The organism is Cellulosimicrobium sp. 22598 (assembly GCF_052044445.1).
GTDB classification, from domain to species: Bacteria; Actinomycetota; Actinomycetes; order Actinomycetales; family Cellulomonadaceae; genus Cellulosimicrobium; species Cellulosimicrobium cellulans_G.
In genome coordinates, this window is record NZ_JBQEMZ010000008.1 from 101,005 (window position 1) to 206,091 (window position 105,087).

Sequence of the window (105,087 nt, forward strand, 5' to 3'; positions counted from 1 at the left end):
CCCCCCCCCCCCCCCCCCCCCCCCCCCCCCCCCCCCCCCCCCCCCCCCCCCCCCCTCCTCCCCCCCCCCCCCCGGGACAGGTCGGCCCGCAGGCCGACGGCGAGCCCGCGGGCCCGCCCCCGGGCGTCCGTCCGCTGTGGCACCGGGTCGGTGACCGGTGGGAGCGCGAGCCCCCGCACGACCTGCTCTACGGCGCGATCGTCGCCGGGTTCGTCATGGCGGTGTCCAGCGTGCACGCCCCGACGGGCGACCGCGTGGTCGTCGCGACGGGCCTCGTCGCGGTCGGGTACTGGCTCGCGCACTGCTACGTCGACGCGGTCAGCGGGCGGTTCCGCGACAGCGGGCACTCCCTGTGGGACCGCACCCGCGCGGCTCTCCGCCTCAACGTGGGGGTGCTGCTCGGTGCGGTCCCCGGGATCGTGGTCTACCTGGTCGCGTACGCGTTCGGCCTCGACGTGGAGGACGCCGCGCTCGTCGCGGTGTGGTTCACCGTGCTCCTCCTCGGCGTCGTCGGCTTCCTCGCCGCGTACCGGGCGGGTGCCCGGGGCACACGGCTCGTCGGGGAGACGCTGCTCGCCGCGGCGTTCGCGGGCGTGGTCATCGGCGTCAAGTACCTCCTGCACTGACCCGGACGGCGTGGTGACCGTGCCGGCGACCGCCCGACGGGTCGCCGCGCCGGGGCGACACGGGGGATGTCCCCACCCCGGCGCGGCGGACGCCACCCTGTCGCCGTGACCGCGGCTCGCCGAGACTGGCACCATGACTGCCGTGACCCCTGACCAGCCGAGCGTCGTGCCGACGGGCGACCCGCCGTCGGGCACCCCGACCCCGGGTGCGGCCCACGGCCCCCTGGCCCCGACCGTCCCCGCGACGGGGGATGCGCCCACGGGCGTCGCAGCGGCGGACGCGACGACGTTCGCCGGCACGCAGCCCGACCCCCGGTACGTCGACCACCGCGAGCGCGTGGCGTTCGCGCGCGCGCCGTTCCACCGGCAGACGTGGCGCGCGTACGGATACCTGTGGCTCGCGATCCTCCTCGCGCCGTTCGCGTTCACCTACGGGCTGTTCGCGGTGGTCTTCCTCGTGGCGATGCTGGTGCCGGTCATCGGCCTCGTGGTCGCGGGGTGGGTCGTGGTCGGCGGGCGGGGCTGGGGCTCGATGTACCGGTCACTGGCGCGCTCGGCGCTCGGCATCGACGTCGCCGCCCCCGCGCCGTACGTCCGGCGGCGCGGTTTCTGGAGCACCCTGTGGGGCGGCATCGGCGACGGGACCGGCTGGCGGGCCGTGCTCTTCCTCGTCGTCACGTTCCCCCTCGCGATCGTGTCCTTCGTGGTGAGCACCGTCTTCCTCGCCGTGGGGCTCGGCGGCACGACGCACTGGATCTGGTCGCGCTGGCTCCCCCTGCAGCAGGCGAGCGACGGGTCGTGGCACCGCGGCGCGTCGTTCGGTGTCGACTGGTACGTCGACACCCCGGTGCGCCAGCTCGGCCTCGTCCTGGTGGGGCTGCTCTTCCTCTGGCTCTGGGCCCAGGTCACGCGGGGCTTCGCCCAGCTCTTCCGCGCGCTCACCGTGGCGCTGCTCGGCCCGACCCTCTCGAGCCTGCGCGTCGCCGACCTCGAGGAGTCGCGCGGCCGCACCGTCGAGGACGCGGACGCCAAGCTGCGTCGCATCGAGCGCGACCTGCACGACGGCACGCAGGCCCGCCTCGTCGCCGTCGCGATGCAGCTCGGGGAGGCCAAGGAGCAGCTCGCCGGGGGCGGCGACCCGGGCGAGGCGCTCGAGCTCGTCGACCTCGCGCACTCGTCGACCAAGGAGGCGCTCGTCGAGCTCCGCGAGCTCGCGCGCGGCATCCACCCGCCCGCGCTCGACAACGGGCTCGCCGTCGCGCTCGAGACGCTCGCGGCACGCTCGCCGCTCCCGGTGACGGTCGACGTCGACCCCGCCGTCGAGGCGTCCGGCCGGCTCGCGCCGGCCGTGGAGTCGATCGCGTACTTCTGCGTGGCCGAGCTCGTCACGAACGCGGTCAAGCACGCGCGGGCCACGGGCGCGTACGTGCTCGTCGAGCGGCAGGGGAGCGGGCGCGGCGCGCGGCTGCGCCTGCGGGTGCGCGACGACGGCCAGGGCGGCGCGCGCGTCGTGCAGCCCGGGTCCGACGGCCAGCGGTCCGGCCTCGCGGGCCTCGCGGAGCGCGTGCGCTCCGTGGACGGCTCGTTCGAGCTCACCAGCCCGGTCGGCGGCCCGACGGTCGTCACCGTCCTCCTGCCCGTCCGGGTCTGACGTGCGCACGGACCACCGTGTCCTGCCCGAGCGGGCGGGCGCCGTCGGGCACGATGTCTCCGGGGCATCCCGCCCGCCGGGGCCGTCGCACGGCCCGCCCGACCGGAAGGACACCATGCGGCTCGTCATCGCCGAGGACTCCGCCATCCTGCGCGACGGGCTCGTCGCGCTCGTCACCCGCCGCGGACACGAGGTCGTGGCCGCGGTCGCGGACGGCGACGAGCTCGTCGCGCGGGTGGCCCGGCTCGCGGCCGAGGACGCGCTGCCCGACGTCGCGGTCGTCGACATCCGGATGCCCCCGACGTTCACCGACGAGGGCCTGCGCGCCGCCCTCGCGCTGCGCGCGACGCACCCCGACCTCGGGGTGCTGCTGTTCTCCCAGTACGTCGAGACGCGGTTCGCGAGCGAGCTGCTGACGGGCGGCGCTCGCGGCGTCGGGTACCTGCTCAAGGACCGCGTCGCCGACGTCGGCGAGTTCGTCGACGCGCTCACGCGCATCGCCGCCGGTCAGACCGTGCTCGACCCCGAGGTCGTCAGCCAGCTCATGGGCGCCTCGCGGTCCGACGACGGGCTGGCGCGCCTCACGCCGCGCGAGACGGAGGTCCTGGAGCTCATGGCCCAGGGGCGCTCGAACTCCGCCATCGCGGAGGCGCTGTTCCTCTCCTACGGCGCGGTCGAGAAGAACGTCACGTCGATCTTCGGCAAGCTCGGCCTGCCCCAGGACGCGGGCGACCACCGGCGCGTGCTCGCCGTGCTGCGCTACCTCAAGGTCTGAGCGGGGCGGGGGACAACCCCCGCCGGACCGGGTGGACCGCCGCGCCGGGGTCGGGGGACCGTCCCGTACCGGGACGAACGGGATGTTTCGAGACTGGTGAGCACCGGGGATCCTCCCGGGCTCGCCGACCTTGGAGCATCCCGTGGCCGTCCTGTCGCCGCCGCCGTCCCCGACCCGCGCGCCGTCCCGCGCCCGCCCTGCGCCTGCCCGACCGGCGTCCCCGGGCGGGCCGCACGCCCGCCGGGACCGACCGCCGTCGGGCGCCGCCCGGACGCCCGGCACCGCCCCGCTCCCCGGAGAGGACGGGCCGCGCCGACCTCGACGCGACGTGTTCGTCGACGCCGTGCGGGCCCTCGCGACGCTCAGCGTCCTCACGGTGCACTGGCTCATGGCGGACGCGACGTGGGACGGCGAGCACCTGCGCATCGGCAACGCCCTCGCGCACGGCGCCGGCTGGACCGTCACCTGGGCGCTGCAGGTCCTCGCGCTCCTGTTCTTCGCCGCCGGGGCCTCGGCCGCGTACGGGCTGCGGAGCGGGCCCGACGGCGGTCGCGCGCCCGGGCTCGCGGGCGCCGGGCGGGTGGTGGCGCGCCCCAGCGTCCTCGCCGACCTCGCTGCGGGAGCACGGCTCGCCGGGCGTCGCGTGCCGCGACTCCTGCGGCCCGTCGGGGTGTTCGTCGGGGCGTGGGTGGTCGCGATCGGGGTGCTGCTCGCCGCCGGCCTGCCCGGGGACGCGGTCCGCTCGCTGGCGACGCTCGCGCCGCAGCTGCTGTGGTTCCTCGCGGTGTACCTCGGCCTCGTCGTGCTCACGCCGCTCCTGCTGCGCGCGCTGCACGCCGCGGGCTGGTGGACCGTCGGCGCGCTCGTCGCCGCGCCGCTCGCCGTCGAGGCGCTCCGCTTCGGCGCCGGGGCGGAGCGCCTCGCGCTCGTCGACGTCGTGCTCGTGTGGGCCGTCCCCTACGCCATCGGGCTCCTGTACGCCGACGCGCGCTCGGGGACGCGGGTCGTGCGGCGAGGGCGCGTGGTGCCCGTCGCCGTCCTCCCGCGGCCGCTCGTGCTCGTCGGGGTCGCGCTCGCGGCGGCGGCGCTCGCGGCCCTGCTCGTCGCCGTCGGGCCGTACCCCGTGTCGCTCATCGGCATGCCGGGGGACACGATGTCGAACCTCGGGCCGCCCACGGCGCCCGTCGTCCTGCACGCGGTCGCCCTCGTCGCCCTCGCGCTCGCCGCTCGAGGACCGCTCGTGCGCTGGGCGGACGGGCGTGGCCGCGCCGTCGTCGCGGGCCTCGCCCGACGGTCGATGACCGTCTACCTGTGGCACCTCACGGCGATGATCGTCGTCGTCGGGACGGTGCTCGTGGCGCTCGGTCAGCAGCTCCCGGCCCCGGGCAGCGCCGACTGGTGGGCGAGCCGCCCGGTCTGGTTCGGCGCCTTCGCGCTCGTGCTCCTGGGGATCTCCCGCGTGGTGGGTCGCTTCGAGGACGCCCGCCCCGCGCGACGTGCCGGCGCCGCAGGGGCCTCGGGACCCGCGGGGCGCTGACACCGTGCGCGGGCGTCGGCGTCAGCGCGTGGGGTCGGGGATCGAGTAGGGGAGCCGGTGCAGCAGCTCGGCCTGCTCGCGCGCGAGCGCCTGCGCGCGCTGCGCCGTCGCCCAGTCCCGGTCGCGCCGCTCGGCGAGCACCGCCAGGAGGAACGTCTCCGGGTGCGTGCCGGGCGGCGGGCCGGGCGCCACGTACCGCTCGACCTGTCCCGCGAGCTCCTGGCCGAGCCGGGCCCGCGACGCCGGGTGGAGCGTGTTCGACCGCGCCAGGAACTGCCGCGCGGCGAGCGCGAGACCGTCGGGCAGGCGGCGCATGTCGGCGTGGGACGCCCACGCGGCGAGGTACGGCGGCATGACGAGCGGCGCGAGCGTCGGCCGCCCGCCCCGCACCCGGATCGCGTACGTCCCCGCCGCCATGTCGCCGAGGCGCTTGCCCTTGTCGTTCGTCAGCGACGCGACGAGCGCGACGGAGCCGAGCGTCAGCCAGATCTCGCCGATGCCGACCAGCGCGCGCAGGAAGGCGTGCCGGAAGCGGACCGGGCCGCCGTCGTCGCGCACGACCCGGATGCCCAGCGCGAGCTTCCCGAGCGAGCGCCCGCGCGACAGCGTCTCCACGGTCGTCGGGACGACGACCATGACGAGGACGGCGAGCGCGATCCCGATGGCCGGGGCGAAGTCCGGGTCGACCAGCTCGAGCGAGCCCGACGTCGCGAAGAGCAGCGCGAACAGCGCGACGAACAGCGTGAGCATGTCGAGGAAGAGCGCGAGGCCGCGGGTGACGAACGACGCCGGTCGTGCATCGAGGACCACGCCCTCGCCGATCAGGATGCCGTCCCGCACGCTGCTCCTCGCCCTCGCTCCGTCACGGGTCCGTGCCCGCACGCCGGTCGGCGCACCGGCGGCACGCCCTGTGTGGCAGGGTATCGGTCGTGGACCTCGACGCCTTCACCGACGTGCACCGCGCGCAGTGGGACCGCCTGGAGACCCTCACGTCGCGGCGCACGCTCGACGGCGCCGAGGCGGACGAGCTGGTCCGGCTCTACCAGGCCGTCGCGACGCACCTGTCGACCGTCCGGTCCGTCGCGCCCGACCCCGTGCTCATCTCGCGCCTGTCCGTGCTGCTGGGCAAGGCCCGCACCCGCATCGCGGGGGCGCACGAGCCCGCGTGGCGCGACGTCGTGCGGTTCCTCACCGTGTCCCTGCCCGCCGCCCTGTACCGGATCCGATGGTGGTCGGTCGGCGTGACGGTCGCGTGCGTCGTCGTGGCGCTCGTCGCCGGGATCTGGGTCGCGACGACGCCCGAGGGCCTCGCGTCCATGGGGCCGCCGAGCGTCCAGGAGAACTACGTGAACGAGGCGTTCGCGTCCTACTACGACCCCGGGCTCGACTTCGCGACGGTCGTCTGGACCAACAACGCCTGGATCGCGGCGCAGTGCATCGGGCTGGGGATCACGGGGATCTTCCCCGCGTACGTGCTGTTCTCGAACGCCGTGGCCATCGGCTCGACCGGCGGCATGATGGCCGCGCACGGCGAGCTGGGGCTGTTCCTCCAGCTCATCGCGCCGCACGGACTGCTCGAGCTCATGTCGGTGTTCGTCGCCGGCGCCGCGGGTCTGCGGATCTTCTGGGCCTGGGTCGACCCCGGCCCGCTCCCGCGCTCGCGCGCGCTCGCCCAGGAGGGCCGCGCGCTCGTCACCGTCGCGATCGGGCTCGTCATCGCGCTCGCGATCTCCGGGGTGATCGAGGGCTTCGTCACGGGCTCGACCATGCCGTGGTGGCTCAAGATCGTCATCGGCGCGATCGCGCTCGCCGGGTTCTGGGTCTACACGATCGTGCTCGGCCGTCGTGCGGTGGCGGCCGGGGAGACCGGCGACCTCACCGCCGACCACGCGGGCGACGTCGCCCCGGTCGCGGCCTGACGGTTCTTCCCCGGCTCCAGCCTCCCGGCTCCTCCCCGGCTCTGGGCTCCTCGGCTGCCGGCCATCGGCTCGGGGCCGGGGAGTCGTGGGGGTCAGTCGTGCACGACGACGCGCGCCCGCGCACCCGGCCACGCGCACCGGACCCAGTCCTCGGCTCGCGCGACGACCGCGTCGCGCACGCCGGGCTCGCGGAGCCGGTCCGCGGGGGAGCGACGGACGTCGGCGCCGCCCAGCCCGCCCGCGCCCGTGCCGCGTCCGGCCGCGTCGCCCGCGGGTCCGTGCAGCGGGCGCACCTCGACGTGCACGACGTCGCCCGCAGCCTCGTCGGGCGAGGTCGCCCCGGTCGTCGCCCGGCTGGGGGCGGACGGGGTGGTCGGGCGCGCCGTCCACGCCCCGGCCACGCGTCCGTCGACGAGCACCGTCGCCGCGACCTGCCCGTTGATGCTCACGACGCTCTTGACCGGCACGTCGCCGAGGATCCGCGTCCGGTCGTCGTGCGCGAGGACGAGGTTGTCGAAGTCGCCCGCGAGGACCGTCGGCAGGGGCGCGTCGCCGGGCGGGCGGGGCGCGTCGGGGAGGTCGAAGAGCTCCTTGCCGTCCGGGCCGGTGAACGTCACGAGCGCGGGACGCAGCACCTCGAACGCGGGCTTGAGCCGGGTCAGGCCCGACCACCGCTGCGCGTCGACCACGGAGGCCGGGCCGAACGCCGCCAGGTAGCGCCGCACGAGCCCGACGCGGGTCGCGAGGACGGCGTCGGGGTCCGTGTCGTGCGCGACCGCGTCGAGGACCGGGTCGGAGCGGCCCAGCCAGGCCTGCGCCGTCGTCCACGTGGTGGTGGTCCCCGGCCCGCTCGCGCCCCAGAGCCCGCGCGGCGGCACCTGGACCAGCGGCAGCAGGCAGCGCGCACCGTACGCGAGGTGCTTGGGGTCGACGTCGGGCCACCGCACCGCGAGGCGCCTGCCGAGCTCGACCGAGGTGAGCGGCTCGTCGAGCAGGTCGCGCGCGACCTCCTCGAGGTCGTCGAGGTCCACGTCCGCGAGGGCCGCGCCGTGCTGGTTCTTCGCCCGCAGGTACGCGGCGAGCGTTGGCCGCACCAGCGCCGTGACCCCCAGCGCGTCGTCCGCGGCGACCAGGTGCACCGTCCCGCGCAGCGCGCCCACGCGCACGACCGCACGGTCGGTGAGCAGCGCGCCCAGGTCGTCGGGCGCGAACGCCGCGAGCCGCGACCACAGGGCGGGGTACGGCGACGACGGCACCTGCGACTGGAGCCCCACGAGATGCCGCACCTCGTCCAGCACCGACGCCTCGCAGGGGGCGTCGAGGTGCTGGCGCGCGAGCAGCGCACGGTTGAGGTCGTCGTGGCTCAGCCGCGGCCCGAACCGCCCGTCGCCCATCGGCGGGTCAGGACAGCACGATCGCGAGCGCAGGGATGAGGAACGTCGCGAGGAGCGCCGCCACGACGATCATCGCGACGCGACGGTTGCGCCGTGCGCGCTGTCGGGGATCGGTGGGCTGCCAGGCCACGGGGTACTCCTGAGCTCGGTGGAACGACCCGCACGACCCTACCTCGCCCCTGAGGGAACGACCTCGACCGCCGAGGTGGAACCGCCGGTCGCGAGGTAGGACGCCCGGAGCTCTCTCTCGCGACCGGAGGCTCTACCTCGCGGTCGGCGGCCCGGACGTCAGAGGCGGCCGGCGGCCTTGAGGGCGAGGTAGGTGTCGGCGAGGCGGGGGGCGAGGTCGTCGGGGAGGGCGTCGACGACCTCGACGCCGCGCTGGCGCAGGACGGTCGTCACGGCGGCGCGCTCGATCTCCCCGCGGGCTGCCGCGGCGGCGTCGTACGCCTCGGCGGTGCCGCTGCGGTCGGCACGCAGGGCGGCGACCTCGGGGTCGCCCGCGGCGGCGAGCACGACCTGGTGCTTGGCCGTGAGCTGCCCGACGACGGGGAGCAGCGCGGTCTCGACGGCGGCGGGGTCGAGGGTCGACAGGAGCACGACGAGCGCACGCTGCGACAGGCGCTCGTGGACGGTGCCGACGAGTCCCGGCCAGTCGGTCTCGAGGAGCGCGGGTTCGAGCGGTGCGAGGGCGTCCGCCATGGCGGGCATGAGGCGCGGGCCGGCGGCCCCGGCGACGCGCGAGCGCACGGTGCGGTCGTACGCGACGAGCTCGACGCGGTCGCCCGCGCGGCCGGCGAGCGCGGCGAGCAGGAGCGCGGCCTCGATGCTCGCGTCGAGGCGCGGCTCGTCGCCGACGCGGGTCGCGGACGTGCGGGACGTGTCGACGACGATGAGCACGCGCCGGTCGCGCTCGGGACGCCACGTGCGCACGACCATGTCCCGACCGCGGGCGGACGCGCGCCAGTCGATCGAGCGGACGTCGTCGCCGAGCACGTACTCGCGCAGCGAGTCGAACTCGGTGCCCTCGCCGCGCACCTGCACCGCGGCGCGACCGTCCATCTCGCGCAGGCGCGCGAGCCGGCTCGGCAGGTGACGGCGGGACGCGAACTCGGGGAGCACGCGCAGCCGGCCGGGCACGGTGATCGAGGCCTGGCGCGCGGCGAGGCGCAGCGGGCCGAACGAGCGGATCGTGACCCGGTCGGCGACGCGCTCGCCGCGCCGCGTGGGCACGAGGACGGTCGTGACGCGCGTGGCCTCGCCGGGCGGCAGGTCGACCGGGTGCCGGTTGACCTGGGTCCCCGCGGACGGCGGCCACGCGTCGCGCACGAGCGCGCGGAGCCGCCGGGGCGCGAGGTTGGTGAGGGTGAGGCGCGACGTCGTCGTGTCGGTGAGGCGGACCGAGCCCGGGACGCGCCGCTCGATCGCGACGCGCCGCGGGGACGCGGCGAGCGAGGCGTCGAGCGCGCACAGCGCGACGACGAGCAGCGTCCACACGAGCACCGTCCCCGGCACGGGGAACAGCAGCACGGGGACGATCCCGAGCGCCGTGAGCACGACGGCGCGCCACGTCAGGGCCACGTGCGACGCCTCAGCGGGGGACGGGGACGGACGCGAGCACGGTGTCGAGCACGCTCTCGGCGGTCACGCCCTCGAGCTCGGCCTCGGGCCGGAGCTGCACGCGGTGGCGCAGCGTCGGGTGCGCGAGGGCCTTGACGTCGTCGGGCGTCACGTAGGAGCGGCCCGAGAGCCAGGCCCACGCGCGCGACGTGGCGAGCAGCGCCGTCGCGCCGCGCGGGGACACGCCGAGGGACAACGAGGGGGAGTGGCGCGTCGCGCGGCACACGTCGACGGCGTAGCCGAGGACCTCGCGCGCGACCTGGACGCGCGCGACCTCCGCGCGCGCCCGGTCGAGCACGTCGCGCCCGGCGACGGCGCGCACGCCCGCGCCCGCGAGGTCGCGCGGGTTGAAGCCGGCAGCGTGGCGGGCGAGCACCTCGACCTCCTGCTCGCGCTCGGGCAGGGGCAGCACGACCTTGAGCAGGAAGCGGTCGAGCTGCGCCTCGGGCAGCGGATACGTGCCCTCGTACTCGACGGGGTTCTGCGTCGCGATGACGAGGAACGGGTCGGGCAGCGGGCGCGGCGTGCCGTCGACCGAGACCTGCCGCTCCTCCATGGCCTCCAGGAGCGACGCCTGGGTCTTGGGGGGCGTGCGGTTGATCTCGTCCGCGAGCAGCAGGTTCGTGAAGACGGGGCCCTCGCGGAACGAGAACTCGGCGGTCCGCGCGTCGTACACGAGCGAGCCCGTGACGTCGCCGGGCATGAGGTCGGGCGTGAACTGCACGCGCTTGGTGCCGAGGTCGAGCGACGCGGCGAGCGTGCGCACGAGCAGCGTCTTCGCGACGCCGGGCACGCCCTCCAGCAGCACGTGGCCCTTGCACAGCAGCGCGATGAGCAGGCTCGTCACGGCTCCGTCCTGCCCGACGACGGCCTTGCCCACCTCGGTGCGCACGGCGGCGAGGGCCTGGCGCAGCTCGGGGGACGGCGCGGGCGGTGCGTCGTGCACGGGTGCCGGCGCGGGGACTCCCGGCTGACCGTAGGCCGCCGGGGGAGCGGCGGCGTCGCCGGGCGCCGTGACGCCCGGGCCGTGCGGTCCGGGCTCGTGACCGGGGGCGCCGGCGGCCGCGCTCACGCGGTCGGCGACGCTCGGGTCCTGGATGTACGGCTGCTCCTGGTGCGGTGGCGGCGCGTAGCGGTCGGGCTGCGGCACGGAGCCGTCGGGGTGGTGCGTCACGAGTGGTAGACCTCGCTCTCGATCCGGTCAAGGTGACGCGCGAGCTCGAGCAGCGCCGCGTCGTCGGCGGGTGGTGGTCCGTACAGGAGCTGGGCGACCTGCTCGCCCGGGCGGCCCGTCGCGCGGGCGACCGCGTCGACGAGGGCGGGCGCGTCGGCGGAGCGCGGGAGGCCGAGCCGGTTCGCGAGCCGGTCCGCGGCGCTCGCGCGCAGCCCGGCGGCGGCGTGCCCGCGCGCTCCGGCGCGCCGGTAGAGGCGGCCGCGGCCGCGCGTCGTCTCGGCCGCGCGCACGACGACCGGCAGGTCCTCCGTCACGAGCCGGCCGAGCCGGCGGCCGCGCCACAGCGCGACGACGAGCGCGACGACGAGCACCTGGAGCGCGACGACGTCGAACCACGGCGGGAGGGAGAGCGCCGGGGTCTGCTCGTCCTCGCCGCCGCCGAGCGACGTGTCGAACGGGTCGGGCACGAGCCACACGAGGCGGTCGTGCGCACCGAGCGTCCACAGGGCGAGGGCGGCGTTGCCGTCGTCGGTGACCGAGTCGTTGCGCAGGACCGCGGCCGTGTCGACGGCGCGCACGCTCCGCTCGTCGGTCTCGTGCACGAGGTAGGCGCCGATCGACGGGTCGTCGGCGGAGGGGAAGCACAGGACGGTCGTCCGGTCGAGCGCGTGGAAGCCGACGCCGTCCGAGCGCAGCGCCCCGGCCGCCTCCGCGGCCGGGTCGTCGCAGCGCGCCGACCGGGCGGACGACCCCGACCCCCAGTCGTAGGCGAGCTCCGCGCCGCCGTCGGTCGCGGACGAGAGCAGGACGTCGGGCGGAGCCACCAGGACGAGGTCGGTCGGCGTGCGGACGAGCGCGTCGACCTGCTCGTCGAGCAGGAAGTCGCCCTGCGCGACGAGCAGGGTCCCCCCGTCCGCGGACGCCGCGACCGCGTCCGCGACCGTCGTCACGTACGTGATCTCGACGCCCCGGTCGCGCAGCACCTCGGCGAGGGCGCGCGCGCCGTCGGGGCCGGGGTTGTCGGGTGCCAGGGGCGTCGCCGAGGTCGTGGGGCGCGCGATCGCGGACAGGCCGGCGAGCACGAGGAGCGCGACGACCACCGCGACGGGCCAGCGGGCGCGTCGCCACCGGCTCCGGGCCCGCGACCCGGCGGTCGTGCCGTCGCCGACGACGGGCACGTGCGCCGTCGTGACGGCCCGGGTGCCGTCCCCGGACGGGGCCGCGGACGTCGTGGTGCTCACGCGTCGTCACCTCCCGGGGTCGGGGCGGCCGTCGTCGCGAGCTCTGCCCGCAGCGCGGGGCGCGTCGCCAGGGTGTGCTCGTCGAGCGCCCGCAGGAACGCGTCCGCCTCGGGCCCGACGGCCGCCTTGCCGTACGCGACGTCGTCGAACAGGTGCGCGCCACGGGCGAGCCCGTCCGCGACGTCGGGCACCCGCTCGCCCGCGGCCTCGGCGGCCTCCCACGCGGTCCGCCCGGGACGGGCGTCGAGGACGGCTCGCTCCTCGAGCGAGCGGACGACGGCGCGGAAGCGCTCGAGCGTGGCGGTCGCCCAGTCGGCCCGGGACGCCGCGGCGTCGGCCGCCGCGCGCATCTCGGCCGCGGTCCGCGCGTCGTCGTCCTGCACGACGACGGACGACGTCGCCCGGCGCGACAGGCGCACCGGGCCCGCGACCCAGTAGGCGATGCCGGCCACGAGGAGCACGACCGCGACGACGAGCACCGCGGTGAGCGGGCCGCCCAGGTCGATCGTGGGTGCGCCGTCGAAGAGCCCGAGCAGCCAGTCGAGGAACCGCTGCAGGAGCGACGGCTCCGTGCGGTACTCGGGCTTCGCGAGCTCCTCGACGAGCCACCGGCGCGCCTCGTCGGCGTCCGGCTGCACGGGCACGTCGGCCGCGAGCGACCGCAGCGTCATGCCGGCGGCTGCGCGTTCGCCGCGGCGGCGAGCTCGACGTCCAGGCCCTCGCGCCGCATGCGCACGTCGATGTAGAGCAGCGCCACGACGCTCCCGAGGAACAGCGCGGTCGCGATCGTGGAGACGGCGACGCCGAGCGTGATGAGGGCGTTCCCGGCGAAGCCCTGACCGACGCCGATGAGCACGCCGCCGACGAGGCTGAACGGCGAGACGAGGATCTGCGCGACGAAGCCCATCGCGATGTAGGCGAGCAGGAGGATGCCGAAGAGCCGCCAGTAGCTGCCGCGAGACAGGAGCCAGGAGCGCTTCACCGTGGCCCAGAAGGGCTGGCCCTCGAGGGCGAGCGCGGGTGGGACGAGGATGGTCCGGATCCACAGCCACGCGCCGAGGACGGCCAGGCCGGGAAGAGCGACGACGAGGAGCGTGACTCCGAGCCACGTCGTGACGGCGAACCCGGCGACGACGAGCAGGACGGCGAGGACGACCAAGACTGCCCAGCCGAGGCTGTACAGGAGCGAGAACCCGATGAGGAACCACGCCCGGCGCCCGACCTGCGACCACACCTCCCCGACCGACACCTTGCGCCCGATGACCGACTGTCCGATCGACACCGTGAGCAGGCCGCTGACGATCGGGGTCGCGAGGCCGGTGGTGAGCGCCGTGCCGTAGAGGTTCGCGTACATGACCGCGAACTCGTTCTCCATGCCGCCGAGCCCCGAGTCGGAGGGCACGCTCAGGAAGAAGTCCGCCACGTACCCGGAGAACGCCCACCCGAGCAGGGCACCGAGGATCGTGGCCACGACGACCACGAGGGAGCTCATGCCGAGCATGACGCGCGGGTTGTGACGGATGGCGCCGAACGCGCCGTCGAAGATCTCGCCGAGCGACAGCGGGCGCAGCGGGACGATCCCCGGCTTGGCGGCGGGCGGCACGTAGGGCGCGCCCGCGAACCCGGCGGGCGGGCCGTAGCCGGGGGCGCCGTACTGCTGCTGGCCGTACTGGCCCTGTCCGTACTGCCCCTGTCCGTACTGGCCCTGCCCGTAGCCCGGCTGTCCGTACCCGCCCGGAGCCTGCGGCGCGGACTGGCCGTACTGCGGCTGCCCGGAGGCCGGCTGCCCCCACCCGCCGGGTGCGGCGTGCGCGGGCGGCTGGTCCGCCGTCGGGACCTGGCCGGGCCCGTACCCGGGGGCGTACTGGCCGTACTGGGGCTGGGGCTGGGGCTGCGGCGGCTGCGGGGCGGTGCTGCCCGGCGCACCGTAGCCGGGTGCGCCGTACGCGGGGGCTCCCCAGCCGCCGGCGTCGTCGCCCGGGGTGGGGCCGACGGGCGTCGTCGGACCGGGTGCCGCCGTCGGGTCGGGCGTGGCACCGTCCGGCGTGCCGGAGGTGTCGGGTGTGCTCATGTGCTCGTGGTCCCCCGGGTCGGCTCGGGCGTCGGTCCAGGCCGCCGTGCGAGGATCGGGCGACGGCGGCGAGGCCACCCTAGTACGCGGCCCTGCACCACGGCGGTCCCGGCCCGCCGCGTCCCACCGGCACGCGGGGCTGCACGACGGGTCGGCACGAGGTGGCGGCGGGTCGGGTTCACCCGCGCCGGGGGCGCCGGGCCGCTCCGAGCCGCGGCCCGTCGATGGCAAGATGTCCGCATGAAGGTTCGTGTGCTCGTGGTCGACGACGACACCGCTCTGGCCGAGATGATCGGGATCGTCCTGCGCTCCGAGGGATTCGAGCCCGTCTTCTGCGCCGACGGCGACCTCGCGCTCGAGACGTTCCGCAGCACCCAGCCGGACCTCGTGCTCCTCGACCTCATGCTCCCGGGCAAGGACGGCACCGAGGTGTGCCGCCTCATCCGCGCCGAGTCGGGCGTGCCCGTCATCATGCTCACCGCGAAGAGCGACACGGTCGACGTCGTGCTCGGTCTCGAGTCGGGCGCCGACGACTACATCTCCAAGCCGTTCAAGCCCAAGGAGCTCGTGGCCCGCATCCGCGCGCGCCTGCGCCGCACGGAGGAGCCGGCCCCCGAGCACCTGTCGATCGGCGACGTCGAGATCGACGTGACGGGCCACCGCGTCTCGCGCGGCGGCGAGCAGGTCTCGCTGACCCCGCTCGAGTTCGACCTCCTCGTCGCGCTCGCGCGCAAGCCGTGGCAGGTCTTCACGCGCGAGGTGCTCCTCGAGAAGGTCTGGGGCTACCGGCACGCCGCGGACACGCGCCTCGTCAACGTCCACGTGCAGCGCCTGCGCTCGAAGATCGAGCACGACCCGGAGAACCCGGAGATCGTGCTGACCGTCCGTGGCGTCGGGTACAAGGCGGGCGCGACCCGCACGTGAGCGCGACGGCCGGCTCCACCGACGGGCGCTGGCGGGGGCTCTGGCGCCGGGTCCGACGCCGCGCGCGCGCCACGGCCCGCCGCGTCGTGTGGCGCTGGCGCTCCTCGATGCAGCTCCGCGTCGTCACGTCCGCGCTCGTCGTGGGCGTCCTCACCGTCGGCGCGCTCGGCGCCTACCTCACCGACGCGATGCGCGACGGGCTCTACGAGCGGCGCGCGGACGAGGTCGACCTGGAGAGCGCGCAGTCGACGCAGCAGGCGCGCAACACGCTCGACGCGTCGCCCGCGGCGAACGCGACCGAGGCGCAGTCGCTGCTGTTCGACCTGTTCTCGATGCTGCAGAGCACGGGCTCGTCGCGCGACGTCTTCCTGTGGCAGGCCGGCGGGTCGAGCACCGTCGGGTTCCTCGACCTGTCGACGAACCCGCAGCTCACCGACCTCGTCACGCCCGAGATGCGCGCGGCCACGGTCTCCGCGGACGGCGAGCAGTACCTCCAGTCGGTCGCGATCCCGGTCGACCCGTCGGACCCGGACTCGCCGGTCGTGCCGGGCATCGTCGTCGGCTCGACGGTCGAGGTGCCTGTCGCCGGGACCTGGGAGCTCTACTACCTCTACGACCTGAGGGCGGACCAGGAGACGCTGCGCTTCCTGCAGTCGGTCCTGCTGGTCGGCGCGCTCGTGCTGCTCGCCCTGCTCGTCGGCATCACCGCGCTCGTCACGCGCCAGGCCGTCCTGCCCGTGCGGCAGGCGGCGACCGTCGCGGAGCGCCTCGCCGACGGCCGCCTCGACGAGCGGCTCCCGGTCAAGGGGCACGACGAGATGGCGTCGCTCGCGCACTCGTTCAACGAGATGGCGCAGGGGCTGCAGGAGCAGATCGGGCGCATGGAGGAGCTGTCGATGCTCCAGCGCCGGTTCGTCTCCGACGTCTCCCACGAGCTGCGGACGCCGCTCACGACGATCCGCATGGCGTCCGAGGTGCTGTACTCCTCGCGCGAGGACTTCGACCCCGTCTCGAGGCGCTCGACCGAGCTGCTGCAGGCCCAGCTCGACCGGTTCGAGGACCTCCTCGCCGACCTGCTCGAGATCAGCCGGTTCGACGCGGGCGCCGCGGTCCTGGACGCCGAGCGGCGCGACCTGCGCGACGTCGTCAACGCCGCCGTCGACCACGCCGCCCCGCTCGCCGAGCGCAAGGGCGTGTGGCTGTCCGTCCACCTCGGGGACGAGCCGGTCACGGCCGACATCGACCCGCGTCGCGTCGAGCGCATCGTCCGCAACCTGGTCGTCAACGCGATCGAGCACGCCGAGGAGCGGCCCGTCGAGATCACGGTCGAGGGCGACGGGCACGCCGTCGCGATCGCGGTGCGCGACCACGGCGTCGGCATGACGCCGGACGAGGTCCAGCACGTGTTCGACCGCTTCTGGCGCGCGGACCCGGCCCGCGCCCGCACGACCGGCGGGACGGGCCTCGGCCTCGCGATCTCGCTCGAGGACGCGCACCTGCACGGCGGCTGGCTCGAGGCGTGGGGTCGTCCCGGCCGCGGCGCGAGCTTCCGGCTCACGCTCCCCCGGCGCGCGGGCATCCGGCTCCAGTCCTCGCCGCTGCCGCTCGTCGCCGAGGCCGCCGTCGGCCGCGGTCTCCCCGCCGAGTGGAGCGCGACGACCCCGGTCGTCGAGGACGTCGAGGGGACGGCCGGTCCTGCCGACCTCCCGTCGGTCACGGGCGGCATCCCCGTCGTCCTGCCGCGCGACCACGCCGGGCACCCCGGCCGAGGGGCCGAGCCCGGGACCGGCGACGAGCACCTGATCGGCGACGACGTGCGGGAGGCGCGATGACCACGACCGGGACCCTGCGCGGTCGAACCCTGCGTCGGCGGGCCGGGCACGCGCTCGCCGCCGGGCTCGCGACGGCGCTGGTCGCCGCGCTCGGCGCGTGCGCCTCCATCCCGACCTCCGGGCCCGTCACCGAGGGGCAGGCCACCCCCGAGGACCCGGGCCAGCCGTTCGTCAGCGCCGCGGCCCCGATCCGGGACGCGTCGCCGACCCAGATCGTCCAGGGGTTCCTCGCGGCGCAGGCCCAGGGCGCGCGGAGCTCGTTCGACGTCGCCTCGGAGTTCCTCACGTCCGAGGTGCAGGAGGAGTGGTCGCCGCTCGCGCAGGTCGCGATCCTCGCGGGCGAGCCGGAGCTCGTCGTGGACGAGTCGACGCTCGAGGACGGGGTCACGACGGTCCGCACGACCGCGGAGCTCACCGGCACCATCGACGAGCACGGCGTCTACACCGAGCAGGCCCCCGGGCAGACGATCGAGATCTCCTACGGGCTCGTGCGCGACGACGACGACCAGTGGCGCATCGACGCCGTCGACGACGGCCTGACGATCACCGAGGCGAACTTCGCGCAGACGTACAAGCAGGTCAACCTCTACTTCCCGACGGTCGACCGCGCCTACCTCGTGCCCGACGCGCGCTGGTTCCCGAGCCGCAACTGGCAGGCGCTCGCAGTGCGCGAGACGCTGCGCGGGCCGGCGGAGTGGCTCGCGGGCTCCGTGGCGACGGTCGCCCCCGAGGGCACCGCGCTGAGCATCGACTCGGTGCCTCCGGGCGAGGGCGCCGTCATCGTGCCGCTCACCGAGCCCGTGACGGAGGCGTCGCCCGCCGACCGCGCCCTCCTCCTCGCCCAGCTCCAGGCGTCCCTCGGCGGACGCGTGGAGATCACGATCGGGGTGGGCGGGTCCGCCCTCTCCGCGGACGAGGTCCCGACCATCGGCGTCGCGACCACGCCCGACGATCCCGTCGTCCTGTCCGGGGACCAGATCATGAGCCTCGAGGGCCGCACGACCAAGGCGGTCGCGTCCGCCGCGCCGCTCACCGGGCTCCAGCCGACGGCCCTCGCCTTCCGCGGACGGTCCTCCGACGCGACGTACGTGGTCCGCGACGGTGGCGGCCGCATCGTCACGGCGCCCACCGCGGAGTCCGGGCCGACGACGCTGCTCACGGGGTCGAACCTCCTCGCGCCGACGATCGACCGCTTCCAGTACCTGTGGAGCGGGCCGCAGGTGCAGGCGGGCACGCTCCAGGTCGTCGACCTCCGCGGCGCGGGGTCCGACGCGGCGGTCTCCACCGTCGCGGCCCCCTGGCTCGAGGGCCGCACGATCATGTCGGTGCGCGTCGCGCCGGACGGCGCGCGGGTCGCCGTCGTGAGCGACGCCGGGAGCGGGGCGCAGATCCAGGTCGCCGGCATCGTCCGCGACGAGGCAGGTCGCCCGACCCAGCTCTCGGAGCCGGTCCGCGTGGGGCAGCCCGTGGTCGCCGCCACCCAGGTCACGTGGGTGGACCGGGCCCTGCTGGGGGTGCTCGGCCGCACCGTCGGGACGGCGGACCCCGTCGTGCAGCGCGTCCCCGTCGGTGGGCCGACGATGGCCTCGTCGCCGGTCGAGGACGCCGTGTCCCTCGCCTCGGCGACGGGCATCGCCACGACCCTCGTCGGGACCAGCGACAGCAGCCTCTACGCGGCGGGCACCTCGACGCTCTGGACGAAGGTCGCGACCGAGGTGCGCCTGCCCACCTACCCCGGCTGACCGGGGCCTCGGCTCGCCCTCGTCGGGGCCCGACCACAGGCGCTGGCCCCAGGACCCGACGCCGGGCGCCGGTCCGGGGCGCGGGGCCGTCGTCGTCCACAGGGCTCGCCGCCGCACCCGCGCGCAGGCCGCGCCCCGGGCATGCTCGTCCGGTGCTCCTCCGTGCTCTCGATGACGTCACGCGCCTCGTGCTGCCGGTCGCGTGCCCGGGGTGCGGCCGTCCCGACGTGCGGTGGTGCCGCGACTGCCTCGCGCCGCTGGGCGCACCGCTGCGGCGCCGCGAGCAGGCGGCTCCCCGCCTCGACCGGCTCGACGGCGTCGCGCCCCTTCCTGTCTGGGCCCCAGCGCACTACGCCGGCCCGGTGCGCGGCGTGGTCGTCGCCTGGAAGGACCGCGGGCGGGCCGACCTCGACCGCCCGCTGGGAGCCGTCGCCGGACGGGCGGGTGCCGACCTGGGCCAGGCCCTCGGCGCCCGTCCCGGCGCCCCGGCGGGGCCGGTCCTCGTCGTGCCCGCGCCGACGTCCGCCGCCGCGCGCCGGGCCCGCGGGCGCGACCCCGTCGTCGTGCTCGCGCGGGCGGTCGCCGCGGGTCTCGCCACCGCGGGGACGCCGGCGCGGGCCGTGCCCCTGCTGACCCAGCGGGGACCGGTCCGCGACCAGGTCGGGCTCGGCGCGCGGGCGCGCGGTGCCCGCCTCGGGGCGGTCGGCCTCGCGGCGGGACCCGTGACCGGGCGGCGGGCGCGGGCGGTCGTCCAGGAGCGGTTCGCGTGCCTCCTCGTCGACGACGTCCTCACCACCGGGGCCACCCTCGCCGCGTGCGAGACCGCCCTCTCCCGCGCCGGGATGCCCGTGCTGGGAGCCTTCGTGCTGGCCGCGACGCCCGCGCCGTCGACGCGTCGCCGGGCGCCGGGGGAGGCGGGTGGAACCCCGTCGGACGGGCGGGGCCGAAGGTCCTCCGGTTCACCTCCCGTTGGTGCTGCCGACACCCCGGGGCGCGGGTTAGTCTGAGGGCCAGTCGCCGCGGACGACGGAGGTGCAGGGCACGTCCGACGCCGCGCGAGCGTACCGAGCGCGCGGCCTCGCGCCGCAAGGAGGTGGTAGCCCACCGCACCCGGGAACGGGTGCTCCTACCGAATCCGAACGAGGCGCTCGGACGCATCGAGCCGGGCGCCGCACAAGATCCTCGCGGAGGCTCACATGGAGATCGTCGTCGTCGGCAGGCACACGGAAGTGGCAGACCGCTTCCGCCGGCACGTGGAGGACAAGCTCGCCAAGGTCCAGCAGCTCGCGCCGACGGCGCAGCGCGTGGACGTCGAGGTCACCCACGAGAACAACCCGAGGCTCTCCGGAGTTCGCGAACGCGTCGAGCTGACCGTGCGCGCCAAGGGACCCGTCGTCCGTGCCGAGGCTGCGGCAGACGACCGGTTCGGCGCCCTCGACCTCGCGATGGACAAGCTCGCCGAGCGCCTGCGCCGTGCCCGCGACCGTCGCAAGGACCACCGCAACCACACCGTCGTGCCGCCCGTCGACGTGCGCCCCTACGACCCGGCCACGCACGCCGCACCCCCGCCGCCGGCGCCGACCGCGCCCACCGCGCCCGGGGAGGCCGTCGAGACCACCCTCGGCGACTCGCCCGTCGTCATCCGGCAGAAGCTGCACTCCGCGGAACCCATGACCGTGGACGACGCGCTGTACGAGATGGAGATGGTCGGCCACGACTTCTTCCTCTTCGTCGACGTGGAGACCTCGCGCCCGTCCGTCGCCTACCGGCGCCGCGGCTGGACGTACGGGGTCGTCGCGCTCGACACGTCCTGCGACTGCGCCGACGCCGCGGTCGAGAAGACCGCCTGACCGTCGCCGACGCGCCCGGACCCTCCTCGGGTCCGGGCGCGTCGCGCTGCCCGCCCGTCCCGCCCGCCGTCTTTGTCCCGCCGCGACCAGGCCCTCGGGGTCGGCCGAACGGGTGGTCGTGGTGCGTCCGGTGACCGGGACGCGCCAGGACCGCCTGTTCGGCACGGGGCGGGTGTGGGTGGGGTTCGGCAGGATCGGGGGGTGGTCGTCATGCCGTCGAGGTCCGAGTCGATGTCCCTGTCCCAGGCGCGCCGTGTCGCGCTCGCCGCCCAGGGCCTGCACCGGGAGCGTCCGTACGACGGGACCGTCGGGCGCGCGCCGACGATGCGGCAGGTCCAGGGGGTGATCGACCGCCTCGGGCTGCTGCAGATCGACTCGGTGAACGTGCTCGCGCGGGCGCACCTCATGCCGCTGTACGCGCGCCTCGGCCCGTACGACACGGCGCTGCTGGACCGCGCGGCGGGTCGCGCCCCGCGACGGCTCGTGGAGACGTGGGCGCACATGGCGTCGTACGTCCCGCCGAGCACGTGGCCGCTGCTGGAGTGGCGCCGCCGTCGGTACCGGACCGAGGCGTGGGGGACGATCAGCGCGGTGGAGATGAGCCACTCCGAGGCGGTGGTCGACGTGCGTCGCCTCGTCACGGAGCGCGGCCCGATCACGGCGAGCGAGGTGCACGAGATCCTGGAGGCCGAGGGCCGGGCGCACCCGCGCGACCGCTCGCAGTGGGGCTGGAACTGGACGGTCGCCAAGCGTGCGCTCGAGTTCCTCTTCTTCACGGGCGAGATCACCTCGGCGCGTCGCAACGGCGCCTTCGAGCGCTGCTACGACCTCACGGAGCGCGTGCTCCCGCCGGAGGTCCTCGCGGCCCCGCCCGTCGCGGACGCGGACGCCGTGCGCGCCCTGCTCGAGATCGGGGCCCGTGCGCACGGGGTGGGGACGTTGCGCTGCTTCAAGGACTACTTCCGGCTCCGGGGGCCCGCGGTGCGCACCGCGTTCGACGAGCTCGTCGAGGCCGGGACCCTGCGGCCCGTGACGGTGCGGGGCTGGGACGAGCCGACGTACCTGCACGCGGACGCCGCGCTCCCGCGTCGCGCGACGGCGACGACGCTGCTCAACCCGTTCGACCCGCTCGTGTTCGAGCGCACGCGGCTCGAGCGGCTGTTCGACGTGCACTACCGGATCGAGATCTACGTGCCCGCACCGAAGCGGGTGCACGGCTACTACGTCCTGCCGTTCCTCGAGGGCGAGGACCTCACCGCGCGGGTCGACCTCAAGGCCGACCGGCGGGCGGGCGTCCTGCGGGTGCTGTCGGCGCACCGCGAGCAGTCGGCGGGGGAGCAGACGGCGGCGCGCCTCGCGGCCGAGCTCCGCGTGCTCGGAGGGTGGCTGGGCGTGCCCGAGGTCGACGTCGCGCCGTCGGGCGACCTCGCGCCGGCGCTCGCGGCCGAGGTGGCGGGCGCCTGACGGGACGACCGCCGTCGGTGGGCGGGCCTGCCGGAGGGACCCGTGCCGTCGTAGGCTGGCGCGGGTCTCGGCGGCGAGGTTCGTCGTCGGCGAAACCCGGGCGGGTCCGACGTCGCTCCGACTCGCCTACGATGTTGTGTGACGTTGCCGACGTCCGCTGCCGTGCGCGCCCGCGCGGGAGAGCGTCGGCGCTGCTCCCGGACCACCCGGCCCGGGCACCGATCGATACGGGAGTCCTGCGTGCCTTCGATCCTCGACAAGGTCCTTCGCATCGGCGAGGGCCGGATCCTCAAGAAGCTGTCCGGCCTCGCCGACCAGGTCAACAAGCTCGAGCCGGGCTTCGAGGATCTCACCGACGAGGAGCTGCGGGAGGAGACCGACCGCTTCAAGGCGCGCCTCGCGGCCGGCGAGACCCTCGACGACCTGCTGCCCGAGGCGTTCGCCGCGGTGCGCGAGGCGTCGCGCCGCACGCTCGGCCAGCGGCACTTCGACGTCCAGCTCATGGGCGGCGCGGCGCTGCACCTCGGCAACATCGCCGAGATGAAGACCGGTGAGGGCAAGACCCTCGTCGCGACCACGGCCGCGTACCTCAACGCGCTCGAGGGCAAGGGCGTCCACGTCGTCACGGTGAACGACTACCTGGCGAAGTACCAGAGCGAGCTCATGGGCCGCGTCTACCGCTTCCTCGGCCTGACGACCGGCGTCATCCTGTCCGGCCAGACGCCCGCGCAGCGCCGCCAGGAGTACGCCGCGGACATCACGTACGGCACGAACAACGAGTTCGGCTTCGACTACCTGCGCGACAACATGGCGTGGTCCACGGACGACCTCGTGCAGCGCGGCCACCACTTCGCGATCGTCGACGAGGTCGACTCGATCCTCATCGACGAGGCGCGCACGCCGCTCATCATCTCCGGTCCCGCGTCGGGCGACACGAACCGCTGGTTCGGCGAGTTCGCGAAGGTCGTGCGCCGCCTGAGCCCGGGCTCGGACTACGAGGTCGACGAGAAGAAGCGCACGGTCGGCGTGCTCGAGCCGGGCATCGAGAAGGTCGAGGACTACCTCGGCATCGACAACCTCTACGAGTCCCTCAACACGCCGCTCATCGGGTTCCTCAACAACGCCATCAAGGCGAAGGAGCTCTTCAAGCGCGACAAGGACTACGTGGTGCTCAACGGCGAGGTCATGATCGTCGACGAGCACACGGGGCGCATCCTGCCCGGCCGCCGGTACAACGAGGGCATGCACCAGGCCATCGAGGCCAAGGAGGGCGTGCAGATCAAGGCGGAGAACCAGACGCTCGCCACGATCACGCTCCAGAACTACTTCCGCCTGTACTCCAAGCTCTCGGGCATGACCGGTACCGCGGACACCGAGGCCGCCGAGTTCCAGGGCACCTACAAGCTCGGCGTGGTGCCGATCCCGACGAACCGGCCGATGCAGCGCGTCGACCAGCCCGACCTCGTGTACAAGAACGAGGAGGGCAAGTTCGACGCGGTCGTCGCGGACATCGTCGAGCGCCACGCGCAGGGCCAGCCGGTGCTCGTCGGCACGACGAGCGTCGAGAAGTCCGAGCTGCTGTCGTCCAAGCTCAAGAAGCAGGGCGTGCCGCACGAGGTCCTCAACGCGAAGCAGCACGAGCGGGAGGCCTCGATCGTCGCCCTCGCGGGCCGCAAGGGCGCCGTGACGGTCGCGACGAACATGGCCGGTCGTGGGACCGACATCATGCTCGGCGGCAACGCCGAGTTCATGGCGGTCGCGGACCTCGCGGCGCGCGGCCTCGACGCCGCGGAGAACCCGGAGGAGTACGAGGCGGCCTGGCCCGACGCGCTGGAGAAGGCGAAGGCCGCGGTCGCGGCGGAGCACGACGAGGTCCGTGAGCTCGGCGGCCTCTACGTGCTCGGCACCGAGCGCCACGAGTCGCGCCGCATCGACAACCAGCTCCGCGGTCGTTCCGGCCGTCAGGGCGACCCGGGCGAGTCCCGGTTCTACCTGTCGATGCAGGACGACCTCATGCGCCTGTTCAACTCGACCCTGGCCGAGTCGATGATGAACCGTGCCGGGTTCCCCGACGACGTGCCGCTCGAGTCGAAGATGGTCACGCGCGGCATCGCGAGCGCGCAGGGCCAGGTCGAGTCGCGCAACTTCGAGATCCGCAAGAACGTCCTCAAGTACGACGACGTCCTGTCGCGCCAGCGCACCGTCATCTACGACGAGCGCCGCCGCGTGCTCGAGGGCGAGGACCTGCAGGAGCAGGTGCAGCACTTCCTCACCGACGTCGTCACGGCGTACGTCGAGGGCGCGACGGCCGAGGGCAACCCGGAGCACTGGGACCTGGACGGCCTGTGGACCGCGCTCAAGGCCGTCTTCCCCATCTCGATCGAGCCGGACGAGGTCGTCGAGCAGGCGGGCGGGGCGACCCGGCTGTCGCAGGACCTGCTGCTCGAGGAGATCCTCTCGGACGCCCGCATCGCCTACCAGAACCGCGAGGAGCAGCTCGGCGCGGCGAACATGCGCCAGCTCGAGCGGCGCGTGACGCTCTCGGTCCTCGACCGCAAGTGGCGCGAGCACCTCTACGAGATGGACTACCTCAAGGAGGGCATCGGCCTGCGCGCGATGGCGCAGCGCGACCCGCTCGTCGAGTACCAGCGCGAGGGCTTCCAGCTCTTCCAGGCGATGACCGAGGCCATCAAGGAGGAGACGGTCGGTTACCTCTTCAACCTCGAGGTCAAGGTCGCCGAGCCGGGTGCGGCGCCGGGCCAGGCGCCGGCGATCTCGGTCGCGGACGCGGCGCAGGCCGCGCAGTCGGCGGCCGGCCAGGCGCTCGGCGGGGCGGCCGGCGCGGCCTCGGCCGGTGCCGCGGCGGGTCTCGCGGCAGCAGCTCAGCAGGCCGCCGCTCCGGCGCAGGACGCTCCCGCCGAGGACGCACCCGCGACGGACGACGCCCCGGCGCAGGACGCTCCGGTCGAGGCGGAGCCCGTCCCGGTCGCGACCCCGGCGGCGTTCGGCGGCCCGAGCGGCGACCGCCCGGGGACGCTCATCGCGAAGGGTCTCGACGGCCCCGACCGCCAGGTGCCGCTCTCCTACAGCGCGCCGAGCGAGGACGGCACCGGCCAGGCCGTCGTCTCGGGTGACGCGAGCCGGCGGTCGCGCCGGGCGCTGCACGGCGAGGCGAGCGCGGTCGAGAGCGACGGGCGCACGTTCCCCGGCACCCCACGCAACGCGCAGTGCCCGTGCGGCTCGGGCAAGAAGTACAAGGTTTGCCACGGGCAGAACGAGTAAAGAGCCTGGACCCACCCGGGAACGCTCAACGGCGACGGAGCATGTGAAGGCGGGGTGTGTGCCGCATAAGGGCGGCACACACCCCGCCTTTGCACGCTGAGGGCCGCGCGAACCGCGCCGGCGCTGCACCCGATGCAACTCAAAATCGAACCGCTCGCCGACCAGCGAGTTGGTCCCGAAGGAACTATGGCTCGGTGATTCTGACGGAACCTTCGAGGACGAGGTCTTCCTGGCAAACCGCGGCCGTGGTCCCAGCCGGGCGACAAGCGAGGCTAACGCCTTCAGCTGTCGTCAACTCGTGAAGCCAAAAGACGTGATCCGTGCGCCCCTGTAGGGCGACACGTCGAACGTGACAGTTGGCAAACGTGTCACTCTGCGGCATCCTCTTCTAGTGGACTACGACCTGTCGCGTCTTGGAAACCGAGAGTTCGAGCACCTGAGCCAGTCTCTTCTGCGCGCGGAACTAGGGCCAATAGTGCAGATTTTCGGTGATGGTCCCGACGGTGGCCGAGAGGCCCAATGGGAGGGAGCCATCGCACCTCTCCGTGGTCACGAGCAATGGGATGGTCTCGGAGTGCTCCAGGCGAAAGCCCGGAGAGATAACCGCGATGTGGAGGACAATCGCAAGTGGCTTATTGGACAGATCGAGTCCGAACTTAAATCCTGGCGGGACTCAACGAAGAGGCTCCGGAAGCCCGATTACATACTGATCGCCACGAACGTCCGTCTCTCGCCGTACCCGGGTGGAGGAATCGACGATATCAATCGGCAGGTGGAGGAACTCGCAGCCGCCTTCCTGCCCAGCCTCAAGAACTTCAGGGTGTTTCATCTCGATGACATTCGGACCTTGCTCGACAAGCATGGCGAAATTCGTCGAGCCTACGCCGCATGGGTTACCCCAGGCGATGTCATCAGCAGCCTCCTCGATGAGAAAAACGACCGCGAGCGAGAGCTGCGATCGGCACTGCTATCCCATGCTGGACTGATGCTTGTCGACGACAACCGCCTAAACTTGGCGCAGGCTGGCAGTGCCTCCGAGGCGGGAAACTCAATGCCTGAGGTCTTTACCGACGTTCCGTTCGCGGTCGACAACGCGCGCTATACAAAGATATCAGCGCTCGAATCGGATTCAGAAGAACCCGATCAGGGCATTGTTCCTCATCTGGTTCAAACCTCAGACCGAAAGACCGAAGCCAGTCGACGCCATTCAGGGGCCAACCCGCGTGTCGTCCTCATCGGTGGTCCGGGGCAAGGGAAATCGACTGTGACGCAGTACCTTGCGCAGGTCTACCGAAGCGATTTCCTGCGGGACACGTCCACGGCATCTATCAGCAACATCCGGGACGCGATTGGCAGGGTCGATGAGAGTATGCAACGACTAGGTGTGGAGCGCCCGGTCTCCCGCAGATGGCCTATTCGGATCATCATGACCCGACTCGCAGACACCCTCAGCAACGGTCGAGCGCGCAGCCTGATCGAGTACATCGCCCTTCTGATTAATGAGCGCTCGGGTCGCAGTATTACTTCGGAAGATATTCTCAAATGGCTCCGAGAGTATCCGTGGCTCCTCCTGATCGACGGTCTGGACGAGGTGCCGGATAGCAGCAATCGCGACGAAGTTCTACGTGTGATCTCTGACTTTTTCGTCGAGGTGGCCACAGCAAGCGCCGATGTAGTCACCGTGTGTACGACAAGGCCGCAGGGCTACAGTAACGAATTCGATCCTGCGGAGTACAAGCACCTCGTCCTAACGAAACTGCCACCCAAGACTGCGCAGGCCTTCGCGGACTCGTTCATCTCCCTACGCAACGGTGCGAACAGCGATCGCGCAAACGAACTTAAGGCAAAGATGGGCGCGGCATTGGCCACAGATGCGACGGCGCGCCTTATGGGTTCGCCTTTGCAGGTCACAATTATGGTGATGCTGATTGAGCGGCTGGGCCAGGCGCCAAGCGATCGTTGGCGACTATTCAATCAGTACTACCGCGTGATATTCCAGCGGGAGCAGGAAAAGAACACTCCCCTGGCCACCCTCTTGCGCGACTACGAAAGCGACATCGACGCGATTCATCGATCCATCGGGTTCAAGCTGCAATCCAGAGGCGCCGAGGCGGGTGGGACGTCTAGTTCTATTGATCGGGAAGATCTAGAGCAGGCAATCGTTGATCGCCTGACCTCGCAGGGGCATGACCCTAGCGAGGCCGAGGCGTTGCGTCTACGCTTTTCCGAATTGGTGACGGACCGGCTAGTCTTCCTGGCGACCATTACCTCCGACCGCCTTGGGTTCGAGATCCGCAGTCTCCAGGAGTTTATGGCGGGCGAGTATATCGTTGACCTGGAACCCGAGACCCTCTGGGTGACCGTAGAAGAGTATGCGCGTATTGACTATTGGCGGAACACAATTCTCTTCGCCGCGGGTAAGATCTTTGCGGACCGCGAAATCCTTCGTGATGGACTTGTCACTGTATGTGAATCGCTGAATTGGTCCGGACTTCCAGATGCACTGCCGATGCAAGGGAGCACTCTCGCCCTTCGAATTCTCGCCGATGGAGCGACAGTACGTGCGCCGAAGTATGAACGCCTATTGGCGGAAAGAGCGATCCTGTTACTCGACGGACCATATACTGCCGAATGTGGCGACTTTGCTAGCATTGCGCACTCGTCTCGTGTGCGGGAGGTGCTTGTCCGAGAAATCCCGACCTGGGACGGTATGGATCTGTCTGCGCTGCTAAACCGCGCCTTTGTGGTCCACAGTCTGGCGGAACGGGAAAGGCAGTGGGCCGTCCCCTTGCTGCTCGACCTTGTGGTTCGGGCGCCGCGCGAGGCGCGACTAGCCCTGCTCGGTCTCGCGTCGGAACTTGAGTCGCGCCTTCTGTTCGAGATCCTGGAGGCTGGAGACTTGGACTACACACCGAATGACTTTGTTCTAGCCGAATCGGGGTTCCGGTTCGCGGGCGATCCGGAGTCGGTTGAAGGACTGGGGCAACTTGAATCGATTGCCTCGCTCTTTCGGGAGCGATTCCGCGCCGCGAGCGAGACGTTCCTTCGGTTTTTGCCGACAGCGTCATCGAGCGAACTGCAGGTCGTGGGTTTGGGCGACGCCCATTCGGGAGAGTTGTTCGATGTTCTCTCGCGGTTTCGGCCCGGTGCTGAAGAGGCTTGGGGGCCGGCTTTCGCGTCCGGGGCATTCTGTCGCCAGCCGAGCGCCGAGACGCTTGCGGCGTTCTTTGATGCATGTTCTGCCACCGTCGAGTGGGATATCGGTAGGTTTCGTGTGCCGTGGGTACTTGGTGAGTTTCTAGGTCGCGCCAGTTACTTCTCGCGTGCGGTCGGATCTGCACCGGAGGCGCTATCGCAGTTCTGGTCTTGTCTTGCCGCGATGGCAAGGGCCGGCGAGTTCGGCGAGCTTGATGATTGGTTGCGTGCCGAACTCCGTTGGTCGCGCGACGGCTTCGCAATCCTTGACGAAACTTGCCCATATCGGGAAATTAGCGTGTCAGGTCATGTAGCGTACATACCGGAGTTGCGATCCGTCTCTGAGGTTGGGTTCCCCTACTTCGCGTTACTGGTGACGCAGAACATCGGTGAACAAGGAGTGGTCGAGGAACTGACGTCGGTTATCGAAGCGCTCCTTCCGAATGAGTCCTCGCAGGCGGATCCATGGGTCCAAGAGAAGTTCTCGGACCTGGCATTCTTCCTCGGGAGCATGGCGACCATTGCGCTACGCGAGGGGTCGAGGCGTGGCGCGCCAGTTATCGGCGATTCAGGGACGGCCGCGGAGGCGAATGATCGAGAGCAACGTCTGGTGAGCGCGCTCGTTGCAACAGCCGATACTCCTTTGAGTTCCTGGCGGCATCGTTGGGTTCATGTTGCGTGGCTTGACTTGCTGTCCGAGGACGAGTTGGAGCGAGTTGTTCTCGGGGGGCGGGTCGACGCATCCGCGCGGAGCAACTTCAGCGCGCAATACGAGAGCAGTGATTTGGCGAAGAAGCTTCTTCGTATTTGGTGTGACAATCCGAGTTGCTGGTGGGCGTTTAGGATCGCCCTGGCTGCACATTGGCGAACGGTCTCTGAGGAGGTGCGTTTGATGGAGTCGGAGGACGTGTCTTCGGGCCTCTCAGGTCAATTGGGGGCGCTCTTTAGGCTTTTCCAGGGGTCAACTGCGGCGCTCGAGGCTGGGGCCTTGGACCCGGACCTGCGAGCAGTATTCGAGCCGGCGTTGGGTGAGGGCTTCATCGGCCAGGTGCCTATTGTGCTCTTTCTGGCAGAACTTCCGCGCGATTACGGCGACGTGATGCGGCGGAGGATCGTCTGGTTGCTGTCGTCCGAGAAGCCGTTTGTTTGTCAGCGCGCCTTGCACGGCTTTGAGATGGCGTCATAATTGACCATGCGCATATACCTTCCCGCGACGCTCGACGAGCTCGACGCCGTCACCGTGACCGCCGACGCCGCCCGCTGGAGCGTCGCCCCGCGCGGCGCCCACGCCGTGACCGCCGCGCTGACGCGCGCGCTGCCCGACGAGGACGAGGAGGGCCTGGAGTACGCGGCCGCGCTGGAGGCGGCGGACGACTCGCTCGCGCTCGTCGCGGCGCGCCCGGACGCGCCGCGGCAGCGGCTCGTCGTCACGCTCGAGGTGCCCGACGGCGCGGTCCAGGTCGTGGGGGCCGAGGACTCGGACGACGAGGACGCGCCCGCGCCGAGCGCCGTCGAGGTGCTGCGGACCGTGCCCGACGTCGCGATCGTGTGCGTGCACGTCGACGAGCCGGAGGCGGTCGGGGACGTCGAGGCCGTGCTCGCCGCGGCGGACGACGACGGTCCCGACGCGGACGCCGCGCTCGACGCGGCCATCGAGCGGGTGGGCGAGCGCGACCTGCTCTGGTACGACTGGTCCGAGCTCAAGGACGTGCCGCGCGGCTGACACCGGGGCGAACTCGGGGCGAACAGGGGCGCCGCCGGGGCGACGAGCCCGTCAGCCCAGGCGGCCCAGCACCTCGTCGTGCAGCAGCCCGTTCGTCGCGACGGCGTTGCCGCCCCACGGGCCGTCGGCGCCGTCGAGCGACGTGAACCGGCCGCCGGCCTCGGTGACGATGGGGACGAGCGCGGCCATGTCGTAGAGCTCGAGCTCGGGCTCGGCGGCCGCGTCGGCGGCGCCCTCGGCGACGAGCATGTACGACCAGAAGTCGCCGTAGCCGCGCGTGCGCCACGCGCCGCGCAGGAGGTCGAGGAACGGCTCGAGCTTTCCGCGCTCCTCCCAGCCGTCGAGCGACGCGTAGGCGAACGAGGCGTCGGACCACGACGAGACGCCCGACACCTGGAGCCGTGAGGCGGCGGCGAGCGACTTGCCCGTCCATGCGCCGGTACCCTTCGCGGCCCACCAGCGCCGACCCAGCGCGGGTGCCGAGACGAGCCCGACGACGACCTCGTCGCCGTCGGCGAGCGCGATGAGCGTCGCCCACACGGGCACGCCGCGCACGAAGTTCTTGGTCCCGTCGATGGGGTCGACGATCCAGCGCCGCGCGCCGTGCCCGGTCTCGCCGAACTCCTCGCCGACGATCGCGTCGCGACCGCGCGCCCGGCCGAGCTGGCCGCGGATGATCTCCTCGGCGGTGCGGTCGGCGTCGCTCACCGGCGTCGAGTCGGGCTTGGACTCGACGTGCAGGTCGAGAGCCTTGAACCGGGACATCGTGTGCGCGTCGACCTGGTCGGCGATCACGTGGGCGAGGCGCAGGTCGTCGTCGTAGCCGCGCGTCGAGGGGGGCGTCATGGCTCACACCGTAGCGGTGCCTGCCCGGGGCGAGGGAGGCGCCGCGCGGGCCAGGGCTCAGGCGGCGCCGGTGCGCGAGGCGAGCACGCGGCGGAACGACTCGAGCCGTGCCGCGCGGGCGGCGCGGGTCTCGTCGTCGGGCGACGTCTCGACCCACTCGTCGAGCGCGCAGTCCGGGGCGTCGTCGAGGTGGGTGCACCCGCGCGGGCAGTCCGCGGCGACCGCGTCCAGGTCCTCGAACGCGTGCAGCAGGTGGTCGACCTGCACGTGCGCGAGGCCGAACGACCGCACGCCGGGGGTGTCGATGACCCACCCGCCGCCCGGCAGGCGCAGCGCGACGGCCGACGTCGACGTGTGACGGCCGCGACCGGTGACGTCGTTGACGTGGCCCGTCGCGCGCTGCGCGTCCGGGACGAGCGCGTTGACGAGCGTCGACTTGCCGACGCCCGAGTGCCCGACGAACACGGACGTGCGTCCGGCCAGCGCCTCGCGCACCGCGTCGAGCGGCTCGATCGCCCAGCCGTCCGGCGCGAGGCCGTCGGGCGCACGCCGCGTCACGACCACGGAGACGCCCAGCGGCTCGTACAGCGCGCGCAGCGGGCCGGGGTCGGCCAGGTCCGCCTTGGTGAGGCAGAGGAGGACGTCCATGCCGGCGTCGTACGCCGCGACGACGCACCGGTCGATCATGCGCGTGCGGGGTTCCGGCTCGGCGAGGGCCGTGACGACGACGAGCTGGTCGGCGTTGGCGACGATCACGCGCTCGTAGGGGTCGGTGTCGTCGGCCGTGCGGCGCAGCACCGACGACCGGTCCTGGATGCGCACGATCCGCGCGAGCGACCCGTCGTCGCCGGTCACGTCCCCGACGAGGTCGACCCGGTCCCCGCACACGATCCGCGTGCGGCCGAGCTCGCGCGCCTTCATCGCGAGGACCGTGCGCTCGTCCTCGCCGGTCGCGTCGCCCCCGTCCGGGCCGTCGTGCCCGACGAGCAGCGTGTACCGGCCGCGGTCCACCCCCGTGACGAACCCCGTGACCGCGTCCGCGTGCTCGGGCCGCTGCTTGGTGCGGGGACGGCTGCCGCGCTTGCCGGGGCGCGAGCGGAAGTCGGACTCGTCCGGGACGCGGCGGGCCATCAGCGGGCCGCCGCTCCCTCGCCGGGACCCGTCCCGCCGCCGAGCATGCGCTGCCACATGTCCGCGAACCCGGGCAGCGTCTTGGCCGTCGTCTCGACGTTCTCGACGCCGACCCCCGGGACGCGCAGGCCGATGACGGCGGCGGACGTCGCCATGCGGTGGTCGTGATAGGTGCGGAACAGTGCGCCGTGCAGGGGGCGCGGCGTGATGACCAGGCCGTCGCGCGTCTCCTCCGCCTGCCCGCCGAGGCGGGTGATCTCGGTCGCGAGCGCCGCGAGCCGGTCGGTCTCGTGCCCGCGCAGGTGCGCGATGCCGCGCAGGCGGCTGGGGGAGTCCGCCAGGGCCGCCAGCGCCGCGATCGTCGGCGCGAGCTCGCCGGCCGCGTGCAGGTCCACGTCGACGCCGCGCACCTCGCCCGTGCCCGTCACGGACAGCACGTCGCCGTCCAGGGACGCGGTCGCGCCCATCGACTCCAGCAGCTCGGGGACCATCGCGCCGGGCTGGGTCGTCGCCGTCGGCCAGCCCGTGACGCGGACGGTCCCGCCCGCGACGAGCGCGGCCGCGAGGAACGGCGCGGCGTTCGACAGGTCCGGCTCGACCTGCACGTCGCGCGCCGCGATCGGACCGGGCTCGACCCGCCAGATCGCGGGCCGGGAGTCGTCGACGACGACCCCGACCTCCCGCAGGACCTCCACCGTCATCTCGATGTGGGGCATGCTCGGCAGCGTGTGGCCGATGTGCCGGACGGTGAGGCCCTGGTCGTAGCGCGCGGCCGCGAGGAGGAGGCCGGAGACGAACTGGCTCGACGCCGACGCGTCGACGTCGACCGACCCGCCGCGCACCCGGCCGCGGCCACGGATCGTGAAGGGGAGCGTCGTCGGCAGCCCGTCGCCGTCGCCCTCGACCGGGACCTCGAGCGCGCTGAGCGCGGCGAGGACCGGACCCATGGGGCGCACGCGCGCGCCCTCGTCGCCGTCGAACCGGACCGTGCCGTCGGCGAGCGCCGCGAGCGGCGGGAGGAAGCGCATGACCGTGCCGGCCAGGCCGCAGTCGACCTCCACGGGGCCGCGCAGCGGACCGGGGGTCACGTGCAGCTCGCTCGGCGACGCGCCCTCCTCGACGCCGACGCCGAGCGTGCGCAGGGCGGCGATCATGAGGTCCGCGTCGCGGCTGCGCAGGGCACCGCGCAGCGTCCCGGGCCCGTCGGCGAGCGCGGCCAGCACGAGCAGCCGGTTCGTCAGCGACTTCGACCCCGGGACCTCGACGGTCGCGTCGAGCGGCCCGCCCGCCGTGGGCGCGGCCCAGCCCTCGTCGACGGAGGGGGGCACGGGCGCGGCGGAGGGCGTGGTCGTCATGGCTTCCAGGCTAGTGGAGGGACCGCGCCCGACGGCGGAGGGTCCCGCCGCGCGGACGCGTCCCGCCCTCGTCAGGCGACCTTCGCCCGGACCGCCGCCTCGGCGTCGTGCACGGCCCCCGCGGCGAGGCCGGCCGCGTGCTGGGCCGCCTCCTGGGCGGCCTTCGTCGCCCGCCGCGCCGAGCGCCCCGCCTCCTTGGCCGCGTTCTTCGCGGAGCGACGGGCCTCCTTCGCGGCTCCCCGGGCCGAGGCCGAGACGTCCTTCACGGCGCTCCTCGCGCCCGCGACCGCAGCCTCCTGCTTCGCCTGCCTGGCGAGCGCGAGGTCGTGCCGGGCCTTCTCGAGGCGCCACTGCACGCCGGGCCGGCCTTCGTAGTCCGCGCCCGCGATGAGCGCCGCGCCGATCGCGCCGACGTTCGCCACGAACTTCCGCGTGCGCTCGGCGCGCGTCGCCTCGCCCGAGGTGAAGGGCTGGTTGACGACCGCGAGGGGCACCGTGAGCGCGGCGAGGGTCAGGGCCGCCGTGCGGGGCGCCTTCCCGACGGCGAGGAACAGGCCGGCGACCGCCGTGGCCGCGCCGTGCGCGCGGACCAGCGTCGCCACCTGACGGTCGCTCAGCGGCACGTCCACCCCGGCGCCCTTCTCGACGAGGTCCACCCCGCTGCGCGCCGCACGGACGTGCTCGGCGGGCTTGAGGGCGGCCTGGACGCCGTCGTAGACGAACCAGGAGGCCAGCATGGGCCTCGCGAGGTGACGCAGCAGCATCGGATCTCCTTCGTGAGCCGGACGGTCCCAGCCTGCCCTCCGGGGGACGCCCGCGCCACCCACGACGCGCGTGCGCGCCGCGCTGCCGGGCCGCCCCGGGCCGCGGGAATGCGGGAGGGTGCCCGCGGGTTGCACCACTCGTGACCGTCCTGCTCGAGACTCCCGCACCCGCCGCCCGGGCCGTGTCGTCGACCCCCGAGGCGCCGACGGCGGACGCGGCGTTCGCCGCCGCGTGGTCGGCACCGGTCACGTCACCGGACACCCAGACGAACAGGGGACTAGGCTCGTTGTTGATGACAGAGCGAATCTCAGGCAGCGACGTCTCCGGCAGCCCCGCGACGACGTCGGGGACGGCGCCGGTCGAGGGCACGCTGCCCACGGACACGGACGCCGAGGACACGAACCGCGCGCCGCAGACCGAGAGCGACGCCGCGCGCGCCGCGCGGTTCGAGCAGGACGCGCTGCAGTACCTCGACCAGCTCTACTCCGCGGCGCTGCGCATGACGCGCAACCCGTCGGACGCCGAGGACCTGGTGCAGGAGACCTTCGCGAAGGCCTTCGCGGCGTTCCACCAGTACCGGCCGGGCACCAACCTCAAGGCGTGGCTGTACCGCATCCTCACGAACACGTTCATCAACACGTACCGCAAGAAGCAGCGCGAGCCGCAGCAGGCGCAGACGGACGACGTCGAGGACTGGCAGATCGCGCGCGCCGCCTCGCACACGTCGCAGGGGCTACGCTCCGCCGAGGCGGAGGCGCTCGACCGGCTGCCGGACTCGGACGTGAAGCGCGCGCTGCAGGAGCTGCCCGAGGACCGGCGCATGGTCGTGTACTACGCGGACGTCGAGGGCTTCCCCTACAAGGAGATCGCGGAGATCATGGGGACACCGATCGGCACGGTCATGTCCCGCCTGCACCGAGGCAGGCGCCAGCTGCGCGAGCTGTTGGCCGACTACGCCGTGAGGCGAGGACTGGTGGGGGCCAAGACCCCCGGAGGTGAGTCGTGAGCACGTCAGAGAGCCGGATCCCGGGGCGCGGCCCGGTCGAGGAGTCGGTGACGCCCATCCCGCACTCGACCGCGGGCGAGTCGGAGTGCGAGCACGCGCTCACGCACCTCTACGAGTACCTCGACTCGGAGATGACGCCGGACGACGAGCTGCGCATGCGCGCGCACGTCGCGCACTGCTCGCCGTGCCTCGCCGAGCTGAGCGTCGAGGAGCTCGTCAAGCAGCTCGTGCGCCGCTCGTGCCACGAGAAGGCGCCGGCGGGGCTGCGGGAGCGCATCCACACGCAGCTCACGGTCATGGTCACGACGACGACGGTCGTCGAGACGCGCTGAGGCCCGCCCCGCGGAGGCGCGGCCACCGCGGGGAGCGAGGAACGAGAGAGGGTCCGGACCGACGTCGTCGGTCCGGACCCTCTCGCCATCCCCCGGAGGGGTGCGCCGTCTCAGGCGTTGGGGCGCTTGCCGTGGTTCGCGGCGTTGCCCTTGCGGCTGCGACGCTTGCGTCCGCGCTTGCTCATGATGTTCTCCTGACGATCGGGGAGCCCCGCCGGTCTCGGCGGGTCAAGTCCGCCCACCATCGTCCCACACGCGACCCCTTGCCTCGGCCGAGCACGCGATATATCGTGTTTGGCGGACGAGATATATCGCGAGTGCCCGCGACCGCCGCCACGGCGCCGGGGCGCGACCAGGACGGAGCGCAGGATGACGCAGGAGAGCTGGACCGTCACCGGGCCGCAGGCCATCGACCTCGCGCGTGTGCGGACGCTCGACGCGACCGTCATCGGCGGGCGCATCGACGTCGTCGCGCACGACGACCCGACGCGCACCGACACGCGCGTCGAGGTCCACTCGGTCGTGGGCCGCCCTCTGGAGGTGCGCCTCGAGGGGACCACGCTCCGGGTCGGCTACGGGCCCTTCGTCGCGGGCTGGAAGGGCTTCCTCGAGCGCTTCCGCACCTACACGGGCAAGGACGCGGCCGACGTCCACGTCGCCGTGCCGGCGACGACGACGGTCAAGGTCGCGACCGTGCAGGGCGAGGCCCTCGTCGCGGGCGTGCGCGACGGCGCCCGGCTGGCGACCGTCTCCGGCTCCGTGATGACGAGCCGCACGCGCGGCGAGCTCCGTGTCGACACGGTCTCGGGCGAGGTCTCGGCGAGCGAGCACGACGGCCCGGTCCGCATGGACTCGGTGTCCGGCGGCCTCACGGCGACCGGCGCCCTCCGCTCGCTGCGCCTCGACTCGGTCTCCGGCTCCGTCACCGTCGACACCCGCACCACCCCGTCCGAGATCACCGTGAGCGCCGTCTCCGCCGACGTGCTCGTGCGCCTGCCGGACCCCGACGCGATGGACTACGCCATCCGCTGCGTGAGCGGGCGCCTCCTCGTGGACGGCACGGAGCAGCGCGGGTCCGCGCGCTCGTTCCACCAGCCCGCCCGGTCGGGTGCCGGCTCGCCGGTCCGGGTCTCCGCCGTCTCCGGCGACGTGACCGTCCTGCGCGGGGCGCCGGACGAGACGTCGTGGGACGCGGCCGGGCACCCGGTCGAGGACGCCCCGGTCGATGCCGACGCTCCCGCGTGGGGGAGCCCGGGGGCTCGCGGCGCCGCGCCGTCGAGCGGGCCGGTGGACCGCTGATGGCCACCGTCTTCGCGCACGGCGAGCTCCGGCTGTACCTCCTGGCGCTCCTCGACAGCGGTCCCAAGCACGGCTACGAGCTCATCACCGAGCTCTCGGAGCGCTTCGGCGGCACCTACCGGCCGAGCGCGGGGACGATCTACCCCCGCCTCGCGCGGCTCGAGGACGAGGGGCTCGTGCACCGCAGCGCCGACGGACGCAAGACGACGTACGAGCTGACGCCCGCCGGGCGCGCGGAGATCGAGGCGCGCCGCGGGGACGTCGCCGCGCTGGAGCACGGCATCGCCGAGACGGTGCGCCAGCGCGCCGAGGCGCTGCGCGCCGACGTGCAGGGATCGCTGAAGGGTCTGCGCGCCGAGCTCGCCGCCGCGGCCCAGACGGCGCGCGCCCGCCCGCGCGACGGCCGGCCGGACCCGCGCCGCGGCGAGTCCTACGCGTGGCGCATGGAGGCCGAGGCGCTGCTCCAGCGCTTCCGCGAGGACGTGCGCGCGGACCTGCGCCGGGCGGACGCCGCGAGCGTCGTCTCCGAGCTCACGGTCGACACCCTGCGCACCGTGCTCGACAGCGCGCGCAAGGCCGTGCGAGCGACTCTGCCCTGACCGACGATCACGAGAACCCCTCGACGCACGCACCGCACCCCGAACCAGAGAACCGAACGAGGAGAAGCGCATGAGCACCGAGTCCTGGGTCATCAACGCCCCCCAGACCGTCGACGTGGCCGACGTCCGACGCGTCGTCGTCCAGCTCACCGACGGCGCGGTCGACGTCGTCGCCGACCCCGCGCGCGAGGCCGGGGCGCACCTCGACGTCAGCGAGGTGTCCGAGCGCCCGCTGCAGGTGAGCGTCCACGACGGCGAGCTGCGCGTCGGCTACGACTTCGCCGGCGTCGAGGGCCTCGTCGAGCGGGCCAAGGGCCTGCGCGACAAGGACCGCGCCGTCGTCCGGCTCACCGTCCCGGCGCACGTGCCCGTCAAGGTGACGACCGCGCGCGCCGCGGCCTCCGTCGTCGGGTCGCGGGCCGACCTGTCCGTGACGACCGCGACCGGTGCCGTGCGTGTCCAGGGGGTCTCCGGCACGGCGTCGATCAAGACGGCCACCGGCGCGGTCGACGTCGGCGAGCACGTCGGCGACGTCCACGTGAGCACCGCGTCCGGGGCGGTCACGCTCGGCGGGACGCTCGGCCGGGTGTCGGTCAACACCGTGACGAGCGGCGTCGAGGTCGTGGCGCGCGAGAGCACGCCGCTCGTCGACGCGCGCACCGTCTCCGGCGACGTGGCCGTGCGCCTCGGGGCCGGGTCGCCGGTCAACCTCAAGGCCCGCAGCGTCACGGGCAAGGCCGTGCTCGACGGCGTCCGCCTGGACTCGGCCGCGCAGCGCACGACGTCGGTCGACCACGTCGACCAGCCGGGCGCGGGCGGCGCGTACGTCTCCGCGAACACCGTCTCCGGCGACCTCACGGTCTCGCGCGGCTGAGTCTCTCCCGCGAGGTAGAGGCCTGGTCGCTACCGGGCCTCTACCTCGCGCTACCGGGCCTCTACCTCGCGGGTCAGACCGTGTCGTCGGGGAGGCCCAGCCAGGCGTGCCAGCCGGTGTGCAGCACGAGCCACGCCATGAGCCCGTAGCCCGCCTGGCCCGGGAAGCCGTTGCCGCTCTGCGCGAGGTCCGCGAGCCACTGCTCGTGCGTCACGAGCGGGCTGAACGTGTCCACGTACGGCACGCGGCGCCGGTTCGCGACGTCCGAGAAGGCGTGCGAGAGCTCGGCGAGCCGCTCGGCGTCCTGCGCGTGGCCCGGCGGGGGGCCGACGACGAACGTCGGCAGGCGGTGCGACTCCGCGACGTCGAGCACGTTCGCGAGGTTGAGGCGCGAGCGGGCGACCGAGAGCCCCGCGTCGAGGTCGTGACGGCCGAGGCCGATGACGAGACGGTTGTCCACGTCCGGCTCCGGGGCGAACCGCCGCGCGGTCTCCGCCTCCCAGCGCTGGCTGAGCGCCGTCGTCGTCTCGCCGGGGATGGCGAGCGGGAACACGTACGCCGGCTGGGGGAAGCGGGTGCGCGCGACGACGCGCCCCGCCCACCCCAGGGCCTTCGCGTCGCCGACGCCGGCGCTCAGCTCGTCGCCGACGACGCAGATCCGTACCTCTCGACTCACGGCGTCCTCCACGGGCGCCATTCTCCCCGACGCGGACGGCGTGGGTCGAAACGATCCCGTGGCGACGGCGTGTCCAGCCGGGCATATCGGACGGACCGCCCACCGCCCGCCGATCAGAGCAGCGTCGCGCCCCAGACGACCTCGTGCGAGGCGCCCGGCTCGAGCCGCACGAGGCGCTCGCCGGTGCGGAACGCGTCCGCGACGCAGCTCATCGGCTCCGCCGCCACGCCGGACCGGCGGAACGCGACGTCGCCGACGTGGTCGCCCGTGCAGACCTGCCACGTGTCCATCGAGCCGTCCATCCAGACGGCGGACGTGCGGCCGTCGGGCGCGGACAGGCGCATCCAGGACAGGCCGTCGGCGTCGCGCAGCACGTCGACGTAGGCGTCGTCGAGGTCGACGCCCGCGAGCAGGCGCGGCTCGCGCAGGTCGTAGCTCCCGGCGGCCGGCTCGGTGCCGGTGGGCAGGAGCCGCTCGTCGGTCGTGACGCGGGTCGCGGCGTCGAGGCGCAGCGTGCACTCGTCGAGGTTCGCACCGTCGGCCGACAGCCACGGGTGGAAGCCGATGCCGTACGGCGCGGTCGCGGTGCCGACGTTCGTCGTCCGCACGTGGACGCGCAGACCGGCGTCGTCGAGCGAGTAGGTGACGCGCGCGACGAGGTCGAACGGGTAGCCGGGCGACGGCGGCAGGTGCAGCTCGAGCGTCGCGCGCGAGGCCTCGTGCTCGACGACGACCCAGCCCTGCCAGCAGGCCAGCCCGTGCAGGGCGGTGCCCCGGTCGGGCTCCGACACGGGCACCTGGTACGTGGTGCCGTCCACCTCGTACGCGCCGTCGCGCAGCCGGTTGGGCCAGGGGAGCAGGACCGCGCCGTTGAACGCGGGCGCGACCTCGTCCTCGGGGAAGGAGGTGAAGACGGGCCTGCCGCCCACCGCGTACTCGCGCACGGCCGCTCCGACCTCGGTGATCGTCGCTGCGTGCTCGCCGTGGGCGATGCGGACCTGGGTTCCCGAGGGGGCATGGGTGTTCACGCTCACATACGGTACTCGGCGTGCGAGCGTGCGCGATGCGCTCTCGGCAGTCAGACTCGGTGCCCGGGTGTGTCTCCCGGCGCACCCGACGGAGCACGAGGAGGAACGATGGAACGACAGGTGCTCGGACGCACGGGACGGCTCGTCTCGGTCGTCGGACTGGGAACCTGGCAGCTCGGCGCCGACTGGGGCGACGTGAGCGAGGACGACGCGCGCGCCGTGCTCGACGCCTCGGCCGAGGCCGGCGTGACGTTCTTCGACACCGCGGACGTCTACGGCGACGGGCGCAGCGAGCAGATCATCGGCGGCTACCTCGCGGACAACCCGGGCCACGCGATCACGGTCGCGACCAAGATGGGGCGTCGTGAGGCCCAGGACGCGGACAACTTCACGCTCGCGAAGTTCCGCGAGTGGACCGACCGGTCGCGGCGGAACCTCCGGACGGACCGCCTCGACCTCGTCCAGCTCCACTGCCCCCCGACGGCGGTCTACTCGCGCGACGAGGTCTACGACGGGCTCGACACGCTCGTCGCCGAGGGCGCGATCGCGAGCTACGGCGTGAGCGTCGAGACGGTCGACGAGGCGCTCACCGCCATCGCGCGCCCCGGCGTCGCGACGGTGCAGATCATCCTCAACGCGTTCCGGCTCAAGCCGCTCGACGCCGTCCTGCCCGCGGCGTCCGCGGCGGGAGTCGGGGTCATCGCGCGCGTGCCGCTGGCGTCCGGGCTGCTGTCGGGGAAATACACGAAGGACACGACCTTCGCCGCCGACGACCACCGCACGTACAACCGCGACGGCAGCGCGTTCGACGTCGGCGAGACGTTCTCGGGCGTCGACTTCGAGACCGGTGTCCAGGCGGCGGGCGAGTTCACCACGCTCGTGCAGGACGTCGTCGGGCAGGAGCTCACGCCCGCCCAGGTCGCGATCGCGTGGGTCTGGCAGCAGCCCGGCGTGTCGACCGTCATCCCCGGCGCGCGCAACGTCGAGCAGGCCCGCTCGAACGCCGCCGCGGGCGAAGCGGACGTCCTCGGCCCGCTCTTCACCTCGGGCGTCCGCGAGATCTACGACCGCCACCTGCGCGAGAAGATCCACACCCGCTGGTGACCCGCGAGATCGACCCGCACGTCGCCAGATCGACCTCCTGAGGGCCGATCTCGGACGCACGGGTCGATCTCGCGCTGCGCGAGCCGCCGTGCCCAACCCCGGGCGCGACGGCGTCGGACGCACCGACGACGAAGGCCCCCTCCGCACGGAGGGGGCCTTCGTCGTGTCCGGTGCGAGGAACCGGGGACGTCAGCGGGCGAACGCCTGCTCGAGCAGCACGGCCTGCTGGGCCTGGTGCTTCTTCGCCGTGCCCGCGGCGGTCGACGCCGACGCCGGGCGCGAGACGACGCTCACGCGCGGCAGGTCCTCGGGCAGGTTGATGTGCACGAACGACCAGGCGCCCTGGTTCTCCGGCTCGTCCTGGACCCACACGACCTCGGCGCCCGGGTACTTCGCGAGCTCGGCCCGGATGCCGTCGACGTCGAGCGGGTAGAGCTGCTCGAGGCGGACGAGCGCCACGCCCTCGTCGCCGCGCTTCGTGCGCTCGGCGAGCAGGTCGTAGTAGACGCGGCCCGTGCTCAGGAGCACGCGGTCGACCTTCGCCGGGTCGGCCGCCGTGTCGGGGAGGACGGGGCGGAACGTGCCGGTCGTGAAGTCCTCGACGCTGGATGCGGCCGCCTTGAGGCGCAGCAGCTGCTTCGGCGTGAAGACGATGAGCGGACGGCGCGGGCGGGCGTACGCCTGCTGGCGCAGCAGGTGGAAGTACGACGCGGGCGTCGACGGCTGCGCGATCGTCATGTTGTCCTCGGCCGCGAGCTGCAGGAACCGCTCGATGCGCGCGGACGAGTGGTCCGGCCCCTGGCCCTCGTAGCCGTGGGGGAGGAGCATGACGACCGAGGAGTGCTGGCCCCACTTCTGCTCGGCGGACGAGATGAACTCGTCGATCACCGTCTGGGCGCCGTTGACGAAGTCGCCGAACTGCGCCTCCCACAGCACGAGCGCGTCCGGGCGCTCGACGGAGTAGCCGTACTCGAAGCCGAGCGCGGCGTACTCGGACAGGGACGAGTCGTAGACCCAGAACTTGGCCTGGTCCGCCGACAGGTACAGCAGCGGCGTCCACTCGGCGCCCGTCTCGCGGTCGTGCAGGACGGCGTGGCGCTGCACGAACGTGCCGCGGCGCGAGTCCTGCCCGGCGAGGCGCACGGGCGTGCCCTCCACGAGGAGCGAGCCGAACGCGGCGAGCTCGCCGAAGCCCCAGTCGATGCCGCCCTCGACGGACATCTGCCGGCGCTTCTCGAGGAGCTGCGCGAGCTTGGGGTGGACGGTGAAGCCCTCCGGCGGCGCGACGTGCACCTGGCCGACGCGCTCGAGGACCGAGCGGTCGATCGCCGTCTTCCAGCCGACCATCGTGCCCGCGTCCTCGAGCTGGGACTCCGGGCGCTCGAGGCCGGCGATCGGCTCGCGGTCCGCGGCGGGCGTGAAGCCGCCCTCCTTGGTCTCGGTGAACACGCGCTCGAGCTGGGCCTGGTAGTCCTGGAGGACGTGCTCGGCCTCCTCGAGCGTGATGTCGCCGCGCGCGACGAGGTTCTCGGTGTAGAGCTTGCGCACCGAGCGCTTGGCCTCGATGAGGTTGTACATGAGCGGCTGCGTCATCGAGGGGTCGTCGCCCTCGTTGTGACCGCGGCGGCGGTAGCAGATCATGTCGATGATCACGTCGCGGTCGAACTGCTCGCGGAAGGCGAAGGCCAGCTCCGCGACGCGCACGCACGCCTCCGGGTCGTCGCCGTTCACGTGGAAGATCGGGACCTGGTAGCCCTTGGCGACGTCGGTCGCGTACGTCGTCGAGCGCGACGACGACGGGCCGGTGGTGAAGCCGACCTGGTTGTTGATGAGGACGTGCACCGTGCCGCCCGTGCGGTACCCGCGCAGCTGCGCGAGGTTGAGCACCTCGGGCACGACGCCCTGGCCCGCGAAGGCCGCGTCGCCGTGGATGAGGATCGGCAGGACGGAGAACCCGTCGCCGCCCAGGTCGATGCGGTCCTGCTTGGCGCGCACGATGCCCTCGAGCACCGGGTCGACCGCCTCGAGGTGCGACGGGTTGGCGGCGAGGTAGACCTTGGTCGTCGCGCCGGTCTCGGCGGTGAAGACGCCCTCGGTGCCGAGGTGGTACTTCACGTCGCCCGAGCCCTGCACGCTCTTCGGGTCGAGGTTGCCCTCGAACTCGGCGAAGATCTGCGCGTAGCTCTTGCCCGCGATGTTGGCCAGCACGTTGAGGCGACCGCGGTGGGCCATGCCGATGCCGACCTCGTCGAGGCCGTTCTCCGCCGCCTTCGACAGGATCGCGTCGAGCAGCGGGATGAGCGCCTCGCCGCCCTCGAGGGAGAAGCGCTTCTGCCCGACGAACTTCGTCTGGAGGAAGGTCTCGAACGCCTCGGCCGAGTTGAGGCGGCGCAGGATGCGGAGCTGGTCCTCGCGCGGCGTGCGCGCGTACCCGGACTCGAGGCGCTCCTGGAGCCACTTGCGCTGCGTGCGGTCGGCCAGGTGCATGTACTCGACGCCGACGGTCCGGCAGTACGAGTCGCGCAGGAGGCCGAGGATGTCGCGCAGCGAGGACTTCGTCTTGCCGCCGAAGCCGCCCGTGGGGAACGTGCGGTCCAGGTCCCACAGCGTCATGCCGTGGTTCTGGATGTCCAGGTCGCCGTGCTTGCGCTGCCGGTACGCGAGCGGGTCGGTGTCGGCCATGAGGTGCCCGCGCGACCGGTACGAGTGGATGAGCTCGGCGATCTTGGCGGGCTTGGCCGCCTCGATCTCGGCGTCCGTGGTGTTGTCGCGGACCCAGCGCACCGGCTCGTACGGGATGCGCAGCGCCGCGAACACGCGGTCGTAGAAGCCGTCCTCGCCGAGGAGCTTCTGCGACAGGATCCGGAGGAACTCGCCGGACTGCGCGCCCTGGATGATGCGGTGGTCGTAGGTCGACGTGATCGTCAGGACCTTCGAGATGCCGAGGCGCGCGAGGCGCTCGGTGGACGCGCCCGCGAACTCCGCGGGGTAGTCCATCGCGCCGACGCCGATGATCGTGCCCTGACCCGCCATGAGGCGCGGCACCGAGTGGACGGTGCCGATGCCGCCGGGGTTGGTCAGCGAGATCGTGGTCCCGGCGAAGTCGTCGACGCCGAGCTTGCCGCCGCGCGCCCGGCGCACGAGGTCCTCGTAGGCCGCCCAGAACTGGGCGAAGTCCATCGTCTCGGCCTTCTTGATGCTCGGCACGAGGAGCTGGCGCGACCCGTCCGGCTTGGCCAGGTCGATGGCGAGCCCGAAGTTGACGTGCGCCGGCTGGTTCACCGCGGGCTTGCCGTCGAGCTGCGTGTAGCTCGCGTTCATGATCGGCATGTCCGCCAGCGCCTCGACGAGCGCGAACCCGATGAGGTGCGTGAACGAGATCTTGCCGCCGCGGCCGCGCGCGAGGTGGTTGTTGATGACGATCCGGTTGTCGACCATGAGCTTGGCCGGCACCGCGCGCACCGACGTCGCCGTCGGCACCTGGATGCTGGCCTCCATGTTCGTCACGACGCGCGCCGCGGGGCCGCGGAGCTTCTGCACGTCGTCCGCCACGGTCTCCGCCTCGGCCGTCGGCGCGCCGGCGACCTTGCGGGCCGGGACCTGCGCGTACGGCGCGGTCGCGGGCTGGGCGGTCGCGACGGGCCGCGTCGCCCGGACGGCCTCGGCGGCGGCGTTGACCGCGGGGTCGGCAGGGAGCTTCGGGGGCTTGACGCGCTGCGCCGCCTCGGCGGCGGCCGAGCCGTCCGTCACGGCGGCGGGGGCGACCGGCGCGGAGGGGGCCGCGGCGGGCGCCGCGGAGGACCCGTTCACGGGCGTCGACGGCGCGGCGGCCGTCGTGGCTGCTGCGTCGGCACGCTCCGCCGGACGGTAGTCCTCGAAGAAGTCCCACCACGCGGGGTCCACCGCGTTCTTGTCCAGGAGATACTGCTCGTACAGCTCGTCGACCAGCCACTCGTTCGCTCCGAACACGGAGCTTGCGTCGCTGATCGCCTCTGACTCAGCCTTCGGGGACACGCGAGGATCGCCCACTTTCACACACAGGTCGCTGTCGGTCACAGTCTGCGAGCAGGCGTGCGGCGGCACGCGCGAGGCGTGCGGCCGACGTCGGCGCAGACTCGTCCGGATTCCGGACCACTCCAGCCTAGGCCCTCGGCGGCGGCCCGGGGGGCTGCGCGGGGCGTTCGCGCGCGGCCTGTTCGCGGGTTCTTCACGCCGCGTCTGGGCCAGGCAAAAGTGACCCCACGCGGACCTCGTCGGACGGCAAGATCGCGGAATTCCACGCCATCGCGAGGTATCCGGGGCGGGCGGTGTGACGGATCTCACGCACGCCCGCGCGGCGTGCCCGCGCTGTCAGCCGCGGGCTCAGGGGGTCGTCGGGCCCTCGGGGCCGGGCGCCGGCTCGCCGAGCAGGTCGGGCTCGACGGCGTGGGCGTGCGCCGGGAGGGTGACGCGCATCGTCGCGCCGCTGCGCGAGTCCGCGACCTCGATCCGCCCGCCGTGCAGGTCGATCGCCCACCGGACGATCGCCAGGCCGATGCCCGTCCCGCCCGTCGAGCCGCCGGTCGTCGTGTGCGTGCCGGTCGCGCTGGCCCGGGCGAAGCGCTCGAAGATGCGCTCGCGGTCCTCCTTCGCGATCCCCGGGCCCTCGTCCACGATCTCGAGCACGACGTCGTCGTCCACCGGGTACGCCTCGAGCCGGATCTCGCCCCCCTGCGGGGAGTGCCGGATCGCGTTCTGCAGCAGGTTCGTCACCACCTGGTGCAGCCGCTCGCGGTCCGCCTCGAGCACGAGGTCGGGGGGCGTGACGTCCACGACGTACCGGAGCTGCTTCCCGGCCTCCACCATCGACACCGCCTCGGCGTTCTCCTCGAGGAAGTCGCCCACGTCGATCTCGGTGATGTTGAGGGCCGCCGCGCCCGCCTCGATGCGCGACAGGTCCAGGAGGTAGGAGACGAGGCGCGTGAGGCGCTCCGTCTGCGCCAGGGCCATCTCCATGGTCGCGGGCGTCGGCTGCGTGACGCCGTCGACGACGTTCTCGAGCTGCGCCTGGAGCGCCGCGATCGGCGTCCGCAGCTCGTGCGACACGTTCGCGATGAGCTCGCGTCGCACCTGGTCGCTCGTCGCGAGGTCCTCCGCCATGACGTTGAACGCGACGGCGAGCTGGCCCACCTCGTCGCGGCTCGTCGCCCGCACCCGCCGCGTGTAGTCGCCGTCGGCCATCGCGCGCGCCGCCGCCGTCATCTCGCGCAGCGGCGACGTCATGCCCCGCGCGAGGAGCTGGGTGAGCAGCAGCGACAGGACGATCGCGAGCGGGAACGTGCGCGACGGCCCGAGCTGGTTCTGCAGCCCGATCCACGTGATGAGGACCGCGAGCGTGACGGTCGCGGCCACGAGCACGCCGAGCTTGATCTTCAGCGAGCGGAACGAGTCGAGCGGACGGACGTCGGGCAGGTGCGGGCGGATCGTGTGCGCGCGGTGCGCGCCGTTCCGCGCCGCGCTCGACCCGCCCGGGCCCCGGCCCGCGCCGTCGACCGGGTCGGCAGGGTCAGCGGGGTGGGAGGTCATCCGGCGGGCGGCTCGAACGCGTAGCCGACGCCGTGGACCGTGCGGATGAGGTCCGCGCCGAGCTTGCGGCGCAGCGCCTTGATGTGCGAGTCGACGGTGCGCGTCCCGCTCGCGTCCGCCCAGTCCCAGACCTCCGCGAGGAGACGCTCGCGCGTGAGGACGGTCTTGGGCGAGCTCGCCAGCATGACGAGGAGCTCGAACTCGGTGGGCGTGAGGTGGACCTCGTCGCCCGCGCGGTAGACGCGGCGCTGAGCCTTGTCGATCGTCACGTCGCCGACCGTCATGGGCGGGTCGGTCGGGGCGGCGCTCGCGGCCTGGGTGGCACGGTCGACCCGGCGCAGCAGCGCCTTGATGCGCGCGACGAGCTCGCGCATCGAGAAGGGCTTCGTCATGTAGTCGTCCGCACCCACGCCGAGCCCGATGAGCATGTCGGTCTCGTCGTCGCGCGCGGTGAGCATGAGGATCGGCACGGGCTGCTCGGCCTGGATGCGCCGGGTGACCTCGAGGCCGTCGATGCCGGGCAGCATGACGTCGAGCACGATCACGTCCGGGCGCAGCCGCGTCGCGGCGTCGACGCCGGAGAGCCCGTCGCGCGCGACCTCGACGCGCCAGCCCTCGGCGCTCAGGCGCTGCGCGATCGCCGTCGCGATGGCGGGCTCGTCCTCGACGACGAGGACCGTGGCCGCCTGCTGCGGGGTGCCGCCCGTCAACGGCGCCGTCGTGGGCACGGGCCCGCGGCCCGGGACGGGACCGGCGCCCGCGCCGGTCGGTGATGCGCTCGCTGCCCTCGGATCTGCCATGGGATACAGCGTGGCACACGTCGGCCCAGGTCGGCCGGATTTCCCCGCCGCCGAGCGGCCGGGCGCCGCACGCCCGGGCGCCCCGGGGGGAGCGGGCGCTAGCATCGTCGGCACGATGAAGAGCACCTCTCGATATCGGTGGAGCACCTCGTGGTAGGCGACTGGGTCATGGTCGCGCTCGGGGTGCTCCTCACCGCAGGCACCGCCGTCTTCGTGGCCAGCGAGTTCTCCCTGGTCACCCTCGACCCCGCCGTCCTCCCCGTCGGTGACGACCCCGACCAGGAGGGCGACAGACGCGGATCCCCGCCCTCCGGCGGGAGGCCGCGTGCCGACCGGCGCGACCGTAGCGTCCGGGCCGGCCTCAAGCACCTGTCGACCGAGCTGTCGTCCGCGCAGGTCGGCATCACGCTCACCACGATCCTCCTCGGCTACACGGCGCAGCCGGCGCTGCTCTCGCTGTTCGGCGCCGGGCTGGGCGCCACCGCGCTCGGGCAGGCGGCCTCGGCGGTCCTCGCCGGGGTCCTGGCCCTCCTCGTCGTGAACTTCGTCTCGATGCTCTTCGGCGAGCTCATCCCCAAGAACTTCGCCCTCAGCGCGCCCTACGCGACGGCCCGGCAGGTCGTGCCCGTGCAGCGCCAGTTCACCAAGCTGTTCCGGCCCGTGATCGCCGTGCTCAACGGCTCGGCGAACGCGATCCTGCGCCGCGTCGGCGTCGAGCCGCGCGAGGAGCTGTCGGGCGCGCGCTCGGCCTCCGAGCTCGCCGCGCTCGTCCGCCGCTCGGCCCAGGAGGGCACGCTCGACGTGTCCGTCGCGACGCTCCTCACCAACTCCATCGAGCTCGACGAGCTGAGCGCGGTCGACGTCATGACGGACCGGATGCGGATGGTCGTCGTGGACCGCGACGCGACGGCCGCGGACGTCGTCGACGCCGCGCGCCGGACCGGGCACTCCCGCTTCCCGGTCATCGGCGAGGACCGGGACGACGTCGTCGGCCTCGTCCACCTGCGCCGCGCCGTCGCCGTCCCGTACGAGCGGCGCGAGGAGGTCCCGGCGGCGGCGCTCATGGTCGAGGCGCCCCGGGTGCCGGAGACCGTGCGCCTCGGCCCGCTGCTCGTCGAGCTGCGCGGCTTCGGGCTCCAGATGGCGGTCGTCGTCGACGAGTACGGCGGCACCTCCGGCGTCGTGACCCTCGAGGACGTCGTCGAGGAGCTCGTGGGGGACGTGGCGGACGAGCACGACCCGCGGCGCGCCGGCGCGGCCCGCCGTGCGGACGGCTCCTGGCTCGTCCCCGGCGTCATGCGGCCCGACGAGCTGACCGAGGTCACCGGGCTCCGTGCGCCCGAGGACGGCGCGTACGAGACGCTCGGCGGCCTCGTCATGGCGCGGCTCGGGCGCGTGCCGGAGCCGGGCGACGAGGTCGTCGCGGGCGACGGCCGCGACCGCGTCGTGCTGCGCGTGGAGGCGATGGAGGGTCGGCGGGTCGAGCGGCTCTCCGTCCGCGCGGCCCCCGAGGAGGTGGAGTCGTGAGCTCGACCACCGCGCTCCTCGTCGCCGTCCTCCTGCTCGCGGGCAACGCGTTCTTCGTCGGCGCCGAGTTTGCCGTCATCTCCGCGCGCCGCTCGGCGATCGAGCCGCTCGCCGCGCAGGGCAACCGCCGGGCGCAGACGGTCCTGTGGGCGATGGAGAACGTGTCGCTCATGCTCGCGTGCGCCCAGCTCGGCGTGACGGTCTGCTCCACGGGCCTCGGCGTGGTCGCCGAGCCGGCGCTCGCGCACCTCATCGAGGACCCCTTGCACGCCCTCGGCGTGAGCACGTCGTTCGCCCACCCGATCGCGTTCGTCGTCGCGCTCGCGGTCGTCGTCTACCTGCACGTGGTGCTGGGCGAGATGGTCCCGAAGAACCTCGCGGTCGCGGGTCCCGAGACGGCGGTCATGTGGTTCGGGCCGCCGCTCGTGTGGATCGGGCGCGTGCTGCGCCCCGTCATCGTGGCGCTCAACTGGCTCGCGAACCACGCGGTCCGGGCGACGGGGGTCGAGCCCAAGGACGAGGTCGCCTCCGCGTTCACCGCAGAGGAGGTCCAGTCGATCGTCGAGCACTCCCAGGCGGAGGGCGTGCTGCGGGACGAGCAGGGTCTCCTCTCGGGCGCGATCGAGTTCTCCGAGCGCACCGCGCAGGACGTCATGGTGCCGGTCGCGGACCTCGTCACCGTCACCGAGGGCTGCACGCCCGAGGAGGTCGAGCGCCTCGTCGCCAAGACCGGGTTCTCGCGGTTCGCGGTCGCCGACGTCTCGGGCGAGCTCGTGGGCTACCTCCACGTCAAGGACGTGCTGTACGCGGACGAGACGACGCGCGGGACCCCCGTCCCGTCGTGGCGCGTGCGCGCGCTCGCGGCCGCCGCCCCCGGCGACGAGGTCGAGGACGCGCTCCGGGCGATGCAGCGCTCGGGCGCGCACCTGGCGCGCGTCGACGCGCCCGCGGGCGGTGGAGCCCTCGGCGTCGTGTTCCTCGAGGACATCCTCGAAGAGCTCGTGGGGGAGGTGCGCGACGCGATGCAGCGTCGTCCGTGAGGCACGCGCGGGCCTCCGGCCCCGCCCCTGAACAGGGGACTTGGCATCGTCGGAGTGCTTCGTTACTGTTCCGTGATTGATCGGTCGTCGGTGGCCCGAGAGCCACCCCGAAGGGTGAGAGGCAGGTGGCGGGTGGAGTCGCAGCAGGCCGACGCACCCGCCCTCGAGTCCCGACGGGCCCGGCGCGAGGCGGAGCAGGGTTCCCGCCGTCGTCGCCCCCAGGCACAGGTCTCCAGCCAGCACCGCTGGATGCCGCGCATCGCCGTCCTCGGGACGCTCGCCGCCGCGACGATCGCGATGCCCCTCTCCGCCGGCGCGGACGACGGGCTGGGCACCGGTTCGCCCTTCGAGCCCGACACGCGACCGCTGGGTCCCAGCGCACTCGACCTGGCGACCGCCGCGTCGACCGCACCCGCGGTCTCGCAGAGCGTCGCGGCCGCGCCCCGTGTCGAGGTGCGGCGCGAGGCCGCCTCCCGGTCCGCCGCGCGCGACCCGCTCCCCGGCTGCGACCCCACGGTCCGCCCCGCGGGCACCAACGGCAAGCTCGACGAGCACGCGCTGTGCGAGCTCTGGCAGGCGGGCGAGCACCTGCGGCCCGACGCCGCGGTCTCGCTGTCGGCCATGAACGAGGCCTTCCGGGCGACGTTCGGTCGTGACCTGTGCCTCGTCTCGTCGTACCGCACGCTCTCGACGCAGGTGTCGCTCAAGTCCTCCCGCGGCGCGTTCGCCGCGCCCCCCGGCTGGTCGATGCACGGGTGGGGGCTCGCGATCGACCTGTGCTCGGTCGAGACCGGCTCGCGCGAGGTCTACGCGTGGATCAACCAGAACGGTGCCACCTACGGCTGGGCCAACCCCGCCTGGGCCAAGCGCGGCGGCAGCGGCGCCTACGAGCCGTGGCACTTCGAGTTCGTCCAGGGCGTCGAGGAGATCCAGAACTCCTGACGCGGCCCGGCACCCTCCGCCGCGGCCCTCTCCGCCGTATCGTCGGAACCGTGGCCGACCTGCTCCTCGCCGCGGTCGTCCTGCGCCGTCCCGAGCACGCGCTCGCCGCGCAGGTGCTGAGTCTCGCGCTCGCCGGCCTCGTCCGGGTGGAGCCGACGGCGGCCGGCTCGCCTCCCGTGCTCGTCCTCCTCGACGCGTCGCCCGCGTCCGAGCGCGAGCGCCTCGCACTGACCGCGCTGCTGGGCGACGACGCCCGTGCAGGTGCGCGCGTCGCGCTCGACCCCCGGGACGACGCCCTCCGCGACCGCGTGCACGCCGCGTCGCGCCGGGTCGTGCAGGGCGCGCGTCGCGACGGCTACCTCGAGCCCGGCCGGGCGCGTCGCCTCACGGAGAAGGGCGAGGCCGTGCGGGCCGAGCTCGTGGCGCTGGAGGACGCGGTCGAGCGGGAGGTCGCGGACGCCCGGGCGCGCGACCACGCGCGCGAGCACGTCTCCTCCGGCGCGCTGCCGTGGGCGGTGCTGTTCGGGCACGAGCCCGGGTGGGTCCCGGTCGACCGCCGGACGGTCCGGTTCGACGTCGCCGCCGTGTGTGCCGCCGCGGACGCGCTGCGCTGACCGGGGTGCCGGCGGGCGCCGCGCGCAGCGCGGTGGCTACGGGCCGGAGAGCCGCTCGTTGCGGCCGAAGTCCTGGAGGAACCGGGGACCGGTCGCCGCGAGCTCGGCCTCGAAGTCGTCGCGCCACGCGCCGTAGGGCCGGCTCGCGAGGGCGTCGTTGGAGAACCGGGGGTCGTCCGTGAGCTCGGTGACGCAGAACGCGGGGATCTGCAGGTCCGTCACGGGTCCGGTCCGCTCGCACTCCGCGACGACGAGCGGGTGGTTCGCCCCGCCGAACACGTCGACCACCCAGCCGTCCGCCCCGACCCAGACCGAGTACCGCGTCTTGACGACGCGTGCGCCGCCACGGCGGATCATCTGCACGCCCACCGCGACGTCGACCTCGCGCTCCGCCTCGTAGCGCGTGCCGCCCGCCATCGGACCCTTGACGGTGAGGGTGCACAGGTCGACCGCGGGCGCGTAGCGGTCCAGGAGGTGCACGGGGTCCGTCGCCGGGTCCATCGTCGCGTCCACGGTCGGGACCTTGGCGCGCAGCCGCAGCGCGTAGCCCTCGTCGGCGAGGTAGTAGCTCTGCACGATGAGCGCCGGTGCGTCGCGCAGGTCCTCGGGCAGGTCGCGCACGAGGAACCGGCGCTCGAACTCGAAGTCCCCGTAGCCGCCGTCGGTCATGGCCCCACCGTAGCGGGCGCGCGGGACGGGGCGCGGGAGCGGCCGGGCCCGGAGATGACGCGAGCCCGGCCGCCGGAGGCGGGCCGGGCTCGTCGGAGCGGAGCGCGGTGCCCTCGATAGGATTCGAACCTACGACCTTCTGCTCCGGAGGCAGACGCTCTATCCACTGAGCTACGAGGGCGAGCGCCGACGGTGTCCGCCGACGCGATGCACGAGACTACCAGCACGTCCGGGGTGCGTGCGCCCGTCGGCGCCCGGTGGTCGGGACGCCCCGCGGGCCTCGCGCGAAATGCCGCGACGGAGGGTGCTCGTGCCTCGGTAGAATCGCCCGGTGACCCCCGACGAGCTCTCCGAAGCGCTGAGCGCTGCCCTGGCCGCCGCCGTCGCCGACGGCACCCTCGCCCTGGACCCGACCGCGGTCCCCGAGCGCGTCCACGTGGAGCGACCCCGCCAGCGCGAGCACGGCGACTGGGCCACGAACGTCGCGCTGCAGCTCGCCAAGAAGGCGGGCACGACGCCGCGCGCCCTCGCCGAGGACCTCGCGACGCGGCTCGCCGCGACCCCGGGCGTCAAGGCCGTGGACGTCGCCGGCCCGGGCTTCCTCAACATCACGCTCGACGCGGCCGCCGCGGGCGAGCTCGCGCGCACGATCGTCGACGCGGGCCCGGCCTACGGGCGCAACGACTCGAAGGCGGGCACGAAGGTCAACCTCGAGTTCGTCTCGGCCAACCCGACCGGCCCCATCCACATCGGTGGCGTCCGCTGGGCCGCCGTCGGCGACTCGCTCGCGCGCGTGCTCGAGGCGAGCGGCGCGGACGTGACGCGCGAGTACTACTTCAACGACCACGGCGCGCAGATCGACAGGTTCGCCCGCTCGCTCCTCGCGCGCGCCCGCGGCCTGGAGGCGCCCGAGGACGGGTACGGCGGCGAGTACATCACCGAGATCGCGGAGGCGGTGATCGCCGACGCGCTCGCCGCGGGCGACCCCGACCCGCGCACGCTCCCGGACGCCGAGGCGCAGGAGGTCTTCCGGTCGCGGGGCGTCGAGCGCATGTTCGGCGAGATCAAGGCGTCGCTGCACGACTTCGGCGTCGACTTCGACGTGTACTTCCACGAGGACTCGCTGCACGAGTCGGGCGCGGTGGAGCGGGCCGTCGAGCGCCTGCGCGCGTCGGGCCACATGTTCGAGCAGGACGGCGCGACCTGGCTGCGCACGACCGACTTCGGCGACGACAAGGACCGCGTCGTCATCAAGTCGGACGGCGACGCCGCGTACATCGCGGGCGACATCGCCTACTACCTCGACAAGCGCGAGCGCGGCTTCGACGAGGTCATCATCATGCTCGGCGCCGACCACCACGGGTACGTCGGCCGCATGATGGCGGTCTGCGCGGCGTTCGGCGACACCCCGGGGAAGAACCTCCAGCTCCTCATCGGGCAGATGGTCAACCTCGTCAAGGACGGCCAGCCCGTGCGCATGTCCAAGCGCGCCGGGACCGTCGTGACGCTCGAGGACCTCGTGGACGCCGTCGGCGTCGACGCGGCGCGGTACTCGCTCGCGCGCTCCTCGACGGACCAGAACATCGACCTCGACCTCGACCTGCTCGCGCGGGCGACGAACGAGAACCCGGTCTACTACGTGCAGTACGCGCACTCGCGCACGGCGGCGGTGGACCGCAACGCGGCCGACCGCGGCGTCGCGCGCGCCGACGGCTTCGAGCCCGCGCTGCTCGGCCACCCGAGCGAGGCCGCGCTCATCGGTCGCCTGACGGAGTTCCCGCGCATCGTGGCCCAGGCGGCGGAGCTGCGAGAGCCGCACCGCGTCGCGCGCTACCTCGAGGCGCTCGCCGGCGACTACCACACGTGGTACCAGCAGAAGTCGCAGCGCGTCCTGCCCTACCCGGACGAGGAGGTCACGGACACGCACCGCACGCGCCTGTGGCTCAACGACGCGGTGCGCCAGGTGCTCGCCAACGGCCTCGGCCTGCTCGGCGTCTCCGCGCCGGAGCGCATGTGAGCACCGGTCTGCCGGGGTACCCCGGCGAGCCGTGGTCGCGGGGCGTGCGCCGCGGCGAGGACGGGGTCGTCGAGGTCGCGGGCGTCGGCGTCCACGCGCTCGCGGCCGAGCACGGCACGCCCGCCTACGTGCTCGACGAGGCGGACTTCCGCGCCCGGGCGCGCGCGTACCGCACGGCGTTCGAGGCGGCGTTCCGCGCCGTCGGGTCGGACGTCGACGTGTACTACGCGGGCAAGGCCCTGCTCACGGTGGCCGTCGCGCGCTGGGCGCGCGAGGAGGGACTGCGCGTCGACACCGCGAGCGGGGGAGAGCTCGCCGTCGCGCTGCGCGCGGGCGTCCCCGGCCCGGAGATCGGGCTGCACGGCAACAACAAGTCCGACGCCGAGATCGGCCGGGCGCTCGATCAGGGCGTGGGCCGGATCATCGTCGACTCGCTCGTCGAGGTCGAGCGGGTCGCGCGCCTCGCGGGGGAGCGCGGCGTCGTCGCGCCCGTCATGGTGCGCGTGACGACCGGCGTCCACGCGGGCGGGCACGAGTACATCTCGACCGCGCACGAGGACCAGAAGTTCGGCCTGTCGATCGCGGCGCCCCGCGGCGCGGACGGCGGCCCGGCCGGCGACTCGCCGGCCATGGTCGCGCTGCTCGACGTCGTCGCCCGGCCCGAGCTGCACCTGCTCGGGATCCACTCGCACATCGGCTCGCAGATCCTCGACCCCTCGGGCTTCGAGATCGCCGCGCGCGCGGTGCTGGAGCTGCGGGCGCGGCTCGCGGCCCGCTCGGGCGTGCTCGTCGACGAGGTCGACATCGGCGGGGGCTACGGCATCGCCTACCTCCCCGGCGAGGTCGCGCTCGACCCCGAGCGTGTGGCGAAGGACGTCGCCGCCGCCGTCGACGCGGTGGCCGCGGAGCTCGGCACGCCGCTGCCGCGGTTCTCGATCGAGCCCGGTCGTGCGATCGTCGGGCCGGCCGGCCTCACGCTCTACACCGTGGGCACGGTCAAGCCCGTGACGCTCGACGACGGCCGCGTGCGCACGTACGTGTCGGTCGACGGCGGCATGAGCGACAACATCCGCCCGGCGCTCTACGCGGCGCAGTACCACGCGGAGGTCGTCGGCCGGGCGTCGGACGCGGAGCCCGTGCTCGCGCGCGTCGTCGGCAAGCACTGCGAGAGCGGCGACATCGTCGTCCACGAGGTGCATCTCCCGGGCGACGTGCGTGCGGGGGACCTCCTCGCCGTTCCGGCGACGGGCGCCTACGGCCGCTCGATGGCGTCGAACTACAACCTGCTGACCCGCCCGCCCGTGGTCGCGGTGCGCGACGGCGCGAGCCGGGTGCTCGTGCGCCGCGAGACCGTCGAGGACCTCCTCGCGCTCGACGAGGGCTGACCCGCCCCGAACGCACCTCGTGCGACGGCCCGTGACCTGCCAAGGTCACGGGCCGTCGCCGTGCGTGGGCGCGGTCCGAGCGACGCGGGCGCGGCCCAGGGTGACGGGTGCCACAGTTCTGGCGCTCTGTCAGATACTTGTCAGGTTAGGCTTCACTAAATAAGGTAAGGCACGGCTTACTTCAGATCGTCCGCGTGCGCACCCCCGGTGGAGCGCGCCGAACCGGAGCACCGCACCCATGCCTCAGGACCCTCCCCGTCCGACCCGCACCGCCCCGTCCTCACGCCCCGCCCGTCGCAGCGCCCGCCCCGTCCCGGTGGTCGTCCTCGGTGCGGTGCTCGCCGTCCTGACCGCCTGCTCCCTGACCGGCGCGGCCGGCAACGGTGCCGCCGCCGGGGCCGTCGACACCACGCCGCTCACCGAGCTCGACGCTCTGGACGACCCCCGGTCGTACGTGGGGGAGTCGACCGCGGTCCTCGCGGACGCTGCGGTCGATCCCGTCGCGGACGACCCGCAGCCGACGCTGCCCGCCACGGTGACCGACACGCAGGGCACCGAGGTCACCGTCACCGACACGAGCCGCATCCTCGCGCTCGACCTCTACGGCTCCACGTCGCGCGTCGTGTTCGAGCTCGGCCTGGGGGACAACGTCGTCGGGCGCGACCTGTCGTCAGGGTTCGAGGAGATCGCCGACGAGCCGCTCGTCACGACGAACGGGCACGAGCTGAGCGGCGAGGCGATCCTCGAGCTCGCCCCGACGGTGATCATCACCGACACGACGCTCGGGCCGTGGGACGTGGTCCTCCAGATGCGCGACGCGGGGATCCCCGTCGTCGTCGTGGACTCGCACCGGAACCTGGACAACGTCGGCACGCTGATTCAGCAGGTCGCCGACGCGCTGGGCGTCCCCGAGGAGGGCGCGGTGCTCGCGGAGCGCACGCAGGCCGAGATCGACGCGAAGCTCACGGAGATCGCGGCGCTCGTCCCGCAGGACCCGGCGGACCGCCTGCGCATCGCGTTCCTCTACGTGCGTGGTCAGGCCGGGGTGTACTACCTGTTCGGCTCCGGCTCCGGCGCGGACTCGCTCGTCAGCGCCCTGGGCGGGGTCGACGTCGCGACCGAGATCGGCTGGGACGGGATGCGACCGGTTAACGACGAGGGCCTCGTCGCGATGCAGCCGGACCTCCTCCTCATGATGACGAAGGGCCTCGAGTCCGTCGACGGCGTGGACGGCCTGCTCGAGCAGCTCCCGGCGATCGCCCAGACGCCCGCGGGCCAGCACCGACGCATCGTCGACATGGCGGACACCGAGATCCTCAGCTACGGCCCGAACACCGCGGGCGTGCTCGACGCCCTCGCCCGCGCGATCTACGCCCCGGCGCCCGGGGGCGCCTCGTGACGACGACGCACGTCCCGCGGGACGCGACCACCGCCGCCGACACCACCACCGATACGGCCGTCGCGACGCTGCGGGACCTCGACGGACCGGTCGCGCTCCCGCCGGCCCGGCCCGCGCGCGTGACCGCGCTCTTCGTCGCCCTCGCCCTCCTGCTCGTCGTCCTCGGGCTGGTCTCCGCCGGGATCGGGCAGCTCCACGTGCCGCCGTTCGAGGTGCTCGGATCGGTCCTGCACCGGCTCGGGCTCGACGTCGGGCCGATGCCCTCGCACCCCAACGGTGACGCGGCGCTGTGGACCATCCGGTTCCCGCGTGTCGTCATGGCGATGACGGTGGGCGCGGCGCTCGCGACCGCGGGCGCCGTCATGCAGGGCGTGTTCGGCAACCCGCTCGCCGAGCCGGGGGTCGTGGGGGTCTCGGCGGGGGCCGCCGTCGCCGCGTGCTCGACGATCGTCTTCGGCATCACCGTGCTCGGCCCGTGGACCATCGCGGTCGCCGCGTTCGTCGGCGGGCTGCTCACGACGCTCCTCGTCTACGCGCTCGCGCGGTCCCAGGGCCGCACCGAGGTCGTCACGCTCGTCCTCACGGGCGTCGCGGTCAACGCCGTGTGCGGCGCGGGCCTGGCTTTCCTCACGTTCCTCGGCGACACGCAGGCGCGCGAGCAGATCGTCTTCTGGCAGCTCGGCAGCCTCAACGGCACCCGGTGGCCGTACGTCGCGATCGTCCTGCCGCTCGTGCTCGTCGGGATCGGCGTGGCCGTCGTGCTCGCGCGCCGGCTCGACCTGCTCTCGCTCGGCGAGCGCGCCGCGCGCCACCTCGGGGTCGACGTCGAGCGGCTGCGGATCGTGTGCATCGTCGCGGTCGCGCTGCTCACGGGCGCGGCGGTCGCGTTCTGCGGGATCATCGCGTTCGTCGGGCTCGTCGTGCCGCACCTCGTGCGCATGGTCGTGGGGCCGGGGCACCGCGTGCTGGTCCCCGCGAGCGCGCTCGGCGGCGCGGTGCTGCTCACCGGCGCCGACCTGGTCGCCCGCACCGCGGTGCCGTACGCGGACCTGCCGCTCGGCATGCTCACCGCGCTCGTCGGCGGGCCGTTCTTCTTCTGGCTCCTGCGCCGCACGCGCCGTACGGCGGGGGGCTGGGCATGACCGCGACCGTGAACCCGCCCGTGCTGTCCGCCCGGGGCGTCGGCGTGCGGATCGAGGGCGCGACGATCCTCGCGGACGTCGACCTCGACGCGCTCGCGGGCGAGGTGCTCGTGCTCGTCGGACCCAACGGCGCGGGAAAGTCGACCCTGCTGGGCGTCCTCGCGGGCGACACGGCGCCGACGAGCGGGACCGTCGCGTGGGAGGGCGAGCCCCTCGCCGCGGTCGGCGTCGCCGAGCTCGCCCGACGTCGGGCGGTGCTCCTGCAGGAGACGCGCCTCAGCTTCCCGTTCCGCGTCGTCGACGTCGTCCGCATGGGTCGCGCGCCGTGGCGGGGCACGGCGCGCGAGGAGCACGACGACGAGGCCGTGGCGCGCGCGCACGTCACCGCCGACGTCCTGCACCTCGCCGCGCGCCGGTTCCCGAGCCTGTCGGGAGGGGAGAAGGCCCGCGCGTCGTTCGCGCGCGTCCTCGCCCAGGAGCCCCGGCTCCTGCTCCTCGACGAGCCGACCGCCGCCCTCGACATCCGCCACCAGGAGTACGTCCTCGCCCAGGCGCGCGAGCGTGCCGGGGTGGGCGACGCCGTCGTGGTCGTGCTGCACGACCTCTCGCTCGCCGCCGCGTGGGCGGACCGCGTCGTCGTGCTCGACGGCGGTCGGGTCGCCGGCGTGGGGACGCCCGACGAGGTGCTCACGGACGACCTCCTGACCCGCGTCTACCGCCATCCCGTGCGCACGCTGCGCCACCCCGAGACCGGCGAGCTGCTCGTCCTCCCGGCCCGCACCGCCACCCTGCCGACCCCGGAGCCGTCCCTCCCATGACCACCTCGACGATCCCGACAGCACACCCTCCCGTCCGCGCCCCGCGGCGGCCCGTCGCGCGCATCGCGCTCGCCGCGCTGCTCGCCCTCGTCGTGACCACGTCCGCGACCGTCGTCGGCACGGTCGTCGGTGCCGCTCCCGCGCACGCGGCGGCGCGCGTGACCGTGACGAACGACCAGGGCCGCGCGGAGGCTGATGCGACGTACGCGACGACGCTCACGCTCAGCGGCTCCGGGTTCCAGTCGATCCAGGGGGCGTTCGGCGGCGTGTACGTGTTCTTCGGCTGGGTGTCCGACCCCGCGGGCGGGTCGTGGGCACCGAGCCGCGGCGGCAGCACCGGCGCGGACTACCGGTACGTGCCCGACTCGGAGCAGGCCGACAACCAGGGCTTCCAGAAGTTCGTCGCCTTCCCGGGCTCGGACACGGAGTACGCCGCGAACGGCGGCGTGGTCGCCGCGGACGGGACGTGGTCGACGCGGCTCGTGGTCCCGGGCCCGACGTTCCAGGCGCTCGACCGCGGCGGGAACGCCGTGACCGTCGACTGCCGCGAGGTGCAGTGCGGGGTCATCACGATCGGCGCGCACGGCGTGCCGAACGCCAACAACGAGACGTTCACGCCGGTCGCGTTCACCGACGCCCAGGCGGGAGGCGGCACCGCCGCCGGCACGACGCCGGGCGCAGCGGACCAGGGCACGGTGGCGCAGGGCGAGACCGGCGATGCCACGCCACCGCCCGCACCCGCGGCCGCGGCCGGCACGGCGACGATCGGCGTCGACCAGGCGACCGCCGTCGCGGGCCGCGCGCTGAGCTTCGTGGCGCAGGGCTTCCAGCCGGGGGAGCAGGTCGTGGGGGTCCTGGACGACGGCGTGCTCGCCATCGGGCCGCTCACGGCCGGGAACCAGGGCGAGGTCGCGGGCCTGCTCGAGCTGCCCGCGGACCTGCGGGTCGGGACGCACGTCCTCCGCCTGACGGGTGCCGGGTCGGGCCTCGCGCCCGAGGTCGAGATCACGGTCCGCAAGGACCCCGCCGCGGTGGCCGCGGAGGAGGCCGCGGCCGAGGCCGCCGCGAGCGCCGGGCAGGGGTACTCGCCGGCCGAGATCGCCGTCGGCGTGGCGGCGCTCGTCCTGCTCCTCGTGCTCGTCTCGTCGTTCGTCTCCGCACGTCGGCGGCGCCGCGTGGCGCGCCCGGGCGCGGCAGCGTCCGGCGAGGCCGAGGCCGCGCAGGAGGCGACGGCGGACGTCGGACCCGGGGGCGGGGCGGTGGCACCACCGGTCCCGGCCTTCCACGGCGGCCCGCGCGTCGACGCTCGCGACGACGCGCCGACCCAGAGCCTGCCGCCCGTGGTCGTCCCGCAGGGTGAGCCCGTGGGACGGCACGCATGAGCGCCGGGACGCGCGCGCGGCGCTGGGTCGCCCGGGTCGCGGCGCTCGCGGGGATCGGGCTGCTGGCGCTCGCGGGCACGGTCGGGCCCGGGGCGGCCGCCGCGACCGCGACGGGTGGGAGCCTCGGTACGGGGCTGGGCATCGACGACGACGGCCGACCGGACTCGGCGGGGCTGCCGGTGACGGTGACGGTCCCGACGCTGGACGCCGGCGGCGGGCCGTTCACCGTGTCCGACGCCCAGCTCCGGTGGGGCCTCAACCACGAGGCGGGCAGCGCCGCGTTCTTCGGTGGCTGCAACTTCCTCATGGCGGGCGTGCCCGGGAGAGACGGCGACACGCACGGCGGCACGGTCTGGACCGAGGCCCACGGCTTCTACCGCGCGAGCGAGGGCGACGTCCGCGTCGTGCGCACCGACGCGTCCGGCGTGGAGCGCACCGCGAGCTTCGCGACGCGGTGCCAGGCGCCCGACGGGCAGCAGGTGTCGCTCGCGAACAACCTCAGCACGGGCGGGCAGGTCGTCGTCGACGGCGGCGTCGGGACCGTGGACCCCGAGGCCGGGACCGCGACGATCCGGTGGAAGGGCACCTTCACGACCGTCTTCTACGGCGGCCTGACCTACTGGTGGGCCAGCGATCCCGTGCTCACCGTCCGGGCCGACGGCACGGGCGAGCTCACCGCGACCGCGGGCGGGTTCGGCACGTCCATGGAGGACATGACCCGGTGGGAGCGGCTGCCCGCGACGCAGGTCGTGCTCGCGGACCTCGAGAAGGTCCTGCTGGGCGACCGCGCCGGCTTCCGCGCCGTGCCGCGCTACCTCGGCGTCACGACGGCCGCGACCGGCCTCACCGTGCGGCAGGCGGCACGGACGAGCGACAACGCCGCCCACTGGGGGGCCTTCCCCACGAGCTTCGTGCAGTTCCAGGTGCGGACCGGGCAGGCCGCGTACTGGTACACGTCGGGCGGCCAGCGCGACTGGGCGAAGGTCGCGGCGCCGCTGTACGTGAGCTACGACGCCGACGCGCCCGTCCCGCAGGAGCCGGGCGGCGGGGCGACGCCGCCGGTGGGGACGGTGTCCAACCCCGTGCTCACGCCCCCCGGCGTCCGCACCGGGCCCGGCGCGGGGACCGGGAGCGGCTCGTCCGTCCCCCGGGCGCCGTCGTCGCTCGGACCGCCGACGGACACGGCCGCGCCCGTCGCGTTCCTCGCGAGCCCCGCCGCCACGATCGGCGCAACGCGCACCGGGCTCGTGCCTGAGCTCGCGGACGCCCTGCGCGACCCGTCGCAACGGCTCGCGCTCATGACCACCGGGCTGCTGCTCGCCTCCGCGGGCACTGTCGTCGGGTTCCGGAAGGGCTGGCTCGTCCTGCCCTTCCGGGGATAGAGGTCCGCCCCGCCGTCGGACCCGGGCTGGCACCCGGACCCGACGGCAGGGCGGTCGCGCCGGCTCGTCCGGCATCGCGCACGCGGGCAGCGCGCGCACCCACCACTCACGAGAGCACCACTCACGGAGCACAGGAGCCGGCACGGCCGGCACGAGAGGACATCATGCACACGCACAGACATCGGACGCGACCCACGCACCGGCTGGTCGCCGGCGCCGCCGTCGCCGCGATCGGCCTCGGCACGGTCTGGGTCGCCGCGCCCGCCCAGGCGGCCGAGCAGACCGTCGAGGGGGCCTCCTTCGTGTGGGGCCTCAACGGCTACGCGCAGAAGGGCATCTTCGGCCCCTGGTCGTACAAGAACCTCACGGGCGACGCCGCCCAGCTCGTCGGGAGCGTCTCCGGCGGGACGCAGTCCGAGTACGTCGTCGACCCGGTCCCGGCCACGTCGTTCCCGGCCGAGCACGCGGGCAAGACCCCCAACGCGGTCAAGTTCACCGAGGGCTCCGGCACGTACGACGCGGACACGCACGAGCTCGCTCTCGCGTGGTCCGGCAGCTACACGGTCAACGCCTACCCGGCCCAGTTCGGCGCTCCCGACGAGATCTACGCGAACCCGCAGCTCGTCGTCGAGGCGGACGGCTCCGGCTCGTTCAGCGCGGAGTTCACGCTCGGCGCAGGCATCGACATGTCCGGCAACCCCGTCGACGAGCAGAGCTACGGACGCCTCGACCTCGTGACGTTCTCCCCGGGCTCGGTCGATGTCGTCGACGCCGACACGGTCCGCATCACGCCCGACTTCCAGGGCATCGAGGTCGACCCCGCCGACAGCTCGCCGCAGACGCGCAACTGCGTCGCGTCGGGCACCGCGACGGGCTGGTGGGGCTCGTGGGCGCCCGAGTTCGTCAACACGCTGCCGGGCAGCGTCCGCCCGCACTTCTACTCGACCGGCTGCGGCGGCATGCAGGACCTCAAGCCGGCCCTGCCGATCGACGTCACCTACGCGGTCGACGCCGGCCCCGTCGACCCGGGTGGTCCGGGTGAGCCCGAGGAGCCCGGCGAGGGCGACGTGCCGATCGACGTGACCGTGCCCGAGGTCGAGGAGCCCGAGGAGCCGGGCGAGTTCGTCTGGACGATCGAGGGCGGTACCCCGGCCGTGAGCCTCGGCACCGCGACCGTGCGCGACGGCTCGTTCGTCGCGAGCGGCGTGCTGCCGAAGGTGACGATCACCGACACGCGCGCGGGCCAGCCTGCGTGGGCGATCAACGGGTCCGTGAGCGACTTCGCGTCGGGCAGCAAGACGTTCTCCGGCAAGTACCTCGGCTGGGGCCCGGCGCTCGCCGGGGACAACACGGTGGGCGCGGGCAACGGCCGCGTCGTCGTCGCGGGCGAGGGCGAGGGCCTCAAGGCGTCCTCCACGCTCGCGTCGGCTCCTGCCGGCCACCCGAAGGGCTCGGTCCAGGCCGAGGCCGCGATCGACCTGCGCCTGCCGCTCGACACGGGGGCCGGGGACTACACCGGCATCCTGACCCTCACCGCGGTGGGCTGACCGGACCGATGAACCGAGACGCCGCCGCCCCCGTCCGTACGCACCGCCCCGCACGGGGCGCGGCGGCGCTCGTCGGTGCGCTCGCCGCCCTGCTCGCGCTCGTCCCTGCCGGGGCGGCGCGGGCGGGGGGCGAGGTGCCCACGGTGCCCGTGGCGCCCGTGGTCTCCGCCCTCGCGGGGGACACCACGGGCGACCTGAGCTGGGGTCTGCTGCCCGCCGACAACGACCACGGCACCGACCGGCCCAACTTCTCCTACGCCGTCGGACGCGGAGACACGATCTCCGACACCGTCGTCCTGACCAACCACTCCGCGCAGCGCCTCGAGCTGCGCACCTACGCCGCCGACGCGTTCACGACGACGTCCGGGCAGCTCGACCTGCTCCCCGCCGGGGAGACGTCCTCGGACCTCGGGTCGTGGATCGCCCTGGGGGCCGGCACGGTCACGGTCGACCCTGGCCAGTCCCTCGACGTCCCGTTCACGATCACCGTGCCCGACGACGCCTCGCCCGGCGACCACTCCGCCGGGGTCATCACCTCCCTCGTCCAGCAGGCGTCCGCGTCCACCGTCGCGCTCGACCGGCGTCTGGCGCTGCGCGTGCACGCGCGCGTCGAGGGTGCCCTGGCCCCGACGGTCGAGGTGAGCGACGTGGAGGTGGTCCACCACGACGTCGCGAACCCCTTCGGCACGTCGTCAGCGACCGTGCGGTACACCCTGACCAACACGGGGAACGCGCGCGTCGTGCCGGCCGAGTCCGTCACCGTGACCGGGCCGTTCGGCTGGGCGACCATCACCGGGGGTGACGGTGAGCTGCCGGAGCTGCTCCCCGGCTCGGCGCTCGAGCGCGAGGTCGCCGTGACCGGGGTGCGACCCCTGGGCCGCGCCGACGCCTCGGTGACCGTCACCGCCACAGCCGTCGGGATCGGCGGGGGAGCGACGGCGAGCGACGACGGCGGCGCGCAGACCTGGGCGGTCCCGTGGGCCGCTCTCGCGCTCGTCGGTCTGGTGCTGCTCGTCGCGCTGCGCGGCCCGGCGCTCGTCGCCGCGCTCCGTCGTCGTCGGGCCGCGAGGGCCGCCGCGGGCGGCGGCCGGGCGGCCGGCCCCGCGACCTCGACCTCGGGCGCGGTCCCGGAGAGCTCGGGGGCGGACCCCGCCCCGGAGGCGGGTGCCGCCGCGCCGGACCCGTCCGCGCTGACCACCGACCAGCTCGAGGAAGCCCTGGAACGCGCCCGCGCCGAGGGCCGCGCGCAGACGCTCGCGGAGCGCGGCGGCCGCGAACCGGAGGCCTGACTCCCGCGGTGGTCCGACACGTGGTCGGGCGGCGCCGTCGCGAGGGGTGGACACGTATCCTGTCGCTGCCGCTCCCACGCCCGACCCGTCGCCCCGCGCGACGGCGCGGCACCGGTCACCCGTGACCGGTCCCGGGCCCGGGAGCTCGCCCGCCCGTCCCCGAGGAAGGTCCGTCGTGCCCCCTGCCGCCGAGTCCCACCCGCCCCTGCGCGTCGCCCTGCTGGGGTGCGGCGTCGTCGGCACCCAGGTCGCGCGGCTGCTGACGGAGCAGGCGGACGACCTCGCCTCGCGCGTGGGCGCCCGCCTCGAGCTCGTCGGGATCGCGGTACGGAACGCGGCCGCGCCGCGCGCCGCGTCGGTCGACCGCTCGCTCCTGACCGAGGACGCGGAGGATCTCGTCGCGCGCGCCGACATCGTCGTCGAGGTCATGGGCGGCATCGAGCCCGCCCGGTCGCTCCTGCTGCGCGCGATCGACGCCGGCGCCGCCGTCGTCACGGCGAACAAGGCGCTGCTCGCCGAGGACGGACCGACGCTCTACAAGGCCGCCGACGCGGCCGGCGTCGACATCTACTTCGAGGCCGCCGTCGCGGGCGCGATCCCCATCGTGCGCCCGGTGCGCGAGTCGCTCGCGGGCGACCGCGTGCGCCGCGTGCTCGGCATCGTCAACGGGACGACCAACTACGTCCTCGACCAGATGGCCACGACCGGCATGGACCTCGAGGAGGCCGTGAAGGAGGCGCAGGACCTCGGCTACGCGGAGGCGGACCCGACGGCCGACGTCGAGGGCTACGACGCCGCGGCCAAGGCCGCGATCCTCGCGAGCCTCGCCTTCCACACCCGCGTCTCCCTCGACGACGTCGCGCGCGAGGGCATCATGTCCGTCACCGCCGACGACGTCGCGTGGGCGGCGCAGACCGGCCACGTCATCAAGCTCCTCGCCATCGCGGAGCGGCGCGAGGGCGCCGCGGTGGGCGCGTCGGCCGGCGTCTCGGTGCGCGTGCACCCGGCGCTCGTGCCGACGTCGCACCCCCTCGCGAACGTCCGCGGGTCGTTCAACGCGGTGTTCGTCGAGGCGGAGTCCGCGGGCGAGCTCATGTTCTACGGGCGGGGCGCCGGCGGCGCGCCCACGGCGTCGGCGGTCCTGGGCGACGTGGTCTCGGCCGCGCGCCACCGCGTGCTCGGGGGCAAGGGCCCGCAGGAGTCCACCTACGCCGAGCTCGCGATCCTCCCGGCGAGCGCGGCCGTGACCCGCTACCAGGTGCGCCTCGACGTCGACGACCGCCCGGGCGTGCTCGCGCAGGTCGCGCACGCGCTCGCCGAGCACGACGTCTCCATCGAGGCCGTCCGCCAGCCCGCGGCACCGGGCGGTGCGGGCGTCGCGGAGCCCGGGGTCGCCGAGCTCCTCATCACCACGCACGCGGCGCCGGAGTCGGCGCTGTCCGCGACCGTCGCGGCGGTCGCCGAGCTCGAGCCCGTCCGCACGATCACGTCCGTCCTGAGAGTCGAGGGAGCCTGATGGCCCACCAGTGGAGAGGCATCATCTCCGAGTACCGCGACCGTCTGCCGGCGCACGTCGCCGAGCGGATCGTCACGCTCGGCGAGGGCGGCACGCCGCTCGTCGAGGCCCCGGCGCTCTCGGAGCGCACCGGCGCGCAGGTCTTCGTCAAGGTCGAGGGCATGAACCCCACGGGGTCCTTCAAGGACCGCGGCATGACGACGGCGATCTCCGCGGCCGCGGGCCGCGGCGCGCGGGCGGTCGTGTGCGCGTCCACGGGCAACACGTCGGCGTCGGCCGCCGCGTACGCCGTGCGCGCCGGGATGACGTGCGCCGTGCTCGTCCCGGACGGCAAGATCGCGATGGGCAAGCTCAGCCAGGCGATCGCGCACGGCGCGCGCCTGCTCCAGGTCGACGGCAACTTCGACGACTGCCTCGTCGCCGCGCGCAAGCTCGCCGACTCCTACCCGGTCGAGCTCGTCAACTCGGTGAACCCCGACCGGATCGAGGGCCAGAAGACCGGCGCGTTCGAGATCGTCGACGCGCTGGGCGACGCGCCCGACATCCACGCGCTGCCCGTCGGCAACGCGGGGAACATCACCGCGTACTGGAAGGGCTTCCGCGAGTACGCGGGCCAGGGCGCGCCGGGGCACGCGGGCGAGGGGCTGCCGGCCGTGTCCACGCACGTCCCGCAGATGTGGGGCTTCCAGGCCGCGGGCGCCGCGCCGATCGTCGCGGGCCACCCGATCACCGAGCCGGAGACGATCGCGACCGCGATCCGCATCGGGAACCCCGCGTCGTGGGAGCTCGCCGAGGCGGCGCGCGACGAGTCGGGCGGCGTCATCGAGGCCGTCACGGACGAGCAGATCCTCGCGGCCCACCGGGTCCTGTCGAGCGAGGTCGGCGTGTTCGTCGAGCCCGCGTCGGCGGCCGGTGTCGCCGGGATCCTCTCGCGCGCCGAGCGCGGGCTCGTCCCCGCGGGCGCGCGCATCGTCGTCACGGTCACGGGCCACGGGCTCAAGGACCCGCAGTGGGCGCTGCGCACGCTCGACGGGAGCGAGGTCACCCCGACGCGCGTGAGCGCCGACGTCGTGTCCATCGCCGACGCCCTCGGGCTCGACTGATGCAGCTCGGCGCGGACCACGTGCGGGTGCGCGTCCCGGCGACGAGCGCCAACCTCGGCCCCGGCTTCGACGCGCTGGGGCTGGCGCTCGCTCTCCACGACGTGCTCGAGGTGCGTGCGCTCGCGAGCGACGACGTGGTCGTCGACGTCGAGGGAGAGGGCGCGGGGGAGGTGCCCGGCGACGCGTCCCACCTCGTGGTGCGTGCCCTGCGGGCCGCGCTCGACGTCGCGGGCGCTCCGCAGACGGGCCTGCACCTGACCTGCGTGAACCGCGTCCCGCACGGGCGCGGCCTCGGGTCCTCGGCGGCGGCCGTCGTCGCGGGCATCGTGGCCGCGCGGGCGCTCGTCGCCGACCCGTCGGTGCTCGACGACGACGTGGCCCTCGACCTCGCGACCGCCATCGAGGGGCACCCGGACAACGCGGCGCCCGCGCTCCTGGGCGGTGCCACCGTGGCGTGGGACGCCGGGTCCGAGGCGGGCGCCCGCGCGGTGCGGCTCGACGTGCACCCCGAGCTGCGCGCGACCGTGCTCGTGCCCTCGGCGCGGCTCGCGACCAGCCGGGCGCGGGGCGTGCTCCCGGCCCAGGTGCCGCACGCCGACGCCGCCTTCAATGCCGGGCGCGCCGCGCTCCTCGTCGAGGCGCTCACCCGGCGGCCCGACCTGCTGCTCGACGCCACGGACGACCGTCTGCACCAGGCGTACCGGGCGGACGTCATGCCGTCGTCGTTCGAGCTCGTCCAGGCGTTGCGCGCCCGCGGCCTCGCGGCGACCGTCTCGGGAGCCGGCCCGACCGTCCTCGTGCTCTCGGCGGCCGACGGGCTGGAGGAGGTCGCGCGCGTCGCGGACTCCCTCGTCGGGGGGACCGCCGACTGGGCCGTGCGCCGCCTCGACGTCGACACGCGGGGCGTCGTGGCCGAACGGCTCTGACCTCGGTCGCGCCGGTGCTAGGATGATTCCAGCCTTCGGTCACGCTCTCGCACCAGTACGTCCGCCCGCAGAGCGCGCTCTCATCCACCGGGTGTGCTGCGACCGAGCAGTCCGAGAGAAGGCAATCCAGCCCCGCGTCAGATGACGTCGTCGTACCACTGACGCGTGGCGACACCTACGCACCGGCCGTCACGGCCGGGCGTCGACCACCCGCGGCCCGCCCTCTGAGCGGCGGGCGCAAACGAGGGGGAAGGGTCCTTCGTGACAGACACCATCGACACCGCCACGAGCAGCGCGACCGGTTCGGCCGCTGCCGGCGGGACCGCCCGGACCGGCGCGCTCTCCACGCTGCGCCTCCCGGAGCTGCAGGCGCTCGCCTCGCAGCTCGGGGTCAAGGGCACGTCCAAGATGCGCAAGGGCGATCTTGTGGACGTCATCCGCGCCCGCACCGGCGAGCAGAGCGCCTCCGAGCGCCCCGCCGCGCCGCGGCGCGACACGGACGGGGCGAACGCCTCGGGCCGTGAGACGAGCGAGGCGCCCGCCGCCTCCGGGCGCGGCCGCAGCCGCCGCGCCGAGCGTCCCGCCGCGAGCCCGGCGGCCACCACCGACAGCGCCGCGACGGCGCGCCAGTACGCGCCGTCGGCCGCGAGCCGCGAGGAGCGGACGGCCGCCCCCGTGCTCGACCTGCCCGTGCGTGCCGACGAGCAGCGCACGGAACAGCGCGGCGAGCGTCGCGACGGTCGTCGTGACTCCCGCTCGGAGGCCGCCGCCGCGGTCGCCGAGGCGCTCGGCGAGCAGGGCGTGCGCACGCGCGACACCTCGAACGAGTCCGCCGACGAGCGCGCCGCGCGCGCCGCCGCGGCGGTCGGCCTCGTCACGGGCGAGCGCGGCTCGCGCCGTGCGGGTCGCGGCGCCGGCGCACCCCGGAACGGCGAGGGCGACGGCGACGCGACGCGCGCCGACCGTCAGCGCGACCAGCAGGGCGGCGAGCGCCAGCGCGACCAGCAGGGCGGCGCCCCGCAGCGTGAGCAGCAGAGCGGTGGCCAGGGTCGCGGCGAGCGTCAGGGCGACCGGCGGGACGACCGCCAGCTGCTGGACGACGAGCGCGGCGGCCGACGCCGCCGGGGTCGCGACCGCGGCCGCGAGCGCGACCGCAAGCGTGGCCGCAACCGCCAGGGACCGGACCTCGCGGGCCTCGACGACATCGAGGTCAACGAGGACGACGTCCTGCTCCCCGTCGCCGGCATCCTCGACATCCTCGACAACTACGCGTTCGTGCGCACGAGCGGGTACCTGCCGGGCCAGAACGACGTCTACGTCTCGCTCGGCCAGGTGAAGAAGGCCGGCCTGCGCCGCGGTGACGCCGTCACCGGCGCGGTGCGCCAGCCGCGCGAGGGCGAGAACCAGGGCAACACGGCGCGCCAGAAGTTCAACGCGCTCGTCCGCCTGGACTCGGTCAACGGCATGTCGCCCGAGGAGGCGCGCCAGCGTCCCGAGTTCACCAAGCTCACGCCCCTGTACCCGCAGGAGCGCCTGCGCCTCGAGAACTCCGAGGCCACGCGCCTGACGCCGCGCGTCATCGACATCGTCGCGCCGATCGGCAAGGGTCAGCGCGGCCTCATCGTCGCGCCGCCCAAGGCCGGCAAGACGATCATCATGCAGCAGATCGCGAACGCGATCACGGCCAACAACCCCGAGGTCCACCTCATGGTGGTGCTCGTGGACGAGCGGCCCGAAGAGGTCACGGATATGGAGCGGACGGTGAAGGGCGAGGTCATCGCCTCGACGTTCGACCGCCCCGCGTCCGACCACACGATCGTCGCCGAGCTCGCGATCGAGCGCGCGAAGCGCCTGGTCGAGCTCGGCCAGGACGTCGTCGTGCTCCTCGACTCGCTGACCCGCCTGTCGCGTGCCTACAACCTCGCGGCGCCCGCCTCGGGCCGCATCCTGTCCGGTGGTGTGGACGCGTCCGCGCTCTACCCGCCCAAGCGGTTCTTCGGCGCGGCCCGCAACATCGAGAACGGCGGCTCGCTGACGATCCTCGCCTCGGCGCTCGTGGAGACGGGCTCCAAGATGGACGAGGTCATCTTCGAGGAGTTCAAGGGCACGGGGAACATGGAGCTCCGCCTGTCCCGCAACCTCGCCGACAAGCGCATCTTCCCGGCCGTGGACGTCAACGCGTCCGGCACGCGCCGCGAGGAGATCCTCCTGTCGCCGGACGAGCTGAAGATCGTCTACAAGCTCCGCCGCGTGATGGGCGCGCTCGACCAGCAGCAGGCGATCGAGCTGCTGCTCGGCCAGCTCAAGAAGACCCAGACGAACGTCGAGTTCCTGCTCCACGTCCAGAAGACGACGCCCGGCGGTCTCGCGGACGACGAGAACGTCGGCCGCACGATCTGACGGTCGGCCGGCAGGAGCCGACGGCGGGCGGCCCCGGGAAGTTCTCGGGGCGCCCGCGCGTTCTGGCACAATGGTTCGTCGGCCTGCGTCCGTCAGGCCGCGTGTCGCCGGTTCACAGGTGCGGTCGCCGCACCTGACCCGGAGACGTCACCCCAAGGAGAAAACCGTGAAGTCTGGTATCCACCCCGAGTACGTCGTCACCGAGGTGACCTGCACCTGTGGGAACACCTTCGTGACGCGCAGCACCGAGGCGTCGGGCAAGATCAGCTCCGACGTGTGCAGCGCCTGCCACCCGTTCTACACGGGCAAGCAGAAGATCCTCGACACCGGTGGCCGTGTGGCCCGCTTCGAGGCCCGCTACGGCAAGAAGGCCGCCGACAAGTAGCGACACCGCAGCGCCGGTGGTCCGATCCCGACAACCTCTCCAGGGGCAGTCGGCGAGGTCGGACCACCGGCGCTGTTGCTTTGCCCGAGAGATCCTCCCGATCCTCGCGCGGTCGCGCCTCCCGCCGACGACCGCGACCCGCCCGTCACCGAGGAGCCGTCCGTGACCGAGTCGTTCGCCGCCGTCGAGCCGCTGCTGGCCGAGCACGCCGACATCGAGACCCAGCTCGCCGACCCCGCCGTCCACGCCGACGCGGGCCGCGCGCGCACGCTGGGGCGGCGCTACGCCGAGCTCAACCAGGTCGTCGGCGCGTACCGCGCGTGGCGCGAGGCGAGCGACGACGCCGAGGCCGCCGCGGAGCTCGCGACCCTCGGCGGGGAGGACGGGGAGGCGTTCGCCGCGGAGCTCCCCGGACTGCGCGCCGCCGAGGAGGAGGCGCGCGAGCGCCTGCGCCGCGTGCTCGTCCCGCGCGACCCGGACGACGGCCGCGACGTCATCCTCGAGATCAAGGCGGGCGAGGGCGGCGAGGAGTCGGCGCTGTTCGCGGGGGACCTGCTGCGCATGTACCTGCGGTACGCGGAGCGACGCGGCTGGAAGACGGAGGTCCTCGAGTCGACCGACTCCGACCTCGGCGGCTTCAAGGACGTCCAGGTGGCGGTCAAGGCGCGCAGCACGCCGTCCGACCCCGCGGACGGCGTCTGGGCGAACCTCAAGTACGAGGGCGGCGTGCACCGGGTCCAGCGCGTCCCCGTGACCGAGTCGCAGGGACGGATCCACACGTCGGCGGCCGGGGTGCTCGTCTTCCCCGAGGTCGAGGACGCGGGCGAGGTCGAGATCGACCCGAACGACCTGCGCATCGACGTCTACCGCTCGTCCGGCCCGGGCGGGCAGTCCGTCAACACCACCGACTCCGCCGTCCGCATCACGCACCTGCCGACCGGCATCGTCGTGTCGATGCAGAACGAGAAGTCGCAGCTCCAGAACCGCGAGCAGGCGATGCGCGTCCTGCGCGCGCGCCTGCTCGCCGCCCAGCAGGAGGCTGCCGCCGCCGAGGCCGCCGACCTGCGCCGCTCCCAGGTCCGCACCGTCGACCGCTCCGAGCGCATCCGCACCTACAACTTCCCGGAGAACCGCATCGCGGACCACCGCACCGGGTACAAGGCGTACAACCTCGACCAGGTGCTCGACGGCGACCTCGACCCGGTCGTGCGCTCGGCGGTCGAGGCCGACGAGGCGGCGCGTCTCGCGAGCGCCGGCGATGCCTGAGCCGCTCGGTCCGACCCCGCCGTCGGACGGCGGCACCTCGGCCTGGCTGCGCTGGGCGGCGGCCGTCCTCGACGCCGCCGGGGTGCCCTCGGCGCGCGCGGACGCCGAGCTCCTGCTCGCCCACGCCCTCGCGGTGCCCCGCGCCGAGGTGGCCCGTCGCGCGGTCCTCGGCACGCCCGTGCCGGACGACGTCGCGCCCGCCCTCGCGCAGCTCGTCGCCCGGCGCGCGCAGCGCGTGCCGCTCCAGCACCTCGTGGGCACCGCGCCGTTCCGGCACCTCGAGCTGGCCGTCGGACCGGGCGTCTTCGTCCCGCGGCCGGAGACCGAGCAGGTCGCGCAGGTCGCCGTCGACGAGGCCCGCGCGGTCGTGGCCGGAACGGGGCGCGCGACCGTCGTCGACCTGTGCACCGGCTCGGCGGCGATCGCGCTCGCCGTCGCGACGGAGGTCGCCGGGACCGACGTGCACGCGGTCGAGCTCGACGCCGCCGCCCACGCCTGGGCCGAGCGGAACGTGACGGCCGTGCGGGAGGCGAGCGGCGTCGTCGTGCGCCTGGTGCGGGGCGACGCCCGCACGGCGCTCGCCGGGCCCGCCGCCGACGGTGGTCTCGACGGCGTGGTCGACGTCGTCGTGTCCAACCCGCCGTACGTGCCCCCCGGGGCCGTCCCGCGCGACCCCGAGGTGGCCGACCACGACCCCGGCGTGGCGCTCTACGGCCTCGGGCCCGACGGTCTCGAGGTGCCGCGGGGGATCACGGCCGCGGCCGCGCGGCTCCTGCGTCCCGGCGGCCTCTACGTCATGGAGCACGCCGAGGTCCAGGCCGCCGCCGCGCGGGACATGGTCGCGGCGACCGGCGCGTTCGTCGACGTCCGCACCGTCGTCGACCTCACGGGACGCGACCGCATGGTCGTGGCCCGGCGCTCGGGACCCGAGCACGCCGGTGACCCGGAGCCCGCCCCCGAGCGTGGAAGGATGGACCCGTGAGCTCCGTCCACCCCGTGACCGACCCGAACACCTGGGGCGCCGGCATCGACGAGGCGGTCAACGCGATCTCCCGCGGTGGCCTCGTCGTGCTGCCCACCGACACCGTCTACGGCATCGGCGCCGACGCGTTCGACGCCGAGGCCGTCGCCGCGCTCCTCGCGGCCAAGGGCCGCGGCCGGCACATGCCGCCGCCCGTGCTCGTGCCCGACGCGCGCACGCTCGACGGACTCGCCACCGACGTGCCCGACGCCGCGCGCCGCCTCGTCGAGGCCTTCTGGCCCGGAGGCTTCACGATCATCCTGCGGGCGCAGCCCTCGCTGGCCTGGGACCTGGGGGAGACGCACGGGACCGTCGCGCTGCGCATGCCCGACCACCCGGCGGCGCTCGCGCTCCTGCGCCGCACGGGCCCGCTCGCGGTGTCGTCGGCGAACGCGACCGGACGTCCCGCGGCCCTCGACGTCGACGACGCGCGGGCACAGCTCGGCGAGGCCGTGGCGGTCTACCTCGACGGCGGCGCGGCGACCGGCGGGGTGGCGTCGACCATCGTCGACGCGACGTCCGACACGCTGCGCGTCGTGCGCCAGGGCGCGGTCACGCTCGACCGCCTCCGCGAGGTCGCGGACGTCGCGGGCCCGGACGACCCGCCCGCCGACGCCCAGACCGCCGACGACGCCGGGGAGCCGGAGGCGAACGGCGGGTGAGGGTCTACCTGCTCGTGATGCTCGTCGCCGCCGTGGTGACGTTCCTCACGACGCCCTTCGCGCGCTGGGTCGCGCTGCGCACCGGTGCGATCACCGCCGTGCGCGACCGCGACGTCCACACGATCCCGACCCCCCGCCTCGGCGGCCTCGCGATGCTGCTGGGCCTCGTGGTGGCGGTCGTCTTCGCGTCGCAGATGCCGTTCCTCGAGAGTGTGTTCGTCGGCGAGGTCGCGGGCCGGCTCGTGGCCGACCCGCGGATCTGGGGGATCGTGGGCGGGGCGGCGATCGTCTGCGTGCTCGGGATCGCCGACGACATCTGGGACCTCGACTGGATGACGAAGCTCGCGGGGCAGGTGCTGGCGGCGGGGCTGATGGCCACGCAGGGCGTCGTCCTGTACCGGCTGCCCCTCGGGATCGGGGACCAGCAGCTCATCTGGTCCTCGCGACTCCAGCTCGCCGCGACGATCCTCGTGGTGGTCGTCGCGATGAACGCGGTCAACTTCGTCGACGGCCTGGACGGCCTGGCCGCGGGGCTCGTCGCGATCGGCGGCACGGCGTTCTTCGTCTACTCGTACGTGCTCACGCAGAAGGCGAGCGCCGACGACTACTCGAGCCTCGCGACGCTCGTGATCGCCGCGCTCGTCGGCATCTGCGTCGGCTTCCTGCCGCACAACTTCCATCCCGCGCGCATCTTCATGGGGGACTCGGGCTCGATGGTCCTCGGGCTCGTCATGTCGGCCGCGGCGATCGTCGTGACCGGCAAGATCGAGACCGACGCGCTCTCCGGCGCGCAGCAGATCCCGGCCTTCATCCCGATCCTGCTGCCGCTCGCGGTGATCCTCCTGCCCCTGCTCGACATGGGCATGGCGGTGGTGCGCCGCGTCGCGCGGGGGAAGTCGCCGTTCCACCCGGACCGCATGCACCTGCACCACCGGATGCTCGCGATCGGGCACTCGCACCGGCGCGCCGTGCTCATCCTCTACGTCTGGACGGCGGTGTTCGCCTTCGCCGCCGTCGCGCTGGTGCAGTGGCACTGGCACGGCGTCGCCGTGGGCCTCGCCGTCGCCGTCCTGATCGCCGCGGTCCTCACCCTCGGCCCGCTGCGCACGCGTGGCCGGTTCCTGGACGACGACGCCGCGACCACGACGTCGTCCGTGCCCGTCACGACCACCACCTCCGACGACGACCCGAGCCCGGCCGCCCCGTCGGCCGCGCCCGCCGTCACGACACCGCCGAAGGAAGCCCTGAGATGACCACGAGCCAGCCCGATCCCGCCCAGCCGGACGGCGGGCAGCCCGCCGAGCAGACGATCGGCCCGCACGGCCAGGCCGTGCGCGCGGTCTTCCGGACCGCGCTGCGGGACGTCCTCGTGCTGCTGGGCGCGCTCACGGTCCTCGGCGTCGCGATCGGTGCGCTCGTCGCCGGGCTGCCGGGAGTGTGGGGCGCGCTCCTGGGCGTCGGCGTCGCGCTGCTCTTCTCGGCGACCACGGTCTGGGCGATGCTGCGCACGGTGGACGCGAGCCCGACGACGACCGCGGCGGTCGTCATGGGGAGCTGGCTCGCGAAGATGGTCGTGCTCATCGTCATCCTCGTGGTCCTGCGCGGCATGGACTTCTACGACCGGTGGGTCTTCGCCGGGGTCCTGCTCGTCGGCGTCGTCGGCTCCGCGGTGCTCGACTACCGGGCCGTGAGCAGGGGGCGGATCCCGTACGTCGAGCCCGACGCCCGCTGACCGACCACGCCCCTACCAGGTGGGCGGCGCCCGGGCCAGGGACCAGTTGCCCGGAGCGCATGAGCAAAATGTCACAAGCGCCGCCAGATCGGCGTGAGCACGCCGATCCATACGTTAGGCTACTGGCGAATCCATGACGGCCAGGTCCGACGGCGTGCCCACCAACGAGTGACGGCTGCCCGGACCACACGACCATTGGGAGTCCACCCTGTCCACGCTTGCGACCCCCGTGCTCCTCGCTGCTTCCGAGAGCGAAGGTGGCTTCCACGCGCCGTCGATCGCCGACTTCTTCCCGCCGGCCATCCTCTTCGAGGGCACGATCTTCCAGATCGACCGCATCTGGATCGTCCGCGTCGTCGCGACGATCGTCCTGCTGTCGATCTTCGTCATCGCGGCGCGCCGCGCGAAGCTCGTCCCCGGCCGGTTCCAGAACGCCATCGAGATGATCCTCGACTTCGTGCGCGTGCAGGTCGTCGAGGAGATCATGGGCAAGGAGAACGCGAAGCGCTTCGTGCCCATGATCACGACGATCTTCTGCGCGATCCTCGCGTTCAACATCACGGGCATCATCACCGGCCTCAACATGGCCGGCACCGCCCGGATCGGCATCCCGCTGCTCCTCGCCCTCTGGGTCTTCGTGACCTACTGGTACGTCGGCATCAAGAAGCACGGCCTCGGCGGCTACCTCAAGAGCAACCTCTTCCCCCCGGGGATCCCGGCGCCGATCTACCTGATCGTCACGCCGATCGAGCTGCTCCAGATCCTCATCATCCGGCCGGCCTCGCTGGCCATCCGTCTCGTCGCCAACATGGTCGCCGGGCACATCATGCTCGTCCTGTGCTTCGCGGCCACGCAGTACTTCTTCTTCGAGGCGGCTCCCGCGATGAAGGCGCTCGGGGTCCTCAGCCTGGCCGGCGGCTTCGCCTTCACGCTCTTCGAGATCCTGGTCGCCGCGCTGCAGGCGTACATCTTCGCCCTGCTCGCCGCGGTCTACATCAACATGTCGCTCGAGGAAGAGCACTGACCTGACGGTCGGCGCGCCTCGCCGCTCGCACCACCAGCTCGCTCCAGACGCATCAACCCACGCGACGCCGGACCACCCAGGGCCGGCGCCCAACGGAAGGAACACCCATCGTGGACGTCACCACCCTCGCCGAGGTCACCGGTAACCTCAACTCGGTCGGCTACGGCCTCGCCGCGATCGGCCCGGGCATCGGCCTCGGTATCCTCATCGGCAAGACCATCGAGGGCATCGCCCGCCAGCCTGAGGTCGCCGGCCAGCTCCGCGCCACCATGTTCCTCGGTGTCGCGTTCGTCGAGCTCCTCGCCCTGCTGGGTCTCGTCGCCGGCTTCCTCTTCCCCGCGGCGTGATGTCGGCGCTGACGAGCGCCGCCGGTTCGCTGGTGGCGCAGACGGAGGAGCCGGAGGGGATCGACCTCTTCCTGCCGGCCGGCTACGACCTGCTCTGGTCGGCGGTCGTCCTCGTCGTCATCGCGATCGTCTTCTACAAGGCCGTCCTGCCCAAGTTCCAGGCGGTGCTCGACGAGCGCACCGCGAAGATCGAGGGTGGCCTCGCCAAGGCGGAGTCCGCCCAGGCGGAGGCCGCGGCGGCGCTGGCGGAGTACCACCAGCAGCTCCAGGAGGCGCGCACGGAGGCGGCGAAGATCCGCGAGGAGGCGCGTGCCGAGGGCACGGCCATCGTCTCGGACCTGCGGGCGAAGGCGTCGGACGACGCCGCGCGCATCGTCGAGACGGCGCACCGCCAGATCGAGGCCGAGCGCCAGCAGGCCGCGGTCTCGCTGCGCAACGACGTCGGTCTGCTCGCGACGGAGCTCGCCTCGAAGATCGTCGGCGAGTCGCTCGCCGACTCGGCGCGCCAGAGCCGCGTCGTCGACCGCTTCCTCGACGAGCTCGAGGCCGTGGGTCCCGCGGCGGCGAGCGCGGCGGGCACGGCCTCCGAGGAGCGCTGATGCGCGGAACGAGCGGCGAGTCCCTGACGCAGGCGCGGGACCGGTTCGAGCCGGTCCTGCGCTCGGCGGGCGAGGGCGCGCTGGCGCTGGGCGAGCAGCTCTTCGCGGTCACCGCGGCGTTCGACGAGTCCGCGCCGCTGCGGCGCTCGCTCGCGGACCCGTCGCGGTCCGGCGCGGACAAGGCGGCCCTCGTGACCGCCGTCCTCGCGTCGGGCTTCGACGAGCGGGTCGTGGACCTCGTGGCCGGTCTCGTCCGGTCGCGCTGGACCCGCGAGGGTGACCTCGCGGACGCGACCGAGCGCCTGGGCCTGGACGCGGTCCTCGCGTCGGCCGAGGCCCGCGGTGCTCTGGAGAAGGTCGAGGACGAGCTGTTCCGGACGTCGCGCGCGCTCGTCGGGCAGCGCGAGGCGCGACAGGTCCTCTCCGACGACACGACCGACCCCGAGCGTCGCGCCGCGTTCCTGCACGCGCTGCTCGACGGCAAGGTCGACACGGTCACCGAGGTGCTCGCGGTCCACGCGACGCGCGCGCTGCGCGGTCGCCGGTTCGTCCCGACGCTGGGCTGGATCGGGGAGATCGCGGCCGAGCGCCGGCAGCGTCTCGTCGCCTCGGTCACGTCGGCCACGGTGCTCACGCAGGTCCAGCTCGACCGTCTCGCGACGCTGCTCGAGCGGGCCTACGGCCGCGCGGTGCAGCTCAACGTGACGGTGGACCCGGCCGTGCTCGGCGGGCTCCGCGTCCAGGTGGGCGCCGACGTCGTGGACTCCACCGTGCTCTCCCGGCTCGCCGACGCGCGCCGACGTCTCGTGAGCTGACGAGCCGACCCTTCCGACCGACGACCGTCCTGCCGGCCACCGGCCGCACAACCGACAAACGTTCGACCGCACCCGAACCACGAGGTGCGGCCACGACAGGAGAAGAGCAATGGCTGAGCTGACGATCCGGCCGGAGGAGATCCGGGCCGCTCTGGACAGCTTCGTGAAGTCCTACGAGCCCGAGGGCGCCGTGTCCGAGGAGGTGGGCCGGGTCACCCTGGCCGCCGACGGCATCGCCCAGGTCGAGGGTCTCCCGGGCGCGATGGCCAACGAGCTGCTGCGCTTCGAGGACGGGACCCTCGGTCTCGCCCTCAACCTCGACGTCCGCGAGATCGGTGTCGTCGTGCTCGGCGAGTTCACCGGCATCGAGGAGGGGCAGGAGGTCCGTCGCACGGGCGAGGTCCTCTCGGTCCCCGTCGGCGACGGCTACCTCGGCCGCGTCGTCGACCCGCTGGGCAACCCGATCGACGGCCTCGGCGAGGTCGCGACCGAGGGCCGCCGCGCCCTGGAGCTCCAGGCGCCCGGCGTCATGGCCCGCAAGTCGGTCCACGAGCCCCTCCAGACCGGTCTCAAGGCGATCGACTCGATGATCCCGATCGGCCGTGGTCAGCGCCAGCTGATCATCGGCGACCGCCAGACGGGCAAGACGGCGATCGCGATCGACACGATCATCAACCAGAAGGCGAACTGGGAGTCGGGCGACCCGACCAAGCAGGTCCGCTGCATCTACGTCGCGATCGGCCAGAAGGGCTCGACCATCGCGTCCGTCCGCGGCGCGCTCGAGGACGCCGGCGCGCTCGAGTACACGACGATCGTCGCGGCTCCCGCCTCGGACCCCGCGGGCTTCAAGTACCTCGCCCCCTACACCGGCTCGGCCATCGGCCAGCACTGGATGTACGGCGGCAAGCACGTCCTCATCGTGTTCGACGACCTGTCGAAGCAGGCCGAGGCCTACCGTGCGGTGTCGCTGCTGCTGCGTCGCCCGCCGGGCCGCGAGGCGTACCCGGGTGACGTCTTCTACCTGCACTCCCGCCTCCTCGAGCGTTGCGCGAAGCTCTCCGACGAGCTCGGCGCCGGCTCGATGACGGGCCTGCCGGTCATCGAGACCAAGGCGAACGACGTGTCGGCGTACATCCCGACGAACGTCATCTCCATCACGGACGGCCAGATCTTCCTCCAGTCCGACCTGTTCAACGCGGACCAGCGCCCCGCCGTCGACGTCGGCATCTCGGTGTCGCGCGTCGGTGGTGACGCGCAGGTCAAGGCGATGAAGAAGGTCTCGGGCACGCTGAAGCTCGAGCTCGCCCAGTACCGTGCGCTCGAGGCGTTCGCGATGTTCGCGTCCGACCTCGACGCGGCCTCGCGCGGCCAGCTGCAGCGCGGCGCGGTCCTCATGGAGCTGCTCAAGCAGGGCCAGTACTCGCCGTTCCCGGTCGAGGAGCAGGTCGCGTCCATCTGGGCCGGCACCAAGGGCAAGATCGACGACGTCCCGGTCGAGGACGTGCGTCGCTTCGAGTCCGAGCTGCTCGACCACCTGCGCCGCAACACGGACGTCCTCTCGACGATCGCCGAGTCCGGCAAGCTCGAGGACGAGACCGAGTCGCAGCTCGCCGCGGCGGTCGACGCGTTCCGCTCCGGCTTCCTCAAGGGTGACGGCTCGCCGCTCGTCGGCGGCGACACCGAGGACGAGGCCGAGACGGAGATCGAGCAGGAGCAGATCGTCCGGCAGAAGAGGGCCTGAGCATGGCCGGATCCCAGCGCGTCTACAAGCAGCGGATCAAGTCGACGCAGTCGCTCAAGAAGATGTTCCGCGCGCAGGAGCTCATCGCTGCGTCGCGCATCGGCAAGGCGCGCGACCGCACGGCCGCCGCGTCGCCGTACGCCCGGGCGATCACCCGGGCGGTCTCGGCCGTCGCGACGCACACGTCGACGAAGCACCCGCTGACCAGCGAGCGCACGGACACCAACCGCGTGGCGGTGCTCGTCGTCGCGTCCGACCGCGGCATGGCCGGCGCGTACTCGGCGTCGATCATCCGCGAGACGGAGCGCCTCGTCGAGCGTCTCGTGGCCGAGGGCAAGGAGGTCGCGCTCTACGCGGCCGGACGTCGTGCCATCTCGTACTACACGTTCCGCGGGCGCGAGCTCGCCGGCTCGTGGTCGTACGGGTCGGACGCGCCGAACTCGGAGGTCGCGGGGGAGATCGCGGACGCCCTGCTGGGCGCGTTCCTCGCCCCGGCCGCCGAGGGCGGCGTGAGCGAGCTGCACATCGTGTACACGCAGTTCGTCAACATGGTCACGCAGCGCCCGCGCGTCGTGCGGATGCTCCCGCTCGAGGTCGTCGAGGGCGTCGCCCCGGCGGGCAAGCACGACGTGCTCCCGCTGTACGACTTCGAGCCCTCGCCCGAGGCCGTGCTCGACGCGCTGCTCCCGCGCTACGTGCGCAGCCGGATCTTCAGCTGCCTCCTCGAGGCGGCGGCGTCCGAGCTCGCGGCACGTCAGCGGGCGATGCACACGGCGACGGACAACGCGGAGGACCTCATCCGCAACTACACGCGGCTGGCGAACCAGGCGCGTCAGGCGGACATCACCCAGGAGATCAGCGAGATCGTCTCGGGTGCCGACGCCCTGGCGGCGTCATGACGGGCCGCACGGCCCGCGCGGCCAGCACCATCATCGACAACCTGACCGACACCGCCGGGGACCACTCCGGCACTGCGAAGCGAGGCCAGCAATGACCGCCACCACCGTGGAAGCACAGGTCGAGCACTCCAGCGGTCCCGGCGTGGGCCGAGTCGCTCGTGTGATCGGCCCCGTCGTGGACATCGAGTTCCCGGCGGACGCCATCCCCGACATCTACAACGCGCTGACCGTCGAGATCGACCTCTCGTCGCAGGGCGAGGGCGAGAAGTCCTTCACGCTCACGCTCGAGGTCGCCCAGCACCTGGGCGACTCGCTCATCCGCGCGATCGCCCTCAAGCCGACCGACGGCCTCGTCCGCGGCGCCCAGGTGACGGACACGGGCGCGCCGATCAGCGTCCCCGTCGGCGACGTCACCAAGGGCAAGGTCTTCAACGTGACGGGCGACGTGCTCAACGCCGCTCCGGGCGAGACGGTCGAGATCACCGAGCGCTGGCCGATCCACCGCAAGCCCCCGGCGTTCGACCAGCTCGAGTCGAAGACCACGATGTTCGAGACGGGCATCAAGGTCATCGACCTGCTGACCCCCTACGTCCAGGGTGGGAAGATCGGCCTCTTCGGCGGTGCGGGCGTCGGCAAGACGGTCCTCATCCAGGAGATGATCCAGCGCGTCGCCCAGGACCACGGCGGTGTCTCGGTGTTCGCCGGCGTCGGCGAGCGCACGCGTGAGGGCAACGACCTCATCCACGAGATGGAGGACGCGGGCGTCTTCGACAAGACCGCCCTCGTCTTCGGCCAGATGGACGAGCCGCCGGGCACGCGTCTTCGCGTCGCGCTCTCCGCGCTGACGATGGCGGAGTACTTCCGCGACGTGAAGAAGCAGGACGTGCTGCTGTTCATCGACAACATCTTCCGCTTCACGCAGGCAGGCTCCGAGGTGTCGACGCTGCTCGGGCGCATGCCCTCCGCGGTGGGCTACCAGCCGAACCTCGCGGACGAGATGGGTCTGCTCCAGGAGCGCATCACCTCGACGCGTGGTCACTCGATCACGTCGCTCCAGGCGATCTACGTCCCGGCGGACGACTACACCGACCCGGCGCCGGCGACGACGTTCGCGCACCTCGACGCGACGACCGAGCTCTCGCGTGAGATCGCCTCGCGTGGTCTGTACCCGGCGGTGGACCCGCTCGCGTCGACGAGCCGCATCCTCGACCCGCGCTACGTGGGCCAGGAGCACTACGACGTCGCGACGCGCGTGAAGTCGATCCTGCAGCGCAACAAGGAGCTCCAGGACATCATCGCGATCCTCGGCGTGGACGAGCTCTCGGAGGAGGACAAGACGGTCGTCGCGCGTGCGCGCCGCATCCAGCAGTTCCTCTCCCAGAACACCTACATGGCGGAGAAGTTCACCGGCGTCGCGGGCTCGACCGTGCCGCTGAGCGAGACCATCGAGGCGTTCAAGAAGATCGCGGACGGCGAGTTCGACCACATCGCCGAGCAGGCCTTCTACAACATCGGTGGCCTCGAGGACCTCGAGCGCAACTGGGCGCGCATCCAGCAGGAGTACGGCGCCTGATCCGACGCACGCGCGGGGCCGGGCCGGTCGGTCCGGCCCCGCGGGCGTCGCACCCGGACCCGGACCGCGGCACGCGGGCCGGGCGTCGTCCCGGACACCACACCGGGCATGAACCGCCCATGAAGGAGTTCCCGTGGCACAGCTGAACGTCGACCTCGTGGCGGCGGACCGCAAGATCTGGTCGGGCCGCGCACAGCGGGTCACGGCCCCCGCGGCGGACGGTGAGATCGGCATCCTCGCGGACCACTCGCCGCTGCTCTCCGTGCTGCGCGAGGGGTCGGTGCGCATCGTGGCCGAGGGCGAGACCCTCGACGTGCGCGTCTCCGGAGGGTTCCTCTCCGTCGACTCGAACCAGGTCACGATCGTCGCGGACTCGGTCGAGTCCGTACCGGCCCGCTGACCTTCGCACGACCATGACGCCCCTGGCCTGGCTCGCGATCGGACTGCTCGTCCTCGTCCTTCTCGCGATCGGGCTGGGGGCGTGGCGTCTGCGCGCCCTGTCCCACCGCGTCGGCTCGTTCGAGTGCGGGGCGCGGCGCGCGGGTGCGGCCGGTGCGCCCTGGGTCGCGGGCATCGCGCACTACGGCGTCGGCCGCATCGACTGGTGGCGGCTGTGGTCGGTGTCGATCCGCCCCGCCCGGACGTGGTCCCGCTACGACCTCGTCATCGCGGGCCGCGAGCCGTTCGCCGGCGACGGGCCCGACACCTACCTCGTCCGGTGCCGGTACCACGGTCAGGACTTCGAGCTCACGATGTCGCGCGCCGCGTACGAGGGGCTGGCCTCCTGGCTGGAGGCCGCGCCGCCCGGCCGCCGCGACGTCGTCGTCTGAGGCGTCGCCCGTGGGCTGACGCCGCGACCCGGACCGCCCACCACCGACCCGGAGGACCTGCCTCATGCGTCTCGTCGTCGCCCGCTGCTCCGCCCGCTACACCGGCCGTCTCTCGGCGCACCTGCCGCTCGCGACACGCGTGCTCATCGTCAAGGCCGACGGGAGCGTGCTGCTGCACTCCGACGGCGGGTCGTACAAGCCGCTCAACTGGATGAGCCCGCCGTGCTCGCTCGCGGTGCGCGAGCCGTCCGAGGAGGCGCGCGAGCGCGGCGTGACCGAGGTCTGGGCCGTGCAGCACGCGAAGAGCGACGACCGCCTCGAGATCGAGCTCCACGAGGTCCAGCACGACAGCTCTCACGAGCTCGGCATCGACCCGGGGCTGGTCAAGGACGGCGTCGAGGCGCACCTGCAGGAGATGCTCGCCGCGCAGATCGAGCTGCTCGGGTCGGGCCACACGCTCGTCCGCCGGGAGTACCCGACCGCGATCGGCCCGGTGGACATCCTCGCCAAGGACGCGACCGGGGCGACCGTCGCGGTCGAGATCAAGCGCCGGGGCGACATCGACGGCGTCGAGCAGCTCACGCGCTACCTCGAGCTCCTCAACCGCGACCCGCTGCTCGCGCCCGTGCGCGGCGTGTTCGCCGCGCAGGAGATCAAGCCCCAGGCGCGCGTGCTCGCGACGGACCGGGGGATCGGCTGCCTCGTCCTCGACTACGACGCGATGCGCGGCGTCGACGACGTGGACTCCCGCCTCTTCTGACGCGCGACCCGCCGAGCAGGCGGTCGTGGCTCGTCCCGCAGCGAGGACGAGCCACGACCGCCTGGTCGACGAGTCAGGGCCGTGGGATCGGCCCTGCGGTCAGCAGGTGACGGCCGCGAACGGCGCCGTGTGCTCGGTGACCGTCCCTGCGGCGTCGGTCACGCGGACCGTCGCCGTGCCCGCCGCGAGCGACGCGGCGCGCGCCGAGAACGACTGGTAGGCGTTGGCACCCGGCGCGACGCCCGTGACCGTGCGCGTCCCGAACGGCGTGACGAGCTCGACGTCCACCGGGTCGCCCGCCCCGGCGCCGCCCGTGCCGACGTACGCCGCCCGGACCGCGACGTAGGCCGTGCCGGCGAGGCAGCGCGGGACGGCGGTGACGTCGACCTCGGGCGCGGGCGTCGCGGCGGACCGGGAGCGCACCTCGAACGACGCGATGCTCACCGTCCCACGGTCGGCACGGAAGCCGATCGTCGGCAGGAGCCCGGCGAGCACGTCGGGGTCGGACGTGTCGAGCGCGCCGCCGGTCGTCGTGCCGCCGTACCAGGCCCACTCGCCGTCCTCCTCGGCGAACACGTCGACGCGCGCGCCGTTCACCTGGAGCGCGATCCGGTCGCCGGGGCCGTATCCCCGGATGCCGAAGTACGGCGACGACCCGTCCGCGCCCCCGACGTAGTCGAGGCCGGACGCGACGTTCGTGTGGTTGAACCAGGCGAGCGCGTAGGTGCGGTCCGCGGCGGCGAGACCGAGGAACAGCGAGTCCTCCTGCGTCCCCGCGCCGGAGAACGCGCCGATCTCGGCGACCACCACCGACGACGGCGTCGCGCGGGCCGTGCGGTGGCCGTACAGCCCCCAGTAGCGCGCGTCTCCGGTCGCGGCGAGCACCCCGTCCCCGGCCGCGACGGCGGGCAGCGCCTCGCCGGAGGGCTGCAGGGTCGCGTAGTCCGCCGTGGTGTCGGCGTCGAAGTCGTCGTGCAGCACGACGTCGTCGTACCAGTCCGGGTCGAACGCGAGCCGGGTGGTCGTGGTCGCGCGCGTCTCCTCGGGAGCGCTCGACCCGCCCCAGCGCACGACGGCGCCGACCCGCGCCTCGCTGCCGGGGACGGCGTCGGACCCGGGCATGACCTCCCATGACCGGGTCGCGCGGTCCCACGCCCCGAGGTCGACCGGGCCCGCCTCGCCCACGGCGACGGCCGTCCAGCCGGCCGGGAGGTCGGGCGCGACCTCGACGTCGGCGACGGCGTCCGCGCGCGTCGACACGGTCACGTCCACGCGCGAGGCGCGCCCGACGGCGGGCTCCGCGGCCTCGACGCGCGCGGAGACGGCCCGTGACACGGGGCTCCACGACTCGAGCTCGGTCACCCCGACGGACTTCCCGGGCGCGGCGTCGAACGTGACGCGGTAGCTCGTCGTCTCGAGCGGCGGGAACGTGATGCGGTTCAGGCCGTTGCCGACGGGCTGCTCGGGCACGCGCGTCTGGTCGGGGACGACCTGCCAGGCCGCGCCGTCCCAGTACTCGAGCTCGTAGCCGACGGCGGGCTGGACGGCGTCGGCGTCCTGGTATCCGTGGAAGCGGACGTCGCCGATCGTCGTCGGCTCGGCGAACTCGACGCCCACCCAGTCGCGGGCGTTCGGCGAGGAGTAGTTGGACCAGCGCGTGTTCTGCGGCACCTCGTCGTACCAGACCTTGCCGTCGAGGACCCGCCACGCGTCGTCGTACCGCCACGTGTACGACGCGACAGGGCGCGGGTAGGCGTTCCGGAGCGGGTTCGCCGACGTGTTGACGGCGTGGGGGAGACGCTGCGGCTCGCCGCTCGGCACCGGCACCTCGACCGGGTCGGCGCCCTCGGAGAGCGCGTCGGCGTCCGCGCGCAGCGCCTGCTCGCCGTCCACGTAGACGCGCAGGCCGGAGCCCGCCCCGTAGCGCGAGCCGTCGCGGTCGAACAGGACCGTGACGTTCCGCCCGTGGTACGGCACGTTCTCCGCGGCGAACCAGTCCCAGTCGGCCGGCACGAGCGGGTCGAGCACGAGCGAGTCGTCGGACTGCGGCTGGAGGCCGAGGAGGTCCTGGAGCACGAGGTCCACGTAGCTGGAGTGCAGGTAGTCCTCGGAGTGGTTGTTCCCGTCGTAGATCCAGCGGTCCTCGTCGGGGTGGTGCGCCTCGGCGACGTACGGCTCGCCGTCGCGGAACTGCGTGCGCACGTAGGTGTCGAACAGGTCGAGGTAGTCCGCGCGCGTGAGGTCGCCCGCGGCGTCGTCGCGCAGCGCGGTCGCGACGCCGTCGAGCGTGAGCGACGTCGAGAACGGCCACGACGGCCCGTCCCACTTGCAGCAGCCCTGGTCGGCCGAGCGCCAGAAGTCGGGGGAGCGGCGCTCGGTCACCGTCGGGCCGTACGGCGCCGCGAACCCCTGCGGGTCGAGGAGCTGGTCGAGGGCGACGGCCTGCTCGGGCGAGGCGAGGCCGAACTTCCACGGGACGAACCCGACGTCGAGCCGGTCGCGCAGCCGCTCGTGGTCCGGGTTCTCCCAGTCCACGACGTCGTAGTAGAACGCGCGCTCGTCGTCCCAGAGGTAGGTGTCCACGGCCTCGCGCAGCGCGGCGGCGCGGTCGCGGTACTCGGTCGCGGTCGCCTCGTCGCCGTTGAGCGTCGCGACCTCGGCGAGCGCGAGCATGTCGCCGTAGAGGTAGGCGTTGATCGACGGCCGGAACGTGTGGCGACCCGCGTAGTCGCGGTCGGTCGCGTACGACGCGGGCGAGCTCTCCTTGGCGTCGTACTCGGGCGTCTGCCAGTAGAGCCCGAGGTCGGCGTCGAACTGGTTCCCCCAGTCCTCGACGAAGGTCTCCAGCTCGGGCTGGAGCGCGCGCAGGCGGTCGAGGTTCCCGGTGACCTTCGTGCGCTCGACGATCGCGGTCACGGCCCAGAACGAGTACTGGTGCGCCCAGTCGGCGGCCTCGGGGTTCTGCGCGGGCTCGATCTGGCCGGGGCCGGTGAGCCAGTAGTCCTCGTAGTCGTCCAGGTAGCGCTGGTCGCGCAGCCACCGGCCCTCGGCGAGCTGGTGGCCCGCCGCGGCGTTGATGGCCTGGTACGGCGCGGCGTAGCCGCAGCAGTCGAGGAACTCCGTGAGCACCCAGCCCGTGCCGGGCTCGGTGTAGCGCAGGTGCTCCTTGAGCACGCGCCAGCGGTAGTAGTAGACCGCCTCGGCGTCCGCGTCGGGGAGGTCCACGACGGGGACGTTGGCCGCGTACCAGTCGGGGTCGGCGTAGCCGTCGAGCTTCTCGCGGACGTCGACGAACGAGGTCCCCGGCCCGACCTCGGGCCGGTCGAGGGGCGTGGTCGGGTCGTCGGTCGTCGCGCCCGGGGACGTGGGCGGGGCTGACGCGGGGACCGGCGGCGTCGCCGCGACCGCCGGGGCCGCGAGGGCCAGGGCCAGGAGGCCGGAGGCGAGCGCCAGGGCGCCCGTCGAGCGTGGTCGTCGCATGCGTGTCCTTCGTCGTCGAAGAGCGGGTCCCGCGCGCTCCAGGGCACGGGGACGTGACTGCGCTGTCGGCCACAGATTCCCACAAGAGCGAACAGAAAACAACAGCCCCGCCGGTGCTGACCCCTCGTGCCGGCCGGATGTCCCGCGTGGTAGTTTTTGAACATGTTCAAAAATGGCCTCGTCGCATGAGCGCGACGCCGAAGTCCGAGCGGACGCGCGCCCACCTGCGCGACGTCGCGGTCCGGATGCTGCGTGACGTCGGGTACGAGCGCACGACCATGCGCGCCGTCGCCGCCGCGGCGGGCGTGAGCACCGGGAACGCCTACTACCACTTCCCGTCCAAGGACGCGCTCGTCCAGGAGCTCTACCTCGAGGTGCAGCGCGAGCACGCCGAGCGCGCCGCGCCCGTGCTCGCCGCGGGCGGCTCGCTCGCCGAGCGGCTGCGCGGCGTCTGGGGAGCGTCGGTCGACGCGTTCGCCCCCTTCCACGCGTTCGGCGGCGAGTTCGTGTCCGTCGCGATCCGCCCGGGCTCGGACGCGAGCCCCTTCTCCGCGGCCTCCACCGCCTCGCGCGACCTCTCGCGCGACCTGTTCGAGCGGGTCGTCGCCGGGGCGTCGACGCGCGTCCCCGAGCGGCTGCGCGCCCAGCTCCCCGAGCTGCTGTGGTTGGCCCAGCTCGGCATCACCCTGTTCTGGGTCCACGACACCTCGCCGGGGTTCGCGCGCACGCGCCGGCTCGTCGACGGCGGGGCGGCGCTCGTCGGCAGCCTCGTCCGGCTCGCGCGGCTGCCCGTCGCACGCGGGGTGGTCGACGACGTCCTGCGCCTCGTGCGTGCGGTCCACCCGGGAGCGCCCGGGGCGTCCGCTGCGGCCGATGCGGCCCGCGAGCGCGCGGACGGGCCGGAGGCGGGCGCGTGAGCCCCGCCGGCGCAGCCCTCGTCTCGGGCCTGGTGATCCTCGGCATGGTCGTGGTCCTGCCGCTCGGCCTCCGGCTCCTGGGGCCCGACGTCGTCCCGGCGCCGCGCAGCGTGGCGTGGCCGCTCGCGGGAGTCGCCGGGTCGGTGAGCCTCGTGCTGCCGCACGGCACCGCGTCCGTGCTCCTCGCGCTCGTCCTCGCGACGGCGACCGTCGTGCTCGCCGGCGCCGGCGGGCGTCTGGCGGTGCGCACGGCGCGCGACCTGCGCGACGGGCGGGTCGGCGCGGCAGGTCTCGCCTCGCGTGCGGCGACCGCGACCGCGCTGGTCATGCCGGCGGTCGGCGCGAGCGCGCTGGTCGCCGAGCGCGCCGGGTGGGGGCTCCTCGGGTTCTCCGGGACGTATCTCGCGCTCACGGTCCCGCACATGCTCTACGCCGGGTTCGGCGCGGCACTCGTCGCGGGAACGGTCGCACGTCTCGCGGTCACCGACCGGCTCGCGGTCGTCGGCGCGTGGGGCGTGCCGCTCGGGACGGTGCTCGTGCTCGTCGGCTACCTCGTCGGCGACGCGGCCGAGCTCGTCGGCGCGGGGGTGCTCACGCTCGCCCTGTGGGCGACCGCGGTCGCGGCGGTCTGCTCGCTCGCGCGGACCGCCGGTCCGGCCGACCAGGTCGACGGCGTCGGCCCGGACGACGCGCACCGGACCGTCGGTGCGCGCTCCACCGGCTCCGTGAGCGCGGGGAGCGCCGCGGGCGCCCGCGCGCTGCTCGGCGCGGGTGCGGTCGTCGTCGGGCTGTCGATGCTGCTCGCGCTCTGGTGGGCCGCGGGCGAGGCGCTCGGGTTCGCGCACCCGAGCCTCGACGTCATGGCGGCGACGCACGGCGTCGCGAACGCGTTCGGGTTCGTGCTCTGCACCCTCCTCGGGCTGCGGGTCCTCGCGGCCCGGCCGGAGCTCCCGCGCGGGGCGGAGAGCGCGGACGAGGAGCACCGCGACGCAGGGCAGGACACGACACGTGGGCCCGGGCGGGCCCCGGAGGGGAGTGCGGCATGACGTTCACGTACCCGGAGGTCGGCTCGACCCGGACCGGCGACCGGCCCGCGGGGTACCGCTACCTGCACGTGCGCCGTCGGCTCACCGACCGGCCGCGCACGCCCGACGACCTCGCGTGGCTCGGCGAGCAGCTCCTCACGTGGCGCGTGCACGCCGCGGCGCGCGTGCGCCTCGAGACCGCGGCGCCCGTCGCCGAGCCCGGTGCGCGCGTGACGACGCTGCTCGGCGTCGGGCGGCTGCGGCTGCACGAACCGTGCGAGGTCGTGTGGGTCGAGCGGTCCGCGCGCCGTGTCGCGTTCGGGTACGGCACCCTGCCTGGGCACGCGTTCGTGGGGGAGGAGCGCTTCGCCGTCGAGCGCGACGACGCGGGCGACCTGTGGTGGAGCATCGACGTGTTCAGCCGCCCGGTGCTGTGGTGGGTGCGCCCGCTCGCGTTCGCCGTGCCCACGTTCCAGCGGCTCTTCGCCCTGCACCTCGGACGCGGCGCACGGCGGCTGCTCGCCGCGCGCGACCGCTGACGTCTCGCCTCACGACCCGCGCGCGTCCACGGCCGCGCGGGTTTGCACGCCGGGTGTACGAAGTGCGCCAGAATGGGGCCATGACCGACGCCCGCAGCCCTCGTCCCGACCAGCAGACCGGCACCGCACGAGTCCTCGTGGGCCGCGTCGTCACCCCGACGGGGGTGCTCGAGGACGGTGTCGTGGCCCTGGAGGACGGGCGCGTCGCGTGGGTCGGGACCCGCGCGCAGGCCGCCGACGCCGGGTACGCGAACCTGCCCGCGGGCGACGGTGCGACGCTGCTCCCGGGCCTCGTCGACGTGCACGACCACGGCGGCGGCGGGTCGAGCTTCCCCGACGCGACGAGCGTCGACGAGGCGCGCGTCGCCGCGCGCGAGCACCTGCGCCACGGCACGACGAGCCTCGTCGCGTCGCTCGTCACCGCGCCGCGCGACGTGCTGCTCGAGCGCACGGCGAACCTCGCGGACCTCGCCGACGCGGGCGAGATCGTCGGCATCCACCTCGAGGGCCCGTTCCTCTCCGAGGTGCGGTGCGGCGCGCAGAACCCGCACGACATGCTCGAGGGCGACCCGGAGCTCGTGCGGGCGATCGCCGCGGCCGCGCGCGGTTACCTGCGCACCATGACGGTCGCGCCCGAGGTGCCGGGCGTCGTCGGCGCCGGGGGCGTGATCGAGACCCTCGTCGAGGTGGGGGCCCTCCCGTCCATCGGGCACACCGACGCGAGCACCGAGCAGACCGAGGCGGCGATCGCGGCCGGCGTCGCGGCGCTCGCGGCCGCCGGGCGGCCCGGCGCGCGCCTGACCGCGACCCACCTGTTCAACGGCATGCGCCCCCTGCACCACCGTGAGCCCGGCCCCATCGCGGCGTGCCTCGCGGCGGCCGCGCGCGGCGAGCTCGTCGTCGAGCTCGTGGCCGACGGCACGCACCTCGCGCACGGCACGATCCGCAGCGTCGTCGAGCTGGTCGGGTCGCACGTCGGTGCCGACGGCGCCGTCGCGGGGCCGGACGCCGTCGCGCTCGTCACCGACGCGATGGCCGCGGCGGGCATGGCCGACGGCGCGTACGAGCTCGGACCCATGCGCGTGACCGTCGCGCACGGCGTCGCGCGGCTCACCGAGGGCGGGTCCATCGCGGGCGGCACGTACCACCTGCTCGACGTCGTGCGCGAGACGGTCGAGGCCGGGGTGCCGCTCGTCGACGCGGTCCGCGCCGCCTCCTGGACCCCGGCCGGCGTGCTCGGCCTCGACGACCGCGGCGGCCTCGTCGCGGGCCGCCGCGCCGACGTCGTCGTCACGGACGCCGACCTGCGCGTCCGCGAGGTCCTGCGCGCCGCCGCCCCGGTCGACCTCGCACTCTGACCCCCCTGCGCGGCCGTCGCGCGCCCGACTGCACCGCCGAACCCGGGGTCGCTCCTCACCCAGCCCGTCCGGTGAGGAGCGATCCCGGGTTCGGCGCGTCGTCGGCGTGCAGATCGGGTGCGGCGTCGTCGCAGGTCGGGAGTGCGTCCGGAATCGGAGAGCGCGTTCTTGCTCCTCGGGCTTGACTCTCGTCATTTGTTCATCGAATACTCGTAACAGCGAAGCGCTTCGACGATGCGTTTCGACGAAGCGCTTCGACGGCCGAGGCGCGGAACCGGACCACAGGGGAGTGGTGACGATGGCGACGATGCAGGACGTGGCGCGACGCGCGCAGGTCTCGCTGAGCACGGTCTCCTACGCGCTGTCCGGGACCCGTCCCGTCTCCGACGCCACACGGCGCCGCATCGAGGACGCCATGGCCGAGCTCGGCTACCAGCCCAACGCGATGGCCCGCGGGCTCGCGTCGCGCCGCAGCCACGTGCTCGCGCTCATCTACCCCGCGATGGAGAAGGGGCTGGGCGGCACCGTCGCCGAGTTCGTCTCGTCCGCCGCGGAGACGGCGCGCGAGAACGGGTACCACCTCGTCCTCTGGCCCTTCCGCACGACCCAGGCCCCGGAGGTCCGCGACCTCGTGCGCCAGGGGATGGCAGACGGCGTCCTGCTCATGGAGGTCGCGCTCGACGACGCCCGCGTCGACGTGCTCGACGAGGCCGGGGTGCCGTACACGATGATCGGCCGCACGCGCGACGTCACGGACCGGCCGTCCGTGGACATCGACTTCGAGCGCACGACGGACGACGCGGTCCAGCACCTCGTCGACCTCGGGCACCGGCACGTCGCCCTCGTGAACCACTCGCAGGCGACGGCGGACGACGGCTACGCGCCCACGTTCCGGGCCGAGGAGGGCTTCGAGGCGGCGATGCGTCGGCGCGGGCTCGAGCCCGTCTCGCTGCGCGTCGACGAGTCCCCGCGCGCGGGCCGCGACGCGGTCGCGACGCTCCTGGGGCGCGAGCCCCGCCTGACGGCCTTCGTCACCATGAACGAGATCGCGACGTTCGGCGTCGTCGCCGAGCTGCAGCAGCGCGGCGTCGCGATCCCCGCGGACATGTCGATCCTGTCGATCGTCACGTCCCCCGGCGTCGGGGAGATGAGCAACCCGCCGCTGACCACGATGCACGCGCCCGGGGCCGAGCTCGGCCGCCTGGGCGTGCAGAAGCTGCTGTCCCTCGTGGACGGCTCCCGTCCGAGCACGCCGAACGTGCTCATCCCGTGCGTCCTCGAACCCGGCAGCAGCGTCGCCCCCGCGGCCCGCCGGGCGCCGGACGACGACGACCGCGAGCCCCAGGCTCGCTGAACCGACCGGCCGGGCCACGGGCCCGGTCGCCCTCCGGCTCCAGCGCCGGAACTCGATGAGGAGGACACGCACATGCTGCGATCCCGGAAGATCTCGCTCGTCGCTGCCGTGGTAGCGCTCCCACTCGCCCTCGCGGCGTGCGGGGGCTCCGGCGGCAGCGGCGGGTCCGACGACCAGACCCTGACGATCTGGCACTACGAGAACGAGGACTCGGCCATGGGCCAGGCCTGGGCCAAGGCGATCGAGATCTTCGAGGAGGAGAACCCGGACGTCGACGTCGTCGTCGAGAAGCAGACGTTCGAGCAGATCCAGAAGAACGCCAAGATCGTCCTCACCGGCGACGACGTGCCCGACGTCATGGAGTACAACAAGGGCAACGCGACCGCCGGCCAGCTCGCGGCGCAGGGCCTGCTGACCCCGCTCACCGACGCGGCGACCGAGCGCGGCTGGGACGAGAAGCTCAGCGGCTCGCTCCAGACGACCGCGACCTACGACGACCAGGGCCTCATGGGCTCGGGCGAGTGGTACGGCGTCCCGAACTACGGCGAGTTCGTGCAGGTCTACTACAACAAGGACATGTTCGCCCAGTACGGGCTCGAGGTGCCGACGACGCTCGACGAGCTCGAGAGCGTCATGCAGGCCTTCAAGGACCAGGGAGTGACGCCGCTCGCCGAGGCCGGCGCCGAGTACCCGATGGGCCAGCTCTGGTACGAGCTCGTGCTCGCGAACTCCGAGCGTGACTTCGTCGACCAGTACCAGCTCTTCGACGGCGACCCCGACTTCCACGGTCCCGAGATGACGCAGGCCACCGAGAAGCTCGACTCCTGGATCAAGGACGGCTACGTCGCGTCCGACTCCGCCGCGCTGACCGCCGAGGACATGGGCGTGTCGTTCATCAACGGCACGTACCCGATGATGGTCTCCGGCTCGTGGTGGTTCGGCCGCATCGTCGAGGAGATGGACGCCGACTGGGGCCAGTTCAACTTCCCCGGCAACACGCTCCAGGTCGGCTCGTCCGGCAACCTCTGGGTCGTCCCGGCGAACGCGGACTCGCCCGACCTCGCCGAGGAGTTCATCGACATCACGCTGCGCCCCGAGGTGCAGAACATCCTCGCGGAGAAGGGCGGCCTGCCCGTCGCCGGTGACGCGTCGGTCATCACGGACGAGCGCACGCAGCAGCTCACCGAGAACTTCCAGGCGATCCTCGACGACGACGGCCTCGCGTTCTACCCCGACTGGCCCGTGCCCGGCTACTACGACGTGATCGTCAGCGAGCTCCAGTCGCTCATCAACCAGTCGAAGTCGCCGACCGAGGTGCTCGACGGCCTCGAGTCCGCGTACGTGGACGGCAAGGCGGACCTGCTCGACAGCTGAGCGGACGCACGCGCCCGGCCGGCCGGGGCTGATCCCACGATCGCCCCGGCCGGCCCGGCACCCCCACCCGAGGACCTCCCGCGAAAGAGACCGTCATGACCACCCGCACCGACACCGTGCCCGACGCCGGGCCCGGCCCCGCGCGCGAGGCGTCGCGCACGACCGCGGCGCCCCGCCGCCGTCGCCGGCCCGCCTGGCTCCCGTACCTGCCCTACCTCCTGCCCGGCGCGGTGGCGTTCGTCGTCGTGATCGGCTACCCGTTCGTGATGAACGTCTACTACAGCCTGTTCAAGTGGCGCGGCGGCATGGCGCCGATGCGCTGGTACGGGCTGGGGAACTACGCCGACCTCCTGCACGACTCGGCGTTCTGGACCTCGTTCCAGAACTCCATCGCGATGATCCTCGCGATGGTCGTCGTGCCGACCCTCATCGGGCTCGTCCTCGCGGCCGTGCTGTTCGACTACCTCGGCCGGCGCTTCGGCCCGCGCGTCGCGGCGTTCCTGCGCGCGACGTACTACCTGCCGCAGATCTTGCCCGTCGCCGTCGCCGGCGTGCTGTGGAACTGGATCCTCAACGCTCAGACCGGCGCGCTCAACGTGATCCTGCGCGGGATCGGCATCGAGAGCCCGCCCAACTGGCTCGGCGACACGACGACCGCGCTGCCGAGCGTCATGCTCGTCCTGATCTGGGTGCAGATCGGCTACCCCGTCGTCATCTTCATGTCGGCGCTCCAGCGCGTGGACCCCGAGCTGTACGAGGCAGCCGAGCTCGACGGCGCGGGCTGGTGGCGCCGCTTCGGGGCCATCACGATCCCGCAGATCCGTCCCGAGACGTTCGTCGTCACGCTCACGTGCACGGTCGCCGCGCTCAAGGTGTTCGGCCCCATCTACGTGCTCACGCGCGGCGGGCCGGAGAGCTCGACGCTCGTCCCGAGCTACTACTCGTACCTCAACTTCTTCGACAAGTCGAAGGTCGGCTACGGCGCCGCGGTGGCGACCGTGCTGACCCTCGTCATCATCGTCGTCGCCGTCGTGATCCTCGCGCTGCAGAGCCGCGCCGAGCGTCGTGAGCAGGAGGGCCGCTGATGTCCACCGTCACCACCACCCCCGCGGACGCCGTGGCGCCGGGCGCCGACGCGTCCCGCCCCCGCCGCGCCCTGCGCGCCACGCGGCAGGACGAGCGCTACCGCCGCGGGATCGGCCGCTGGTTCGTGCTCGCCGCGGCGATCCTCGTCGCCCTGCTCATGCTGTCGCCGTTCGTCATCATGGTGCTCAACGCGTTCAAGTCGCCGGCCGAGTACTCGCAGGACGGCCCGCTGAGCATCCCGAAGGAGCTCTACCTCGACGGCGTGCAGAACTTCTGGACGCGGACGAACTTCCCGCAGAAGCTCTGGAACTCCGTCTTCATCTCGGCGCTCGTCGCCGTGTTCGGCACGCTCCTGTCGCTGCTCAGCGCGTACGCGATCGGCGTCGGTCGCATCAAGGGCCGCCTCTGGATCGTCACGCTGTTCCTCGTGGCGAACATGCTGCCGCAGGAGGCGCTCATCTACCCGCTGTTCGACATGGCGCAGAAGGTCGGCCTGTCGAACTCGCAGTGGTCGATCATCATCATCTTCACGGTCATCCAGGCGGCGTTCGGCACGTACCTGCTCGCGTCCGTGCTCGGGACGTTCCCGCCCGCGCTGCTCGAGGCGGCCCAGCTCGACGGCGCCGGACGCTGGCGCATCCTGTGGCAGGTCGTCTACCCGATCGTCAAGCCCACGCTCGGCGTCCTCATGATCTTCTTCTTCATCTGGACGTGGAACGAGTTCTTCATCCCGCTGGTCATGCTGACGACCAACGACACCCAGACGATCCCCATCGCGCTCGCGTCGCTCCAGGGCGACCGGATGATGGACGCCCCGACGACCAACGCGGGCGCGCTCGTGTCGCTGATCCCCGCGCTGGTCTTCTTCCTCATCTTCCAGCGCACCCTCACCCGCGGCGTCACGGCGGGCGCCGTGAAGTGACGCTCCCCGTGTGATGCCGAGCCGCCCCGGGGCGGCCCCCGAGACACCTGAACGCACCGACGAAGGAAGCACCACCCATGAAGTTCACCGACGGGTACTGGCAGGTCCGACCCGGCATGCACCCGCTGTACGCGGTCGAGGTCGACGACGTCCGCGCGGACGAGGCGGCCGGCACGCTCACCGTGTACGCACCGACGGCGACGATCCGCGGCCGCGGCGACACTCTCAACCGCCCGATGCTCACGACGACGTACTCCTCGCCCGCACCCGGCGTGATCCGGGTGCGCGTGGAGCACCACCAGGGTGCGGTGCGCCGGGGCCCGGCGTTCGAGGTGACCGGCGAGCCCGGGTTCCGGCCCGAGGTCGAGGTGCACGACGACGTCGCGGTCCTGCGGTCCAAGGACCTCGCGGTGCGCGTGCACCGGGGCGACCGCTGGCGCGTCGACTTCGAGGCGGACGGCGAGGTGCTGACCTCCTCGCTGCCGAAGTCCGTCGGGCACGTCACGGCCGACGACGGCCGCGCCTGGACGCACGAGCAGCTCGCGCTCGAACCCGGCGAGCTCGTCTACGGCCTGGGGGAGCGGTTCGGCCCGTTCGTCAAGAACGGCCAGGTCGTGGACATCTGGAACGAGGACGGCGGGACGTCGAGCGAGCAGGCGTACAAGTCCGTGCCGCTCTACCTCACGACCAAGGGCTACGGGGTGTTCGTCGAGCACCCGGAGAAGGTGTCGTTCGAGGTCGCCTCCGAGGTGAACACGCGCGTCCAGTTCTCGGTCGAGGGGCAGGCGCTGGAGTACCTGGTCATCCAGGGGCCGACGCCCAAGGACGTGCTGCGCCGGTACACCGCGCTCACGGGCCGCCCCGCGCGCGTGCCGGCGTGGTCGTTCGGCCTGTGGCTCACGACGTCGTTCACGACGAGCTACGACGAGCAGACGGTGAACGGGTTCATCGACGGCATGGCCGAGCGCGACCTGCCGCTGTCGGTGTTCCATTTCGACTGCTTCTGGATGCGCGAGTACCAGTGGGTCGACTTCGAGTGGGACCCGCGCACGTTCCCCGACCCCGAGGGCATGCTCCGCCGCCTGCACGACCGCGGGCTCAAGGTGTGCGTGTGGATCAACCCGTACGTCGCGCAGCGCTCGCCCCTCTTCGCGGAGGCCGCGGAACAAGGCTTCCTCGTGAAGCGCGAGGACGGGTCGGTCTGGCAGTGGGACCTGTGGCAGGCGGGCATGGGGCTGGTGGACTTCACCAACCCCGACGCGACCGCGTGGTACGTCGGCAAGCTCGAGGGCCTGCTCGACCAGGGCGTCGACTGCTTCAAGACCGACTTCGGCGAGCGGATCCCCGTCGACGGGATCGCGTGGCACGACGGCTCCGACCCGCGCAAGATGCACAACTACTACGCCCAGCTCTACAACGAGGCGGTCTTCCGGCTGCTCGAGCGCACGCGCGGCGAGGGCGAGGCGGTCCTGTTCGCGCGCTCCGCGACGGCGGGCGGCCAGCAGTTCCCCGTGCACTGGGGCGGCGACTGCGACTCGACCTACGCGTCGATGGCCGAGTCGCTGCGCGGCGGCCTGTCGATGTCGATGTCGGGCTTCGGCTACTGGAGCCACGACATGGGCGGCTTCGAGGGCACGCCGGACCCGGGCGTGTTCAAGCGCTGGACGGCGTTCGGCCTGCTGTCGTCGCACTCGCGCCTGCACGGTTCGGGCTCGGTCCGGGTCCCGTGGGCGTTCGACGACGAGGCCGTCGACGTCACGCGCAAGTTCACGCACCTCAAGCTCTCGCTCATGCCGTACCTCGGGCGGGTGGCCGAGGAGGCGCACACCGACGGCGTGCCGATGATGCGACCCCTCGTGCTCGAGCTCCCGCACGACCGCGCCGGGTACACCGCGGACACGCAGTACCTGCTGGGCGACGCGCTCCTCGTCGCGCCGGTGTTCCGCGCGGACGGCCGCGTGGAGTACTACGTGCCGGAGGGCACGTGGACGCGTCTCGTGCAGCCCGACGACGGCCCCGCCCTGAGCGAGACCGTGACGGGCCCGCGCTGGGTCACCGAGACCCACGGGTTCGACTCGCTCCCGGTGCTCGTGCGCCCGGGCACCGTCCTCCCGGTGGGCGCCCGCACCGACCGGCCGGACTACGACTGGGCCGACGGCGTCACGCTGCACGCGTTCGAGCTGCCCGACGGGTACGACGAGCTCGTGGTCGTCCCGCCGTCGGACGGCGCGCCCGGGGCCACGTTCCGCGTCCGCCGGTCGGGCGCGACGCTCACCGTCTCGTCCGACGACGCCCCTGCGGCCTGGTCCGTCCGGGCCGGCTCCGCGGCGGCCGAGGCGCACGGCGCGACGAGCGTGACGATCGACCTCGGCTGAGGACGTATCCTGGGCGAGCATGCCATGGAAGCGCTCCCATGGCATGCTCGCCCTGCACTTCCCGCGCGTGCCGCGCTCGCACCCACCGAGACGCACGCGCACCCACCGACCACCCGTCGCGGACCGCGTCGTCCGACGACCGACCAGCGAGGACCCTCGTGACCACCGACACCACCGCCCCCGTCGCCGTCGACGCCCAGGCCGCGCCCGCGTCGTCGGGCCGCCGCACGTTCCCCACCGACTTCCTCTGGGGCTCCGCCACCGCCGCCTACCAGATCGAGGGCGCCGCCGCCGAGGGCGGCCGCACGCCGTCCATCTGGGACACCTACTCCCACACCCCGGGCCGCACGCTCAACGGCGACACGGGCGACGTCGCGGACGACCACTACCACCGGTGGCAGGAGGACGTGCAGCACATCGCGGACCTCGGCCTCGGGGCGTACCGGTTCTCCATCTCGTGGTCGCGCGTCCAGCCGGGCGGCACCGGCCCGCTCAACCCCGAGGGCGTCGCGTTCTACTCGCGCCTCGTCGACGCGCTGCTCGAGAAGGGCGTCAAGCCCGTCGTCACGCTCTACCACTGGGACCTCCCGCAGGAGCTGGAGGACGCCGGGGGCTGGGCGAACCGCGACACCGCGTACGCGTTCGCCGAGTACGCCCGCCACATGGCGCGCGAGCTCGGCGACCGGGTCGACACCTGGACGACGCTCAACGAACCGTGGTGCTCCGCCTACCTCGGCTACGGCTCCGGCGTGCACGCGCCCGGCCGCACCGAGCCCGCCGCGGCGCTCGCAGCCGTGCACCACCTCAACCTCGCGCACGGCCTCGCCGTCCAGGCGATCCGCGACGAGCTCGGCGAGGACGCGAAGACGTCCGTCACGCTCAACCTGCACGTCATCCGCCCCGACGACCCGTCGTCGGCCGCGGACCTCGACGCGGTGCGGAAGATCGACGCGCTCGCCAACCGCGCGTTCCTCGCGCCCATGCTCGACGGCGAGTACCCCGCCGACCTCCTCGCCGACACCGCGCACGTGAGCGACTGGTCGTTCGTGCGGGAGGGCGACCTCGAGACGGTGCGCCAGCCGCTGTCGATCCTCGGCGTCAACTACTACTCGACCGTGCGCGTGCGCCACTTCTCCGGCGAGGGCGAGCGGTCCGAGAACGACGGTCACGGCGCGTCGAGCCACAGCCCGTGGATCGGCGTCGACGACGTGGAGTTCGTCCAGCAGCCCGGCCCGTACACCGCCATGGGCTGGAACATCGAGCCCGCCGGCATGACCGAGCTGCTCGTGTCCGTGGCGACGACGTACCCGCACCAGCCGATGATGGTCACCGAGAACGGCGCCGCGTTCGCCGACGAGGTCACGGTCGACGCCGACGGCACCCCCCGCGTGCACGACGACCGCCGCGTCGCCTACCTGCACGACCACGTCGACGCCGTGGGCGCCGCGATCGACGCGGGCGCCGACGTGCGCGGGTACTTCGCGTGGTCCCTGCTCGACAACTTCGAGTGGGGCTACGGCTACGAGCGCCGCTTCGGCATCATCCGCGTCGACTACGACACGCTCGAGCGCACGTGGAAGGACTCCGCGCACTGGTACCGCCGCCTCGCGACGTCGAACGAGCTCCCCGCGGTCGACGAGACCGCCTGACCGCGGTCGACGGCACCGCCCGTCGCTGAAGCAGACAGTCGCTGGACGAGGGCCCGCCCGGTCGCACCGGGCGGGCCCTCGCGCGCCCTGGTGTGCCGAGGTAGAGCCCTGGTGGGGCGAGGTAGAGCCCTGGTGGGGCGAGGTAGAGCCCCGGTGCGCGGAGGTGGAGCCCTGGTCGGCCGAGGGAGCGCGGTGGTCGATGATCGGCGCGAGCGGGGTGACCTTTCTCGCATGCCTCGCACTCGCCGCGCGACACGCCGAAGGAACGCGACACGCCGACGAGTCGGACGTTCGTCGCGCCCGGATTGGGGTGTTTCGTCGGCCGCCGGCGCGGGACCGCGCGACGGCGGAGGTGGCCCCGCAGGGCAGCCTCACCGGACCTCACAGGGTGTGGATCGACGTCGTCCCCACCCTGTGGACGATGCCCCGCGGTCCGCGAGAGGACGCCGTTCGTGGTGCTTCCGAGCGGTGGACGACGGGCTGTGGACGAGGGGCCTCGGAGGCGTGTCAGAGGGTGGTGGGACCATGGACTCATGGCTCCTAGCACACGCGGAGGGGTGAAGTTCGACCACGACATCTAGTGCGGTGGCGCGGTGTCGACCACTAGGTATAGTGGTTGCACACCCAGGGGGCCGGAGGCCTTCTGGCGAATCACACAGACGTAGTTCCACCGGTGTCCTTCGAGGTCAGAGACGTATCTCCCTCCCCGAGGACCGATCCCGGACAGAGCGCGAGAGACGAGGAGTCACCCCATGAGCGTCACGGTCTACAGCAAGCCGGCTTGCGTTCAGTGCGACGCGACGTACCGCGCTCTCGACAAGAAGGGCATCGAGTACTCCGTCGTGGACATCAGCCAGGACGCCGAGGCGCTCGAGCTCGTGCGCGGGCTCGGCTACCTGCAGGCGCCCGTGGTCGTGGCCGGGGACGAGCACTGGTCCGGGTTCCGTCCCGACCAGATCAACGCTCTCGCGCAGAAGGTCTCGCCGGTCGTCGCCTGACCGGCCTCCCCGGGGCGCCGTGAGGTGCCCCGGAACTCGTACGGAAGCAGGCGGAGCAGGGCAGGACGGAGGTGCGTCCCCGTGGGGTCGCTCGTGTACTTCTCCAGCGTCAGCGAGAACACGCACCGGTTCGTCCAGCGGCTCGACCTGCCGGCCCTCGGCATGGACGTGCAGCGCATCCCGCTGCGTCCCACCGAGGGCTTCCTGCGCGTCGAGGAGCCGTACGTGCTCATGGTCCCGACCTACGGGGGCGGCAACGAGGGCGGTGCCGTCCCGCGTCAGGTCGTGAAGTTCCTCAACGACGTGCACAACCGGTCGTTGATCCGCGGCGTCATCGCCGCGGGCAACACCAACTTCGGCGACGCCTACTGCATCGCCGGCGACATCATCTCCGCGAAGTGCCAGGTGCCCTACCTGTACGCCTTCGAACTCCTGGGAACAGCCGAGGACGCCGCGCGCGTCCGCGACGGATTGGGACGATTTTGGCAACGACAGTCACGGATTCCGGCGTGAGCGTGGCAGGCGGTGGCACGGTCACCGAGGTGCCCCTGGCGAGCGCGCAGCTCGACTACCACGCGCTCAACGCGATGCTGAACCTCTACGGCCCGAACGGCGAGATCCAGTTCGACAAGGACCGCGAGGCGGCGCGCGCGTACTTCCTCCAGCACGTCAACCAGAACACGGTCTTCTTCCACGACCTGCAGGAGAAGCTCGACTACCTCGTCGAGAACAAGTACTACGACCCGGCCGTGCTGGCGAAGTACGACCGCGCGTTCGTGAAGTCGCTGTTCGAGTTCGCGTACGCCAAGAAGTTCCGCTTCGAGACGTTCCTCGGCGCCTTCAAGTACTACACGTCGTACACGCTCAAGACGTTCGACGGGAAGCGGTACCTCGAGCGCTTCGAGGACCGCGTCTGCATGGTCGCGCTCGGCCTCGCGGACGGGAACGAGCAGGCCGCGCTCGACATCGTCGAGGAGGTCATCTCGGGCCGCTTCCAGCCCGCCACCCCCACGTTCCTCAACGTCGGCAAGGCGCAGCGCGGCGAGCCCGTGTCCTGCTTCCTGCTGCGCATCGAGGACAACATGGAGTCCATCGCGCGCGGCATCAACTCCGCGCTGCAGCTCTCCAAGCGTGGTGGCGGCGTCGCCCTGCTCCTGTCGAACATCCGCGAGCACGGCGCGCCGATCAAGCACATCGAGAACCAGTCGTCCGGCGTCATCCCCGTGATGAAGCTGCTCGAGGACTCGTTCTCCTACGCGAACCAGCTCGGCGCGCGCCAGGGCGCCGGTGCGGTGTACCTGCACGCGCACCACCCGGACATCCTGCGGTTCCTCGACACCAAGCGCGAGAACGCGGACGAGAAGATCCGCATCAAGACGCTGTCGCTCGGCGTCGTGATCCCGGACATCACGTTCGAGCTGGCCAAGAAGAACGAGGACATGTACCTCTTCTCGCCGTACGACGTCGAGCGCGTCTACGGCAAGCCGTTCGCCGACGTCTCGGTCACCGAGAAGTACGACGAGATGGTGGACGACTCGCGCATCCGCAAGACGAAGATCAAGGCGCGCGACTTCTTCCAGACGATCGCCGAGCTCCAGTTCGAGTCCGGCTACCCGTACATCATGTTCGAGGACACGGTGAACAAGGCGAACCCGATCAAGGGCCGCATCACCCACTCGAACCTGTGCTCGGAGATCCTCCAGGTCTCGACGCCCTCGACGTTCAACGAGGACCTCTCGTACGACCACGTCGGCCGCGACATCTCCTGCAACCTCGGCTCGCTGAACATCGCCAAGACGATGGACTCGCCGGACTTCGCGAAGACGATCGACACCGCGATCCGCGCGCTCACCGCCGTCTCGGACCAGACGAGCATCGAGTCGGTGCCGTCGGTCAAGCGCGCGAACGAGTCGGGCCACGCGATCGGCCTCGGCCAGATGAACCTCCACGGCTACCTCGCGCGCGAGCGGATCCACTACGGGTCCGAGGAGGGCATCGACTTCACGAACATCTACTTCTACACGGTCGCCTACCACGCGATCGCGGCGTCGAACCGCCTCGCGATCGAGCGCGGTCGCGCGTTCGGCGGCTTCGAGGACTCGAAGTACGCGACGGGGGAGTACTTCGACAAGTACACCGACCAGGTCTGGGAGCCCGCGACCGACCGCGTGCGCCAGCTCTTCGCGGACGCCGGCGTGCACATCCCGACGCAGGAGGACTGGACGGCGCTCAAGGCCTCGGTCATGGAGCACGGGATCTACAACCAGAACCTCCAGGCCGTCCCGCCGACCGGCTCGATCTCCTACATCAACAACTCGACGTCCTCGATCCACCCGGTGCCGTCGAAGATCGAGATCCGCAAGGAGGGCAAGATCGGGCGCGTCTACTACCCGGCGCCCTACCTGACGAACGACAACCTCGAGTACTACGAGGACGCGTACGAGATCGGCTACGAGAAGATCATCGACACGTACGCCGCCGCGACGCAGCACGTCGACCAGGGCCTGAGCCTCACGCTGTTCTTCAAGGACACGGTCACGACGCGCGACGTCAACCGCGCGCAGATCTACGCGTGGCGCAAGGGCATCAAGACGCTCTACTACATCCGTCTCCGCCAGATGGCCCTGGAGGGCACGGAGGTCGAGGGTTGCGTCAGCTGCATGCTGTAGTCGCCTGAGGCAGCTATCGGTTGTCTCGAAGCCCGACGTCGTCGGCCACCCTCCCGCGGAGGAGTGGCCGACGGCGCAGGGTCCGGTCCCACGAAGTCGTCCCGGTCGGTCCGGGGTCAGCAGGAGAGAAGAAGGCAGATGTCGCCCACGGGGAAGCTCAAGCTCATCGATCGCGTGAGCGCGATCAACTGGAACCGTCTCGAGGACGAGAAGGACCTCGAGGTGTGGGACCGCCTCGTCGGGAACTTCTGGCTGCCCGAGAAGGTGCCGGTGTCGAACGACATCCAGTCGTGGAACACGCTCACCGCGGAGGAGCAGCAGCTCACGATGCGGGTGTTCACCGGTCTGACGCTGCTCGACACGATCCAGGGCACGGTCGGCGCGGTGTCGCTCATCCCGGACGCGATCACGCCGCACGAGGAGGCGGTGTACACCAACATCGCGTTCATGGAGTCGGTGCACGCCAAGAGCTACTCGTCGATCTTCTCGACGCTGTGCTCGACGCGCGAGATCGACGACGCGTTCCGCTGGTCGGAGGAGAACCCGAACCTCCAGCGCAAGGCCGAGATCGTCATGGAGTACTACAAGGGCGACTCGCCGCTCAAGCGCAAGGTCGCGAGCACGCTGCTCGAGTCGTTCCTCTTCTACTCCGGCTTCTACCTGCCGATGTACTGGTCGTCGCGCGCCAAGCTGACGAACACGGCCGACCTCATCCGCCTCATCATCCGGGACGAGGCCGTGCACGGGTACTACATCGGCTACAAGTTCCAGAAGGGCCTCGAGAAGCTCAGCCCCGAGGAGCGGGACGAGCTCAAGGCGTACACGTTCGAGCTGCTCTTCGAGCTCTACGACAACGAGGTGCAGTACACGGAGGACCTGTACGACGGCGTCGGGCTGACCGAGGACGTCAAGAAGTTCCTGCGGTACAACGCGAACAAGGCGCTCATGAACCTCGGCTACGAGGCGCTCTTCCCCAAGGACGAGACCGACGTCAACCCGGCGATCCTCTCGGCCCTGTCGCCGAACGCGGACGAGAACCACGACTTCTTCTCCGGGTCGGGCTCGTCGTACGTCATCGGCAAGGCCGTGAACACCGAGGACGACGACTGGGACTTCTGAGCCGCTCTCAGGAGCAGCAGGCCGGAGCACGTCGAAGGGGCCCGGGGGGGGGGAGAGGACTGTGGCTGTG

General features: G+C 73.2%; 87 protein-coding genes, 1 tRNA gene and 1 pseudogene. 68 read left to right on the forward strand and 21 right to left on the reverse strand.

Annotation, left to right across the window (positions count from 1 at the left end):
• Positions 1-215 precede the first annotated feature (215 nt).
• The 4 genes from ACTJIY_RS10565 (at position 216) to ACTJIY_RS10580 (ending at position 4,589) form a co-directional block, all read left to right on the forward strand.
• The gene (locus ACTJIY_RS10565) at positions 216-626 is read left to right on the forward strand and encodes a hypothetical protein (protein WP_440697238.1); all 411 of its coding nucleotides are present in this window, start codon (positions 216-218) and stop codon (positions 624-626) included.
• Between the two features lie 133 nt (positions 627-759).
• Positions 760-2,277 carry a sensor histidine kinase gene (locus tag ACTJIY_RS10570; RefSeq protein ID WP_440674261.1) on the forward strand — a complete coding sequence of 506 codons (1,518 nt, stop codon included), beginning with the start codon at positions 760-762 and terminating at the stop codon, positions 2,275-2,277.
• A gap of 115 nt (positions 2,278-2,392) precedes the next feature.
• Entirely contained in the window at positions 2,393-3,052 is a 660-nt protein-coding gene (locus ACTJIY_RS10575) for a response regulator transcription factor (protein ID WP_253053239.1), read from the forward strand.
• A gap of 328 nt (positions 3,053-3,380) precedes the next feature.
• On the forward strand, positions 3,381-4,589 hold the full coding sequence (locus ACTJIY_RS10580) for an acyltransferase family protein (RefSeq protein ID WP_440674262.1): 1,209 nt from the start codon (positions 3,381-3,383) through the stop codon (positions 4,587-4,589).
• A 21-nt stretch (positions 4,590-4,610) separates the two neighbouring features.
• Here ACTJIY_RS10580 and ACTJIY_RS10585 read toward each other — a convergent pair whose 3' ends face one another.
• Positions 4,611-5,429, reverse strand: coding sequence for an RDD family protein (locus ACTJIY_RS10585; RefSeq protein WP_253053243.1), 819 nt, complete (start codon positions 5,427-5,429; stop codon positions 4,611-4,613).
• An 89-nt stretch (positions 5,430-5,518) separates the two neighbouring features.
• On the opposite strand from ACTJIY_RS10585, the gene ACTJIY_RS10590 reads away from it, so the two are divergent.
• On the forward strand, positions 5,519-6,508 hold the full coding sequence (locus ACTJIY_RS10590) for a stage II sporulation protein M (RefSeq protein WP_440674263.1): 990 nt from the start codon (positions 5,519-5,521) through the stop codon (positions 6,506-6,508).
• A 92-nt stretch (positions 6,509-6,600) separates the two neighbouring features.
• Here ACTJIY_RS10590 and ACTJIY_RS10595 read toward each other — a convergent pair whose 3' ends face one another.
• From ACTJIY_RS10595 to ACTJIY_RS10625, 7 genes are all read right to left on the reverse strand, one after another.
• Positions 6,601-7,902 (reverse strand): winged helix DNA-binding domain-containing protein, encoded by a 1,302-nt coding sequence (locus ACTJIY_RS10595; protein WP_440674264.1) that lies wholly within the window; start codon positions 7,900-7,902, stop codon positions 6,601-6,603.
• 7 nt (positions 7,903-7,909) lie between these two features.
• Positions 7,910-8,032, reverse strand: a complete 123-nt coding sequence (locus tag ACTJIY_RS10600; protein ID WP_255318720.1) for a hypothetical protein — start codon at positions 8,030-8,032, stop codon at positions 7,910-7,912.
• Positions 8,033-8,190: 158 nt separating this feature from the next.
• Entirely contained in the window at positions 8,191-9,483 is a 1,293-nt protein-coding gene (locus ACTJIY_RS10605) for a DUF58 domain-containing protein (RefSeq protein WP_440674265.1), read from the reverse strand.
• Positions 9,484-9,493: 10 nt separating this feature from the next.
• The gene (locus ACTJIY_RS10610; RefSeq protein ID WP_253053701.1) at positions 9,494-10,468 is read right to left on the reverse strand and encodes an AAA family ATPase; all 975 of its coding nucleotides are present in this window, start codon (positions 10,466-10,468) and stop codon (positions 9,494-9,496) included.
• Between the two features lie 224 nt (positions 10,469-10,692).
• A complete protein-coding gene (locus tag ACTJIY_RS10615) occupies positions 10,693-11,937 on the reverse strand; it encodes a DUF4350 domain-containing protein (RefSeq protein ID WP_440674266.1) in 1,245 nt (414 codons plus the stop codon).
• On the reverse strand, positions 11,934-12,608 hold the full coding sequence (locus ACTJIY_RS10620) for a DUF4129 domain-containing protein (protein ID WP_440674267.1): 675 nt from the start codon (positions 12,606-12,608) through the stop codon (positions 11,934-11,936). Before ACTJIY_RS10620 ends, ACTJIY_RS10615 begins: the two co-directional genes overlap by 4 nt.
• Entirely contained in the window at positions 12,605-14,008 is a 1,404-nt protein-coding gene (locus tag ACTJIY_RS10625) for a glycerophosphoryl diester phosphodiesterase membrane domain-containing protein (RefSeq protein WP_440674268.1), read from the reverse strand. Before ACTJIY_RS10625 ends, ACTJIY_RS10620 begins: the two co-directional genes overlap by 4 nt.
• Positions 14,009-14,248: 240 nt before the next feature.
• On the opposite strand from ACTJIY_RS10625, the gene mtrA reads away from it, so the two are divergent.
• The 10 genes and pseudogenes from mtrA to ACTJIY_RS10675 all read left to right on the forward strand — a co-directional run bounded on the left by mtrA (position 14,249) and on the right by ACTJIY_RS10675 (position 30,020).
• Positions 14,249-14,932 (forward strand): MtrAB system response regulator MtrA, encoded by a 684-nt coding sequence (mtrA, locus tag ACTJIY_RS10630; protein ID WP_253053257.1) that lies wholly within the window; start codon positions 14,249-14,251, stop codon positions 14,930-14,932.
• Positions 14,929-16,764 carry an MtrAB system histidine kinase MtrB gene (mtrB, locus tag ACTJIY_RS10635; protein WP_440674269.1) on the forward strand — a complete coding sequence of 612 codons (1,836 nt, stop codon included), beginning with the start codon at positions 14,929-14,931 and terminating at the stop codon, positions 16,762-16,764. The genes mtrA and mtrB overlap by 4 nt, the downstream gene beginning before the upstream one ends.
• The gene (locus ACTJIY_RS10640; protein ID WP_440674270.1) at positions 16,761-18,506 is read left to right on the forward strand and encodes an LpqB family beta-propeller domain-containing protein; all 1,746 of its coding nucleotides are present in this window, start codon (positions 16,761-16,763) and stop codon (positions 18,504-18,506) included. The genes mtrB and ACTJIY_RS10640 overlap by 4 nt, the downstream gene beginning before the upstream one ends.
• Before the next feature lie 152 nt (positions 18,507-18,658).
• Entirely contained in the window at positions 18,659-19,513 is an 855-nt protein-coding gene (locus ACTJIY_RS10645; RefSeq protein WP_440674272.1) for a ComF family protein, read from the forward strand.
• 189 nt (positions 19,514-19,702) lie between these two features.
• Positions 19,703-20,356 carry a ribosome hibernation-promoting factor, HPF/YfiA family gene (gene hpf / locus ACTJIY_RS10650; RefSeq protein ID WP_253053263.1) on the forward strand — a complete coding sequence of 218 codons (654 nt, stop codon included), beginning with the start codon at positions 19,703-19,705 and terminating at the stop codon, positions 20,354-20,356.
• 231 nt (positions 20,357-20,587) lie between these two features.
• Complete coding sequence (locus tag ACTJIY_RS10655; protein ID WP_440674273.1) at positions 20,588-21,820, forward strand: winged helix-turn-helix domain-containing protein; 1,233 nt, start codon at positions 20,588-20,590, stop codon at positions 21,818-21,820.
• A gap of 240 nt (positions 21,821-22,060) precedes the next feature.
• A pseudogene (gene secA / locus ACTJIY_RS10660) lies at positions 22,061-24,556 on the forward strand (preprotein translocase subunit SecA); the annotation flags it as partial.
• A 336-nt stretch (positions 24,557-24,892) separates the two neighbouring features.
• Complete coding sequence (locus ACTJIY_RS10665) at positions 24,893-25,102, forward strand: SEC-C metal-binding domain-containing protein (protein ID WP_440674315.1); 210 nt, start codon at positions 24,893-24,895, stop codon at positions 25,100-25,102.
• A 610-nt stretch (positions 25,103-25,712) separates the two neighbouring features.
• Complete coding sequence (locus ACTJIY_RS10670; protein ID WP_440674274.1) at positions 25,713-29,483, forward strand: NACHT domain-containing protein; 3,771 nt, start codon at positions 25,713-25,715, stop codon at positions 29,481-29,483.
• Positions 29,484-29,489: 6 nt separating this feature from the next.
• Positions 29,490-30,020 (forward strand): DUF6912 family protein, encoded by a 531-nt coding sequence (locus ACTJIY_RS10675; protein ID WP_440674275.1) that lies wholly within the window; start codon positions 29,490-29,492, stop codon positions 30,018-30,020.
• Positions 30,021-30,071: 51 nt separating this feature from the next.
• On the opposite strand, the gene hisN is transcribed toward ACTJIY_RS10675, so the two are convergent.
• The 4 genes from hisN to ACTJIY_RS10695 all read right to left on the reverse strand — a co-directional run bounded on the left by hisN (position 30,072) and on the right by ACTJIY_RS10695 (position 34,116).
• Positions 30,072-30,866 (reverse strand): histidinol-phosphatase, encoded by a 795-nt coding sequence (gene hisN / locus ACTJIY_RS10680; protein ID WP_237843429.1) that lies wholly within the window; start codon positions 30,864-30,866, stop codon positions 30,072-30,074.
• 57 nt (positions 30,867-30,923) lie between these two features.
• A complete protein-coding gene (rsgA, locus tag ACTJIY_RS10685; protein ID WP_440674276.1) occupies positions 30,924-31,997 on the reverse strand; it encodes a ribosome small subunit-dependent GTPase A in 1,074 nt (357 codons plus the stop codon).
• Complete coding sequence (gene aroA / locus ACTJIY_RS10690; protein WP_440674277.1) at positions 31,997-33,352, reverse strand: 3-phosphoshikimate 1-carboxyvinyltransferase; 1,356 nt, start codon at positions 33,350-33,352, stop codon at positions 31,997-31,999. The genes rsgA and aroA overlap by 1 nt, the downstream gene beginning before the upstream one ends.
• A gap of 71 nt (positions 33,353-33,423) precedes the next feature.
• Positions 33,424-34,116, reverse strand: coding sequence for a DoxX family membrane protein (locus ACTJIY_RS10695; protein WP_440674278.1), 693 nt, complete (start codon positions 34,114-34,116; stop codon positions 33,424-33,426).
• Between the two features lie 293 nt (positions 34,117-34,409).
• On the opposite strand from ACTJIY_RS10695, the gene ACTJIY_RS10700 reads away from it, so the two are divergent.
• Together ACTJIY_RS10700 and rsrA are read left to right on the forward strand one after the other, a co-directional pair.
• Entirely contained in the window at positions 34,410-35,123 is a 714-nt protein-coding gene (locus tag ACTJIY_RS10700; protein ID WP_440674279.1) for a sigma-70 family RNA polymerase sigma factor, read from the forward strand.
• Positions 35,120-35,455 (forward strand): mycothiol system anti-sigma-R factor, encoded by a 336-nt coding sequence (gene rsrA, locus ACTJIY_RS10705; RefSeq protein ID WP_244286228.1) that lies wholly within the window; start codon positions 35,120-35,122, stop codon positions 35,453-35,455. The genes ACTJIY_RS10700 and rsrA overlap by 4 nt, the downstream gene beginning before the upstream one ends.
• Positions 35,456-35,565: 110 nt before the next feature.
• Here rsrA and ACTJIY_RS10710 read toward each other — a convergent pair whose 3' ends face one another.
• Positions 35,566-35,640, reverse strand: coding sequence for a 50S ribosomal protein bL37 (locus ACTJIY_RS10710; protein ID WP_099052597.1), 75 nt, complete (start codon positions 35,638-35,640; stop codon positions 35,566-35,568).
• Positions 35,641-35,824: 184 nt separating this feature from the next.
• Here ACTJIY_RS10710 and ACTJIY_RS10715 point away from each other — a divergent pair, with 184 nt between their 5' ends.
• The 3 genes from ACTJIY_RS10715 (at position 35,825) to ACTJIY_RS10725 (ending at position 38,227) form a co-directional block, all read left to right on the forward strand.
• Positions 35,825-36,754: a DUF4097 family beta strand repeat-containing protein gene (locus ACTJIY_RS10715; RefSeq protein WP_253053293.1), complete on the forward strand. Its 930-nt coding sequence runs from the start codon at positions 35,825-35,827 to the stop codon at positions 36,752-36,754.
• Positions 36,754-37,353 carry a PadR family transcriptional regulator gene (locus ACTJIY_RS10720; RefSeq protein WP_253053295.1) on the forward strand — a complete coding sequence of 200 codons (600 nt, stop codon included), beginning with the start codon at positions 36,754-36,756 and terminating at the stop codon, positions 37,351-37,353. Before ACTJIY_RS10715 ends, ACTJIY_RS10720 begins: the two co-directional genes overlap by 1 nt.
• Before the next feature lie 70 nt (positions 37,354-37,423).
• Positions 37,424-38,227: a DUF4097 family beta strand repeat-containing protein gene (locus tag ACTJIY_RS10725; RefSeq protein ID WP_253053297.1), complete on the forward strand. Its 804-nt coding sequence runs from the start codon at positions 37,424-37,426 to the stop codon at positions 38,225-38,227.
• A 73-nt stretch (positions 38,228-38,300) separates the two neighbouring features.
• Here ACTJIY_RS10725 and ACTJIY_RS10730 read toward each other — a convergent pair whose 3' ends face one another.
• Positions 38,301-38,915, reverse strand: coding sequence for a GDSL-type esterase/lipase family protein (locus ACTJIY_RS10730; RefSeq protein WP_231581755.1), 615 nt, complete (start codon positions 38,913-38,915; stop codon positions 38,301-38,303).
• A 101-nt stretch (positions 38,916-39,016) separates the two neighbouring features.
• On the reverse strand, positions 39,017-39,931 hold the full coding sequence (locus ACTJIY_RS10735; protein WP_440674280.1) for an aldose 1-epimerase family protein: 915 nt from the start codon (positions 39,929-39,931) through the stop codon (positions 39,017-39,019).
• A 108-nt stretch (positions 39,932-40,039) separates the two neighbouring features.
• Here ACTJIY_RS10735 and ACTJIY_RS10740 point away from each other — a divergent pair, with 108 nt between their 5' ends.
• Positions 40,040-41,035 (forward strand): aldo/keto reductase, encoded by a 996-nt coding sequence (locus tag ACTJIY_RS10740; protein ID WP_440674281.1) that lies wholly within the window; start codon positions 40,040-40,042, stop codon positions 41,033-41,035.
• A 189-nt stretch (positions 41,036-41,224) separates the two neighbouring features.
• Here the strand turns inward: ACTJIY_RS10740 and ACTJIY_RS10745 are convergent, their stop codons facing one another.
• From ACTJIY_RS10745 to ACTJIY_RS10755, 3 genes are all read right to left on the reverse strand, one after another.
• Positions 41,225-45,049: a multifunctional oxoglutarate decarboxylase/oxoglutarate dehydrogenase thiamine pyrophosphate-binding subunit/dihydrolipoyllysine-residue succinyltransferase subunit gene (locus ACTJIY_RS10745; protein ID WP_440674282.1), complete on the reverse strand. Its 3,825-nt coding sequence runs from the start codon at positions 45,047-45,049 to the stop codon at positions 41,225-41,227.
• Between the two features lie 348 nt (positions 45,050-45,397).
• Positions 45,398-46,600, reverse strand: a complete 1,203-nt coding sequence (locus ACTJIY_RS10750; RefSeq protein ID WP_253053307.1) for a sensor histidine kinase — start codon at positions 46,598-46,600, stop codon at positions 45,398-45,400.
• Positions 46,597-47,400, reverse strand: coding sequence for a response regulator transcription factor (locus tag ACTJIY_RS10755; protein ID WP_253053309.1), 804 nt, complete (start codon positions 47,398-47,400; stop codon positions 46,597-46,599). The genes ACTJIY_RS10750 and ACTJIY_RS10755 overlap by 4 nt, the downstream gene beginning before the upstream one ends.
• Positions 47,401-47,550: 150 nt before the next feature.
• On the opposite strand from ACTJIY_RS10755, the gene ACTJIY_RS10760 reads away from it, so the two are divergent.
• The 4 genes from ACTJIY_RS10760 (at position 47,551) to ACTJIY_RS10775 (ending at position 51,523) form a co-directional block, all read left to right on the forward strand.
• The gene (locus tag ACTJIY_RS10760) at positions 47,551-48,927 is read left to right on the forward strand and encodes a hemolysin family protein (RefSeq protein ID WP_440674283.1); all 1,377 of its coding nucleotides are present in this window, start codon (positions 47,551-47,553) and stop codon (positions 48,925-48,927) included.
• On the forward strand, positions 48,924-49,967 hold the full coding sequence (locus ACTJIY_RS10765) for a hemolysin family protein (protein WP_440674284.1): 1,044 nt from the start codon (positions 48,924-48,926) through the stop codon (positions 49,965-49,967). Before ACTJIY_RS10760 ends, ACTJIY_RS10765 begins: the two co-directional genes overlap by 4 nt.
• 132 nt (positions 49,968-50,099) lie before the next feature.
• Entirely contained in the window at positions 50,100-50,909 is an 810-nt protein-coding gene (locus tag ACTJIY_RS10770) for a M15 family metallopeptidase (protein WP_253053315.1), read from the forward strand.
• A gap of 50 nt (positions 50,910-50,959) precedes the next feature.
• The gene (locus ACTJIY_RS10775; RefSeq protein WP_253053317.1) at positions 50,960-51,523 is read left to right on the forward strand and encodes a hypothetical protein; all 564 of its coding nucleotides are present in this window, start codon (positions 50,960-50,962) and stop codon (positions 51,521-51,523) included.
• 36 nt (positions 51,524-51,559) lie between these two features.
• Here ACTJIY_RS10775 and ACTJIY_RS10780 read toward each other — a convergent pair whose 3' ends face one another.
• Together ACTJIY_RS10780 and ACTJIY_RS10785 are read right to left on the reverse strand one after the other, a co-directional pair.
• Positions 51,560-52,192: a CYTH domain-containing protein gene (locus tag ACTJIY_RS10780; protein WP_440674285.1), complete on the reverse strand. Its 633-nt coding sequence runs from the start codon at positions 52,190-52,192 to the stop codon at positions 51,560-51,562.
• A 108-nt stretch (positions 52,193-52,300) separates the two neighbouring features.
• Positions 52,301-52,373, reverse strand: a tRNA-Arg gene (locus tag ACTJIY_RS10785).
• Positions 52,374-52,523: 150 nt separating this feature from the next.
• Between ACTJIY_RS10785 and argS the strand changes: the two genes are divergently transcribed.
• The 29 genes from argS (at position 52,524) to nucS (ending at position 84,152) form a co-directional block, all read left to right on the forward strand.
• Positions 52,524-54,209 (forward strand): arginine--tRNA ligase, encoded by a 1,686-nt coding sequence (argS, locus tag ACTJIY_RS10790; RefSeq protein WP_440674286.1) that lies wholly within the window; start codon positions 52,524-52,526, stop codon positions 54,207-54,209.
• A complete protein-coding gene (lysA, locus tag ACTJIY_RS10795; protein ID WP_440674287.1) occupies positions 54,206-55,594 on the forward strand; it encodes a diaminopimelate decarboxylase in 1,389 nt (462 codons plus the stop codon). The genes argS and lysA overlap by 4 nt, the downstream gene beginning before the upstream one ends.
• Before the next feature lie 238 nt (positions 55,595-55,832).
• Positions 55,833-56,993, forward strand: coding sequence for a heme/hemin ABC transporter substrate-binding protein (locus tag ACTJIY_RS10800; RefSeq protein ID WP_353708739.1), 1,161 nt, complete (start codon positions 55,833-55,835; stop codon positions 56,991-56,993).
• Between the two features lie 68 nt (positions 56,994-57,061).
• Complete coding sequence (locus tag ACTJIY_RS10805; RefSeq protein WP_290445496.1) at positions 57,062-58,135, forward strand: FecCD family ABC transporter permease; 1,074 nt, start codon at positions 57,062-57,064, stop codon at positions 58,133-58,135.
• On the forward strand, positions 58,132-58,953 hold the full coding sequence (locus ACTJIY_RS10810) for a heme ABC transporter ATP-binding protein (RefSeq protein WP_353708740.1): 822 nt from the start codon (positions 58,132-58,134) through the stop codon (positions 58,951-58,953). Before ACTJIY_RS10805 ends, ACTJIY_RS10810 begins: the two co-directional genes overlap by 4 nt.
• Complete coding sequence (locus tag ACTJIY_RS10815) at positions 58,950-60,335, forward strand: hypothetical protein (RefSeq protein WP_440674288.1); 1,386 nt, start codon at positions 58,950-58,952, stop codon at positions 60,333-60,335. Before ACTJIY_RS10810 ends, ACTJIY_RS10815 begins: the two co-directional genes overlap by 4 nt.
• Positions 60,332-61,717, forward strand: coding sequence for a hypothetical protein (locus ACTJIY_RS10820; protein WP_440674289.1), 1,386 nt, complete (start codon positions 60,332-60,334; stop codon positions 61,715-61,717). The genes ACTJIY_RS10815 and ACTJIY_RS10820 overlap by 4 nt, the downstream gene beginning before the upstream one ends.
• A gap of 164 nt (positions 61,718-61,881) precedes the next feature.
• Positions 61,882-63,264 (forward strand): HtaA domain-containing protein, encoded by a 1,383-nt coding sequence (locus tag ACTJIY_RS10825; RefSeq protein ID WP_253053333.1) that lies wholly within the window; start codon positions 61,882-61,884, stop codon positions 63,262-63,264.
• Positions 63,265-63,272: 8 nt separating this feature from the next.
• Positions 63,273-64,553, forward strand: coding sequence for a WxL protein peptidoglycan domain-containing protein (locus ACTJIY_RS10830; protein ID WP_440674290.1), 1,281 nt, complete (start codon positions 63,273-63,275; stop codon positions 64,551-64,553).
• A gap of 175 nt (positions 64,554-64,728) precedes the next feature.
• Positions 64,729-66,069 (forward strand): homoserine dehydrogenase, encoded by a 1,341-nt coding sequence (locus ACTJIY_RS10835; protein WP_439158126.1) that lies wholly within the window; start codon positions 64,729-64,731, stop codon positions 66,067-66,069.
• On the forward strand, positions 66,069-67,172 hold the full coding sequence (thrC, locus tag ACTJIY_RS10840; RefSeq protein ID WP_440674291.1) for a threonine synthase: 1,104 nt from the start codon (positions 66,069-66,071) through the stop codon (positions 67,170-67,172). Before ACTJIY_RS10835 ends, thrC begins: the two co-directional genes overlap by 1 nt.
• A complete protein-coding gene (thrB, locus tag ACTJIY_RS10845) occupies positions 67,172-68,098 on the forward strand; it encodes a homoserine kinase (protein ID WP_439158128.1) in 927 nt (308 codons plus the stop codon). The genes thrC and thrB overlap by 1 nt, the downstream gene beginning before the upstream one ends.
• A gap of 261 nt (positions 68,099-68,359) precedes the next feature.
• Positions 68,360-70,498 (forward strand): transcription termination factor Rho, encoded by a 2,139-nt coding sequence (gene rho, locus ACTJIY_RS10850; RefSeq protein ID WP_440674292.1) that lies wholly within the window; start codon positions 68,360-68,362, stop codon positions 70,496-70,498.
• Between the two features lie 166 nt (positions 70,499-70,664).
• Positions 70,665-70,883: a 50S ribosomal protein L31 gene (gene rpmE, locus ACTJIY_RS10855; RefSeq protein WP_253053345.1), complete on the forward strand. Its 219-nt coding sequence runs from the start codon at positions 70,665-70,667 to the stop codon at positions 70,881-70,883.
• 162 nt (positions 70,884-71,045) lie between these two features.
• The gene (gene prfA / locus ACTJIY_RS10860) at positions 71,046-72,149 is read left to right on the forward strand and encodes a peptide chain release factor 1 (protein ID WP_253053347.1); all 1,104 of its coding nucleotides are present in this window, start codon (positions 71,046-71,048) and stop codon (positions 72,147-72,149) included.
• On the forward strand, positions 72,142-73,131 hold the full coding sequence (gene prmC / locus ACTJIY_RS10865; protein ID WP_440674293.1) for a peptide chain release factor N(5)-glutamine methyltransferase: 990 nt from the start codon (positions 72,142-72,144) through the stop codon (positions 73,129-73,131). The genes prfA and prmC overlap by 8 nt, the downstream gene beginning before the upstream one ends.
• Positions 73,128-73,832, forward strand: coding sequence for an L-threonylcarbamoyladenylate synthase (locus ACTJIY_RS10870; RefSeq protein WP_253053351.1), 705 nt, complete (start codon positions 73,128-73,130; stop codon positions 73,830-73,832). The genes prmC and ACTJIY_RS10870 overlap by 4 nt, the downstream gene beginning before the upstream one ends.
• Positions 73,829-75,085: an MraY family glycosyltransferase gene (locus ACTJIY_RS10875; RefSeq protein ID WP_439158132.1), complete on the forward strand. Its 1,257-nt coding sequence runs from the start codon at positions 73,829-73,831 to the stop codon at positions 75,083-75,085. The genes ACTJIY_RS10870 and ACTJIY_RS10875 overlap by 4 nt, the downstream gene beginning before the upstream one ends.
• Positions 75,082-75,564, forward strand: coding sequence for a hypothetical protein (locus tag ACTJIY_RS10880; RefSeq protein ID WP_253053355.1), 483 nt, complete (start codon positions 75,082-75,084; stop codon positions 75,562-75,564). Before ACTJIY_RS10875 ends, ACTJIY_RS10880 begins: the two co-directional genes overlap by 4 nt.
• A gap of 229 nt (positions 75,565-75,793) precedes the next feature.
• The gene (gene atpB, locus ACTJIY_RS10885) at positions 75,794-76,588 is read left to right on the forward strand and encodes a F0F1 ATP synthase subunit A (RefSeq protein ID WP_253053357.1); all 795 of its coding nucleotides are present in this window, start codon (positions 75,794-75,796) and stop codon (positions 76,586-76,588) included.
• A gap of 110 nt (positions 76,589-76,698) precedes the next feature.
• Positions 76,699-76,935 (forward strand): ATP synthase F0 subunit C, encoded by a 237-nt coding sequence (locus ACTJIY_RS10890; RefSeq protein WP_047232897.1) that lies wholly within the window; start codon positions 76,699-76,701, stop codon positions 76,933-76,935.
• Positions 76,935-77,534, forward strand: a complete 600-nt coding sequence (locus ACTJIY_RS10895) for a F0F1 ATP synthase subunit B (protein WP_353708748.1) — start codon at positions 76,935-76,937, stop codon at positions 77,532-77,534. The genes ACTJIY_RS10890 and ACTJIY_RS10895 overlap by 1 nt, the downstream gene beginning before the upstream one ends.
• Positions 77,534-78,349, forward strand: a complete 816-nt coding sequence (locus ACTJIY_RS10900) for a F0F1 ATP synthase subunit delta (RefSeq protein WP_253053361.1) — start codon at positions 77,534-77,536, stop codon at positions 78,347-78,349. Before ACTJIY_RS10895 ends, ACTJIY_RS10900 begins: the two co-directional genes overlap by 1 nt.
• Positions 78,350-78,458: 109 nt before the next feature.
• Positions 78,459-80,090, forward strand: a complete 1,632-nt coding sequence (atpA, locus tag ACTJIY_RS10905; RefSeq protein ID WP_253053363.1) for a F0F1 ATP synthase subunit alpha — start codon at positions 78,459-78,461, stop codon at positions 80,088-80,090.
• Positions 80,091-80,092: 2 nt separating this feature from the next.
• A complete protein-coding gene (locus ACTJIY_RS10910; RefSeq protein WP_253053365.1) occupies positions 80,093-80,989 on the forward strand; it encodes a F0F1 ATP synthase subunit gamma in 897 nt (298 codons plus the stop codon).
• Positions 80,990-81,080: 91 nt separating this feature from the next.
• Positions 81,081-82,562, forward strand: a complete 1,482-nt coding sequence (gene atpD / locus ACTJIY_RS10915) for a F0F1 ATP synthase subunit beta (protein WP_253053367.1) — start codon at positions 81,081-81,083, stop codon at positions 82,560-82,562.
• A 133-nt stretch (positions 82,563-82,695) separates the two neighbouring features.
• Positions 82,696-82,962: a F0F1 ATP synthase subunit epsilon gene (locus ACTJIY_RS10920; protein WP_047232903.1), complete on the forward strand. Its 267-nt coding sequence runs from the start codon at positions 82,696-82,698 to the stop codon at positions 82,960-82,962.
• 13 nt (positions 82,963-82,975) lie between these two features.
• The gene (locus ACTJIY_RS10925) at positions 82,976-83,392 is read left to right on the forward strand and encodes a DUF2550 domain-containing protein (protein ID WP_253053369.1); all 417 of its coding nucleotides are present in this window, start codon (positions 82,976-82,978) and stop codon (positions 83,390-83,392) included.
• A gap of 64 nt (positions 83,393-83,456) precedes the next feature.
• Entirely contained in the window at positions 83,457-84,152 is a 696-nt protein-coding gene (gene nucS, locus ACTJIY_RS10930; protein ID WP_253053371.1) for an endonuclease NucS, read from the forward strand.
• 99 nt (positions 84,153-84,251) lie between these two features.
• Here the strand turns inward: nucS and ACTJIY_RS10935 are convergent, their stop codons facing one another.
• The gene (locus ACTJIY_RS10935; protein WP_440674294.1) at positions 84,252-87,632 is read right to left on the reverse strand and encodes an MGH1-like glycoside hydrolase domain-containing protein; all 3,381 of its coding nucleotides are present in this window, start codon (positions 87,630-87,632) and stop codon (positions 84,252-84,254) included.
• Between the two features lie 185 nt (positions 87,633-87,817).
• Here ACTJIY_RS10935 and ACTJIY_RS10940 point away from each other — a divergent pair, with 185 nt between their 5' ends.
• The 14 genes from ACTJIY_RS10940 (at position 87,818) to nrdF (ending at position 105,017) form a co-directional block, all read left to right on the forward strand.
• Positions 87,818-88,549 carry a TetR family transcriptional regulator gene (locus ACTJIY_RS10940; RefSeq protein WP_440674295.1) on the forward strand — a complete coding sequence of 244 codons (732 nt, stop codon included), beginning with the start codon at positions 87,818-87,820 and terminating at the stop codon, positions 88,547-88,549.
• Entirely contained in the window at positions 88,546-89,595 is a 1,050-nt protein-coding gene (locus ACTJIY_RS10945; protein WP_353708750.1) for a YndJ family protein, read from the forward strand. The genes ACTJIY_RS10940 and ACTJIY_RS10945 overlap by 4 nt, the downstream gene beginning before the upstream one ends.
• A complete protein-coding gene (locus ACTJIY_RS10950) occupies positions 89,592-90,113 on the forward strand; it encodes a DUF1990 family protein (RefSeq protein ID WP_353708751.1) in 522 nt (173 codons plus the stop codon). The genes ACTJIY_RS10945 and ACTJIY_RS10950 overlap by 4 nt, the downstream gene beginning before the upstream one ends.
• 80 nt (positions 90,114-90,193) lie before the next feature.
• Positions 90,194-91,471 carry an N-acetylglucosamine-6-phosphate deacetylase gene (locus ACTJIY_RS10955; RefSeq protein WP_253053379.1) on the forward strand — a complete coding sequence of 426 codons (1,278 nt, stop codon included), beginning with the start codon at positions 90,194-90,196 and terminating at the stop codon, positions 91,469-91,471.
• 298 nt (positions 91,472-91,769) lie between these two features.
• Positions 91,770-92,825, forward strand: a complete 1,056-nt coding sequence (locus tag ACTJIY_RS10960; protein ID WP_440674296.1) for a LacI family DNA-binding transcriptional regulator — start codon at positions 91,770-91,772, stop codon at positions 92,823-92,825.
• A gap of 72 nt (positions 92,826-92,897) precedes the next feature.
• Complete coding sequence (locus ACTJIY_RS10965) at positions 92,898-94,199, forward strand: ABC transporter substrate-binding protein (RefSeq protein ID WP_439157728.1); 1,302 nt, start codon at positions 92,898-92,900, stop codon at positions 94,197-94,199.
• A 95-nt stretch (positions 94,200-94,294) separates the two neighbouring features.
• Positions 94,295-95,284 (forward strand): carbohydrate ABC transporter permease, encoded by a 990-nt coding sequence (locus ACTJIY_RS10970; protein WP_440674297.1) that lies wholly within the window; start codon positions 94,295-94,297, stop codon positions 95,282-95,284.
• Positions 95,284-96,207, forward strand: a complete 924-nt coding sequence (locus tag ACTJIY_RS10975) for a carbohydrate ABC transporter permease (RefSeq protein ID WP_440674298.1) — start codon at positions 95,284-95,286, stop codon at positions 96,205-96,207. Before ACTJIY_RS10970 ends, ACTJIY_RS10975 begins: the two co-directional genes overlap by 1 nt.
• A 77-nt stretch (positions 96,208-96,284) precedes the next feature.
• Positions 96,285-98,582 carry an alpha-xylosidase gene (gene yicI / locus ACTJIY_RS10980; RefSeq protein WP_440674299.1) on the forward strand — a complete coding sequence of 766 codons (2,298 nt, stop codon included), beginning with the start codon at positions 96,285-96,287 and terminating at the stop codon, positions 98,580-98,582.
• A gap of 158 nt (positions 98,583-98,740) precedes the next feature.
• Positions 98,741-100,231, forward strand: coding sequence for a GH1 family beta-glucosidase (locus tag ACTJIY_RS10985; RefSeq protein WP_440674300.1), 1,491 nt, complete (start codon positions 98,741-98,743; stop codon positions 100,229-100,231).
• Positions 100,232-100,983: 752 nt separating this feature from the next.
• Complete coding sequence (gene nrdH, locus ACTJIY_RS10990) at positions 100,984-101,229, forward strand: glutaredoxin-like protein NrdH (protein ID WP_047232913.1); 246 nt, start codon at positions 100,984-100,986, stop codon at positions 101,227-101,229.
• An 81-nt stretch (positions 101,230-101,310) separates the two neighbouring features.
• Positions 101,311-101,742, forward strand: coding sequence for a class Ib ribonucleoside-diphosphate reductase assembly flavoprotein NrdI (nrdI, locus tag ACTJIY_RS10995; protein ID WP_205205938.1), 432 nt, complete (start codon positions 101,311-101,313; stop codon positions 101,740-101,742).
• Positions 101,739-103,898, forward strand: coding sequence for a class 1b ribonucleoside-diphosphate reductase subunit alpha (gene nrdE / locus ACTJIY_RS11000; RefSeq protein ID WP_440674301.1), 2,160 nt, complete (start codon positions 101,739-101,741; stop codon positions 103,896-103,898). Before nrdI ends, nrdE begins: the two co-directional genes overlap by 4 nt.
• A 138-nt stretch (positions 103,899-104,036) precedes the next feature.
• A complete protein-coding gene (nrdF, locus tag ACTJIY_RS11005; RefSeq protein WP_253053393.1) occupies positions 104,037-105,017 on the forward strand; it encodes a class 1b ribonucleoside-diphosphate reductase subunit beta in 981 nt (326 codons plus the stop codon).
• Positions 105,018-105,087: the final 70 nt, after the last annotated feature.

Excerpts from the sequence above, each read along its gene's own strand:
- nucS (WP_253053371.1), top strand. The coding sequence starts at position 83,457 with ATGCGTCTCGTCGTCGCCCGCTGCTCCGCCCGCTACACCGGCCGTCTC.
- ACTJIY_RS10950 (WP_353708751.1), top strand. The coding sequence starts at position 89,592 with ATGACGTTCACGTACCCGGAGGTCGGCTCGACCCGGACCGGCGACCGG.
- ACTJIY_RS10725 (WP_253053297.1), top strand. The coding sequence starts at position 37,424 with ATGAGCACCGAGTCCTGGGTCATCAACGCCCCCCAGACCGTCGACGTG.
- ACTJIY_RS10740 (WP_440674281.1), top strand. The coding sequence starts at position 40,040 with ATGGAACGACAGGTGCTCGGACGCACGGGACGGCTCGTCTCGGTCGTC.
- ACTJIY_RS10800 (WP_353708739.1), top strand. The coding sequence starts at position 55,833 with ATGCCTCAGGACCCTCCCCGTCCGACCCGCACCGCCCCGTCCTCACGC.
- ACTJIY_RS10755 (WP_253053309.1), bottom strand. The coding sequence starts at position 47,400 with ATGGCAGATCCGAGGGCAGCGAGCGCATCACCGACCGGCGCGGGCGCC.
- ACTJIY_RS10595 (WP_440674264.1), bottom strand. The coding sequence starts at position 7,902 with ATGGGCGACGGGCGGTTCGGGCCGCGGCTGAGCCACGACGACCTCAAC.
- ACTJIY_RS10895 (WP_353708748.1), top strand. The coding sequence starts at position 76,935 with ATGTCGGCGCTGACGAGCGCCGCCGGTTCGCTGGTGGCGCAGACGGAG.
- ACTJIY_RS10815 (WP_440674288.1), top strand. The coding sequence starts at position 58,950 with ATGACCACCTCGACGATCCCGACAGCACACCCTCCCGTCCGCGCCCCG.
- nrdF (WP_253053393.1), top strand. The coding sequence starts at position 104,037 with ATGTCGCCCACGGGGAAGCTCAAGCTCATCGATCGCGTGAGCGCGATC.
- nrdH (WP_047232913.1), top strand. The coding sequence starts at position 100,984 with ATGAGCGTCACGGTCTACAGCAAGCCGGCTTGCGTTCAGTGCGACGCG.
- ACTJIY_RS10695 (WP_440674278.1), bottom strand. The coding sequence starts at position 34,116 with ATGCTGCTGCGTCACCTCGCGAGGCCCATGCTGGCCTCCTGGTTCGTC.
- ACTJIY_RS10675 (WP_440674275.1), top strand. The coding sequence starts at position 29,490 with ATGCGCATATACCTTCCCGCGACGCTCGACGAGCTCGACGCCGTCACC.
- ACTJIY_RS10715 (WP_253053293.1), top strand. The coding sequence starts at position 35,825 with ATGACGCAGGAGAGCTGGACCGTCACCGGGCCGCAGGCCATCGACCTC.
- ACTJIY_RS10925 (WP_253053369.1), top strand. The coding sequence starts at position 82,976 with ATGACGCCCCTGGCCTGGCTCGCGATCGGACTGCTCGTCCTCGTCCTT.
- atpD (WP_253053367.1), top strand. The coding sequence starts at position 81,081 with ATGACCGCCACCACCGTGGAAGCACAGGTCGAGCACTCCAGCGGTCCC.
- atpA (WP_253053363.1), top strand. The coding sequence starts at position 78,459 with ATGGCTGAGCTGACGATCCGGCCGGAGGAGATCCGGGCCGCTCTGGAC.
- ACTJIY_RS10780 (WP_440674285.1), bottom strand. The coding sequence starts at position 52,192 with ATGACCGACGGCGGCTACGGGGACTTCGAGTTCGAGCGCCGGTTCCTC.
- ACTJIY_RS10620 (WP_440674267.1), bottom strand. The coding sequence starts at position 12,608 with ATGACGCTGCGGTCGCTCGCGGCCGACGTGCCCGTGCAGCCGGACGCC.
- aroA (WP_440674277.1), bottom strand. The coding sequence starts at position 33,352 with ATGACGACCACGCCCTCCGCCGCGCCCGTGCCCCCCTCCGTCGACGAG.
- prmC (WP_440674293.1), top strand. The coding sequence starts at position 72,142 with ATGCCTGAGCCGCTCGGTCCGACCCCGCCGTCGGACGGCGGCACCTCG.
- ACTJIY_RS10700 (WP_440674279.1), top strand. The coding sequence starts at position 34,410 with ATGACAGAGCGAATCTCAGGCAGCGACGTCTCCGGCAGCCCCGCGACG.
- ACTJIY_RS10625 (WP_440674268.1), bottom strand. The coding sequence starts at position 14,008 with ATGAGCACACCCGACACCTCCGGCACGCCGGACGGTGCCACGCCCGAC.
- ACTJIY_RS10955 (WP_253053379.1), top strand. The coding sequence starts at position 90,194 with ATGACCGACGCCCGCAGCCCTCGTCCCGACCAGCAGACCGGCACCGCA.
- ACTJIY_RS10965 (WP_439157728.1), top strand. The coding sequence starts at position 92,898 with ATGCTGCGATCCCGGAAGATCTCGCTCGTCGCTGCCGTGGTAGCGCTC.
- ACTJIY_RS10640 (WP_440674270.1), top strand. The coding sequence starts at position 16,761 with ATGACCACGACCGGGACCCTGCGCGGTCGAACCCTGCGTCGGCGGGCC.
- ACTJIY_RS10975 (WP_440674298.1), top strand. The coding sequence starts at position 95,284 with ATGTCCACCGTCACCACCACCCCCGCGGACGCCGTGGCGCCGGGCGCC.
- ACTJIY_RS10750 (WP_253053307.1), bottom strand. The coding sequence starts at position 46,600 with ATGACCTCCCACCCCGCTGACCCTGCCGACCCGGTCGACGGCGCGGGC.
- ACTJIY_RS10940 (WP_440674295.1), top strand. The coding sequence starts at position 87,818 with ATGAGCGCGACGCCGAAGTCCGAGCGGACGCGCGCCCACCTGCGCGAC.
- ACTJIY_RS10810 (WP_353708740.1), top strand. The coding sequence starts at position 58,132 with ATGACCGCGACCGTGAACCCGCCCGTGCTGTCCGCCCGGGGCGTCGGC.
- ACTJIY_RS10565 (WP_440697238.1), top strand. The coding sequence starts at position 216 with ATGGCGGTGTCCAGCGTGCACGCCCCGACGGGCGACCGCGTGGTCGTC.
- mtrA (WP_253053257.1), top strand. The coding sequence starts at position 14,249 with ATGAAGGTTCGTGTGCTCGTGGTCGACGACGACACCGCTCTGGCCGAG.
- thrC (WP_440674291.1), top strand. The coding sequence starts at position 66,069 with ATGGCCCACCAGTGGAGAGGCATCATCTCCGAGTACCGCGACCGTCTG.
- hpf (WP_253053263.1), top strand. The coding sequence starts at position 19,703 with ATGGAGATCGTCGTCGTCGGCAGGCACACGGAAGTGGCAGACCGCTTC.
- ACTJIY_RS10570 (WP_440674261.1), top strand. The coding sequence starts at position 760 with ATGACTGCCGTGACCCCTGACCAGCCGAGCGTCGTGCCGACGGGCGAC.
- ACTJIY_RS10970 (WP_440674297.1), top strand. The coding sequence starts at position 94,295 with ATGACCACCCGCACCGACACCGTGCCCGACGCCGGGCCCGGCCCCGCG.
- hisN (WP_237843429.1), bottom strand. The coding sequence starts at position 30,866 with ATGACGCCCCCCTCGACGCGCGGCTACGACGACGACCTGCGCCTCGCC.
- ACTJIY_RS10900 (WP_253053361.1), top strand. The coding sequence starts at position 77,534 with ATGCGCGGAACGAGCGGCGAGTCCCTGACGCAGGCGCGGGACCGGTTC.
- ACTJIY_RS10575 (WP_253053239.1), top strand. The coding sequence starts at position 2,393 with ATGCGGCTCGTCATCGCCGAGGACTCCGCCATCCTGCGCGACGGGCTC.
- thrB (WP_439158128.1), top strand. The coding sequence starts at position 67,172 with ATGCAGCTCGGCGCGGACCACGTGCGGGTGCGCGTCCCGGCGACGAGC.
- ACTJIY_RS10825 (WP_253053333.1), top strand. The coding sequence starts at position 61,882 with ATGCACACGCACAGACATCGGACGCGACCCACGCACCGGCTGGTCGCC.
- yicI (WP_440674299.1), top strand. The coding sequence starts at position 96,285 with ATGAAGTTCACCGACGGGTACTGGCAGGTCCGACCCGGCATGCACCCG.
- ACTJIY_RS10880 (WP_253053355.1), top strand. The coding sequence starts at position 75,082 with ATGACCACGAGCCAGCCCGATCCCGCCCAGCCGGACGGCGGGCAGCCC.
- ACTJIY_RS10935 (WP_440674294.1), bottom strand. The coding sequence starts at position 87,632 with ATGCGACGACCACGCTCGACGGGCGCCCTGGCGCTCGCCTCCGGCCTC.
- ACTJIY_RS10830 (WP_440674290.1), top strand. The coding sequence starts at position 63,273 with ATGAACCGAGACGCCGCCGCCCCCGTCCGTACGCACCGCCCCGCACGG.
- ACTJIY_RS10910 (WP_253053365.1), top strand. The coding sequence starts at position 80,093 with ATGGCCGGATCCCAGCGCGTCTACAAGCAGCGGATCAAGTCGACGCAG.
- ACTJIY_RS10820 (WP_440674289.1), top strand. The coding sequence starts at position 60,332 with ATGAGCGCCGGGACGCGCGCGCGGCGCTGGGTCGCCCGGGTCGCGGCG.
- ACTJIY_RS10655 (WP_440674273.1), top strand. The coding sequence starts at position 20,588 with ATGTCCCTGTCCCAGGCGCGCCGTGTCGCGCTCGCCGCCCAGGGCCTG.
- ACTJIY_RS10960 (WP_440674296.1), top strand. The coding sequence starts at position 91,770 with ATGGCGACGATGCAGGACGTGGCGCGACGCGCGCAGGTCTCGCTGAGC.
- ACTJIY_RS10720 (WP_253053295.1), top strand. The coding sequence starts at position 36,754 with ATGGCCACCGTCTTCGCGCACGGCGAGCTCCGGCTGTACCTCCTGGCG.
- rsgA (WP_440674276.1), bottom strand. The coding sequence starts at position 31,997 with ATGGCCCGCCGCGTCCCGGACGAGTCCGACTTCCGCTCGCGCCCCGGC.